This window comes from Gordonia sp. NPDC062954 (assembly GCF_044543825.1).
GTDB classification, from domain to species: domain Bacteria; phylum Actinomycetota; class Actinomycetes; order Mycobacteriales; family Mycobacteriaceae; genus Gordonia; species Gordonia tangerina.
Genome location: NZ_JBITWL010000005.1, coordinates 169,395 through 283,117, shown reverse-complemented (window position 1 = coordinate 283,117; position 113,723 = coordinate 169,395). Strand labels below are relative to the sequence as shown.

The following is a 113,723-nucleotide window of genomic DNA, read 5'->3' as shown; positions in this document are numbered from 1 at the left end:
GACGCGCCGGTGGTCCCATAACTGGCAATCCAGGTGGTCCCATCCCCATGGCAAACAATCAGCCCAGGGTGGTCCCTTCACGGTGGCAAATGACAGCTGGGCGATTCCATCGCTGGTCGAGTAGTCGCGAACGGAGTGAGTGACGTATCGAGACCACTTCAACCGTCAGCGCGTCGAACGCCGATACAAGATGAGCGACAACGGAACACAGATGGCGAGGATCGCCACGCTGGTGCCGATCGAATAGCCGACGGCGTGCTCGGCGACCCAACCGGTAGGGGCGGGGAAGTCCGGCGGCGAGGCATTGCCGAACTTCTGCCGGCATGCCGTGGCAACGGCGGTCACCGGATTCCACTCGGCGATGGGACGCAGGAAGCCAGGCAGGCTCTGCGCGGAGATGAACGCGCTCGAGAGGAAGGTGACCGGAAACATCCATAAGAAGCCGATGCTCTGCGCCACTTCGACATTGGGTGCGGCCAGTCCGGTGACGGCACCGATCCACGCCATTGCCAGCGCGAACAACACGATGATGCCGAAGGCGATCGCGGCGTCGGCGGCGCTACCACGCACCCGCCAGCCGATGGCGAGCCCGCAGGCCACCATCACCGCGAGCCCCAGGATGCCGAGCAGCATGTCCGAGCTCACCCGACCGGCGATCACCCCCAGACGTGACATCGGCAGCGAGCGGAGTCGGTCGATGATGCCGTCGGACATGTCGTTGGCGAGCCCGACGGTGGTGATCGCGGCATTGAACACCACCGTCTGGGTGAAGATCCCCGCCATCAGGAACTCCCGATAGGAGCCCCCGCCGAACGTCGCGCCGAACACATACGCGAACAGGAAGACGAACATCAACGGCTGAATTGTCGCGCTGATCAGCAGAGTGGGGATGCGGCGGACCGTCAACAGGTTTCGTTCGATGATCACTGCGGTGTCGGCGAACATCAGACACGCTCCAATCGTTGGGTGACGGCTTCGGCGGCGTGCTCGAACGACGCGCCGCCGCCCGGATCGCGGTCGCCGTGAGGATCGCTGCCGTCGGTATCTCCGCGGCCGGTGAGGTCGAGGAACACGTCATCGAGAGTCGGGGTGCTCACCGTTGCGTCGAGCACGTCGATGCCGAGTGCATCGCATACCCGGACGGCGGCCACCGCGCTGCGGGTGCCGTCGGCGACCGCGACGGTCCAGGTCTGGGCGTCGACGTGATGCGGGGCGCTCAGTCCGACCTCGGTCAGCGCGGTGCGCACTCGAGCCTCGTCGTGGCGTCCGCGGAGTTCGACAGTCAGAATCGATTGGGCGGTCGTGGCTTTCAACTCGGCAGCGGTGCCCTGGGCGCGAATCGCGCCCTGGTCGATCACCGTGATCTCATCCGCGAGTGCGTCGGCCTCCTCCAGATACTGGGTGGTCAACAGCACGGTGGTACCGGCCGCGACCTGCTCGGTGATGACATCCCACATCTGGCGGCGTCCGCGAGGGTCGAGGCCCGTGGTGGGTTCGTCGAGGATGACCAGGGATGGTTCGTTGATGAGGGCACCCGCCAGGTCGAGCCGTCGCCGCATACCGCCCGAGTAGGTGCGCATCGGTCGGTCGGCTGCATCCTCGAGGCGCAGATCGGCGATCATCGCCCGCGCCCGCTGCGACGCCACGCTCCGTCGATGCCCGTAGAGCTGGGCGACCATCCGCAGATTCTCGAACCCCGTCAGGTTGCCGTCGACGGCCGCGTATTGGCCGGACACGCCGATCATCTCGCGCACGGTGTCCGGTTCTGCGAGTGCATCCACACCGTCGACGACGACCGACCCGGCATCGGGCCGCATCAGCGTGGCGACCGCGCGCACCGTGGTGGTCTTTCCGGCGCCGTTGGGGCCGAGTAGCGCATGCACGGTGCCCGACGACACCTCGAGGTCGATGCCGCGTAGCGCCTCCACTCGCGGTCCCCGACCGAAGATCCCGGAGCGGAACGTTTTGGTGACCCCGTCGAGGCGGAGTGCGACGTCGGTGCCCCGCTCAGGCATCGCGTGTCGTCCCATGTGCCTGCTCCCTTCGTTCCATCGCTTCGATCAGGCTGGCGGGTCGCATGTCCCGCCAGTTCTCCTCGACGTAGGCAAGACAGTCGTCGTGGCCGGCCGGGCCGTATACCGTGGTCCAGCCATCGGGGACGGCGGCGAACTCGGGCCACAACGAATGCTGGTTCTCGGCGTTGACGAGTACCAGGAACACGCCTTCGGTGTTGTCGAACGGATTGGTCATCGGTCCTCCTCGCTGATGGATGTCACTGGTCGTTCGGACGACCGGGGTCCGCGGATCGGTCCGATGTGACGGACCCGTCCACGGCTGCCGCGTACGCGGTGACGTTCGCCGGCAACAACATGCGCGCGTGACTGCAGTCGACGACGAACTCGCGCACGGTTCCGGTGATCCGCCCCGCCCAGTCGTCGACGGCCGGGCCGCCGGGTGGCGGGTCGGCGGTGGCGGTGACGAATCTCGCATCCCCGGCGTAGGTCCGCGGTCGCCAGTCGGCGGCCAGCGGGGTCGCGGCCAGGAACGTGCGGTGAACCGCTGCGAACTCGTGCTCACTGAGACCCGAGAGAGGCCCACCCGCGTTGCGCACCGACTCCCACGCGTGGGCGATACTCGGCTCTTGCCCGTCGTCGGTGTCGATGTCCAGACCGAATTCGGCCATCAGCTCAGCGACCGACGGGGTCCGGTCGAATCCCGGACGATCGGCCACGACAAAGGAATCCAGCAATGTCAGCTCGTCGACGACGTCGCCCGACTCGGACAGTTGCACCGCCATCTCCTGGGCGATGAGCCCGCCCAGCGACCAGCCGAGCAGCCGGTACGGCCCCTGTGGTGCAACCGAACGGATCAGTTGCACGTAGTGAGCGGCCAGCTCGGTGATCGACTCGGGTGCCCGACCGCCGGACAGCATCGGGTTCTGCAGTCCGTAGACGGCGCGCCCGCGGTCGATGTGCGGCAGCAGTGATGTGAAACTCCACGACAGGCCGATCGCCGGATGCACCACGAACAGCGGACTGTCGTCACCGGTGTGTGCATCCCCGCCGGCAGCCGGCCGTCGTAGCGGCAGCAGGGTCGCGAACGGATCCACCATTCCGGTGGAGTTGTCGGCATCGTCGATCACCGCCGCGAGCTCGGCGGGAGTGGGTGCGCCGAAGAGGATTCCGGCGTTGACGTCGCGGCCGAAGCGCTCGCTGAGTCGGGTGGTGACCGTGGTGGCCATCAGCGAGTTGCCCCCGAGGTCGAAGAACCCTTCCTCGGCACCGACCGCGTCGTCGTCGATCTCGAGCACCTCGGCGAACACGGCAGCCACGGTCGCCTCGGTGCCCGGCCGCGGTGCCCGCGACCGGGACACGATCTCCGGTTGCGGCAGTGCCCGGCGATCGAGTTTGCCGACCGGCGTGAGCGGGATCGCCTCGAGGACGGTGATCGATGACGGGACCATGTGCCGGGGCAGGACCGTCGCAACCTGACGGCGTAGCTCGTCGACATCCGGCGTCTGTCCGTCGGCGGCGGTCACGTAGCTGCGGATCATCGGCGGACCGCTGCCCTCGTGATCGGCCCCGTCGATGATGGTCGCGGCGAAGTCGACCGTCGGCGCGGCGGCCAACGCGTCGTCGATCTCGCCGAGTTCCACACGGAAGCCCCGGATCTGCACCTGATCATCGTCGCGGCCGACGTAACGCAGCCGGTTGTCCGCGGTCCAGCACGCCAGGTCACCGGTGCGATACATCCGGTTGCCGGCGTGACTCGGGCCGGCGACCATCGGCGCGGGAACGAATTTCGTGGACGTCAGTTGCGGTCGCCCGTGATAGCCGCGGGTGACCTGGCCGCCGACGAGATACAACTCTCCGGTCACCCCCGGCGGCACCGGGTGCAGTCGTTCGTCGAGCACCAGTGCACCCACCCCGTTGTTCGGGGTGCCGATGGTGAGCTCGGTGTCGGCGTCGAGTTCGTCACTGCCGGTGGTGATCACGGTGGTCTCAGTGGGTCCGTAGACGTTGATGACGGTGCGGCCCGGAGCCCAACGGCGGACCAGTTCGGCACCGAAGGCCTCGCCGCCGATGGCCAGCGACGCCAGGGTGGGCACCGCATGGGGATCCATGGTGGCCACTGCGGCCGGCGTGATGAACGCGTGGGTGACCCCGTGGCGGTCGATGAAGTCCGACAACGGTTTACCGCCGTAGACATCAGTCGGCGCGATGACCAGCGCCGACGCCCCGGCCGCAGCCATCAAGAACTCCAGCACCGACGCGTCGAAGCTGGGGGAAGCGAAATGCAGGACCCGTGAGGACATGTTGGGTGCCATCCGGTCGCGCAGCTCGTCGCGCACCGCCCGCAGCCCCGAGTGTGGTACCAGCACGCCCTTGGGCCTGCCGGTCGACCCGGAGGTGTAGATCATGTACGCCAATTGATCGGTGCGGATCGGTGCGATCCGTTCGCCGGGGCCGAGCGGCGCGGGCGACGAATGACCGATGCGGGTTCGAACAGCGGGATCGTCGAGTACGACGACCGGTGTGCCGGCATCGGTGGGAACCGACGAACGTGCCTGCTCGGTGGTCACCACCAGGCGGGCGCCGCTGTCGGCGAGCATGTGCGCGATCCGATCTGCCGGATACGTCGGGTCGATCGGCACGTAGGCGGCGCCGGACCGGACGATCGCCCAGATCGCGACCAGCGCATCGATGGACCGGGGTACGGCCATGGCCACCACAGGTTCGGCCGCCGCGAGGTCCACGGACTCGGGATCAGCGCCGATCCCGCGGCCGAGCAGGACGCGGGCGAGTCGGTTGGCGCGCGCGTCGAGTTCGGCGTAGGTGATCGATGCGTCCTCGGTGATCGCTGCGCAACCGTCCGGGTTGCGCCGCACCGCCTCGTCGAGCAGGGCGTCGAAGGTGGCCGGTGCCGCGGGCGTCGGACCGGTCATCGGCGACAGCCGCGCGACCTCGAGTGGATCGGTGACCCGGATGTCGCCGACGAGGCGCTGCGGGTCGCACAGCATCGCCCGCAGCACCCGCATGAGGCGCATGACGAGCATCTCTACCTCGTCGCGGCGATAGCGTGCCGCCGCATAGGACACCTCGAGGGCTGCGTTGTCGGCGTCCGGGCTCATCCCGGTGACGGTGAACTGCAGATCGAACTTCGCTGTGCCCGTGTCCACCTCGGACACGTCGACGTCGAGACCGGTGTCGACCGACAGCGAGGTGCCATCGATGCCGTCGGCGAAGTCGTGCACCGACAACGCGATCTGGAACAACGGATGCCGTCCGGCCTCGCGAGGTGGGTTGACTTCGCTGACCACGTCGTCGAAGGGCACGTCGCGGTTGTCGAGCGCAGCGAGGTCGTCGTCGCGGACCGCGGCGACGAGGTCGGCGACGCTGCCGCTCGGTTCGATCTGAGTGCGCAGCGCAAGGGTGTTCACGAACATCCCCACCACTCGGGAGAAGTCGAGATCGGTTCCCGACCGCGGCGACCGGTTGGCAACCGGCGTGCCGATCACCAGATCCCGGCCGAGTCCCATGCGGTGCAACAGGATCGTCAGGGCGGTGTGCAGTACCGAGAATGCGGTGGTGTGGTGGTCGCGGACGAAGTCGGCCAGCCCGCTACGCACATCGTCGTCGAAGGCAACGGTGGTGACGGCACCGGAATCGTCGTCGGTGCGATCCCCTTCGATCCGCCGATCCCGGTCGGTGCCGCCGTCGGAGACGGGCAGGGTCGTCTCGGTCGGTGCGCCGGCGAGTCGATTCACCCAGTACGCCACCTGATCCTCGGGACGGTCGTCGCCGACGCGTTGCGCGTAGTCGCGGAAGTCGACATCGGCGGGGGGCCACGGATCGGTACGGCCGTCGATTCGTTCCCGGTAAGCGGTCAGCAGGTCGCCGACGAGTACCGGCAACGACGCCCCGTCCGCGGCGATGTGGTGTACGGCGAGCACCAGCACGTGTTCCCCGGTGCCGGCAGCGGCCACCGCAACGCGCAACGGTGCGTCGAGGGTCAGATCGAACGGTCGCGCGGCGAGTTCGTCGGCCACCCCGGACGGATCTGCGTGTCGGTGCACGCGGAGTGCCCCGATGACGTCGGCCGGTTCGTCGAGCACCACGCCGACAGGCCGACCGTCGCGGATCGGATACACCGTGCGCAGTGCGGTGTGTCGCGACACGACATCGGTCAGGGCGCCGCGCAGGGCATCGACCGACAGCTCACCATGCAACCGCAGGGCCAGCGGGATCGTGTACTGCACCGAGTCGGGCGTGGCACGTGTGATCGACCAGAGGCGCCGCTGCACCGGTGCCAGGGGTACGGTCGACGGCCGCTCGGCCGGCGGTCCCGCGGGGGCTGCCGGGGTCACATCGACCTCGGCCCGCTCCGGGTCGATGTCGACGCGATCGGCCAGATCGGCGATCCTCGGGTGGTCGAAGACCTCTCGGACGCGCAGCGGTTCGCCCCGATGGAGGTGGTTGAGCCGGCTGGTCACGGTGGTCGCCTGCAGCGACGTGCCGCCGAGTGCGAAGAAGTCGTCGTCGGCTGCCACCTCGTCGTGGCCGAGCACCTCGGCGATCACTCGCGCCACCACGTGTTCGGCGGCGGATGCCGGTGCCCGGCCGGGCACCGACCGCCGATGGCGGTTCGGCGTGGGCAGAGCCGCGCGATCCAGCTTGCCGTTGCGGGTCAGCGGGATCTGATCGATGACGGTGACCGATGCCGGGACCATCTGCGCGGGTAGACGTCCCCGGACGGTGTCGAGAATGTCGGCACCCTCGGGTCGGTCACCGGCCGCCAGATCATCTCGCAGCGTCACGTACGCGGCCAACGCGGCTTCGGCGCCGCTGCCCACGACCAGTGTGCCGGCCCAGTCGACTGCCCGATGGCGGCCCAACGCGGCGTCCACCTCGTCGAGCTCGATCCGGAAACCACGGACCTTGACCTGATTGTCGGTGCGGCCGTGGTAGATCAGCGCACCGTCGCCGCGTCGGCTCACGATGTCACCGGTCCGGTACATGACCGTGCCGCTACCGCCGGGGGCGGCGACGAACCGGGTCGTGGTGGCCTCCGTGCGGTTGAGATAGCCGCGCGCCACGCCAGGACCGACCAGGTACAGCTCGCCGGGCACGCGGTCGGCGACCGGACGCAGCCGGTGGTCCAGCACCAGGGCGGTCGCGTCGTCGACCGGTGTGCCGATGGTGATCTCGTCACCGGGCGTCAACGGGTGCGACATCGTGGCGACGATCGTGGTCTCGGTGGGGCCGTAGCAGTTGAGATAGCGGCGACCCGGAGCCCAACGCGCCACCAGTTCCGGCGGTGACGCCTCGCCGCCGACACCGAGGGTCTGCAACGCGGGCAGCTCGCGGGGAGCGGCCGCCGACAACGCGGCCGGCGTGATGAACGCATGCGTGACCGCCTGCGTGTCGAGCAAATCGACGAGTTCGTCACCGCCGTACACCGTAGGTGGTGCGATGACCATGGTGGCGCCTGCCTCGACCGCGAGGAGCAGTTCCAGCATCGCGGCATCGAAACTCGGTGACGCGAAGTGCAGGGTACGGCTCTCGGGAGTCACCTGATAGAGCTCCCGCTGCGACGCGGCGAACGCCGCCAATCCGCGGTGGGTGACGCAGACGCCCTTGGGTGTTCCGGTCGAGCCCGACGTGTAGATGACGTAGGCCGCGCTGTCGATGTGGCGCGGTCCGCGCGCGGTGACTCGCGATGTACCCCGACCGGAATCCAGTGCCTCGGGACCGATCCACCAGAGGTGGTGCGGCAGTGTGCCGAAATGCGCGGCGGCCGTGATGCCCAGGATGGCGCCGGAGTCGGCCAGCATGTGGGTCACCCGGTCGGCGGGATAGCCGGGATCGATGGGCAGCGCCGCGGCGCCCGCCTTGGCGACCGCCCACACGGCGACAACGGATTCGATCGAGCGTTCCAAGGCGATCGCGATGACGTCGTCGGTGCCGATACCCAGGTCGATCAGATGGCGCGCCCATGCCGCCGAGCGTTCGTCGAGATCGCGGTAGTCGATGGAGTCGGTGCCCGCTTCGATGGCAGTCCGCGCCGGATGCTCGTGGGCACAAGCCTCGAGAATGTCGGCGAGGTGCCGCGGCTGCGTGGTCGGCGCGGCCACCTCAGGCTGCACACCGAGAACGTGGTCGTCGATCCGACGATCGGGGTCGGCGACGATCTGCCGGGCCAGCGACACGAATGCATCGGCGATGCGGCGCACGCGCTCACGGCTCAATACGTCACCGGCATAAGTGAAACGTGCCCGGTCGCCGCGTATGCGTAACTCGAGATCAAAACGTGCCGAACCGGTGTCGACCTCCTGCGCCTCGACCGCCAGACCGTCGAGTTCGAGCATCGGACCTGACGGTGTGCGCCCGTCGGTGGTCTCGGCATCGAAGGCCAGGACCACACCGAACAGCGGATGACGGCCGTTGCGTGGAGGATTGACCGCCGCGACAACCTGCTCGAATGGCAGGTCGGCCTGCGACAACGCCTCCAGGTCGCACCGACGCACGGTGTCGAGCAACTCACCGAAGGTGGCCGAACCGTCGATCGGGGTGCGCAACACCACCGAGTTGACGAACATCCCGACGAGATCGGACAGTCGCGGATCATTGCGCCCGGCAACCGGGGTCCCGATCACCACATCGGCGCGATCGCCCGTGACGTGGACGTCTGGGTCGGAGTGCAGCCGATGCAGCAGGGCGGCGAACACGGTGTGCACGGTCATGAAGTCGGTGGCCTTGCCGTCGGCGAGATCACGCAGGCTGCTTCGCAGTCCGGCGTCGAAAGCCACGTCCACGACGCCGGTGTGTGGCTCGTCGTCGGCCCCCTCGACGTGGTCGGGGAGCAGGACGGGGGCGGTGTCGATCCCGTCGAGTTCGCGACGCCACCAGTCGGCCAGTTCGGCCTGCCGCGTCCCGTCCTGCCCGTCGATCCCGTGCGCGTCGATCGACAGACCGCGCTGCGGGTCGACACCCAGATTCTCGGCCTGCCACCGCAGATAGTCGCGGTAACCGACCGAAAGTGGACGCTGCGCCGGTGATCGACCGGCCCGCAGGTCCGCGTACGCCCCGGCGATGTCACGCGCCAGCGGCGTCATCGACCAACCGTCGGCAGCGATGTGGTGCACGACGATGGTCAGCTTGTGGTGTTGTTCGCCCGATTCGCTGGTCGGTGAGGAGCGAGGCGCCAGCCGAGTGTCACGAAGGGCCCCGCCATCCCGTCCGTTCTCGATGCGGTGCAGCGCGATTCGGATCGGCGCCTCGGTGGTGAGATCGAAACCACGACGCGCCAGCACAGCGGCGTCGGCGTCGGCGCCCGCATCGTCGGTGACGACGGTGGTGAACGCACTCACGACCTCGTCGGCCGATCGGATCTCCATCACCGGGCGGCCGTCGTGTTCGGGGTAGACGGTGCGCAACGGTTCGTGGCGCGCCACCGCATGGCGCACGGCGCCACCGAGCGCTTCGACGTCGAGGTCGCCACGCAGGTCGAGCGCGAACGCGATGTTGTAGGCACTGGCTGACATCTCCGTGCCGCCCGCCTCGCCACCGGCCTGTTCGTCGCTTGCCAGGCGGTTGAGGAACCAGAGCTGCTGCTGCGCCGGTCCGGGGGCCACGACGGCGTCGGGATCGTGGCGCAGCTGGGAGAGCGGATGTGTGTCCGTCGCCTGGTCGACCGGGTTGCTGTCGGTGGTACCCGATTCGGCCGGTGCCCGGTCGCCGACGTCCGCGGCAAGACGGGCCATCGCGGCGACGGTGGAGTGCTCGAACACTTCTCGCACGCTCACCCGGCGCCCGGCGATCTGCTCGAGACCGCCCACCAGTTGGGTCGCCGACAACGAGTTGCCGCCCAGATCGAAGAAGTCGTGGTCGCGGCCGATCTCGGAGACGTCGAGGCCCAGCTGTTCGGCCAGCAGTGTGGCCACCGACCGTTCGGCGGCGGTACGTGGCGCCACATAGCTCGTGTCGGTGTCGATGCCGAGTGACGCCGGGTCGGGCAGCGCCCGGAGATCGACCTTGCCGATCGGGGTGGTGGGGATCTCGTCGAGTTCGATGATCGCCGACGGGATCATGTGCCGGGGCAACCGCTGCGCCAGACGAGCTCGGATGTCGGCTGTCACGTCGCCGCCGGCGTCGCGGGCGGCCCCGGTGAGGGTGACGTAGGCGACGAGCCGGGCCGTCGACGGAGCGCCGACGGTGGTGGCCACCGCGGCGGTCACCAGGTCGTCGTTGACGAGGGCGGCGTCGATCTCGCCGAGTTCGATCCGGTGGCCGCGGATCTTGATCTGATGGTCGGCACGGCCACGGAACTCCAGTCGGCGTCCGGTCGGTTCCGGTGTGTCACTGGTCCACCGCACCAGGTCGCCGGTGCGGTACATGCGGTCGCCGGGATCGCCATAGGGGTTGGCGACGAAGCGTTTCGAGGTCAGCGGTCGCACCCCGTGGTACCCACGGGCCAGGTGCGGGCCGGCGATGTAGAGTTCGCCGACCGACCCGGGTGCGACCGGCTGCAACCGTTCGTCCAGCACCATCGCGGCAATCCCGCGGATCGGACGGCCGATGGTGAGGATTTCGTCGCCTGGGTCGATCTCACCGGACATGGTGGCGACCACGGTGGTCTCGGTGGGCCCGTACGCGTTGAACAGGGCCCGGCGGGCCGACCATCGCCGCACGACCTCCGGGTTGGGGTGCTCGCCACCGATGACGAGCGTCCGAAGGTCCGGGAGCTCATCGGGATCCATCGTCGACAACAACGACGGCGTCAGGAATGCGTGGGTGATGCGATGTGCCCGCAGCAGTTCGGCGAGTTCACGCCCACCGACGACCCCGGACGGTGCGACATGCATGGTGGCCGCCGCAGACACGGCCATCAGCAGTTCGAGAACCGAGGCGTCGAAGCTGGGGGAGGCCAGTTGCAGGGTCCGGCTCTCGGGGCTCAGACCGAATGCGCGCACCTCCTCGGCGGCGAAGTCGGCGATGCCTCGGTGATTGACCACCACACCCTTCGGGGTGCCGGTGGTGCCCGAGGTGTAGATCAGATACGCCGGATGGTCGACGTCGAGCGGCGCGTGGCGGTCCGTGTCGGTCGGCGCCGTCGCGTCGAGTTCGTCGAGCTCGGCACGGATCCCGTCGTCGTCGAGAAGCACGGTGTGTGCTCGCTCGACGCCGGGGTCGCTGTCGCGGGTGGTCACCACCAGTTCTGCGCCGGAGTCATCGATCATGAAGGCGATGCGCTCGGCGGGATACTCCGGATCCACCGGGACCCACGCCGCGCCGGTGCGGGCGATCGCCCAGAGTGTGACGATCCAGTCGACGCCGCGCGGCATCGACACGGCGACGAACCTCTCGGGTCCCGCTCCGAGCGTGAGCAGCAGTCGGGCCAGCCGGTTGGCGGCGGCGTCGAGTTCGGAATAGGTGAGTGCGCGGGTGCCGTCGGTGACGGCCACCCGGTGCGGTTCGGCGTCGACGGCGGTCGTCAGGATGCGGGACAGGTGCTCGACCGGGCGCTTCCCGGCGCCCACCGCGGGAACCAGATCGAGTCGCTCAATCGGTTCCAGCAGCGAGACGTCGCCGATGGTGACCTGCGGGTCGGCGAGGACCGCGGTGATCAGGCGACGCAACCTGGTGCTCAGTCCGGTGATGGTCGAACGGTCGAACAATGCTGCAGCATAACCGAGTTCGATGCTCATTCCGCCCGGTCCGCCGTCGGCGGCGCGATGCTCGGTGAAGGTGAACTGCAAGTCGAATTTGGTGTGTCCGGTGTCGATCCGCGATGCGGTGGCCGCCAGTCCGGCGAAGTCCACGTCGATGGCGGAGCTGTCCTCGAGTGCCACGGACACCTGAAAGAGCGGATGCGAGTTACCCCGGTCCGGGTTGAGTTCGGTCACCAGCCGGTCGAACGGCAGGTCGGCATGCTCGAACGCAGCAAGGTCTCGGTCGCGGACGTGCGTCAGCAGCTCGGCGAACGAGCTGTCCTTGGCCACGTCGGTCCGGAGGACGACGGTGTTGACGAACATCCCGACCATCGCGTCCACCTCGGCGTCGCCGCGGCCGGAGACCGGCGTGCCGACAGAGATGTCGGAGGTCTGGCTCATGCTGCGCAGCAGCGTCGCCACCAGCGCGTGGCACACCATGAACACCGTCGACCCGTGGGCTTCGGCGATGTCTCGGACCTTCTGGTGCACAGCCGGTTCGAGGCCGGCGTGCAGCAGGCCGCCGGTCGCATCGGGAACGCGGGGACGTGGGCGATCGAAAGGCAGTTCGGTCTCGCGCGGCGCATCGGCCAGTTCGGCAGACCAGAAGCCGAGGTCCTCGGCCACGGTGTCGGCGAGTTGTGCGTGTCGCCGGGCACTGACCTGAGAGTAGGTCAGTGGGAGCGCGACGAAGTCGGGTGCCGCACCATCGCGACGGGCACGATAGGCCTGCGCGAGATCGGTGGCCAGTGGTGCCAGCGACCAGCCATCGGCGGCGATGTGATGGATCACCACGGTCAGATGGTGGTCGGCGTCGCCGGTACGGATGATTCGTGCCCGGATCGGCAGGTCGGCGGCGAGGTCGAATGGTGCCGAAGCGAATTCGGTCACCGGCGAGGCCGCCTCGGCGTCGAGCACCGGAACCCGGAGATCCACGTCGGCTGCGTCGATCACGTCGGCGTACGGGGTCCCGGCGTGTTCGGTCACGCGGGTGCGCAACGGTTCATGCCGGGCGACGACATCGCGCATCGCCTCCGCCAGGGCGTCGGTGTCGAGCTCGCCGACCAGCCGGACCGTGAACGGGATGTTGTAGGTCGCGGCGTCGGTGGTCTCCATCCGGTTGGTCAGCCAGAGTCGGGTGGCCGCCGGCGAGAGCGGGACGGGCCCGGCAGGGAGGTCGGCAGAAGCGATGTCGGCAGTCGCGACGTCCGGCGCGGGCGCGTCGGCGAGCACGGTCTCGTCGACACCGAGCGACCGGACGGCGTCGGCGATACCCGCGATGTCCTTGGCGTCGAACAGGGTCCGGATACCCACGCGGTGGCCCGTCGATCGGGTCAGGCGTGCCGCGACCCGGGTCGCCGACAACGAGTTGCCACCGATGTCGAAGAAGCTATCGGTCATCGAGATCCGGTCCACGCCCAGGACGGCGGAGACAGTGTCGGCGACCAGCGCGTCCAGCGGTGCCGTCGGGGCGACGTACTCTCCGGCGTCGCGATACGCGGGCGCCGGCAGCGCACGCCGGTCGAGTTTCCCGTTGGGTGTGGTGGGCAGCTCGTCGAGCACCACGATGGCGGTGGGGATCATGTGCTCGGGGAGCCGGTCGCCGAGTTCGACGCGGAGATCACGGTCACCGAGGTCGTTGTCGCCGATCACGTACCCGACGAGCGTCTGTTCACCGGCGACGACGTCGTCGCGGATGAGGACGGCTGCCGAGCGGACGCCACTCAGTGTGCTCAGGGCGGCTTCCACCTCACCGAGCTCGACTCGCTGGCCGCGGATCTTGACCTGGGAGTCACTGCGCCCGAGATACTCCAGTTCGCCGTCGGGACGGCGCCGGACCAGATCCCCGGTGCGGTAGAGGCGGTCGCCGCCACCGTGCGGGTCGGCGACGAATCGTCCCGCAGTCAGATCCGCGCGGCCGGTGTAGCCCCGCGCGAGTTGCACGCCGGACAGATACAGTTCGCCGACCGCTCCGATCGGTTGCGGTCGCAGACGGTGGTCGAGCACGCATGCGGCGGTGTTCCATACCGGAGTACCGATCGGCACCGTGCTGTCGTCGGTGGCGCAGCGGTCGTGAAAGGTCACGTCGATCGCGGCCTCGGTGGGCCCATAGAGGTTGTGGATCGGTGCATCGGTGAGCGTGGCGGTGGCGCCGACGGTCTCCGGCGTCAACGCCTCCCCGCTGGTGAAGATCTGCCGCAGCGAGCCCAGATCGTCGTGAGTCGCGGCCGCGTCGTCGCCGTGAGCGGCGGAGAAGGTGGACAGCATCGACGGGACGAAGTGGACGGTGGTGATCTGTGTCGCTGCGATCACGTCCCGCAGATACCACGGATCGCGGTGCCCGTCCGGGCGCGGGATCACCAGTGATGCACCGGACACCAACGGCCAGAAGAACTCCCACACCGACACGTCAAAGGTGGCGGGGGTCTTCTGCAGGACCCGGTCGTCGGGGGTGAGGGTGTAGCGCGACTGCATCCAGCGCAGGCGGTTGACGATCGCCCGGTGGGAGATCATGACACCCTTGGGTTTTCCGGTCGACCCAGAGGTGAACAGGACGTAGGCGGGGTGATCGCCGCGTAGGGAGTCGCGTACGCGGCGACGGGCGGCGCGGGTGGTGACCGCCGGAGCCGCGGAGTGGTCGGCGAGACCGGACAGGGTGACGGTCTCGACAGTCGGGTCGGTGGTCTGTGGGCGGCCGAGGGCGCCGATCACCAGGGTCGGTCGGGCGGTCGACATGATGTGACCGAGTCGTTCGGCAGGTTCGTCCGGGTCGATGGGCAGAAAGGCACCACCGGCGCGGATCGTCGCGTGCAGCGCCACCACCTGGTCGATGCTGCGGGGCAACGCCACCCCGACCACACTCTCCGGCCCGACACCGCGGGCCCGCAGGCCCGCCGCGACGGCTTCGGCGCGCGCGGTCAATTCGGCGTAGCTGAGCTGACCGATTGTCGCGCCGATGTGGTCGGTGTACTCGGAGACAGGGGACTCGGAGACGGGGGAATCGGAGACGGGAGAATCGTCGAGCAAAGCTGCCCGGCGACCGTGACGGCCGGCGGCATCGGAGAGCAGATCGAGCAGGGTAGTGTCGCCGAGGTCGACGGGCTCCCCGATAGCCGTGTGTGCCACGGTGCGGGCTTCTTCATCACCCATCACCGCGAGGTCGCCGACCGCGGTTGCCGGGTCGGCCGTGACGAACCGCTCCAGGAACTCCACGATTCGCCCATGGTGGGTGCGGATCTCCCATGGTGAGTAGACATTCGGATTGGCCTCGAGATCGAGCCGCATCCCGCCGGTGAAGCCGTCATAGACATTGACCGACGCATCCTCGACCGGGCCGGTGGACAGGACATTCAGTTCGCCGCGCAGGGTGCCGAAATCGATGTGCTCGAAGAACAGCATCACGTTGACCATCGGGCCGAAGAAGCCACGTCGGCCCCCGGCGGCGCCGAGCACATCGCCGGTGATGTCCTCGTGGCGGAACTTCTGGTGGCGCACGGCCTGTTTGATCTCACGGTTCACCGATCCCAGGAGGTCGGCGACGGACACCGGTTGCGCACCACCGTCGATGCGTGCGCGCACCGGCACGACGTTGGAGGTCAGGCCGGCCGAGGTCCGCAGGATGTCGCGGTCGCGGGCAGCCATCGGCAGGCTCAGCATGGTCGTGTCGCGGTCGTTGAGCCGTGCCAGGTAGGCGGCGACCGCGGCAGTGATCACCGACGCGGCGCGCACACCGTGTTCGGTGGCGCGGGCACGGATGCGATCGACCAACGCCCGCGGCAGGGTGTGCGCCCGCACGGTTGCGGTCGGCGCGGCTGCCGCGGTCGCCGACGACAGCGACGTGATCTCGGGCAGTTGCCCACTGTCGCCGCCCGCATGCGCATCATCGAGCAGGGTGGCCGCCCAGTGCGCGCGGTCCCGGGCGAACTGATCGGACGACCGGTACTCGGCGTCGAGTGCGGCGATGTCGGCCATCGAGGCGATGTCGGCCGGCGGGGCTTCGTCGCCGTCGACGATTGCGGTGTAGTGCTGTGCGACGCGCAGCATCATGTACATCGCCGCGTACCCGTCGAACGCCAGGTGGTGACCCCAGCAGTACCAAATGTGATGTCTGTCGCCGAGGCGCAGCAGATAGGTCTCGAGCAGCGGATCGGTGAACAGGTCGGTTACCTGGGACCGGTGCTCGTCGATCCAGGTCATCGCCGCCGCACGTGGATCGTCGGCCGCGCTGAAGTCACGTCGCCCCAGGGTGACCGTGCGGGTGCGGTCCACCACCACGTGCGGTTCGTCGTCGCCGGCGGGCACCAGGCGCAGCAGTCCCGATTCGGTCTCGTCGCAGGTCACTGCGACGGCGCGCTGCATGATGTCGCCGTCGACGGTGTCGCGGAACTCGGCGAAGGCCGCCACCGCCATCGGCACATCGGGGTCGAGCTGCTGGGCGTAGTAGATGCCGCGCTGGGCCGCGGTCATCGACAGCGGCGCGCCGAGGCCGTCGGCGGAGTGGGCATCGGTGCGGATGACGTTGTCGGTGGTCACGCAGTCCTCCTCGTCTCGGCGGTGCCATCGGCCGGGTGGCCGACCATGTGTGCCGTCTGCGGGTACTTCGCGTGGCGAAGGGTGGGCGGATTGGTCTGCTTTCGGGCCCCGCCGACAGATTCCGGAATCGCGCCGAGAGCATGCGGAATCGCGCCGGCTTGACCCGGTAACCTGTCGTGAAAATGTCTGCGCACGTGGAGTGCTCCACGGATTTGGTCCCCACCTGCGGTTCCCCTACACTTGTGGGGTTGCCTGCGGCACTGACGTGCCGCAAATCGGCTCGCGAACCCACTGGGATGGCCGTCGGAAGACGAAAACCCCAGGCAGGCGCGTGTCCGGTGGGCAGCAGACCGTGTGCGTCGGGTCGGCAATCCGGCGGGCATACAAGTCCAGGTCAAGGAGACAACGAGTGATTCAGCAGGAATCTCGCCTGCGGGTCGCCGACAACACCGGAGCAAAGGAAATCCTCTGCATCCGCGTGCTCGGCGGTTCCTCGCGGCGCTATGCCGGCATTGGTGATGTGATCGTCGCCACTGTCAAGGACGCCATCCCCGGTGGCAACGTGAAGAAGGGCGAGGTCGTCAAGGCCGTCGTCGTGCGCACCTCCAAGGAGCGCCGCCGTTCGGACGGCAGCTACATCCGCTTCGACGAGAACGCGGCCGTCATCCTCAAGGGTGAGAGCGATCCCCGCGGGACCCGCATCTTCGGCCCGGTCGGCCGTGAGCTGCGTGAGAAGAAGTTCATGAAGATCGTGTCGCTGGCACCGGAGGTGATCTGACATGAAGGTGCACAAGGGTGACACCGTGATCGTCATCTCGGGCAAGGACAAGGGCGCCAAGGGCAAGGTCATCCAGGCCTTCCCGCAGGAGCAGCGAGTTCTGGTCGAGGGCGTCAACCGCATCAAGAAGCACACCGCCGCCTCGGCCAACGAGCGTGGCGCATCCTCCGGCGGCATCGTGACCCAGGAGGCCCCGATCCACGTGTCGAACGTGATGGTCGTGGACTCCGACGGAAACCCGACCCGCGTGGGCTACCGCGTGGACGAGGAGTCCGGCAAGAAGGTCCGTATTTCCCGCAAGAACGGGAAGGACATCTGATCATGACTTCTACTGAAACCAAGACCCAGCCGCGCCTGAAGACTCGCTACCGCGAGGAGATCAAGGACGCGCTCAACACCGAGTTCGACTACGCCAACGTCATGCAGATCCCCGGCGTGGTCAAGGTCGTCGTGAACATGGGTGTCGGCGACGCCGCCCGCGACGCCAAGCTGATCAACGGTGCCGTCGAGGACCTCGCGCTGATCACCGGTCAGCGCCCGGAGATCCGGCGCGCCCGCAAGTCCATCGCGCAGTTCAAGCTGCGTGAGGGCATGCCGATCGGTGCCCGCGCCACGCTGCGCGGCGACCGGATGTGGGAGTTCCTGGACCGTCTCGTGTCCATCGCACTGCCGCGTATCCGCGACTTCCGCGGACTCTCCGATCGCCAGTTCGACGGCAACGGCAACTACACGTTCGGCCTCAACGAGCAGTCGATGTTCCACGAGATCAACATCGACAAGATCGACCGGCCGCGCGGTATGGACATCACCGTCGTGACCACGGCGACCAACGACGAGGAAGGCCGCGCGCTGCTGCGTCACCTGGGCTTCCCGTTCAAAGACAACTCCGTGAAGGAGAACTGACATGGCAAAGAAGGCTCTGGTCAACAAGGCCAACAAGAAGCCCAAGTTCGCCGTGCGGGCCTACACCCGGTGCAACAAGTGCGGTCGTCCGCACTCGGTGTTCCGCAAGTTCGGTCTGTGCCGCGTGTGCCTGCGCGACATGGCGCACGCCGGCGAGCTCCCGGGCGTGCAGAAGTCCAGCTGGTAACTCCCGATCCGGTAGTACCAACCGGCGCTACACGCCGGTAACTACTACGGATTCGAAGGGTTTGGCGATCGGCCCCACCTCCACGACGGAGGTGGGGCCGATCGTGCTACCCGGCAGTGGGTTTCCGTCGCCGGCGTTCCTTCCGGTTGGGACCGTAGCTGCGCGAGATGACTCGCGGTCCGGTGATCGGGACCGCTGGATCGGACAGAACGCCCTTCACCGGTTGATGCTCCGGCTCGAGCGCGTACTCCTCATCCCAAGGGAAGTGACCCCAGTCGTCGGGCCAGATCACCTGCAGGGCGGGCGCGTCGGGGAACAGGACGTTGCTCACGCACATGTCGTCCTTGTCGATGAGTTCGACGAGGCGTAACGGCACATCCAGTGCGGCGACACAGATCTCGGTGCCGGCCTGCACGAGTTCGGTCCAGTCGCACCGATGCAGCAGGTCCCCGAGTTCGTTGATCACCGCGCCGGAGGTCGCGGCGTCTAGGCCGTAGACGATCAGCTCGGGGATCGAATGCAGCGTCAGGCCGGTGGAATAGGCGAAGGCGCAGTCGGGTACCTCGCAGTCCTCCGCGCACTCGGCGCACAACTCCGAGACCGCGGTCACCGACCACCCGTGTGCTCGAATGCGATGGATCGTGTCCTGGACGAGCGGCTCGGGATGCCATCGCGGCAACCCCCGGATCGCGGCGGCGTGGTCGGACATGTTCGCTCCTTTGTTCGAAGGTGCGGTCCAGTAGACCAGGCGGGTCCGACAGGTTCATCCGGCTCCAAGCGGCCGAAGGAGACGAGCGATCGGCGCAGCGCGGATCAGCTTGCCGATCGCTGCGCGATCCCAACCACCTCGTCCTCGGTGGGCGGACTCGGCGGGTGATGACTCAAGCAGAGCGGGGTCGTCACCTTGGTGAACCCGGCGCCCTCGCGCGCGACGTAGAACACGCCGGTGCTCAGGCGGCCGACGTCGCCGATCGAACTGCCCTTCGCGCGGGCGATCTCCTGTGCGGTCGCGATCTGCACAGGTGCGTTGAGCATGCCGAAGAACTGCGTGGCGGAATTGCCGGGGATCTTGGCGTTGAGACCCTTGGGTGCCTGCGTCGCGAACACCAGGCCGAGTCCGTACTTGCGTGCCTGCGACACCAACGCCAACGTGCTCTGCAGGCAGGCGGTGCCACGGTCGGCGGGCGCATAGTTCTGCGCTTCGTCCATCACGAAGAGTCCGCCGAGCGGCCGCCCCTCGGCTGGGTGCTTCTTGATCCACGCGAACAGCGCCATCTGCAGTTCGTTGACGAAGTTCTGTCTCTTGTCATCGCTGGCCAATGCCGAGAGGTTGATCACCGAGACGCGGGCGCGATACCCGGGAGACGGCGTGAGCAAAACCGCGGGGTCCGCGGGCGCTCCGGTGCCGCCGAAGAGCGGGTCGTATGCGCGTGCGGCCTTGAGGTTCTCGGCCATCTCGGCGGCATAGCGGCGCGCCTCCCGCAGTCCGCTGACGTCGTCGGGCAGGTCCGTCAGCAGATCGATGAACTCGACGATCCCGCCGGACTGCCGTCGACCGAAATAGCGCAGAGAGTCCATCAACACGGCCCGTGACTGCGTGGCCTTGGCGGTCTTGCCGCCGACCATCGCCCGGGGGATGAGTCCGGCCGTCGCCGCTTCCACGGCCGCCTCGAACTCGTCCGCGTCGTCGGCGACCTCACTCAGATCCGGGAGCGGGCGAAAGCTCAACGGACGGCCCGACGAACGGCCCGGGGTGAACACGGCGACCTCGGTCCCGGCGATGTAGTCGGCGGCCTTGTCGCGTTCCGCGTCGTCGGCCCACGTGCGCTCGTCGTGCGGCCATGCCGAGCCGAGCCGTGACAGATCGTTGTTCACGTCCAACACGATCGACGAGACACCCTGCAGCGCACATTCTTCGACGATCCGTCGGATCAGGACGGTCTTGCCGGAACCGGACCCGGCGAAGATCGCGGTGTGTTTGCGCAGGGCCTCGAGCGCGATGGTGACCGGACGTCCGGACCCGACCTCTGCACCCATGGTGATCTTCCCGGCGTCGGCATCGCCACTGATGATCGGCGCGGGTGGCCGTGCGGCGGCGCCGAGCACGACACTCGTGGCCGACTCACTGAGCGCGGACACCGCGTAACGGTCGCCGCTGCGATCGGGCGTGACGGCGGAGCGGCCCCGTGGCCGTTCGTGTCGTGCCGGCCGGTCGGTCCGGACGAGGTCGTCGACCGTTGCGGCAGGCGGGACGGCGCGCGCGGCGGGCTCGAGGATCTTCGCGATGAAACCGACTCGCGCGGCGGGGTTTCGGCGGGCGGTCCATTCGCTGAGAAATTCCGAACGCTCCGAACGTATCCGCGCGAGTGCGGTGAGGACCGTGATGTCGTCGTCGGTCCAGGCGACGACCCGTCCACCCCGCTGGTGGAGTTCGGTGACCATCTCCGCGGTCTTGGCCCCCGACGGCCAGGGGCCGCGGCGGAGGATGACCAGGGTGCGTGCGGCGCTGCCGAGTGACAGCCCGGCGGCGGTCGTCGCGTTGGCGAGACGGGCCTGCACCGAGCGTGGGTGCGTGGCCGAGACGGCCCGGAAGCTCCACGATTCCTCGGCATCGGTCTCGGGATCGAGAATCCGCGTGATCCGTCCGTGGAGCACGGCTTTGGGACTGGGCTTGGGGTCCTGGCGGAAGGCGTCACCGGTGTCGCCGAGTGCCTCGATCCAGGAGGCGAACCCGGCCTGCAACAGAGCCGGCACGGTCTGATCCTCCGACTCCGGCGTCAGGGCGAGGGAGGGATCGGCCGCCGCGAGCAGCTCCGCGAAGCGCTGATCGAGTTGTGCCAGTTCCGGTTTCTCGTCGTCGGTGGGTACCGGCTCGACCGGCGTGTCGGTTGTCAACGACGCCATCTCGCGGAAGGCGTCGGCGCGCAGGCATGCCCCGATGTGACGGTCGACGGTCCGCATCAGTTCCCGCGGGGTGAAGTCGACGGACGCCGACAGTGCGGCGTCCGAGACCGGCCAGGTGGGATACGGCGCGATGAAGTCCGCCTCGGCGAAGCACGGCGCGAACCGCTTGGCCAGCAACGCCCGACCGAAGTCGGCAGATGGCGGACGCTGCAGTCGTGGTGGCTGGCGGAACCGGTCCATCGCCGACGCCATGACATTGGCCTCGAGATACTCCCACGCTGCGGTGATGGAGGAGACCACGGCGGCCGTCCGGCTCATCGTCTCGCGGATCGACATGAGCCCGTGAGCCACCTTCTCGACCGAGTTCTCGTCGTGGCGGTTCTCAGATTTGGCGGCTTCGATCAGGGTGTCGATCTGGTCGATCGCGACGACCGTCGCATTGTCGAAAGCGATGATGCGCGAGATGTTCTCGACGATTTCCTGGTAGCCCAGGCGAGCATTGCGGATTCCCCACTCCGCGAGTTCCTCGCCGTCGTCGACGTCGAGGTGCAGGAACGCCTCGCCGAGGTCCTTGGTGGCGAAGTCGTCGGCCTCGGTCAGCACCAGTGCCCGCAGGATGTGTTGGGACCGCCGGCGGTGACGCGAGTGCATGGTGTAAACGGCGGTCACGTAGCGGTCCAGGATGACCGGGGTCACCGACGTCTGGCCGGTCACCGCCGCCAGGTCGTCGGGGTCGACACCGGTGGCCGTGCCGAGTCGGTCGAGCAGCTGGGCGAGTTGAGAGCGGTGCGTCGGGGTCGGCCGGCTGAGGTCCTCCAACATGGCAACCAACACCGAACGCCAGAAGTCCTCACCATCGAGCAGCTTCACCAGGAAGAAGTACCCGCCTGCCGCCTGGACCCGTTCGCGCACCTGACCGAGTAGGTGCGTCTTCCCGGCGCCTGCGGGACCCCGCACGGCGACACCGAGCGGGCTCGTCGCCTTGCTGCGCTGCGCGTCGACGAAGGCGCGCATGATGTCGTCCACGGTGGACTCGTGCAGGCCGGGGACATGCAAGGGAGCCTGGGCGCCCCAGACGTCGTCCGGGGTGGCGGCCCAGTCGAGACGTATCGATTCCAAGGCCCGCCGGGTGCGTTCATCCATCATCACAGCTCCTCGATGGCAAAGAGATGACACTCCTGGGTGCCGACGACCACCGCGGCGCTGCGGTCGGCTCGACTGAGCAGTGCCCGGTCTTCTTGCGGAATCAAACTCACCCCCGGACTGCGCTGGAGGTTCACCAGTGCCTCGTCGACGGTCTCGGCGGCCTCATCGGACAGCGCTGCCCGTAACGACGCCACCGCCACCCAAGCGCCCGGACGTGGCGCGAGATCGTGGTACGCCGATCGGATTCGGGTCTCGATGCCCACCGTCGCGGATAGGTCGGACCCGGACGGCTCGGTCGTGGGCTGTTCGGTGCTGGGCTGTGCGGCCGGACGGAACACCTCGTGCAGCCGCAGATCTTCGGTATCCAGGTAGCGGCCGAGGGCAGTCATGATCGTGTAGAGCGCCCGGATCGGAGGTTGCGAACCCGTCGGGGGTGGCTCGACGAGTTCGCGTGCACACCAGGCCCATCCGCGGTCGGTCAGGCTATGGATGAAGCTGTTGCGCGGGCCTTTCACCGACTCGATGAGCCCCAGGTCGTTTAGGGTCTCGCGACTCTTCCTGGTCAGTTCGGGGGCGCACCGTCTCAGTTCCGGGTTGGGCACGTCGCGGGCCAGGGACATGAGCACGAACAACACCGCACTCTGCGACGGTGTCAGCGACACGTGTTCCAACGTCAGTGATTCCTTCCGAACCCGCAATCAGGTGCTACCAACCGTCGAACACCGGCGGTGGTCCTACGAAACCGGTGGTATAGCCCAGTGGTGTGTAGCGCAGTGGTGTGTATCGCGGTGGTGTGTTTGCTGGGGCGCTGTCGTCATCGCTGAGCAATATATCGGTTGCCACCCAGCGCGGCTGAGGTGAGCCGAACGCGGGGCCGTGTGCGCCGCGGCCGACGTCGTGTCCGCTGGTGAACTCGTTGGTGCGGGGAGTGAACTCTGCCTCGGCGCCGACGTGAACTCGCGGGTGCCGACGACCCAGGGATGTGTGTCAGCTGGTCGCCACGGTGAGCAGGACGGCCGAATCCTGTTGTGCCACCAGGCCGTGGCGTTCGTCCGGGATGGCCAACAGATCGCCGTCGACGCCCTCCCATTTCTCGGTTGCGGTGCGCAGCGTGACGTGTCCACGCAAGATCTGCAGACTCGCCTCTCCCGGGCTCTCGTGATCGGCCATCCGGTTCCCGGCAACAAGGGCGATGACCGTCTGGCGCAGGCGATGATCGGCACTGCCGTAGAGGGTCTGGGCAGCCCGGCCGCTGCTGGCGGAATGCGCGGTGGTGAGCAGTCGGTCGACGAGTTCGGGCAGGCGGGTGGCATCCATACCGTCAACTTTCGCACCGTCTCCGGTCGGGAGCGACCCTTCTCGTCGAAATCGCCGAAGGCAGGACGCCTGGCCGGTCGACGCACACCGTGACGCGCAGGATGCGGTCATCGCCGGGTGCGGACGCTCCACGCCCGTCGGTGTTGCTCGTGCTGACCCACAGCGATCCGTCCGGGGCCGCGGCCACGGCCCGCAACCGGCCGTATGTGTCGTCGAACAGTGCCTGCGGTTCGCCGACATCGGTGCCAGCCCCGAGCGGTATCTGCCACAGCCGGCGCCCACGCAACGCCGCCATGTACGCCTGGCCGCCGATGATCGCGAGACCCGCCGGCGAGGCCTGGTCGGTGGACCAGGTGGTCATCGGTGCGATGAAGCGGGGATCGTCGGATTCGCCCTCGAACTGCGGCCACCCGTAATTGCCGCCGCGTTCGATGAGGTTGAGTTCATCGCGTCGGTCCTGACCGAATTCGCTGGCCCACAACCGCCCGGCGCCGTCGAACGCCAGGCCCTCGTTGTTGCGATGTCCCATCGACCACACCTCGTTGCCGAAGGGGTTATTCGGAGCCGGACGGCCGTCGTCGTCGACGCGCAGGATCTTGCCGTTCAACGCGTTGACATCCTGGGCGACCTCGGGCTGGGTCGCGTCGCCGACCGCGACATAGAGGAAGCCCTCGGGCCCACGAACGACGGCGCCGCCGTGATGGTTGAACGCGGTGTCGAGGCCGGTGATCAGCGGCCTCGGGTTCCAGACCCGTTCGCCGTCGAACTCCATCCGCACCAACCGGTTGTCACGTTCGGTGGTGTAGTACACGAACACCGTGTCCTCGTCGGTGCCGAGCGCGATGCCTTGCAGGCCTCCCTCGCCGCGGGGTGCGGCGTCGGAGATGTCCCCGACCGTGCGGACGTCACCGTCGGGGGAGATCCGCACGATCGTGGCGTCGTCTCGCTGGGTCACCAGGGCCGAACCGTCAGCTGAGAAGGTGATTGCCCACGGCACGTTGAGGCCCTCGGCGACCGTTGCGGTCACCGTGGGTGACGCGGCGTCGGTCGTGGGTGGTGCATCGGACGTGAGGTCGGAGTCGGACGACGGCGACGTGATGGGCTCGACGTCGGCGCAGGAAGCGACGAAGCCGGCCACGCCCGCCAGCGCTCCGGCGGTCAAGAACTGTCGGCGGTCCATGATATCGATGGTGCCCGAATTGTCGGAAGCGTGCCCGCCCCGAATCTGCCGAACCGCATCCGGTCGGCCACGCAGGTCGTCTCGCAACACGCAGGTCCGCTCCGAAGGCGCGGCTCGTCGACCGCTCGCGCGACCCGAGCCGACCCGCGCGACCCGAGCCGACTCCGCGCGATCCGAGTCCACCCGCGCGACGATCATCCGCCTCCGGCCGGTCCGACACCGACCGGCTAACGTCGCCAACATGGCGGCGAAGACGATCGCGGCGATCTGGGACGACGACCCGACATCGGCTCTGCTGTCCGGCGGATTTCGGGATGCCTGTGCCGCGGCCGGCGCACAGCGGCTCCAGGTGAACATCAGCGACGCCGCGGTGGCCGGGGCGATGCGGATCAGCGAATTCGACCCACCGATCGATGCGGTGGTGAGCATCTGGGCCGATGATCCGACCGACGTTCTCGACCTGCTCGATGTACGGGTGGGCGCAATGGCCGCCTGGCAGGTCGATGAACGCACCCCGCTGCACCCCGCGCTGCCGGCCGACGGCTCCCGGATCGACGCGCTGGCCAACGTCGCCTTCCTGCGGCGACCGGTCGACCTGCCGCGTGCCGACTGGCTGCGCATCTGGCTCGACGATCACACCCGCGTGGCGATCGAGACCCAGGCGACCTTCGGCTATGTCCAGAACATCGTCGAACGGGCGCTCACCCGGGACGCCCCGGTCGTCGACGCCATCGTCGAGGAGCTGTTCGCAATGGCCGCGGTGTCCGACGTCCACGCGTTCTATGGCAGCGGGGGAGATCAGGGAGAACTCGAACGTCGCATGACGCGGATGCTGGAGAGTGTTGCGCGGTTCGGTGCGCACCAGAATCTGGATGTGGTGCCGACGTCGCGGTACGACTTCGAGGTCGGGCCGCGGTGATCTCGATACGCTCGCTCGCCCGGGGGGCTCGCGGGCTACTCGATCACCGGTGGGGGCCGCGCGCCCGGGGGCTCGCGGGCTACTCGACTACCGGTGGGGGCCGCGCGCCGGTGGAGTACCCACCTGCTGGTTGAGTAGCGCCGCGCGAGCTTGCGAGCCGGCGCGTATCGAAACCCGGTGACCCGAGCCCGCGACGCCCGCCCCGTGAGGAACGTCCCGCAACGATTTGGGTCTGGCCAGCCAATTCTCTACACTTGAACGGTTGCCTGCCCGTGGCGGGCTGCTCACCATAACTGAACAGTCGCCGGTGCTGGTGAAAAGCCAGGGGCATCGGCGGCAAGAACCTTATGCACAACTATCCACTTCGTGGAAGGCCCACCGCAGGTCAGGGATCATTTTCCCGCGTCCGGCGCTGTATGGGAACCGCTACGAGAAAGGTTGACGGTCAACCATGACCATGACTGACCCGATCGCAGACTTCTTGACACGTCTGCGTAACGCCAACTCGGCGTTCCACGACGAGGTGACCCTGCCGTCGTCGAAGATCAAGGTGAACATCGCCGAGATCCTCAAGCGCGAGGGCTACATCACCGAGTACCGCACCGAAGATGCGGAGATCGGCAAGAACCTCGTCGTCACCCTGAAGTACGGCCCCAGCCGTGAGCGCAGCATCGCCGGTCTGCGTCGCGTGTCCAAGCCGGGCCTGCGGGTGTATGCAAAGTCCACCAACCTGCCCAAGGTGCTGGGCGGCCTCGGCGTGGCCATCATCTCCACGTCGTCGGGCCTGCTCACCGACCGCCAGGCAGCGAACCAGGGCGTGGGCGGCGAAGTCCTCGCCTACGTCTGGTAGGGGAGTCCTCACATGTCGCGTATTGGAAAGAGCCCCATCGAGATCCCTGCCGGCGTCGACGTCACCATCGACGGGCAGGACGTGCGGGTGAAGGGCCCCAAGGGTGAGCTGAGCGTCACTCTGTCGGAGCCGATCACCGTCGCCAAGGAAGACAACACGATCGTTGTCACCCGGCCGAACGACGAGCGTCGCAACCGTTCCCTGCACGGCCTGAGCCGCACGCTGGTGAACAACCTCGTCGTCGGCGTCACGCAGGGCTACACCACGAAGATGGAGATCTTCGGTGTCGGCTACCGCGTGCAGGCCAAGGGCAGTGACCTCGAGTTCGCCCTGGGCTACAGCCATCCCGTTCCGATCGAGGCTCCCGAAGGCATCTCCTTCGCCGTGGAATCACCCACGAAGTTCTCGATCTCGGGTATCGACAAGCAGCAAGTCGGCCAGATCTCGGCGAACATCCGCCGCCTGCGTCGTCCGGACCCCTACAAGGGCAAGGGCATTCGCTACGAGGGTGAGCAGATCCGTCGCAAGGTCGGAAAGACGGGTAAGTAAGCCATGAGTGATACAGCAACCAAAACTGTTCGCAAGCCCCTGGGCAAGGACGTGTCGACGCGTCGTCGCACCGCGACCGCCAACCGGCACTTCCGTCTGCGCAAGAAGGTCAGCGGCACCCCCGAGCGTCCGCGTCTGTCGGTCAAGCGCAGCTCGCGCCACATCCACGTGCAGCTGATCGACGACCTGGCCGGCAAGACCCTGGCCGCGGCGTCGTCCATCGAGGCCGACGTTCGCGCCGCCGGTGGCGACAAGTCCGCGCAGGCCCGCAAGGTCGGCGAACTGATCGCCGCCCGTGCCAAGGCAGCTGGCGTCGAGACCGTCGTGTTCGACCGTGGTGGCAAGGAGTACCACGGCCGGATCGCCGCACTCGCCGACGCCGCCCGCGAGGGAGGGCTGACCTTCTGATGACCATCTACACCAGCTACACCACCATGACCGGAGGGAACCTCTGATGCCCGGACGTCAGCGTGACGGCGGAAACGGACCCGCCGGAAACGACAACAACGCCGCCACCGGCGGCAACAACGACCAGCGCGGCGAGCGTCGCGGCCGTGGTCGTCGCGACGACCGCGGCGGCCGTGATCGCGAGGATCGCAACCAGCTCGAGCGCGTGGTCGCCATCAACCGTGTCTCGAAGGTGGTGAAGGGTGGCCGTCGCTTCTCCTTCACCGCACTCGTGGTGGTCGGCGACGGCCAGGGCATGGTCGGTGTCGGCTACGGCAAGGCCAAGGAAGTCCCGGCCGCGATCCAGAAGGGCGTCGAAGAGGCTCGCAAGAACTTCTTCCGCGTGCCGCTGATCGGCGGCACGGTGACCCACCCGGTGCAGGGTGAGGCCGCCGCCGGTGTCGTGATGCTCCGTCCGGCCAGCCCCGGTACCGGTGTGATCGCCGGTGGCGCGGTGCGTGCCGTGCTGGAGTGCGCGGGCGTGCACGACGTGCTCGCCAAGAGCCTCGGCAGCGACAACGCGATCAACGTGGTCCACGCCACCGTTGCCGCGCTGAAGATGTTGCAGCGGCCGGAGGAGGTCGCCGCGCGTCGTGGTCTGCCGATCGAAGATGTCGCACCCGCGGGCATGCTGCGGGCGCGCGCGGGCCAGGGAGCGTGAGAGTGATGGCAGAGCTGAAGATCACCCAGATCAAGGGCACCATCGGTACCAAACAGAACCAGCGTGACAGCCTGCGGACCCTCGGACTGAAGGGCATCCGCAAGTCGGTCACCCGCGAGGACACCCCGATCAACCGCGGCCTCATCAACGTGGTTCGGCACCTCGTGACAGTCGAAGAGGTCAAGTAATGACAATCAAGCTCCATCACCTTCGCCCCGCTCCGGGCGCGAAGACCGAGAAGACCCGTGTGGGTCGCGGTGAGGGGTCCAAGGGTAAGACCGCAGGCCGCGGCACCAAGGGAACCAAGGCGCGTAAGAACGTGCCCGCCGCCTTCGAGGGTGGCCAGATGCCGATCCACATGCGGTTGCCGAAGCTCAAGGGCTTCAAGAACAACAACCGGGTCGAGTACCAGGTCGTCAACGTGGGCGATATCGCACGGCTGTTCCCGCAGGGCGGCTCCATCGGTGTCGACGAGCTCGTCGCCGCCGGTGCGGTTCGTAAGAACCAGCTCGTCAAGGTGCTCGGCGACGGGGACCTCGGCGTGAAGGTCGACGTCACCGCCAACAAGTTCACGGCTTCGGCCAAGGAGAAGATCGCGGCTGCCGGCGGCAGCGCGACCGAACTCTGAGTCGTCACCGCTGACCGACGGACGGCTTCACGGACTTCCGTGCAGCCGTCCGTCGTGTCACGTCGGACAAGCCGGACACCGGGCCGTCGCGCTGACGAGCGCCGATGACGTGACTGTTAGAGTTCAAGCGTTGTCTTGACGCTTCGATCAACGTCGATTGCCGAGCACGTGGGGGATGCGAGTCCTCGTCGCGTGGTCGTTCCTAGGAGGAGTTAGTGCTTTCCCCCCTCGTCGCGGCCTTTAGGACGCCCGATCTGAGGAAGAAGATCCTCTTCGTCATCGGCATCATCGTGCTGTACCGGTTGGGAGCGACCATCCCATCGCCCGGCGTCGATTATCAGGCCGTACGAGCGTGCCTCGATGAGGTGTCGCAGGGCGACTCGGCCAACATCTACTCGCTGATCAGCCTGTTCTCGGGCGGCGCGCTGCTGCAGCTGTCCGTGTTCGCGATCGGCATCATGCCCTACATCACCGCCAGCATCATCGTGCAGCTGCTGACGGTGGTGATCCCACGCTTCGAGCAGCTGCGCAAGGAAGGTCAGTCCGGCCAGGCCAAGATGACGCAGTACACCCGCTACCTCACGGTGGCGCTGGCCCTGCTGCAGTCCACCGGCATCGTCGCACTCGCCGATCGCGGACAGCTACTGGCCGACTGTTCAGTCGGCGACCAGATCATTAACGACCAGTCGATCTTCGGTCTGGCCATCATCGTGCTGGTGATGACTGCCGGCGCCTGTGTGGTCATGTGGTTCGGCGAGCTCATCACCGAGCGCGGTGTCGGCAACGGCATGTCGCTGCTGATCTTCGCCGGTATTGCCGCCCGAATCCCGGCCGAGGGCAAAAACATCCTGGACACCCGTGGGGGACTGGTGTTCGGCCTGGTCTGCGTTGCGGCGCTGCTCATCGTCGCCGGCGTGGTGTTCATCGAGCAGGGCCAGCGCCGCATCCCGGTGCAGTACGCCAAACGCATGGTGGGCCGCAAGATGTACGGCGGATCGTCGACGTATCTGCCGCTGAAGGTCAACCAGGCCGGCGTCATCCCGGTGATCTTCGCCTCATCGCTGCTGTATCTTCCGCAGCTCATCTTGCAGCTGACCCAGGATCCCGCGGGCGAACAGTCCACCTGGCAGCGCTACATCAGCGAGTACCTCACCGACCCGGGGAGCTGGGTCTACATCGTCGTGTACTTCCTGATGATCATCTTCTTCACGTACTTCTACGTCGCCGTCACCTTTAATCCGGAGGAGCGCGCCGAGGACATGAAGAAGTACGGCGGCTTCATCCCGGGAATCCGTCCGGGCCAGCCGACCGCCGACTACCTGGGCTATGTGTTGAGCCGCATCACACTGCCGGGGTCGATTTACCTGGGTATCATCGCCGTACTGCCCAACCTGTTCCTCGAGATCGGTAACAGCGGTGGTGTGCAGAACTTGCCATTTGGGGGCACGGCCGTGTTGATCATGGTCGGTGTGGGTCTGGACACGATGAAGCAAGTCAACAGTCAATTGATGCAACGTAAGTACGAAGGATTCCTCAAGTGAGACTCGTCATTCTCGGCCCCCCCGGCGCCGGCAAGGGTACCCAGGCGGAACTGCTGTCCGAGGCGATCGGCATCCCGCACATCTCCACCGGTGACCTGTTCCGTGCCAACATCTCCCAGGGAACCGCGGTCGGCATCGAGGCCAAGCGCTATCTCGATGCCGGTGACCTGGTGCCCTCGGAGATCACGGTCGACATGGTGCGTGCCCGGGTGGGCGAGCCCGATGCCGCCAAGGGATTCATCCTCGACGGATTCCCGCGCTCGACCGAGCAGGCCGACGCACTCAAAGACATTCTCGCCAAGCTCGACACCGGCCTCGATGCCGTGCTGTCGTTCGTCGTCGACACCGACGTCGTGGTGGAGCGGATGATGGCCCGTGGCCGCGCCGACGACACCGAAGAGGTGATCCGCAACCGGATGGCGGTCTACACCAAGGAGACCGCACCGTTGCTCGAGTACTACGGCGACGAGGTCAAGACCATCGACGCCGTCGGCGACGTGCAGGACGTCCACCAGCGTGTGCTCAGCGCGCTGGGTGCGGGCGTGTCCTGATCGGCACCACGGCACCGTAGCCCATCTGCTCATGGCTTTTCGTAAACCCAAACCTGTGCCGTTCCGGACGCCCGGTGAGGTCGACGCCATGGCGGCGGCCGGCGCGGTCGTCGGCGCCGCCCTCGTTGCGGTGCGCGCGGCCGCGACGGTCGGGGCCACCACCCTGGATCTCGACGAGGTCGCCGAGTCGGTGATCCGGGATGCCGGGGCGATCCCGTCCTTCAAGGGCTACCACGGCTTTCCCGGATCGATCTGCAGCTCGGTCAACGAGGTAGTGGTCCACGGCATCCCGTCGACGGATGTGGTCCTCGCCGAAGGCGACCTGGTGTCCATCGACTGCGGCGCCATTCTCGATGGTTGGCATGGTGACTCGGCATGGACGTTCGGGGTGGGGGAGCTCTCCACCGCGGATGCGGAACTGTCCGAGGCCACGCGTCTGTCGATGGAGGCCGGTATCGCCGCCATGGTCGACGGCGCCCGGCTCACCGACATCTCGCATGCCATCGAACTCGGTACCCGTGCCGCCGAACAGAAGTTCGGGCGTTCCTTCGGCATCGTCGCCGGGTACGGCGGTCACGGGATCGGCCGAGAGATGCACATGGAGCCGTTCCTCGCCAATGAGGGCAAACCCAATCGCGGTCCGCGGTTGGTGATCGGTTCGACGCTGGCCATCGAGCCGATGCTCACGTTGGGTACCACCGAGACATCGGTCCTCGACGACGACTGGACCGTCGTCACCGACGACGGGTCGCGCGCAGCGCACTGGGAGCACACCGTCGTGGTGACCGGCGACGGTCCGCGGATCCTCACCACACGCCCGAACTGATCGCTCACCTGCGCCGGAACGCAGGTGAACCGGGTGATGCGTTGCTAGGCTGACCTCCAGACGAAACCTGGACCGGACGGTGGGCGATGGTCACGACCGAGGAAACCGCGGCAAACGCAGACATCGCCGGTGGTGTCCGCGCAAGGATGTCCGATGCCCGGCGAATTGTCGGCCGCGTCCCATTCACCATCGGTCTGTGGTCGCTGATCCTCATCGTCGGTGTCACCACCGGATCGTTGTGGGGGCGGGCGCCGGAGAAGAGTTGGTACTCCGATGTGGCATTCGGTCTGCCGTCGCTCGGCGATCTCCGGTGGTGGACGCTGCTGTCGTCCGGCGTGGTGGAGACGAGCCCCGGCACATATGTGGTCGCGCTGATCGCGGTGGCTGTCGGGATCGGTTGGGCGGAATGGCGTTTGGGGACCGTTCGGGTGTCGATGGTCGCCATCGGTGGTTTCGTGCTGGCCGAGCTGATCTGCGCGATTGCGTTGTGGCTGTTGACCCGTGGTGGGCTGTCCTGGGGATGGGCCGAGCAACTGGCCGACACACGGACCACCGGCGCCATGACGATGGTGATCTGCGCCGTCGCGGTCGCGACGGCGACCCTGCGCTCGCCGTGGCGACTTCGGCTGCGAGCGCTGCTGGCCGCGGCGGTCGCCATCACGTTTCTCTTCGAAGGGACGTTGGCGACCACGCAGTATGTGGTGGCGGTCGTGGTGACGCTCTCGATCGGTGAGAAATGGTTCAGCACTGACGAACACGGGTTCTTCGCCCGGACCCGACGAGAGGTCCGACTGCTCGCCTGCATTGGTGTGCTGGTCATCGCGGCCGCGAGTCTGGTGGTGTGGATGTTCCCCACCGACGGCCCATTCGGGCCGACCGACGCCGCCGACGACGACTCCCTGTGGTCCATCCTGATCGGCGTCGTCATCAACGTGCTCATCGCCGATCAACTCCGGCGCGGCCGCCGGTGGGCGTGGTGGGTTGCCGTGGTGGTGGGTTCGCTCACCGTCAGTATCACCGTCCTGGTCCTGGTGCTGCTCGCCGTGACGAGGGATTTCGACTCCGAGGGCTCCGTGACCATGGGGACGTCACTGCTGTGGGCCGTGGAGTTGGCCATCCTGATCCCCGGGCGGTTCGCCTTCCGGGTGCCGTGGCGGGTCAAGTACGACGGGCCTGCCGGCGACGATCCGGTCGCCGCCGTCAAGGACCTGGTGCGCGAGCACGGTGGCGGCACCATGTCGTGGATGATCACCTGGCCCGGAAACGATTACCTGTTCTCCGCGAACGGGTCCGGTGTGGTGGCGTATCAGAGCCACATGGGCACCCTGCTGGCATTGGCCGATCCCGTGTGTGATGACGACGAGCTGCTGCCGACCGTGCAGGGTTTCATCGATCTTGCGGAGCGGAGCGGGAAGACGCCCTGCTGGTTCTCGGTCGGTGCGGACACCGCCCGTGCGGCAGAGGAACTGGGCTGGCGCAGCGTGCAGATCGCCGAGGACACGATCGTCGACCTGACCGACCTCGCGTTCACCGGCAAGAAGTGGCAGCACGTGCGGTCGGCGCTGAACAAGGCCAAAAAGCAGTCGATCTCATGCCGGGTGACGGATCTGTCCGCCGAACCGTTCTCCATCAAAGCGCAGGTCCGGGCCATCTCCGAGGAATGGGTGGGGGACAAGGGGCTGCCGGAAATGGGTTTCACGCTCGGCAGCGTCGACGAGGCGATGGATCCCGAGGTGCGGGTGGCGCTGGCGCTCGACGACGAGGGCAGTGTGCACGGTGTGCTGTCGTGGCTGCCGGTCTACGCCCCCGGTGGCGAGGTCCACGGATGGACCCTCGACATCATGCGTCGACGGACCGACGGCTTCGGGCCGGTCATCGAGTATCTGATCGCGTCGTCTGCGGTGATCTTCTCTGGCGAAGGGGCACAGTTCATTTCCTTGTCCGGCGCACCGTTGGCGCACAGTGAGGACGCGCCGGAGCCCGAGCGGATGGATCGGGTGCTGGACAGTCTCGGTGCGGCGATGGAACCGTTCTACGGCTTTCGATCGCTACATGTCTTCAAGAAGAAGTTCAATCCACGCTATGAGGCGGTGTACCTCGCCTATCGCGACGAGGCCGACCTTCCGCGTATCGGCGTGGCGATCAGCAGGGCGTATCTTCCCGATGCGACTCCGCGTCAGCTGGTGCGGTTGGCGGCCTCGCGCGGCGGCGACTGATGGTGCCTCGTCGCTGCGAATGGGCTGCAACCCAGATTGTCCTGCGCAGGTCGAGAACCTTGCCATCGTTGATGACACCTGGCCGCCAGGGGCGCCGTCGTCACCTCCCTGGCCAACGACCTCAATCCACGCACGATCGCCGACGGGTACTCCGCGATCATCGAGAACGTCTATTCGGATCGAGAGTCATCCCCGATATGTTGGTCGATCCATCGCAGGACCGCGGGGTCGGTACTGCGTAGCCGAGTCATCTCTTCGCCCGCGTCACAGGTTCGCAGTGACACGACCGCTTCGTCGTGCCGTAGCGACAGAATCTCGACGACGCCACCTGAGTCGTGCCATCGACGTATGGACGATAGGGCATCCTCGTCGGTCATCGTCTCAGATCACACCCAGCGAGAGCATCGCGTCGGCCACATGGGTAAAAGACGCAATGTTGGCGCCCAGGACGTAGTCGCCCGGAACGCCGTACTCATCGGCGGTGGCCAGACAGGTGTGATGGATCGCGCTCATGATGTCGGAGAGACGATCCTCGGTGTGCTCGAAGCTCCAGGAATCGCGAGAAGCGTTCTGCTGCATCTCGAGTGCGCTCGTGGCGACGCCCCCCGCGTTGGCGGCTTTTCCGGGGGCGAACCGCACGCCCGCGCGAGCGAAAGCGCGAATCGCATCGGGCGTGCACGGCATGTTCGCGCCTTCGGCCACGATCTGGCAACCATTGTCGATCAGCGCCTGTGCGCCGTCGGCATCGAGTTCGTTCTGGGTGGCGCAGGGGATCGCGATGTCAGCGGGCACGTCCCAGATGGACCCGGAGGTGACCGAGCGGGCGCTCTCGCCGCGATGCTCCACATAGTCGGAGATGCGTCCGCGCTCGACTTCCTTCACCTGCTTCAACGCGGCGAGGTCGATCCCTTTGTCGTCGATGACATAGCCATTGGAGTCCGAACATGCCACGACGTGTCCACCGAGCTGCTGCACCTTCTCGATCGCATGAAGTGCCACGTTGCCGGAGCCGGATACCACGACCCGTCGGTCTTCGAACTGCGCTCCCGACGCGGCCAACATCTCTTGGACGAAGTAGACGACGCCGTAGCCCGTCGCCTCGGTACGCACCTGGGAGCCGCCCCATGCAAGCCCCTTGCCGGTGAGCACTCCCGACTCATAGCGGTTGGTGATCCGCTTGTACTGACCGAAGAGATATCCGATTTCTCGGCCGCCTACGCCGGTGTCCCCGGCCGGTACATCGGTGTACTCGCCGATGTGCCGGTAGAGCTCGGTCATGAAGGACTGGCAGAAACGCATCACCTCACCGTCCGAGCGCCCCTTGGGGTCGAAATCGGCGCCCCCCTTGCCGCCGCCGATGGGCAGACCGGTCAGAGCGTTCTTGAAGATCTGCTCGAAGCCGAGGAACTTCACGACGCCCAGGTACACAGTGGGGTGAAAGCGGAGGCCACCCTTGTATGGTCCGAGCGCAGAATTGAACTCCACGCGAAACCCGCGGTTGATCTGGACTCTCCCGTCGTCGTCCACCCACGGAACGCGGAAGATGATCTGACGTTCCGGTTCGCAGAGCCGCTTGATGATGCCGGCATCTGCGTAGTGCGGATGCTGTGCCAACACCAGCCCGAGGCTGTCGAAGACCTCGTGCACCGCCTGGTGGAACTCTGCCTCGCCCGGATTGCGGGCGACGACCTCGTCGTAGAGATCGCTGATCTTTCCGTCGAGTCTCGTCACGTCTGCGCGACCTCCTGTCAAAATCTGTCTGTCGTCGCCTTCCTACGCGATGTGGTGAGGCGACAGCTCCTCGCGAGCCTATCGGTCGACAGAATCCCAGACGACATGACCATCGTCACGCACCCGGGCGCCGGTGCGGGGTGTGATCGACCAGTCGACCGTCGGGCATGCGCAGACGTTCACGACGGTGGACTTACCGGCTGTGCTCGCCGACTACCACCGACCTCATCCAGGGGTAAAGATCGAGTTCGTCGAGTCCATCTCCGTGCTTGTGATGCAGAACCTGCTCCGAGGTATACGGCACCACCTCGACAGCAGATCCAGCCCACGATCCACCGACACCGACGCGCCGTCGATCATGATTGCGGACATCGATTCAACTCTGCCGCCATTGATCTCCGCGTGATACGTGATCGCCCGGGCGAGCTCTTCGGTGAACTCGAGACGCTCCCGCCTCGAGCGGCCCCGTCCGTCTGACATGACGAGCAGTCGACACGATTCCGCCGCGGCCGCGACATCGCCGGCAGTGGTCACCATTCGAGATCGATGGCGGAACATAGTGATTCGTTTCCGCCAGCTCGACGGCAGGAGAGTTGATGACGCAGCGGGAACCGGACAGACGATCACCACCTGCTCGCCGGCAGGCAGTGTATCGGTCCTACGCGGGTCCCCGAGTGAGAACATGTGCACGCCAGGCTCCGACGTGGTTTCGGGCGAATCGCGGCGTGCGCCGTCCTCGGTGAGGGCCCCGAGTACCACGGTTGCCGGCTGGCAACTCGCGGTGATCACAGTGAGCGCGATCTCGCTCGCCGGGTGATTCAGAAACCTTGGACGGCGCGCACGTTCAGCTTGGTTGAACACACTCCAGGATGGTGATGGTACTGACCGTGCCGTTGGGAAGGCGGTACGAATGTCGCTCGCCCACAGAAGATCCCAAAACAGCCTGCCCCAGCGGGGAGTCGGGTGAGCAGGTCTCGACACCGACGAACGGCTCTTGGGTCGGATCGCCGACATGAATACGCGCGACATCATCGACGTCGTCATCGAAGGACACTGTCACGATTGATCCCTCTTGCGCGCGGCCCGGATCGTCGGACCGGATCGACCAACCGTCGCTGGAGGACGCGAGCATTGATCGTACGCGGACGAGTTGGGCGTCGAGCATCTCGACTACGCGTACTGCGCGATGGTAGTCGTCGTTGTTTTCGAGATCGCCCACGCTGCGTAGTTCGACCATCGCCGCATGCGCCGTGATCCGCTCCTGCGAAAGTCGATTGACCTCGTCATGTAGTTCAGCGCGGGGCCGAGTCTCGGGCCACATGGTTTCCACGATTGTCACATCTCTCCTATAACTGCAACGGATTATGAATTCGAAGATTCGCGTTCAGCCGACGACCATGGGGGCCAACGTCGACAGTCCCAGGGCGGGATGGCGCAAGGCGATGTCTCGCCGTCCGCGCCGATCGGTGCTCGACACCAGCGTCAGAATCCAAGGAATGGTCTCCTCGGCCGACATCGACTGGTGTGTAGACGAATCGAGTGTCCTCAGGAGGTCGCGTGACAAGCTCTCCAACCGCGCGGCGGTGAGTCTGCCAGAACTGTCAGCGAAGGCCAGGCAGATGTCGTAGGTCGACGGACATGGTTCTTCGCGGCTCGAATTGGCCTGAGTCCACTGCCGCGCGAGCATCCGAGACGCCTTCTCCTCGACCACGCACGAGCGCATGGTCGGATGCGGAAACGCCTCGGCGGCTTGTTCGATTGCGGCCTCGACGAAAGCATCGCGACGAGCTCGCGACGCACACACTCGGATACGACACTCCATCACAACCGCTTTCACGGCCACTCACTCCTTTTCTGGTGCGGGTGCCATGGACACTAGCCCATAAAAAAGAAAAAGCCAGTCGCTCGTCGTGCGCGGGATGATCGGGAAATTCACTGGTAGGAAATGAATGTCGATTTTCGTATACCTGCGCCACTGCGCCTGGGCCCGCCTGGACTTTGTGGGATTCTCGGCTATGGTCTCGAGGGAGCGGATTTTATCCGCGATCACTTTCGGCATTGAGGTAACGATGGCGGAGAAGAAGACCAGTTCCAAGCAAAAACGTCTGGCACTGAAAGCGCAGCGTCAACGTAAGCGCGCCGAGGTGGGCGCAGTCGCCATTCGCAAACGCAAGAGTGGTTGATGGCGGACCTGACGGTGGCCTCGGCGTTCTGTTCGAGACCTTGCACGAGCATTCTCGGCGGTAGCCGGCGTGCGGTACAGATCGACGGACCTGCGCGACGGCCACGAGCTGGTGTGACGCGAGGAATAGATATTCGGTAAGGCGCGTATTCTCGACTGCTTCTCGCCGTCGATGACCAGCGACCTTCGCTCCGATCCGTGCGGCATGTCGAAGCTGCGTGAACATCTGGTGACCCGCTCGGGCTTGCGCAGAGATGGGTCGGAGGCCACCTGGGGCTACTACATGGGTGTTTCGGTGGGTGATCGAGTGCGTGGTTGTCGCAGAACGGGCGTGGCACCTGCAGGAGCGTTCGATTGACCCGTGCTCTTCGACCCACGGACGGGTCGCGACCATCTCGACTATGCAGGACTCAATTGGCGCCCGACGGCACCGACGACGAGTTCTCCTTGGGCAGATAGGGCTCCAGGGCGGCGGCGAGTTTGTCCGGTGTCATCGACTGTAACCAGGGCCGGCCCGCGCTGCCGAAGACACCGACTCCGAGTTTGCGCTGCAGCCCCACCCATACCTCGATGTCGTTGGTGCTGGCCACGAAGGAGCCGCTCCGCACCATGAACTGGTCTGCCGCGGAGATCTGGAGATGCTGGATCTCGCCGGGCATACTGGCCGCGAGGGCGACAGAACCCCCGTGCGACGGCGGTGTGTCCTTCGACAGGAACAACTGTCCGCCGCCGAGCATCCGTTCGAGACCCCCGTGAAACCGTTCTCGCCGCCGGAGCCGAACGCCGGGGGACGTCACCATGTCGAACGAGGTGTGAGCCAGGCGACGTCGCCGCCCTCGGCGATGATGTGCTCGCCGGGATCGAGGGTCAGTTCGAAAACGGACATGATGGTGCAGTTGTTCTGGGTCTGCACGACCTCAGCTCAAGGGGACGATGTCACCGTCGCCCGGGTTTGCACCCGATCGGCACGCGTGTAGAGCACCATCGACTCGCCGCGGGAGAAACCGACAAGGGTGATGCCGTGTTCATCGGCCAGGTCCGCGGCCAGCGACGACGGCGCCGATACCGCCGACAACATCGGTATCCCCGCCATCGCCGCCTTCTGCACGAGCTCGAAGCTGGCGCGACCGGACACCTGAAGAATGTGCCCGCGCAAGGGAAGTCGTTGCGCGGCGGCCGCCCAACCGATCACCTTGTCCACCGCGTTGTGGCGCCCCACATCCTCACGGAGTGCCACGATGTCGCCGGATGCGGCGTCGACGAGCGCCGCCGCGTGCAGCCCACCGGTCTTGTCGAACACCGACTGCCCTGCACGTAGCCGCGTCGGAAGGTCCAGCAGGAACTCGGGCTCGACGATGAGCGGGTCGGATGCGGGATGAAAAGCAGATCGGGTGGTCACCGCGTCGATGCTGTCCTTGCCGCACACCCCACACGCACTGGTGGTGGTGAAGCTGCGTGCCAGCTCCGGTGCCGGCGGCGGCACCTCCGGAATCAGTGCGACATCGAGCACGTTGTAGGTGTTGACGCCATCGTTGTTGGCGCCGGCGCAATAGCGGGCGCCCTCGACCTGATCGCCGCGGGTGATCACCCCTTCGGACACGAGAAAGCCGAACGCCAGATCGACGTCATTGCCGGGTGTGCGCATGGTGACGACCAACGGGCGACCGTTGACGCGGATCTCGAGCGGCTCCTCGACGGCGAGCACGTCGGCGCGCGCCGATGGCGGTGCGTTACGCCGAATCCTGGTTACCCGCCGACGGGTGGTGATACGTCCCACGTGGTCAGCCTACCGATGCTCGGAGGCCTGATCAGACGTCGACGATCAATGTGACCGGCCCGTCGTTGACCAGGGAGACCTCCATGTGCGCACCGAAGCGGCCGGTGGCGACCGTCGCGCCCAGCTCGCGCAGCGTGTCGACGACCGCATCGACGAGCGGTTCGGCCACCGACCCCGGCGCGGCCCCGTTCCACGACGGCCGTCGGCCCTTCGCGGTGTTCGCATACAGCGTGAACTGACTGATCACCAGGATCGGTGCGTCGAGGTCGGCGGCCGACGCCTGTGTGTCGTCTCCGTCGAGGATGCGCAGCCGCCAGATCTTGTCCGCCAGCGTGGCGGCGTGCGCGGATGTGTCGTCGTGGGTGACTCCGACAAGTGCGACGAGGCCGTGCCGGCCGTCGGAGAGATCGAGCTCGCCGACCGTTTTGTCATCGACGGCCACCGACGCCCGACTCACCCGTTGGATCACTGCACGCATGCGCACCAGCCTGCCACGAGGCCGGCACGGCCACCCGCGCCGGTCGTGCGGCGACAGTCGGGACCTTCTGCTCTGGTCGTCGTCGGGCTGCAGGGTGACGATGGTCACATGTCGAAGGTTCTCGTGGCATATGCCAGCAAGCATCACGCTACCGCCGAGATCGCCGAGGCGATCGCCGCCGAACTGCGCACCCGTGGCCTCGACGCCGACTGCGTCGAGGCGGCGCAGGCCGGTTGTGCGGGGTATCAGGCGGTGATCCTGGGCAGTGCGGTGTACACGGGTCGTTGGCGCAAACACGCACGCGACTTCCTGGCCCACAACCACGACGTTCTGGCCACCATGCCGCTGTGGATCTTCAGTTCCGGACCGACCGGTGAGCATGCCGCCGAACAACTCGACGACGACTCGCGGTGGCTCGAACCGCACAAAGTCCTCGAACTCGCCGAGGCGGCCGGGATGCGCGGACACATGGTGTTCGCGGGCAAGGTCTCCGACGACCCGCACGGCTTCATGGAGAAATCCGTCGCCCGCAACACCCCGCAGGCCTACCGGGACGCGCGGGACTGGGACGCGATCCGGCAGTGGGCCGACGAGATCGCCGACGAACTCAGCTCAACGCGTAGGTGACCGTCACCGAGAAGGTGAGGGTCTGCTCGCCCGGTTCGATCGGGACCGGAGCAGCCGCCACGGCCGAATCACGTTGCACCGAGGTCGGTTGCTGCTGACCGCTGGTCGATTCGGTGATCGTCTGGACTTTACCCAGCGAGTCGCCGGCCAGCGACGCGTACTGCTCGGCACGGGCGCGCGCATCGTCGAAGGCCGCTTCGCGCGCCTGTTTCATCAGTTCCGAGTCGTCGTCGATGGCGAAGGCGACGTTGCTGATTCGGGTGTTGTCGCCGCCGGCGGTGGCTGCCGCGGCGAGGACATCCGAAGCCGTTCCGATGTCGCGAATGGTGACCCGGATGGTGTTGGTCGCCTGATAGCCGGTGATCTCGCCCGAGGTGCCCGGCGCGGGGTTGGTGTAGCGCGGAGACAGATTCACCTGTTGGGTCTGGATGTCGCTGCGTTCGACCCCGGCCTCGACCACCGCGTCGGTGACCTTGCGGACCTGTGCACTCGACTCGTTGAGCGCGCTCGAGACGTCGGGGCCGGTTGCCTCGACACCGATGTCGGCGCGCAATGTGTCGGGCACACCGGTCACCTCACCGCTGCCGTTGACAGTCACCGTCCGCGGGTCGCTGCCGCTGCCACCACCATCGCCGCACGCCGTGAGAAACAGCAGCGCGACGACCCCGACGACGGCCGCGGCGGCCCGCAGCGGGCGCGGCCGGTTCACACCGACTCCTTCATCAACAGCCCGAGCATCCACCCGACGATCGAGATCACGATCGCCCCGAAGATCGCCGACCAGAAGAAACTGTCGACCTCGAGACCCCAGTGGGTGGTGTTGCGGGTGATCCAGGCGGTGATCTCCAGCATGAATGCGTTGATCACCACATGGATGAGGCCGAGCGTCAGGATGTAGAGCGGGATCGACAGAATCTGCACGATCGGTTTGATGAAGGCGTTGACGACACCGAAGATCAACGCCACGACCACGACGATGCCGAACTGTTGCCAACCCGTCGAACCCCCGACGAAGTCCAGGCCCGGCACGATCAGGGTCGCGATCCACAGGGCGAACCCGGTGAACGCCGAACGAATCAAGAAGGCGGACATGGCAGACAGTGTGCCAGGCCGGCCACATCATCCGCGCGGTTGCCACGCATCCGCGCATGTCTCGACAAGCGCGGATGCATGGCAGGTGCGCGGATGGCATGGACGGTCAAACATCCGGTGGTTCAGCCGATCTGCAGCGGGAAGAAGACCGTGTAGATCAACGTGATGACGAAGTTCACTCCGATGATCGCCACCGTCGAGACCACCACCGTGGCGTTGACACCGTCGGCCACGCCGCGTGGCCCGCCCTTCGCCTCGAGCCCGCGCTGACAACCGATGACCGCGATGATCACCCCGAAGATGGACGCCTTGACCATCGCGAGCAGCATGTCGCGCTGTGAGGCGAAGGAGCCGAACGACTGCCAGTAGCTGCCGGGCCCGACACCCTGCATGGTGACTGCGAGATAAAAGGCGGCGAGAACACCGACCACCACGATGAAGATCGCCAGGAGCGGTGCCACCACCGCGGCGGCGATCACCCGGGGTACCACCAGCCGTTGGATGGGGTCGACACCCATGGTGCGCATGGCGTCGATTTCCTCGCGGACCGTGCGCGCGCCGAGGTCGGCGGCAATCGCCGAGGCACCTGCCCCGCCGAGCAGAATCCCGGCGGCCAGCGGTGCGGCCTGCTGGATGACGGCGAATCCGGATGCGGCGCCCAATAGCGACTGAGCACCCAGCTGGTTGATGATGTTGCCGATCTGGATGGTCACGATCACGCCGAACGGGATGGCCATCAGGAAGGCCGGCAACGCGGTGACACTCACCAGATACCAGGCCATGACCACGGCCTCGCGGACCTTGAGCTGACCGCGGACGAGGTCGAGCGCCATCTGGAGCATCGCGACGATCGACAGCCGGAATGTGCGGCCGAGTGTCCGCACCGGGCCGAGCGCGTTGTCGGAGAAATTGGCGGAGAAGGCGTCGAGGGCGGGGCTGCGTGAGGCTCGGCTCATCGTCATCGCTCAGCCCCCAGGTGCCGGCGACGGGGCGGGAGCCGATTCCTGTGCGCCCGAATCCTGTGCGCCCGAATCCGGTGCTGCCTCACCCAATCCGCCGGGGATCGCGCCGGTCGGGTCGCCGACCTCGGTGATCAGCCAGTCCTGCGATCGGTCCAGCGTCACGGTGTACACCGCGACGGCACTGCCGCCGTCGGGGGTTTGCACGCTCTTGGTGTCGACGTCGACGACGGCGTCGACGCGGAACATGTCGCCGTTGACCTCCTGGGTCTTGGCCAGTACCAGTTCGGCCGTGGTCTGCATCCGCAGGGGTGTGATGATCTGCTCCATGGCCTGACCGATGACGTCGTATTTCTTCTGCAGTTCCGGGCTCACGCCGTCCTTCATCGCTGCGATCCAGGGGGTCAGATCCTGGTAGTCCAGGGTGGCGGCGGCCACGGCGTAGCGAGCGGCGACATCTTCGGCCTTCGCCGAATCGGCGGCCTCCGACGTCATGGCGTCGAGGTCGTTGCGTGCGGACACGTCCCGGTAGATGAACGTCCCGAGGGCGGCGACGAGCGCCACGATGAGCAGTGAGATGCCGAGCGTGCCGAACGAGATGGACAGCTGGCGTTTGGCTTTACCGGCACGTGCCGGCGCGTGCTCGGCACTCGGCTTCGGGCCGGCGGGGGTGGGGCCGTCGGTGTCGGCTTTTTCTACGGTGCCGGCTTTTTCTACGGTGCCGGTGTTCTCGACGGTGTCGCCTGTCGTGGTCTCGGACGCCTCGGTGTCCGCCGGCTCGATGCGATCGGCGTCGGCGTTGTCGTGCTTGTCCTCGGTGGACGTGTTGTTCTCGGCCACAGCCGATCTCCTTTTCGCTACGCGGGTATGTCTCGATGTCTCAGTTCGGCTGGGTGATCACCAGTCGCATGCCGTCGCCGGCACCGAACAGTTCCAGCGCACGTGCCAGCAGTTCGCTCATGTTGATCTGCGGCAGGGTCTGGTTGAGTGCGGTCACGATCGGCATCAGTGGGCCGACGGCATCCATCACCGGGGGAATCGTCTTCTCCAGGTAGGGGTTGAATTGCTCGAAGAACGGGTGCAGCGTGTTCATGATCGAATCGTGCAGATCGGTGCTGTTGACCAGGTGGGCGGTCGCGTGCAGTGCGCCCTGGAATTCGGTGACCACCTGATCGAGTCCGCGGGAGAACTGTGGGAGGGTATCGACGATCCACCCGAGATTTGCCGTGTAGATCTGGGTGTTGGAGAACATGCTGCGCAGCTGTTCGGACCGCGACAGCAACAGGGCCGCTACCAGCCGGGTGCCGTCACTGATGCGGCCCAGCGACGGCTCGGTTCCGTCGAGTGCCTCCGAGACCGTCTTCAGCACGCCAGCCATGGGGCCGGCGGCGATTGCGGTCGACATCGTCGAGATTTCATCGAAGATCCCGGGGATCGACTCGGGTTCGTCGATCTGCTCGGCCGAGATGACCGCTCCGTCGGGCAGTGCCGGACCGGCGTAGGTGCCCGAGGTGAAATTGATGTACGGCTCGCCCAGAGCTGACTGCAGACCGATCTCGACGGTGGAGTCGACAGGAATCTCTTGGTCGCTGTCGTAGTCGAGGATCAGCGTCGCCCCCTGCCGGGCGAGTTGGACCTCACGGACATCACCGATGCGTACCCCGCTCGCGAACACGCCGGTTCCGGACAGGATGAGCCCGGTGTTCGCCACGCTCATCTGGACGGTCTTCGGCTGCTCGAACGGCCGCCAGTCGTACGCCTGTGTCGCCAGATAGCCGCCGCCGAAGATCAGCACGACGACGAACGCAACGATGTTGAGGATCAGTTCTCGGATGGTCTGTGGATTCATCGGGTCATTCCCAACATGCGGAAGACGTTGGTGAGCTGGCCGGCGATCTCCCGGTCGGAAACGTTGTTCTCGATTGCCATGGACCGCATGTTCAGCCCCGGGGCGTTCTTGAAATACGGCACCAGCTTGTCGTTGAGGACGTCGACGAGCAGTTCCGCATTGGACACGTCGGAACCGGGCCATCCCGGGATGAGGATGGGCTTGACGACTGTGTTGATTAGTCGTGTCAGACCCGTGAGCACCGGCACCAGTGGCATCGCGGGACCGAGTGCCCGCGACAGCCGGGCCAGGACGACCACCAGGTAGGTGGTGTCGCTCATGGCGCGGAACTGGCCGGCACCTTCGGGGCTCAGAGCGAACTGCAGGGTGCCCTTCATACTCTTGAGCCGCTCGGTGAGCGCCGTGACGTTGCGCAGGATCGAGGTGATGTCCTGTGTGCTGTCGGCCCAGGTGTTCACGGTGTCGGTCAGCACGGCCTGGATCTTGCGGACCTCGGCGGGGTCCTGCGGGAACTGGTTGTTGACCGTGGTGAAGGTACTTCCCAGCTGCATGAGGTCGCCGCTGCCGAGGAAGTTCGACAGGCTCGCCATCAGCTGTTCGATCTGGACCGGCCGCTGGACCTGGGACTGGGGGAGCGTGCCCCCGGGGGGCAGAGCCGAGCTGATGGCGTCGGGCGGGTTGGTGATCGAGACGTAGGTGTCACCGAGAAGGGTGTCCTGCTTGAGTTCCAACGTGGCCTGCCCCGAGATCGCCTGCGACTCATCGACCAGCAGTCGGACGACCGTGTGACCGGTCGCGGGCTCGATAGCGGACACCACACCGGACGCGATGCCGTTGACCACGACCCGCGAACGCAGCGGCAGGTTGACGGCGGTCGGGACCTCCACGTTCATCATCCAGCCGGTGCGCACGGACTGGGGTGTGGGCAGTTCCTCCGGGGTGAAGTGGGTGTAGGCCGAACACCCCGTGACCAACCAGCCCGCCATCAGCGTCGCGATCAGTCGGAGTGCGGTGGTCCGACGCGGCATACGTGGCACGATTCTCATGGCTTGGCCCCGGTCATCATCAGGGCCATCGTGATGGCGTCGACCTGCATCCCGTCGGGATCGGTGACGGTGCACTGGCCCGGGACGAGGCGGTTGATGTTCGCGCATGTCAGCTCTGGATTCTTGGCGGGGATGCGGGTGGTCGGCGGTGTGTACCGGATGCGCAGGCCCAACGACTTCTGATCGAAGGAGATGTCGAAGGCCTTGATGAGGACCGGGACGATGCCGAGGATGTCGCCGAAGTTCCGCATGCCGGCGCCGATCACGCGCGCGACCGGCACCACGACGTCGAGCGCGGGCCAGACGAAGTGACCGTAGTGTGAGATGACGTAGGTCAGCAGGTTGATCGTCTCCGGGACGGCCGCGATGATGCGGACGACGTTGCCGACCGTCGGCAGGACCAGAGGTTGGATCACCCCGGTGATCTCGGTGATGAACTTCTCGAGGAAGTCCCAGTTGCCGGCGAGGCCGGTGGACATGGCGCTCACGCTGTCGACGATGCGTGCGGTGTCCACGAGCGCGCCGTCGATCGGACTGTTCGCGGGCATCGCGAGCTTCTTGATCAACGCGTTGAGCTCGGGTCCGGTGCCGGCGAGTTCGTCGTCGAGATTGCCGACGAATCCGAGCACGTTCTTCAGCTGATCGGGCCCGCCCGCGGTGGTGAGTTGTTTCGCGACGACCGAGATACTCTCCAGCGACTCCGAGATCGACACCGGCGTATTGGTCGACAGGCGCGGTATGCACGTGTCCGGGCTCAGCGTGTCGCCGTCGGTGTCGTCACCGATGAGAGCGAGTTGCCGGACGGCGATTACCGACGGCGCGACCGTCGCCGCCTTGACCTCGGCTGGGAGTCGCTGTGCACCGTCGGCGGTGAACCGCACTATCGCGGTGCCGGGACCGGGCTCCACCGACGTGATGGTGCCGACGGTGACACCGCGCTGGGTGACGTGGTTGCCGGGAAACAGCCCGATGGCGTCGTCGAACTCCGCGCAGTACTGCTGCTTGCCGGTAAGTCCGGAGCCAACGACGTAGAGGCCCGCCAGTGTCGCGACCACCACCGTGATCGAGATACCGGAGATCAGCCACTTCGAACCGAGGATCTTCACCAGCATCAGCACGCCACCCCCACCATCGGTACGCAGTAGTCCGACGACAGGACCAGGTTGCTCTGGTCGATCACGATGGAACCGTCCGGCGCCACCATGTCTTCCAGCCGCTTGATCAGGTCGCGGCCCTGCTCGATCAACGGCGTGTAGCGCTGGAGCGCCGGTCCGAAGTCGCGGCCGATCGCGTCGAGCTGATCGATCAAGGGTTGGATGTCGTCGTCATAGAGCAGGGCGAGACCGCGCAGTCGTTGCAGCAGCAGACCGGTGTGTTCGAGCACCACGTTCAGACGTGGTGCGAACACGGCGTACTCGGAGATGAAGCTGCTGAGGTTGCGGGCCATCTGGGTGATCACGTCGCCGTTGGCGTTGATCTGCTCGGCGTAGTCGGCCGCCAATCGCAGCATCGAGCCGAACTGATCCTGGCGCTGCTGCAGGTTGTCGAGCATCGAGCTGATCACGCCGATGTTCGTGCGCAGCGCGCCGGGGTTGGCGGTCAGCGCCTCATCGAAGTCGGCCATGGTCGTGCGCAGCGGGTTGGCATCGATCTTCGCCAGCTTGGGCTGGATTGTCTGGAAGGTCTGCATCAGGCTGTAGGGCACCGTGGTGCGCGCAGCCGGAATCGGCTCGTCACCCAGTGGTCGGTCGCCCGCGGTCGTCAGGTCGACGAAGGAGCCGCCGACGATGGTGAGCATCTTGACGTCGGCACGGGTCTGGTCGCCGAGGTATGTACCCCACCGCACGGCCATCTCGACGTCGACGTGGTCACCTGCGAGCTCGATGCTCTTGACCGTGCCGACCGGCACACCGGCGACTCGGACGCTGTTGCCGACTCGCATCTGTCCGGCCTCGTCGAACTGTGCGACGACCCGGTAATGGCCCGGGCTCAGCCAATAGACACCCATCGCGATCAGCGCGGCGACGAGGGTGACGGCCACACCGGCGATGCCCCACCGCAGTTCGGAGCGGCGGCGACCTCGATTGGACATCGGCTTGTGGTCGGTCATGCGGTTCACCAGACCGATGCCCCGGTCCCACAGTCCGCGGATCGCCGAACCGAGGCCCGACAGCTTGGGCATGGACGTGCCGTCCTCGCGGAGGGTGTCGTAGTTCATCGTTTGCACAAGGTCACCTGGCTTCCACGCAGAAACAGCTTCACGTCGGCAGGTATCTCGGCCGCGCCGGCCGAGCATGTTCGATCGACCTGTGCCGCGTCGGTCGCCGGCAGCACCGAGTTGATCGACTGCAGGATGCCGGGCGACAGCGAGAGCAGTCCGATGGCGGCCTCACCGATCGGCTTGATCTGGTTGAACAGGAAGTCGGCGTCGGGGGTGCGGTTGGGCTGCACGCCGAGCGCGGCCAGGAGGTAGTCGGCCTGTACCAGCAGGTCGCCCGTGTGGTTGGCGAGATCCTCCAGATCGGGGGTCCATTCGGCGAGCACGGTGCCGAAACGCGAGATGTAGCCGATGATCGGATCGATGTACTCGGCGCGACCGTCGACCGCGCCGGACAGCTCGGCGAGGTTGTCGACGAGTGTGTTGATCACCTCGGACCGGTTGTCGACCAGCCGCATCATGGATGTCAGCGAACTCACGAATTCGCTGAAACTCGAGCCGTCGCCCTCCACCACGGCCAACAGGCTCTCCGAGAAGTGGTTGATGTCTTCCGGGCTCATCGTCGCGAACACCGGTGCGAGACCGTGGAATACCGTCGTGACGTCGAACGACGGCGTCGTCGAGGCAGTGCCGATGATCTCGTCCTGTCCAACCGGGTCGCCGGGCTGCTCCGGGTCCTGCAGGTCCACGTAACGGATGCCCGTCAGGTTGAGGTAGCGGATGGCCAGGGTGCTGTTGGCATGAACCCGGGCATCGCCCGACAGCTCGAACTCGACCCGAGCGACACTCGTCGCGTCGCCGGGAGCGTGGTGCACCTCGATGGCCGTGACCTTGCCTATCCGTGCACCGCGCACCCGCACGTCGTTGCCCGCCTTGAGGCCGGCGGCATTGGTGAAGTCGGCGGTGTAGGTGCGGGTCACGTTCGACACCGGACGGTCGATCGCATTGTTGATGAACAAGCCCCCGGCAACGGTCATCACCGCGAAGACGATCAGGTACACCAGGGCGCGACGGAAGCTGGTCATCGGGGGCCCGCCGATCCACCGGTGGGCAGTTGCAACGCTGCCGCCAGACCCGGCGTCGACCTGAGCACGACGTCCACGTTGAGGACCGGGCCGTCGGGGGTGTCGGGCAGCGACCTGCGTAAACGTTCGATCAGGGTGGCGATCTGGATACCGTTGCGTCGGCTGTCCGGGAAGGTCTGCTGGACCCGACCGATGATCTCGGTGAGCACCGGCATCAGCGGCGCGGTCATCCCGAGCGCATCCGGACCGAGGAGGCGGGTGAGGTCGTCGACAAACGGACCGGCGGTGGCCGAGAGGCCCTTCTCGGAGGCCTCGAGGTATCCGGGTGCACGCGGCGCCTGCCAGTCCATGATCTGTTTGACCGGCGGCAACAGGTCGTCGACGGCGCCACGCACCTGTCCGATCAGCTGCGTGTACTGCGGGAGGGTCTCGGCGGGGGTCACCACCTGGGTGTCGGCGATGTCGCTGGCGATCTGGCCGATGGCCCCGAATAGGGGCAGCAAACCGCCGGTGGCCTGGTTGGCGATGTCCAGGACGCCGCCGACGTACGGATCGAACGCCTCGTTCTGCAGGTCGCTCAGGTTGTGGAGCAGCGTGGTGAGGGTTGCGTCCTCGGGTTCCGGTGGGGAGAAGCTCGACCCGTCGTGCAACGGGGCGCCTCCGGGCTGTCCGTAGAGCACCACGGCGGCGATACCGAAGAGATTCTCCGGCGCGTAGCTGACCATCGCTGTGTCGGTGAGTATGTCGGTAGACGCGCCCATCCGCTCGGGGTCGAGATCGAGCGCGATCTCGTAGGTGTCCGGTGCCGGCGTGGTCACGTCAGCCACCCGGCCGACCTGTGAGCCGTTGAGGACCACCGACGCACCGCGCTGGATACCACCGGCCACCGATGACGTGGACATGGTGATCCGGATCGAGTCGCTCGGGATCGCCCGATCGATCACCACGACAGCGCCGACGAACACCACGGAGGCGGCCAGGAAGGCGAGTGCGCGTCGTCGGTAGGTCGCCGTGTCGGCGGACATCCCGGGAATACGGAATTCGGCCATCGGATCAGCCTCGGAAACTGAACGGAGAGTTGATACCCCAGAACGCCACGGTGAGGATCAGATCGAGGATCATGATCGACACCAGGCTGGCGCGGATGGCCCGACCGGAGGCGACCCCGACACCTTCCGGGCCGCCACTGGCGAAGAAGCCCTTATAGGAGTGGATGAGGGTCACGGCCACCACGAAGACGACGCATTTGATCGTCGCGGACACGAGGTCCGGAAAGTTCAGGAACTGGTCGAAATAGTGTTCGTAGGCTCCCACGGACTCATCGCGGAACCCGACGACCAATGAACTACTCAGGTAGCTGGCGACCAGTGCGACGAGGAAGGTCGGGATGGTGGTGAGGACGCCCGCGATGACGCGCGTGGTGACAACGAAGGCCATCGCATGCACGCCGATGACCTCGAGCGCGTCGATCTCCTCGCTGATCCGCATGGAACCGACCTCGGCGGTGATGCGGCATCCGGCCTGGATCGCGAAGGCCACCGCGGCGAGGATCGGCGCGAACTCGCGGGTGATCGCGAACGACGATGCGGCGCCGGAGACCGCGCCGAGTCCCACGAGGTCGAGGGTGCTGTGGGCGATCACCGCTACGGTCGCGCCGGCCGCGATGCCCAGAGCGGCCATGACCAGGGCTGTGCCACCTCCGACGATCACCGCGCCACGACCCCACGCGAGGTCGGTCACGGCGCGGACGGTTTGCCGTGGGTAGTGGACGAAGGTGGTGGGTATGTAGCGGATCGTGTAGTAGACGAAGGTGAGGAACTGGCCCACGTAGGCCAGGGACGTGTCCGCGCCATGGACCGCCCTGGCCACCGGTTTGGCCCACGGCGGAGCGTACGTCGATGGCGCGTTCATGCTTCCCCCGAAATCCTTCGTTCCCCCGAGTCGTGTGCGACGACGAACCGAGCGCGTGTGCGTCCATCAGCCAACAGCTGGTGGCGTGTTTCAAGTCATATGTATCATATATGTGGTCAAGTGTCCCACATCACACCGAATTCGCGCTGTGGGGCCGCACACCTCATTGGCGCTGTAATGCCGCTGTATTGCCGCTGTGTCGGCGCGACTCGTCACAACCGCGCATCTGTCACGGTGCCGCGCATGTCGCGACGTGCGCGGCAGCGCGGGGAGTGCGCGGTTGTCTCAACTCCTGGCGGTTTGGTCTGAACTGCCAGTTCGCGTAACATTGAACGTCGGTGTGCTTCGCATGCCGGTATCCGCATGTCTTCGAGCCCACGGGCCGGCGAGGCGGTTCCGGCGGGTGTCAGCACCGATGGGGCCGGTCAGCGACGATCGGTGTCCACACACTAACGGATAAACACGGTTTCAACCGGGCTTCGTGTCATGGGATCGCATGGGCGATCTCCGCCGACCAGGAGCCAGGATCGCGGAGGACATGGCGAAAAAAGACGGGGCCATCGAGGTCGAGGGTCGAGTGATCGAACCCCTGCCCAATGCGATGTTTCGCATTGAGTTGGAGAACGGGCACAAGGTTCTTGCCCACATCAGCGGCAAGATGCGGCAGCACTACATCCGCATCCTGCCCGAGGACCGGGTCGTCGTGGAACTCTCGCCCTACGACCTCGGTCGTGGGCGCATCGTTTATCGGTACAAGTAGGACTTCCCCGGGTTTCCGGGAGAGGACAGGATCGGGTGCGGCTTGGTCGTGCCCGGACAAGTCAAGGAGAAGCGGACGTGAAGGTTCAGCCGAGCGTCAAGCCGATCTGCGAGAAGTGCAAGGTGATCCGCCGTAACGGGCGGGTCATGGTGATCTGCGACAACCTGCGTCACAAGCAGCGTCAGGGCTGATCATCGGCACCCCTCGGGGTCGCTTGAGAGTTACCGACCACAACTGAATATGCATCGAAGAGCTGAACATTCTTTGTGAAGCCCTCCCAGCACCAGTGTCGACATACGGGTCGGCGCCCACCCCCGGTTCAGAGGCCGGGGCCCCGCAGCATCAATCACCACAAGAAGAGTCGGGGACGGACTGGGAGCAGACCTCTGAGAAGTAAAGGAAACGCCACATGGCACGTGTTGCTGGTGTGGATCTCCCCCGCGAGAAGCGGCTGGAGATCGCACTGACCTACATCTACGGAGTTGGTCGTACCACCTCCAAGGAGATCCTCGAGGGGACCGGGCTCTCTGCCGACCTCCGGGCGAAGGATCTCACCGACGCCGATGTCGCAAAGCTGCGTGAATACATCGAGAACTCGGTGAAGGTCGAAGGTGACCTGCGTCGCGAGGTGCAGGCCGACATCCGTCGCAAGATCGAGATCGGCTGCTACCAGGGTCTGCGTCACCGTCGTGGCCTGCCCGTCCGCGGACAGCGCACCAAGACCAATGCCCGTACTCGTAAGGGCCCGAAGAAGACCATCGCCGGGAAGAAGAAGTAATGCCACCCAAGTCACGTAGCGCAGGCCCCAAGAAGGGCACCCGCCGTCGCGATAAGAAGAACGTCCCGCACGGCCACGCACACATCAAGTCGACGTTCAACAACACCATCGTGTCGATCACCGAGCCCAACGGCGCCGTCATCAGCTGGGCGTCCTCGGGTCATGTCGGCTTCAAGGGCTCGCGCAAGAGCACCCCGTTCGCTGCTCAGCTCGCCGCGGAGAATGCTGCGCGCAAGGCCCAGGAGCATGGCGTCAAGAAGGTCGACGTGTTCGTCAAGGGACCGGGTTCGGGTCGCGAGACCGCCATCCGTTCCCTGCAGGCAGCCGGTCTCGAGGTCGGCACCATTTCCGATGTCACCCCGCAGCCACACAACGGTTGCCGTCCGCCCAAGCGGCGTCGGGTCTAGCGGGAAAGGGAGGAAGAGAAAACATGGCTCGTTATACCGGCCCCGCAACCAAGAAGTCCCGTCGTCTCCGCGTCGATCTCATCGGCGGAGACCAGGCGTTCGAGCGTCGCCCCTACCCGCCCGGCCAGCATGGCCGCTCGCGGATCAAGGAGAGCGAGTACCTGCTCCAGCTGCAGGAGAAGCAGAAGGCCCGATTCACCTACGGAGTGATGGAGAAGCAGTTCCGTCGCTACTACGAAGAGGCCAACCGTCGTACCGGCAAGACCGGTGACGAGCTGCTGAAGCTGCTCGAGACCCGCCTCGACAACGTCGTGTACCGCGCCGGCCTGGCCCGGACCCGTCGTCAGGCCCGCCAGATGGTCACCCACGGTCACTTCACCGTCAACGGTGTGCGCGTGGACGTGCCCAGCTACCGGGTCAGCCAGTACGACATCATCGACGTCCGGCCGAAGTCGCTGCAGACGGTCCCGTTCCAGATCGCCAAGGAGATCCAGGGCGACCGTCCGGTTCCGGGGTGGCTGCAGGTGGTTCCGTCGACGCTGCGCATTCTCGTGCACCAGGTGCCCGAGCGCGCTCAGATCGACGTGCCGCTCACCGAGCAGCTCATCGTCGAGTTCTACAGCAAGTAGTCCAACCAGCAGCCACCTGGCTGTTCGGTTTCACCCTCGAGGCCTTCAAATAGCGGTAGGCCAAAGGAGAGAACACAGAAATGCTCATCTCACAGCGACCCACTCTGACCGAGGAGATCATCGCCGAGAACCGCTCGAAGTTCGTCATCGAGCCGCTCGAGCCGGGATTCGGCTACACCCTCGGCAACTCGCTGCGTCGTACCCTGCTCTCGTCGATCCCCGGAGCTGCGATCACCAGCATCCGCATCGACGGTGTCCTGCACGAGTTCACCACCGTCCCGGGTGTGAAGGAAGATGTCACCGACATCATCCTGAACCTCAAGGGCCTCGTGGTCAGCTCCGAAGAGGACGAGCCGGTCACCATGTACGTGCGCAAGCAGGGTCCGGGCACCGTCACCGGCGCCGACATCGTGCCTCCGGCCGGTGTCACCGTGCACAACCCGGACCTGCACATCGCCACCCTGAACGACAAGGGCAAGCTCGAGATCGAGCTCGTCGTCGAGCGGGGCCGCGGCTATGTGCCGGCCGTGCAGAACAAGGCGTCGGGTGCCGAGATCGGCCGGATTCCGGTCGACTCGATCTACTCGCCGGTGCTCAAGGTGACGTACAAGGTCGAGGCCACCCGTGTCGAGCAGCGCACCGACTTCGATCGGCTCGTGCTCGATGTGGAGACCAAGAACTCGATCACCGCTCGCGACGCGCTCGCTTCGGCGGGCAAGACCCTGGTCGAGCTGTTCGGGCTCGCCCGAGAGCTCAACGTCGAGGCGGAGGGCATCGAGATCGGGCCGTCGCCGGCCGAGGCCGACCACATCGCGTCGTTCAGCCTGCCGATCGAGGATCTCGAGCTGACCGTGCGGTCCTACAACTGCCTCAAGCGCGAGGGTGTGCACACCGTCGGCGAGCTGGTGGCCCGGACCGAGTCGGATCTGCTCGACATCCGCAACTTCGGCCAGAAGTCGATCGACGAGGTCAAGGTCAAGCTGCACGCGCTGGGTCTGTCGCTCAAGGACAGCCCGGCCAGCTTCGACCCGTCGCAGGTCGCCGGCTACGACCCGGCAACCGGTACGTGGACCGATGACGCATCGTTCGATGCCGACTCCGGTGAGGATTTCGCTGAAACCGAGCAGCTGTAAGGCGCTCGCCCCAAACCCTTCCGGTCGAGAGATCGTGAGTTTCTTCGAGGAGAAGAGAAATGCCCAAGCCCACCAAGGGTGCCCGCCTCGGCGGGTCGGCCAGCCACCAGAAGGCGATGTTGGCGAACCTCGCCACCTCGCTCTTCGAGCATGGCCGGATCACCACCACCGAAGCGAAGGCGAAGCGGCTGCGTCCGTACGCCGAGAAGCTGATCACCCACGCCAAGGCCGGCTCGCTGGCCAACCGGCGTGAGGTGATGAAGGACATCCGGGACAAGGATGTCGTGCACACGCTGTTCGCCGAGATCGGTCCGTTCTTCGCGGATCGTCCGGGCGGCTACACCCGCATCATCAAGACGCTGCCGCGCAAGGGCGACAACGCCCCGATGGCTGTGATCGAGTTGGTGCGTGAGTCGACCGCGTCGAGCGAGGCCAGCCGCGCGACCCGCGTCGCTGCCTCCAAGAAGGCCGCCGAGGACAAGCTCAGCGAGACCGAAGAGGTCGTCGCGACCGAAGGCGACGTCGCCGACGTCACCGACGCCGAGAACCCGGTCGAGGCCGTCGAGGCCGACGCCGACGACGCGGCCGTCGAGAACGCCGAGGCCGTGGCCGAGGCCGTGGACGACGAGTCCTCCGCGGCGACCGCTCCCGATGCCGAGGCAGCGGGCGCGGACGTCGATGGCGACAAGAAGTAGTCGCTGAACTCAGCAGAGCGCGCAGAGCCCGCCGTCACCACATCCGGTGACGGCGGGCTCTGCCGTCTGCGCCTCGACATCTCCTATGACGGGACCGATTTCGCAGGGTGGGCATCGCAGGTGGGTCAACGGACCGTCTGCGGTGTGCTCGAGGAAACGCTTGGCACCATCCTGCGTGTGCCGGTGCGATTGACCGTCGCCGGTCGTACCGACGCCGGCGTACACGCGACCGGACAGGTCGCACACACCGACGTGCCGGAGGCCACGCTGGGCACCCGCTCGATTGCCGGCGACCCGTCGCGGTTGACGGGCAGACTGGCCAAGATGCTGCCCGATGATGTCCGTGTCCGTGTCGTCGAGCGGGTGAGCAGGGATTTCGACGCGCGGTTCTCCGCGCTCCGACGCCATTACGTGTATCGGCTCACCGACGCGGTCTGGGGTGCGGAACCGATCATGGCCCGCTCAACCGCGCACTGGCGTCGTCCGATCGACCTCGCGGCCATGAACGCGGCCGCCTCCACCCTGCTCGGGCTCAACGACTTCGCGGCGTTCTGCCGTCGTCGCGAGGGCGCCACCACCATCCGTGATCTGCAGCGTTTCGACTGGACCGCCGACGCCGACGGGGTGCTGGTGGCGCGGGTCAGCGCCGACGCATTCTGTTGGTCGATGGTGCGCTCGCTGGTCGGGGCTGTCGCCAGCGTGGGCGACGGACGACGCGATATCGACTGGTGTCGCGGACTATTGACCGAGCGGACCCGCAACAGCGCGATTCCGGTGGCGCAAGCGCGCGGACTGTGTCTGGTCGGCGTCGATTACCCCGCCGACGATGACCTCGCCGCACGCAACGATGTCACCCGCGACATCCGCACCGCCGACGGTTGCTGCGGCGGCTGATCGTGGTCGGGACGGGCCCGGTCGGAGTCAGCGGCGGTTTCGGGTACGGCGGCGGGACACGGTCACGGTCGTAGCGGATATCCGTGCGTGTCGGTCACGCCGCCGGTGAGCATGATGATCCCGTCGACCAGTGCCCACAGACTCACCGCGAGGATCAGGAAGAACCCGATGAAGAAGAACAGGGTCACGAAGCCGACCAGCGTGAGCCCGAGTTGGATGCCGCCGGTCTGGTTGTCGCCGATGTAGAAGCGGCCGACCCCGAGGGTGCCGAAGAAGATCTGCAGTAACCCGGCGACCACCTTCGACTTCCCCGAGTACGGCAGTCCCGACATCGGATCACGACCGTACGGTGCGTACGGGTCACCGCCCATCGGGGCGAAACCGTAGGGATTCGGCAGGTACGGATTCGGCGGATACGGATTCACCGGCGCCGGGCCCCAGGGCTGGTGCCCCGCTCCGGGCGCGCTGTGGGGCGCCGACGGTGGCTGTCCGCCGGCCGGCGGAAAGCCGTACTGTCCGTGCGGATCACCGGAGGGGTATCCGTACGGATCGTGGTACGGGTCGTTCGGCGGCTGTCCCGGGTGGCTCACCGTCACATCATCGCACGGGCATTGGCGTGGTCGGGCGCGGATGTAGTGGTCGTTCAGGTGGCGCTGCGTTCGTCCTCGATCGCCTCGAGCACCGCCTCCACTGTCTCCTCGTCACCGGCGAACTCGCCGAGTCGCTGGCCCTCGGACATCAGATGACGCCAGTTCGCCGGATCGAACACTACGGCCTCGTTGCGGTCGATGAAGTCGATGATGGTTTTCGTGAAGCGGTCCGGATCGGCATGGAATGGGAAGTGTCCACAACCGGTGAAGGTCTCGAACTCCGAATGCGGAATCGCGGCATGTGCCAGCCGGGCGTGGTGGTAGGGGATGACGGTGTCCTCGTCGCCCCAGATCAACAACACCGGAAGACGTTCGGTGAGATAGCACCGGTCCAGCATGGTCACGACCTGACCACGCCAGTCGACCACTGCGCGCAGCGTGCGCAGGAACGCAGACGACGCGGTGGCGTCGGCGAGGTCACCCAGCACGCGCACCAGGTCCTCGTGGTCGTTGAGCAGACGCCGCGGAGATGCGGCGGCCGGCATACCGGGGATGTGCGGTGCCGCGGCCAGGGTGCGGGCCGCCAGTCGCAACGAGGGAACCACTCCGGGCACCCGCAGCAGGGTGAGGATCTCATGCGCAATCGGCATCGACACCAGCCGAAGTGCGGGATTGACCTCCCGCGTGACGCCGCCGGCCGCAACCAGGACCAGACGCTCCACGAAACGTGGGAACTGGTAGCAGAATTGCATGGCGACGCCTCCGCCGAGGGAGTGGCCGACCACTGTGACCTTCGAGATGCCGAGTACCACAAGGAGATCGCGCATGCCGTTGGCGAACGCCGGCACCGAATAGTCGGCGCGGGGCTTCTCCGACCGTCCATGGCCGAGGAGGTCCGGCGCGATGACGGTGTAATGCTGGGCGAGCGTGGGGATCACCGAGTCCCAGGTCGACGAGTTGTCGCCGATGCCGTGGATGAGCAGCAGCGCCGGTCCGCTGCCGGCGATGCGGTAGGCCCGCCGGTACCCGTGGATGGTGTGATACTCGATGCGGATCTCGGTATCGGTTACCGGCCGCAGGGCGTGGCTCTTGCCGTTGCGGCCGTGGGTTCGGCTCCGAGACCCCGCCGCCGGCGGGGGTGTGGCTCCGGACACGGTGACTCCTTGGTGATCACATCTGCGTGATGGCTGCGGGCGCCGTACGAGTACGCGGAACCGGTCGGCCCGGCGGCGTTCGTCGGCGTGCTTACCCATGAGTAAACCGCAGTTTGGCACATCTCGCCCGGCATGTTGCATCGAGTTAACCTCGTCCGTCGACGCTGGGGGGCGGCGCCGCTGCGGCGCCGCACGCGGCCGGGCTCTCGCCCACGTCATTAGGCTCGAGGTGATGAATCCGTTCGACGTCGACACCTTCCTCGCCACGGGCGGCCTGATCGGGTTGTGTCTGCTGGTCTTCGTCGAGACCGGGTTGCTGATCGGGTTCGTGTTCCCGGGCGACTCGGTGCTGTTCACCGCCGGCGTGTTTGCCGCGCAACCGGATCCGTTCGCGCCGCTGTGGTTGTTGTGCATCGCCGTGCCCGCCGCAGCCATCATCGGTGACCAGGTCGGTTACGCCATCGGCCGACGGCTGGGCTCCAGTGTCGTGGAGAGCCGGCTGATGCGGTTGGTGGGTCCCGAACCGCTCGCCAAGACACACCGGTACTTCGAACGGTTCGGTGCGCTGACGGTGTTCTTCGCCCGGTTCATCGGGATCGTGCGCACCCTGACGCCGCTGGTGGCCGGATTCACCGGGATGTCGTACCGGATCTTCACACTGTTCAGCGTTCTCGGCAGTTTCGCGTGGGCGGCGGGCATCATCACGCTCGGATACTTCCTCGGTCAGGTTTCGATCATCCGCGACCACCTCGACGTCTTCATCATCGCCTCGGTGCTCACCGTGGTGGTGCCGACCGCTCTGCATCTCGCGCGGCGTTGGCGCAACGGGCGCCGAACGTCGCAGGACGGGGCTGCCGAACCCGTGCCAGAAGAGCCGAATCCCGAGCCCTCCGCCGAGAAACCGACGTCGTAGGTCCGCCAACCGGCTACTGGTAGAACGGCTCGTCGCGGTCGGTGGGCACCGATGAGAAGTCATCGGCGATCGTGGCGGCGAGTTCGGCGAAGGCGCGTCGGGTCTGTTTACTGACCAGATCGAGATCCACGTCGGCGCCCTCGGAGAGATGATCGTCGAACGGGACCTTGTGCACCGCTCGACATCGGGTCAGGAAGTGCTGGCCCAGCTGATCGGTGTCGATCGTCGAGGCGCCCGGGCGCGATGAACTCAACACGACCACCGCGCGCGACACCAGATGGGCGTAGCCGTGGGCGGCCAGCCAGTCGAGCGTCGCCCCGGCACTGCGTGCGCCGTCCATCGCCGGCGAGCTGACCAGGATGATGGCGTCGGCGAGGTCGAGCACCCCGCCCATCGCGGAGTGGCTCAATCCGGTGCCGCAGTCGGTGATGATGATGTTGTAGAAGCGTTGCAGGATGCGCATCACCCCGCGGTATTCCTCTTCGCTGAAGGCCTCGGCCATCGCCGGGTCCCGCTCGGAGGCGAGTACTTCGAGACGGCTCGGCGACTGAGATGTATGCGCCCGCACATCCGAGTACCGGTAGACGTTGGTATCGGCGAGCAGGTCGCGCACCGTGGAGCGGGTCTGTTGGGGCACGCGTTGCGCCAGGGTGCCGAGGTCGGGATTGGCGTCCACGGCGATGACCCGGTCACCGCGCAGCGACGCGAAGGTGGAACCCAGGCCGACGGTGGTGGTGGTCTTGCCGACGCCGCCCTTCAGCGACAGCACAGCGATCCGGTAGTCGCCGCGGACCGGCCGATTGACGCGTTCCAGCAGCCGCTTGTACTCGACGTCGGCCGACGACTCACCCGGATTGATCGTTCCGGCGGAGATGGTGTGCACGGCGCGCCGCCACCCTCGGCTCGGTGGTCGCCGGGCCTTGCGGATGAGGGCGACCTCATCGAGCGCCGGGCCCGACTGCGGGTCGGCGTATCCGGGCGGTCCCATCGGGTAGCCGCCGTACGGTCCGCCCGGGTTCATCGGCGGCTGACCGGGCGGCGGTCCGGCCGGTGGCTGTGGGGGTGGACCCACGGGTGCGGGCGCGTCCGGCCAGGGCGGGGCACCGAAGGAGTTCGGTGGGCCCTGCGGCGCGGCGGCGGAATTCGGGGAATGCGGCGCGTGCGGAGGCTGTAGGCCGGACGGCGGCTGTGGGCCGGACGGCGGCGGCGGGCCGGACGGCGGCGGCGGGCCGGCCGGAGGCATGGGACCGCGAGGGCCCGGTGGGTCGGTCGCGGGCATCGGGCCGGCCGAAGGCGTGTGCTGGGCTGGTGGCGCACCGGGCGGTTGCGCAGCTCCGTTCGGCGGGGTGGTGCCAGGCGGAGGAGGCGTGGTCGGCGGCAACGGGGCGCCGTGTCCAGGCGCGCCCGCGGCGGCAGCCGTACCGTTGTCCTGCCGGTCCGGCGGTACATCGGGCTGACGATGCGCGCTTTCGGGACTCGGGGCCGGTGCGGGCGCCTCGGTCGGCTCCGGCTCGGCGAACTGGAGCCATGGAGGGGGCGCCGGCACACCGGAATTGTCCAAACTTCCGGAGTCGTCGTACGTCATGTGAGAAAAGGTCCCCCTGTAGGTGGTCGATGGTGGCAGTTCCATCGCGCGTTGACGAGTCTAACGAACACTTTCCGACCCGCCGAATGCGGCGATGTAGACTGCCCGCTCGCTGTCGCGCCTCATCGCTTGTGCGCTAGCCGAGGATCGTGCATCAGATCACACCGTCGCGGAGCAGGTCCGCCATCGTGGCGTCGTCCAGGCCGAGGAGGTCGCGATAGATCTCGTCGTTGTGGGTGCCCGGTCGCGGTGGCCCGGCCGAGCGCACCCGGCCCGGCGTTTCCGACAGCTTCGGCACGATCCCTGGGCCGAGGACGTCTCGGCCGAGCCGCTCGTCATGGTGGGCAACGAGCATCTCGCGTGCCTGCATCTGCGGATCGGCGACGACCTCGGCAACCGTGTTCACCGGCCCGACCACGACGCCGGCGGCGCTCAGGACGTCGATGAGTTCCTCGCTGGTGTGCCGCGATGCCCAGTCGGCGATGATCTCGTCGAGCTCATCCTGATTGATGCCGCGGGCCCGGTGATCCACGAAGCGCTCGTCGGTGGCCAGTTCGGGCCGGCCCATCGCGCCGCACAGCCGTCCGAAGACAGTGTCCTGGTTGGCGGCGATCACCACGCGCAGGCCGTCGGCCGCCAGATACAGGTTGGAGGGGGCGATGCCGTCCAAACGGGTGCCCGAGGGGCCGCGCACCACCCCGGCGAGGTCGTAATCGGCGATGGTGGATTCCTGAACGGCCAGGCACGCCTCGGTCAACGCGGTGTCGACGATCTGCCCGCGGCCGGTGACGGTGCGTCGATACACCGCGGCAAGTGTGCCCTGGGCGGCGAACATCCCGGCCAGGGTGTCACCCAGCGACAGCGCGAGGCGTGGGGGCGCCTCCCCGGGATATCCGTTCAGATAACGCAACCCGCTCTCCGCCTCGGCGACCGACGCGTAACCGGCCCGGGTCGCGGCCGGACCGGTCTGGCCGTATCCGGATACCCGGGTGAGGATGATGCCGGGATTGCGGTCCGCGAGGACGTCGTAGCCGAGCTCCCACCGTTCCAGCGTCCCCGGGCGGAAGTTCTCGACGATGATGTCGGCGACCTCGACGAGTTCGAGGAAGACCGCCCGGCCGGCCGGAGCGCGCAGGTCGAGGGTGACCGCCTTCTTGTTGCGCGCGTGCACCGTCCAGTACACCCGTTGGCCGTTCTTTTCGGCCTGGCCCCAGGTGCGGATGGGGTCCGGCGACCCGGGTGGTTCGACCTTGATCACCTCGGCACCCATGTCGGCGAGGAGCCGGCCCGCGAACGGACCGGCGATCAGTGTGCCCAGCTCGAGGACTCGGAGCCCGTCGAGTGCGCCGGGCACGTCGGTGTCGGTGTGCGTCACACTGCCAGCATCGCCGATCCGGTCCGAGGCGATGTGAGCGGGGCGCCGCGCCGGCCGAGTAGGGCTGTGCGGTCGTCGGCGAGGTCATTCGAACGAACGCAAACCCGAGTGTTGGGTGGGCGGTTACGGGCTGGTATGGCAGGATCGTCGTCGGCGACCGGTCGCTATGACGCGTCGGTCGAATTGTTGTGCACCCGCGGGCGTGCGCACGGTTGGTCGGGGGACTCGTATCGCCACATCGTCGATCGTGGGAACCGATCGCGGCCGGGCTGCGTCCAAGTGTCAGCAGGATGGGGTCCGGAAGGGGGAGTCGCCATGACCGCACCAGGTCACCAAACGTGGGACGCGAACCACGGGTATCAGCACGAAGGGTACGCGGATGACGGGTACGCGGATGACGAAGCGCTCGATGGCGGGGTCGCCCAAGATCGGAGAGGTGCAACCGGCGACGACCAGACGGTCGACGCCGCGCAGGCGCTGTCGAGCGCACGCTCTCGTTCCGGCTCCCTGGCGGTGATCACCACGCCGCAGGGATTGCCCGTCTCGGTGCGGATCGATCAGTCGGCACTCGACAAAGAACCCGCGGTCGTGGCCGACGAGATCCTGCGGCTGTGTCGGCAATCCGCGATGGCCGCCGGGATCCGACTGCGCGAGCAGCTCATCGCCTCGGGTGTCGAACGCGACGTGGTGGATGCGATGAAGCTACCGCGGGCTGATGATCTCGCACGTGCCGAGCAACTCGACGACCATGACCTCGACGCCCCGGCGTCCTGGTTGCGGTCAGGGTAGGGGGACGCCATGAGTTGGGCGATGGACGAACTCGAGGCCCGGGCACACGCGCAGTTGAACAGTCTCTACGAGCTCAACGAGCGCTACGCGGCGATCTCGGTGCGCGAGACGTCGGCAGACGATCTGGTGACCGTGGAGGTCGACGGTGTCGGAGCGCTCACCGGTCTGTGGCTTGCCCCCGGCGCCAACGAGATGGGCGGGCCGCGCCTCGGCGAGCAGATCGTCGCCACCGCCGCGCTGGCGGCTCAGCGGGCGTTCGCCAAGCGCGCGTCGATCACCGAGGAGTTCAACGAGTCGTTCGGTGACCTGGTGAATTCCCGGCCACGGACCGACTAGCCGGCACGACCGAGAAAAACTTTCGCAAGAGTGGAACCGAATCGGACGCCGCTGCGTCCAAAGAGGGAATCGCGGCGGCTGCGCTCGACATCGAGAGCGCGCAAGCAAGTCACAGCGGTGAATTGGGAGGGACAGCGATGAGTGACGTGACAGTCGTGCCGGAAGCGGTCGAGGCATTCGGGGCGACCAGCGCGGCCATGGCGACTGCGGTCGGCGCCGCCGGATCGATCAACGCGGCGGCCAACACCGCGGTGATGGTCCCGGTCTTCGGTCTCATCGGCCAGGAGTTCCTGGCCTCGTTCATCGTCGCGCAGGCCAACCACCTGCTGTCGGTCGGCAACCTCGCGGCCGTGCATGCGGGCAGCGCCGCAGCGACTTTCGCCGGCCTGGCCCAGATGCAGGGCGCCGACGGCGATTCCGCGGCCACCATCCGATCGGTCCTGTGACCGGCGTCGGAGACCCCGGGCCGTTGCCGGTGACGGTGCCGGATGTGCCGGCGATGATGCACATGACGGTGCAGGAGATGATCGATGCATCTCCGCTGGGCCCGATCCTCGACACCAGCGTGGCCGACGTGCTCGCGGGCCACGGTCTGCCGGCTCTGCCCCCGATGCCGCCGCCAGGACCCCCACTGCCCGGGCTGCCGCCGCTGCCGCCGATCGACATCACCCTGTTGATCAAGCCGTTGACCGACCTCCTCGGTGGCTTCGGTACCGGCAACCTGTCGGGCGCCGACTTCGACCCGTCGGCGATCTTCGAAGGACTGTCGAAGGTGCTGCAGACCAGCATGTCGATGGGATCGGGAGCGGTGAAGGCGCTCGACAAGCTGTGGACCGGCACGGCGTCGACCGCCGCGGTGGGTAAATCCGCGGTCGCGACGGCAGATACCGCGAATGTGTCCACCCAGGGCGCCGGGATGTCGATCGACATCCAGGCCGCTGCGGGCATTGTCGGGGCCGGTCTCGCCGCGGTGCAGGCGATCATCGCGGCCACCATCGCCAAGATCGCGGGCACGGTTCCGATCATCATGACCCCGCCCGGGCAGGGGCTGGCGGTCGCGTTCGCTTCCGAAGGTCTCGCCGAGGCGACCACCCAGGTTGCGGTGACGCGCGCACAGTTACTCGCGCCCACCGCGAAGATGACGGCGAACGGCGCGCAGGTACCGGTCACCAGTGCACCCACCACCGCCGGCGCGACGCAATCGCCGTTCGCCGTGGCCAGTGCGGTGCTGGACGGGGTCTCTCCGGCCGTGTCGTCGGCGTCGGAGCTGCCGTCGATGATCGCGTCGCCGGTGTCCGGGATGCTGTCGGCGGCACGGGCAGATCCGATGCCCGGATCAACGGCTGCCGGGCTCGCCGGTAGGCCAGGTGGTCCGGGTGGTGGTGGAGCCGGTGGCTCCGGCGGCAAAGGCCGCGTCGGCGGCGGAGGCGGAGGTGGTGTCGGTGCGGTCGGCGCTGCGTCGACTCCGCTGGCGCCCCGCCCGTTCATGACCCCTTCGGTCGGGATGACCGAGCCGGCCGCATCGGGCCCGACCACCACCCCCCGGGGCGCGGTGACCTCCACCGGTGCGATGCCGGCATCGATGGCTCCGATGGCCGGCGCCGGCGCCGCTCGCGGCGCGGGTGCGGGCGCGGGTACCGAGGAGCATCAGGTTCCGGACTATCTGGTGACCGAGGACAACGGCCAGCGGGTCGTCGGCGAGGTCCCCGATGTGGTGCCCGCAGTGATCGGTCAGGAGGACGACCAGCCTGCGGCTTCGGCATCTCCGGACATCGAACTGCGACTGGGCCCGCCGTCGAACCCGAAACCCGATCCGTCGGACAGCTCGTAGGCGTCGTCGACCCGAGCTCACCGGCCTGCGCATCGCACTGACCAACCGAACCGACCAGAACGAGGAAGACATGGCAGATTCGCACTTGAACGTCGACCCCACCGAACTCGTCACGGCGGCGGGCCGACTCGACCGCCTGGCCGAGCGACTGGAGACCTCCCTGGGTGGTGCCGTGCCCGCCCTAAGTGTCCCCGCGGCCGGTCGCGATGAGGTATCGCAGGTGTCCGCGACGAGTTTCAACTCGGTGGCCGAGACCTTCGCGACGGATTCCGCGAAGGGCGTCGAGGAGCTCCGCAAGATCGCGGCGTTGCTTCGTGCCCAAGCCGACGGATACGCCCGCGGCGAAGACGACGCCGCAGCAGGCTTCCGCATCTGACGTGACCTGACAGACCGCCCACCCATCATCGCCAGGAAGGAGAGGTGACAGTGACCGGCTTCACCGGTGTCGTCTGGGACGCCCGCACCACCGAGCAACTCGCCTCGGATCTCGGTGATGGCGCCGGACCAGCCCCGCTTGCCGAGGCGGGGCTGGCGTGGAGTCGTGTTGCGTCCGAGTTGGCATCTGCGGCAGCCGAATACGGGACCATTCTGGCTGCGCTCGGCATCCATTGGGAGTCGGTGCACACCAGTGAGTCGTTCGAGACCCTGGGTCGCCTGGCGCCATGGTTCGCCGATGCCGCGGCAGCCGCGGGCCGCAACGCCGCCCGTGCCGAGGCGCAGGCGGCCGCGGTGACCGTCGCCCGGATGACGATGCCGAATCTGGCCGAGGTCGACCTGGCCGAGGAGGCGATGCGTACTGCGAGCACGATCGCCGCAGTCGCACCGGCGCTCGTCGGCGCCGCCGCCCAGGCAGAACGTGCTCTGCACGACCAGCGGTTGCGGGCCGCTCGCGTGATGCAGACCTACGAGGCCGCATCGGACTCGGCGGCGACTCCGTGGGGCGGCGCCGCTCCTGCACCGAACCTAGTATCGGGGCAAGCACTTGCCGCCGAGCGGGCGGCACGGGAAGCCGCGTCCCGTGCGGCCGCACCGGCACCACCCCAGCCGCAACCGGCGCCCATCGCGGCGGCGACGGCCCCTGTCGGGCTGCCCTTGGCGGGCATGGTGATGCCGCCTCCGGAGAAGACGGGTTACGCGCCCACCATCCTGGCCGGCGGAGGTCCCGCGCCCACCACGTCGACGGCACCGGCGAGCCAACCCACGCCGTCTCCGCACGCGGGGCCCTTGGCCCCACCGATGTCACCGCATGGTGCGGGCAGCGCCGATCGGTTCGTCACCCGCGGGCCGTCGGCGCCCGAACCCGACACACAAGCGGCGGCCGCAGAGGTGGAAGCCGAACCTCTGGCCACCTGGGCAGATGTGGCCATGGCGCAGAGTCCTGCCGTGACGCACACCCAGGACCTCGCCGACAGTCGAACCCTCGACCGTCGCTACCTGGACGAGACACTGTCGCTCGAGCACGGGAAGGGGTTCTGACATGTGGCAACTCAGCGCCGACGCCCCGGCCGCCCGCCTCGACGTCGACGTGTTGCGACGACTGGGCGAGTACAGCGACGTGCAGACCTGGCCGGTCGTGCTCGACCTCTGGCCCACGCATGCCGATGGCGACGACCTCGATGCCATCCGCGCCGCTGCCGATCGCGAGATCGGGCAGCGCGGTCTCATCGATGCCGGGGAGCCGGTGGCCTGGCTGGCCACCGCGCTGCGGGTGCTCAGAACACCGGAGCGGCAGCTGGAGATCCGCACGATGGGTACGGGTGCGGCCGAGATTCGGCGGATGTGCGTGGCGCGCAGCGGACACGACCATGTCATCGCGCGCCGGGCCGGTGAGCAGGTGGATCTCCGGTTGGTGAGCGTCACCGGTGAATCCGAGGTCGGGTTGCTGGTGGCGCGCGAACTGGACGTCGTCGAACCGCTCGAGTTCGGCGGCCTCAGTGCACCTGCCACGGAACTGACCGAGCGGCTCACCGACTGCCACGGCGCCAACGACATCGCCGACGCGTTGCACGCACTCGGGGCTGTCGGCTCCGACGCGGTCGTGCTCGCCTCGGCATTGACCTGCTGCCACACCCGGTCGGAGATCGTCGCGGTCTCCTGGTCGAGCAGTGGCAGCACACAATCTTGCGGTGCACTGGCGATCTTCGACACCGATCGCGGACGAGTCGTCGCCAGTCCCAGCAAGTCTCCGGACGGGCGCGTGTGGACCACGCTGTCGCCGGGTGGCGCTCACCGGATCGCGCAGGCCGTCGGCCTGCTGATCGAGACGCTGCCCGACGGGCGGTGGATGCCGTGAACCGTACGGAGGAAATAGTCAGGGTATCTGTGTCGCCGGCGCCGGGAGCATCGCGAGCGGGCCACTTTTCCGCGGATACCACCGGGGCATCGCCGTGCGGTGCCGAAACACAGAAGGAGAACAAGCATGGCCGGTGAAGGGTCGGGACTGAATCTCGATGTTGTTGCCGCACAGGCGTCATCGCAGTCGATCGCGGGGATCGTCGAACAGATGCGAGGCATTCTGCGGCAGATCGAGAGTTCGGCACAGAGTGGCATGGCCACGTGGGGCGGCACTGCAGCCAAGTCCTACAACACCACCCAGACCGACTGGAGTGGGACGGCGCAGAAACTGCAGGCGGCGCTCGACGAGATCGAGGGCAAACTGACGACCGGGTTCAAGGGGTACGCGGAGCACGACGAGGACATCGCCCAGGCGATCACGTCGAGCGTCGGTCACCTCAAGCTCTGATCCACCGACGCTGCGTACGCCCACATCCCATCAGCCGATATCTCATCAGCCCAATCTCATGAGGACTGATACCTCAATAGGGGGAGCCACCATGTCTGAACCCATCAAGTACGACTTCGCCGGCCTGGACACGCTGGCCGGCGACCTCAATCGCCATTTCGCCGCGCTGGGACACCTGTCCGACCAGCTCAAGAGCGAGGTCAACAAACTCGGCGGCAACTGGATCTCGCAGGACGGCGCCGAGTCCTACCGCGTTGCTCAGGCGCACTGGGACAAGCTGTTCGAGGAAGCGCGACTCCAGCTGAGCGGCCTCGGCCAGGGCGTTTCGAACGCCGCGGAGCGGATGATGCAGACCGACCGGTCCGTCGGCGCCTCGTTCCACGGATAGTCACACCCGAACGGTCACACCCGGGGAGGGCTCACCGGCCACCTGTGCCGGTGGGCCCTCCTCGCTGTGTCTGTCGGGCTCGGCAGCGCACCGTCATCGGCTGACGCGCGAGGTCGAATGACGCCCGCAGACCCCACCGGTGCGATAGCGTCGGGCAGAACCGACGAGGGAGGGAACTGTGGCCAACCCCGACGCTGGCACCGCGAATCGTGAGACGTGGACCAGGAACTCCGGCTTCATCCTGGCCGCGATCGGATCTGCGGTCGGACTCGGCAACATCTGGAGATTCCCCGGCGTTGCCTACGAAAGCGGTGGCGGAGCGTTCATCGTTCCGTATCTGTGCGCACTGCTCACCGCCGGCATTCCGATCCTGTTCCTGGACTACGCAATCGGCCATCGATATCGCGCGGTTGCGCCGCTGGCGTTCCGTCGCATCCGGCGTCACGCCGAGGCGATCGGCTGGTTCCAGACCGGACTGCTGTTCGTGATCGGCGTGTACTACGCCGCGGTGATCGCCTGGGCGATGAGCTACTTCGTCTACTCGTTCGACCTGCGCTGGGGTGAAGACACACAGACGTTCTTCCTCTCCGACTACCTCCAGGTGGGTGACCCGGAGATCTCCACGACGGTCGTCGGCAACGTCGCGCTGCCGCTGGTGATCGTGTGGTTGGCCATCCTGGCCGTGCTGTGCCTGGGTGTGGCCCGAGGTGTGGAGAAGATCAACATGGTCTTCATCCCGCTGTTGTTCGTCGGATTCGCCGGACTCGTCGTGCGCGCCGTCACCCTGCCCGGCGCGGCTGACGGCCTCAACGCGCTGTTCAGTCCGGATTGGTCGGCCCTGTCGGATCTCGACGTCTGGATCGCCGCATACAGCCAGATCTTCTTCTCTCTGTCGATCGCGTTCGGCATCATGATCGCCTACTCGTCGTTCCAGCGCCGCAAGGCGAATATGACGAGTTCGGGCCTGGTGGTGGCGTTCGCGAACTCCTCGTTCGAGATCCTCGCCGGCATCGGCGTCTTCGGTGCACTGGGCTTCTTGGCCTACCAGCAGCAGACTGCGATCTCGGACCTGGAGGGCCTGACCGGCCCGATCCTGTCGTTCGTCACCTTCCCCGCGGTGATCTCGGAGATGCCGGGCGCCAGCTTCTGGGGGGCGTTGTTTTTCGGTTCGCTCGTTGTCGCCGGCTTCACCTCCCTGATCTCGTTGCTGATCGGCGTCTCGAGTTCGCTTCAGGAGAAGTTCGGGCTGTCACGCGTGGTGGCCGCAGTGATCACCGCCGGCGTGAGCGGCGTGATCTCGATCGGCCTGTTCTCCACCACCTCCGGACTGATCGCACTCGACACCGTCGATCAGTTCGCGAACAACATCGGTGTGGTGTCCTCGGCGATCATCATGACGGTCTTCACGGTGTGGCTGGCGCGCGACGCGGATCTGTTGCGTCGACATCTCAACGCGGTGTCGACATTCCAGCTGGGACGCTGGTGGATTGCGTTGATCGGCGTCGTCGGGCCGGTCTTCCTCACCGTGATGTTGGTGCAGAAGATCATCTCGATCATCAACGACGGTTACGAGGGCTACCCGCAGTGGTATCTGGGAGTGTTCGGATGGGGCACGATCGCGCTGCTCGTCGTCGGTGCGGTGGCCTTGACCCTGCCGTCGTGGCGGGGCCGCGACTATCCTGGATTCCAACCGTGGCCCCCACTGGACACCAAGCCGGAGAAGGAGGCGGTTCGATGAGCGCCGGTGCCATCATCATGATGATCATCGCGATGGTGATCGTGTGGGGCGGGCTTGCGGCCAGCATCGTGAATCTCCGGCTGCGGCCGGAGAAGACGGACAGCCCGTTCGAGGACCCCGATCTCGTCGCCGACGACATCGCACGCGAGCATCTGCCGCATCCCACCCGCGACACCTAGCCCCGCGTCCCGGTCGGATAGCCTTGCCAGAGACAAGGCAGACGACAAGGTAGACGAAGGGGACGAGATGACCACGGTGGCGGACTCCGCACCTGCGGCAGACAGTCGCAACGGGATCGACTTCAAGGTGGCCGACCTGTCACTTGCGGATTTCGGCCGCAAAGAGATCGAACTCGCCGAGCACGAGATGCCCGGTCTGATGTCGCTGCGCCGCGAATACGCGGATGTGCTGCCGCTCAAGGGGGCTCGCATCTCCGGTTCGCTGCACATGACGGTGCAGACGGCGGTTCTGATCGAGACGCTGGCCTCGCTGGGCGCAGAGGTTCGCTGGGCTTCCTGCAACATCTTCTCCACCCAGGACCACGCGGCCGCCGCGGTCGTGGTCGGTCCGCACGGCACGCCACAGGAGCCCAAGGGTGTTCCGGTGTTCGCGTGGAAAGGGGAGACCCTCGCCGAGTACTGGTGGGCCGCCGAGCAGATGCTGACCTGGCCCGACCAGCCGGCCAACATGATCCTCGACGATGGTGGCGACGCCACCATGCTGGTGCTGCGCGGTGCCGAGTTCGAGAAGGCAGGTGTGGTCCCGCCCGCCGAGGACGACCATCCCGCTGAGTACAAGGTCTTCCTGGAACTGCTGCGGTCCCGCTTCGAGACCGACAAGACCAAGTGGACGACCATCGCCGACTCGGTGCAGGGTGTCACCGAGGAGACCACGACGGGTGTGTTGCGGCTGTATCAGTTCGCCGCCGCCGGCGAGCTGACCTTCCCGGCCATCAATGTCAACGACTCGGTCACCAAGAGCAAGTTCGACAACAAATACGGCACTCGGCACTCGCTGATCGACGGCATCAACCGCGGAACCGATGTGCTCATCGGTGGCAAGAAGGTGTTGATCTGCGGCTACGGTGACGTCGGTAAGGGTTGCGCGGAATCGCTTGCCGGACAGGGAGCGCGGGTCCAGGTCACCGAGATCGACCCCATCAACGCCCTGCAGGCGCTGATGGACGGTTTCGACGTGGTGACCGTCGAGCAGGCAATCGCCGACGCGGACATCGTCATCACATCGACCGGCAACCTGGGGATCATCACCCTGGCGCACATGCGGCAGATGAAGAACCAGGCAATTCTCGGCAACATCGGTCACTTCGACAACGAGATCGACATGGCCGGCCTCGAGAACTCCGGTGCCAAGCGGATCAACGTCAAGCCGCAGGTGGATCAGTGGATCTTCGAGAGCGGCAAGTCGATCATCGTGTTGTCCGAGGGGCGTCTGCTCAATCTCGGCAACGCGACCGGCCATCCGTCGTTCGTGATGAGCAACAGCTTCTCCAACCAGGTGATCGCGCAGATCGAGCTGTGGACCAAGCAGGACGAGTACGACAACGAGGTCTACCGCCTGCCCAAGCATCTCGACGAGAAGGTCGCACGTATCCACGTCGAGGCGCTCGGTGGCACGATGACCAAGCTCACCAAGGAGCAGGCCGAGTACATCAACGTCGACGTCGAAGGCCCGTACAAGCCGGAGCACTACCGCTACTGACCCACCCCGCACCCAACCTCGTCACTCGCCCCACGGCGGTCGACAGAACCCCGAAAATCGCCGAGAGAACCCACCGCGATCGACAGTCGCGACACGGTCACCGACCGTGGGTTTCTCTCGGCGATTTTCGGGGTTCTGTCGACGTGAAAGTGGGTTCCGTCGGCGGGACCCTACGTGCCGATGTCGAGTTGGGTGCCGGGGCAGACGTACCAGGTGCCGTCTTCGCGGGCGAAGCTCTCGTCGTTGCGTTTGGTCATCGAGCGTTGGTTGCCGAGCTCGACGTGTGTGGACACCGTCGAGGCGGCCGCATCCCCGGTGACCGTGATATCGGTCAACTCTTCGAGGACCACGTTTCCGGTGATGTCGAGGGGCGTGGTCACCTGCGGACGCAACGCGCTACACACCGAGGCCCGGATACGGGCGACGTCGCGTGAGTTGACCGCGTCGACGAACATCTGCATGGCCGAGCGGATGGCGCCGGCATCGGCTGCGTTCGCGGTTTCCTCGGTCGGGACCCCTTGTGTGATGGGGTGATCGCGGCCGGCGGAGCTGTTGTCGGTCTCGGTGGCGACGGTCAGCACGACCGCTGCGGCCATGATGACGACGATAGTCACGACCCCGAGCACCGCGCCGACGATCATCCCGGCGCGCGGGCCGCGGGGCGGTGGGGGAGGATACGGCGGCCGATACCCAGGCGCCCAGCCGTGCTGCGGAGTGGGCGGATACCCGCCGAACTGCCCTGCGCCCGGCCCGTGGGTGGGCGGCGGCCACGGCGCGGGACCGTACGGAGGGTGCTGTGCGGGCGGAAACGGCTGCGGGCCATCCGGCGGCTGTTGGGTCATGCGCCCTCCTTCCCGCGGCGGGGTGGAACTCCCAGGCTATCGAAATCGTCGTCGGCGGGCATTGCGCTCAGTCGTCCAGTAGACGTCGCGCGAGTTCGGCCGGATCGCCGTCCGCGGTCGACAACCACGGTGACATCCACATCGACTGGGCCAGTTGCCGATACACGTGATCCACGCGAAGTTGCAGGTCGGTGTCCCGCTCGTAGAGATCGCGGGGACGGGTGGCGTCGGTCGCGGCTCGACGAGCCGCTCGGTCGAGGGCTACCTCGGGCGCCACGCCGAGGAGTACATGGTGGTCGGGGACCGGCAGTCGAAATCGGTGGAACTCGACCTCGCGGACCCATTCGACCATCTCGCCGTCTGCGTCCTGGCTCAGCCGTGCGGCGTTGTAGGCGGCATTGGACGCCACGTACCGGTCGAGGAGCACGATGTCGTGTGCGGCGACGGCTGCGCGGATCTCGTCGGCCGCGTCGGCACGATCGAGGGCGAACATGAGTGCCATCGCGTAGACACTCTCGCGCAGGTCGCCGTGTTGGCCGTGCAGCGCCTCGGCGGCGAGATCTGCGGTCACAGACTCTCCGTAGCGCGGAAACGTCACGGTCCAGACCCGGAGTCCGTCTCTGCGCCATCGGTCGACGAGTTCGGTGACCAAGGTGTTCTTGCCGGCGCCGTCGAGTCCCTCGACGGCAATGAGTTGACCCACGAGCGCGATGGTAACGGCCGCGGGTGGGTCGACCCGCCGAGGCGCGGCGGTGCGTCGTGCAGGAGTGTGGCGCCGGAGTGTCCCGGAGGGATGGGTGGACCGGTGCGGTTCGGCGCGTCATCTCCGCGGTTGGGTCACGAAAGTGTCACCATTGAGAGCATGAAGCCTCGCATCCTCGTCGTCGACGACGACGCCGCACTCGCTGAGATGCTCACCATCGTGCTGCGCGGCGAGGGTTTCGAGCCGTTTGTCGTCGGTGACGGGACGCAGGCCTTGACCGCGGTTCGGGAGATCCGGCCCGACTTGGTGTTGCTCGACCTCATGTTGCCGGGGATGAACGGAATCGACGTGTGCCGGGTACTGCGCGCCGATTCGGGTGTACCCATCGTCATGCTGACGGCGAAATCTGACACCGTCGACGTGGTGCTCGGGTTGGAATCCGGCGCAGACGACTACATGGTGAAGCCGTTCAAGCCGAAGGAACTCGTCGCGCGGGTGCGCGCCCGGCTGCGCCGTACCGACGAGGAGCCGGCCGAGCTGTTGTCCATCGGTCCTGTCGAGATCGACGTCCCCGCGCACAAGGTCACCCGGGATGGGGTACCGATCTCGCTGACCCCGCTGGAGTTCGATCTGTTGGTGGCACTCGCACGTAAGCCGCGTCAGGTGTTCACCCGTGACGTCCTGCTGGAGCAGGTGTGGGGTTACCGCCATCCCGCGGACACTAGACTCGTGAACGTGCATGTCCAGCGTCTCCGAGCCAAGGTCGAGACCGACCCGGAAAATCCTGAGGTCGTGTTGACGGTGAGGGGGGTCGGCTACAAGGCCGGCCCGCCGTGATCGGCCGTCCTCGACGTCGCGTCAACAGCACCTTCGGGCGGGTCACCCGCGTCGCGAGCAGCGTCGGTCGTGCCTTCGGCAGGATCTGGCGGCGATCGCTCCAGCTGCGCGTGGTGGTCTCGACGTTGGTGCTGTCGTTCGTTGTGATCGTCATCCTGGTGTTCGTGCTGATCAGTCAGATCACCGACCGGCTCCTCGATGTGAAACTCGCTGCGGCGACCGAAGAGGTCGAGCGCGCCCGGATCTCCGTGGAACGGGATCTGACCAGCAGCGATGGCAACATGTCGGTGCAGAATCGGCTGCGCCAGACACGATCGCTGCTCACCGACCGTGACGTCGACACCAGCGACAGCTCCGGAACGGTGGGCACTTTCGACACGGTGCTGCTGGTGCCGGGTACCGAGGACGACGGGAGCGACAGCGGCGTCGGACCGATCTCGGAGATCCCCGACAACCTGCGAGACATGGTCGAAGGTGGGCAGGTCGCCTACCAATACACCTCGATCTCCAATGCGTCCGGAGGGTCGGAACCCGCGCTCGTCGTCGGCACACCGACCAACGCATCGGTGCCAGGTCTCGAACTCTACCTCGTGTTCCCGTTGACCAGCGAACAGAACACCGTCGATCTGGTGCGCGGCACCCTGGTCACCGGTGGCGTCGTGTTGCTTGGTCTGCTGGCCGCGATCGCCTGGCTCGTGTCGCGGCAGGTGGTGCTTCCGGTGCGCAGCGCATCGCGCATCGCCGTGCGCTTCGCCGACGGCCGGCTCAAGGAGCGGATGCCGGTTCGAGGTGAGGATGACATGGCGCGGCTGGCGATGTCGTTCAACGATATGGCCGAGAGCCTGTCGAAACAGATCACCCATCTCGAGGAGTTCGGTGGACTGCAGCGACAGTTCACCTCCGACGTCAGCCACGAACTGCGCACTCCACTGACCACGGTGCGGATGGCCAGTGACGTGCTCTACGAGGGGCGCGACGAACTCGATCCGGTGCGCAAACGATCCGTGGAGCTGCTCGACAAGGAGCTCGACCGTTTCGAGACGCTGCTCAACGAGCTGCTCGAGATCTCGCGCCACGACGCCGGTATGGCCGAACTCGCCGCCGAGCGGATGGATATGGCGATCCCCATCGACGGTGCGCTCGCGACGGTCAGCCACCTGGCAGAGGAGACCGGAACCGAGTTGGTGCTGGACCTTCCGACCGAACCGGTGATCGCCGAGATCGATCCCCGCCGCGTCGAGCGGATCCTGCGGAACCTGCTCGCCAATGCCATCGATCACGGTGAGCGCAGCCCTGTGGTGCTGACTATGCGGTCGGACGGCGACGCGGTGGCCATCACCGTGCGAGACCACGGCATCGGGCTACGGCCCGGCGAGGAAAAACTCGTCTTCAACCGATTCTGGCGGTCGGACCCGTCGCGCTTCCGTCGTTCCGGCGGCACCGGGCTCGGTCTGGCGATCAGCATCGAGGACGCCCGCCTGCACCAGGGCCGGCTGGAGGCCTGGGGAGAACCCGGCAACGGAGCCAGCTTCCGGCTGACGCTGCCATTGGTGCGGGGCCACAAGGTGCTCGGCAGCCCGTTGCCGCTCAAACCGGTGGGTGGGGGGCTGGGCCGTCAGTCACCCGCGCGCACCGCGCCGAAGCCGGTCGCGGGGCCCGAGTTGGGTGCCGACGACACCCCGGCATCAGCACCGCAGAACTCGCCCGCGTCGCAGAACCCGCCCGCAACGCAAAGCGCATCTATGCCGCAGAACCCACCGGGGCCACACGGCCCGACCGTGCCACAGCGCAGCAACGGGGGAGGTGGCAATGGCGCCGGCTGATCACGCACCGGCCGGTGACGGGGGCTCGGCGCATCGTGCGGTGTCGACGCTGGCGATGATGCTGGCACTCTTGTGCGGTCTGAGTGCCTGTGGATCGATCCCCAGCAGTTCATCACCTCAACCGATCACCGCGTTCGAACGCCAGGGGCCGACCAATGCCGTGCCGGTTCCGCAGGCGGATATGGATCCGGAGTCGCTGGTGCGGGCCTTCCTCAAGGCCACCGCCGACCCGGACTCCGGACACGAGGCTGCGCGCAAGTTCCTCACCACCACCTCGTCGGAGCAGTGGGACGATCGAGGCGACATGCTGATCATCGACGAGATCAACATCTTCGTCGACCAACGCAGTGAGGACGCCGTCCGGTTGCGTCTGATCGGCGACAATGTCGGCACGCTGAAAACCGACGGGGAACTGCTGCCGGCGACAGGCCGGGTCGAGACCACACTCTCGCTGGCCCGGGTCGGCGATCAATGGCGCATCGACGGTCCGCTGCCCAACGGCACGATGCTCGACCGCAACCAGTTCGAGACCGCCTACCGCGGCGCCACGCTGTACTTCACCAACCGCAGCCTCGAACACCTCGTCGCGGACCCACGATGGTTCTACTCCGGCAAGGACACCGAGGCGACCGAACTGCTCACCCGGCTGATCGCGGGGCCGGCTGCCGACCTGGCAGACGCCGTCGACAGCGGCTTCCCCAACGGTGCCGCACTACGTGGGCCGGTCACCGCATTGAACGACGGTGGCGTGCGGGTGGAACTGACCGGTATCGGCTCCAGTTCGACCCGCGACCGTACCGCGCTGGCGGCGCAGATCATCTGGACCCTCGACGCCGCCGACATCGGCGGGCCGTACGTGATCAACGCCGACGGCGGTCCACTGATCCCCGAGCGCGCGCCCGGCTGGCAGACCACCGACGTACGCTCGTTCGACCCGACCGCGGTGCCTGCCACCGATGTCGGCCTCAACATCATCCGGTCGGGGGCATTGCTGAAGGTCACCGACTCCGGCACGGTGCCCGTCGACGGCCCGCTCGGCTCGGGCACCGCGGTGCGCTCCGCGGTGATCTCCGCCGACGGCGAGACCGACGCGGCCGTGCTCGCCCGCGCCGAACGGCGATTCGACCTGGTCGTCGGGCCTTACGGTGCGAATCCGGCGGTCGTGACGAGCGGGGTCTCGATCACTCGGCCGTCGTTCGGGCAGGACGCCAACGCGGTCTGGGCGGTCGTCGACGGACAACCCGTGCAATGGATGCGCGACGAGTCCGGCGACAGTGAACGGCTCATCCCGGTGAATGCCGACGCCATCGCCACGGTGGCGCGTGGGGCGATCACCGAGTTGCAGGTGGCCCCCGACGGGGTGCGGGTGGCGCTCATCGTCGGCGGCCAGGTGGTCTTCGCGGTGGTCAGCACCAATGCCGACGGCGGGCTCTCGCTGACCAGCCCACGAATCGCGGCCTACAACATCGGTAACCGGGCGGTGTCGTTGGATTGGGCGTCGCCCACCACCCTGATGGTGGCCCGGGACACCGTCGAGTCCCCGGTCGCCCAGCTGTCGATCAACGGCACGCCCGCGGTCGGACTCCTGTCGGGCAACCTGTCGCCGCCGGTGCGTGCCGTCGTCGCCGACCAGTCCACCGTCTACGTCGGGGACACCCTTGGTGTGCTGCGCCTGGGCAGCTCAAATGGCCAGCCCGACCAGTACTGGACGGAAGTCGAACCGGCGATGGCCCCGGACGTGATCCCGGTCCTGCCATGACCCGGCCCGCCTGACACACCTCCCGGCTCAGGGAGCATGTCAGGCGCCGGCGATCACGACGACCGTGGCCAGGCGCAGGCCGTGGGTGGACAGTACCCGCGACGCCTCGGCCGCGGTGGCGCCGGTGGTGAGGATGTCGTCGACGAGCACCAGAGTTCCGCCGGGCAGCGGCCGGGTCCGCGTCCGGCGCCGCATGTGGACGGCGCCGGTGAGATTGGCCACCCGTCCACGTGCATCGAGGCCTGCCGAGTCCCGCGCCCGCGAGGCCGTCACGAGCAACTCCGCCACCCGCACCCGGGGTCCGAGGCGCACAGCGGCGGCTCGGGCGATCGCGGTCACCGGATCTCCACCCCGACGTCGTGCCGACGCGGCGCGGGTGGGCGCGGGAACCAAGGTCAACGTGTGGCGGTCGGGGATCTCACCCCACTGGGCGAGCGTCACCAGCCCCCGCGCCAAGGCATCGGCGAGCTCCTCGACCAGATCACGACGACCGTGCTCCTTGACCGCGATCAGGGCGGCCCGGTGTGGCCCGCGGTAACGCCCGAGGGCCCATGCCGGCACGCCGACCTTCACCCGGGGCTCGAGCCGCACCGGGGAGTCGGCCAGGGTCGCCGCGCACTGCGCGCACCACGCGATGCCGGGGAGATCGCACCCGCCGCAGTGTGTCGGGATCATCAGATCGACCCCGGCGCGCGCGACGTCGGCGGCATGGCCGGCCAGGCCGGGGCGCCATCGGGTCATCGGTCGAGTATGACCGGGGTCGTGGATCGTCGCGGGGCCGGCCGAGGCGGGGACGACAGATCTGGGGATGCACCGAATCGCCGGTGGACAATCGTGACACGCGTCTGTTGCCCGGAAACGTGGCCAGTAGGCGAACTTCCGGCTACGGTCGAAGGCACAACAGGTAGCCACCGCTTTTCACGAGGAGGTGAGGCCCCTGCCCCTGAGTGTCAGCCGTCGGCTGGCATGGACTCGATTCCCTACCGACGACGAAGGTGTCAGCGCGACAACGAGTCTGACGTCGCTGTCCAGCCTCTCCTGCCGTGGGTTCTGCGCCCGGCGGCAGAAACGTGAGTGGTACACCCTGATCGGCGTCCTCCACCAGCGGCATCAGGCCGCCTGTGCCGGTGGATCGGATCAGGTCGCGTCGTGACACTGCGGTCCTCGGGTGGGAACCACCACAAGGAGGTAGTTGTTTATGTCAACAGTCATCCACCGCAAAGGCCATCGCGAGTCGAAGGTCGGTGAACGAGCCCCCGAATCAACCCCGGACTCCAAGCAGGCCCGTCCGACCTCAGACGAGGCCTTCGATCCCAGTTTTGCCTTCGTCCGACCTGCCGGCTCCGTCGCCGCCGACGAACCCGCCGAACCCAATGCCAAGGTCGACATCAGTGGACGCAACGTCGAGATCCCAGACCATTACCGAATCTATGTCGGAGACAAGCTCGCCCGACTCGAACGTTTCGATCCGTCCATCTTCCGTTTCGACGTCGAACTGAACCACGAACGCAATCGGCGACAGTCCAAGGTCTGCCAACAGGTCGAGATCACCGCGGTGGGCAAAGGCCCCAAGGCACGCGCCCAGGCGTGTGGAGAGAATTTCTACGCCGCCCTCGAGGCCGCGCTCGACAAACTGGAATCCCGGCTCCGTCGGGTGAAGGACCGCCGTCGGGTGTCCTACGGCAACCGCCGTCCGCTGTCGGTGGCCGAGGCCACCGAGATCGGCGCGCCCCCGCTTCGTGATGGCCAGCTCACTGCCCAACCCGATGCCGGCGCCGATCCGAACGCTCAGGAGTGGGATGACGGTGTCGAACTCCATGAGCCAGGTCAGGTCGTCCGCGTCAAGGAGCACGAGGCGGTCCCCATGTCGGTGGACGACGCGCTCTACGAAATGGAACTCGTCGGACACGACTTCTTCCTGTTCCACGACAAGGAAACCGACCGGCCGTCGGTCGTCTATCGGCGCCACGCCTTCGACTACGGTCTGATCCGTTTGGCCTGACATCGATCAGCCCGACACCGATCAGGTTGCACTAAGGCGACCTGAGTACCATGGAATCCGGCCTGTACTGCGTTGCAGGCCGGATTTCGTGTGTTGTCGACAAGAGTGAGGGACTCGATCCACGGTGCTGAACAAGCTGCTGCGCGTCGGTGAAGGCCGGATGGTCAAGCGTCTCGATGCGATCGCGTCGCACGTCGAGGCTCTCTCCGACGAGGTCGAGGCACTGACCGACGCCGAACTGCGGGCCAAGACCGACGAGTTCAAGGAGCGCATCTCCGACGGCGCCTCGCTCGACGAGTTGCTGCCCGAGGCGTTCGCGGTGGCGCGTGAGGCGGCATGGCGAGTGCTCGAACAGAAGCACTTCCACGTCCAGATCATGGGCGGCGCGGCCCTGCACTACGGCAATATCGCCGAGATGAAGACCGGTGAGGGCAAGACGCTGACCTGTGTGCTGCCGGCCTACCTCAACGCGCTATCGGGCGACGGTGTGCATGTGGTCACCGTCAACGACTACCTCGCCAAGCGCGACGCCGAGTGGATGGGCCGCGTACACCGGTTCCTCGGTCTCGACACCGCGGTGATCTTGACCGGCATGAATTCCGAGCAGCGCCGCGCAGCCTATGCCGCCGACATCACCTACGGCACCAACAACGAGTTCGGCTTCGACTACCTGCGCGACAACATGGCCCACTCGCTGCCCGATCTGGTGCAGCGCGGCCACAACTACGCGATTGTCGACGAGGTCGACTCCATCCTGGTCGACGAGGCCCGTACCCCACTGATCATCTCCGGTCCCGCCGAGGGATCGAGCAAGTGGTACGTCGAGTTCGCGCGGATCGCGCCGCTGCTCGAGAAGGATGTGCACTACGAGGTCGACATCAAGAAGAAGACCATCGGCGTGCACGAGGCAGGCGTCGAGTTCGTCGAGGATCAACTCGGCATCGACAACCTGTATGAGGCGGCCAACTCCCCACTGGTCAGCTACCTGAACAATGCCATCAAGGTCAAAGAGCTCTTCCATCGCGACAAGGACTACATCGTCCGCAACGGTGACGTGCTCATCGTCGATGAGTTCACCGGCCGCGTGCTCGACGGACGGCGATTCAACGAAGGTTTGCATCAGGCGATCGAGGCCAAGGAACGCGTCGAGATCAAAGCCGAGAACCAGACGCTGGCCACGATCACCCTGCAGAACTACTTCCGCATGTACGACAAGCTCGCCGGCATGACGGGAACCGCGGAGACCGAGGCCGCCGAGTTCGATCAGATCTACAAGCTCGGCGTGCTGCCGATCCCCACCAACAAGCCGATGATCCGCAAGGATCAGGTCGATCTGATCTACAAGACCGAAGAGGCCAAGTTCGACGCCGTCGTCGACGACATCACCGAGAGCCACGAGAAGGGGCAGCCCGTCCTGATCGGTACCACCAGCGTCGAACGCTCGGAGTACCTCTCGCGCCAGCTCACCAAGCGCGGAATCCCGCACAACGTCCTCAACGCCAAGTTCCACGAGCAAGAGGCCCAGATCATCGCGGAGGCCGGCCGTACCGGTGCGGTCACCGTGGCCACCAACATGGCCGGTCGTGGCACCGACGTCGTGCTGGGCGGCAACCCGGACATCATCGCCGACACCCGGTTGCGCAAGGCCGGGCTCGACCCGGTGAACACACCCGACGAATACGAGGCCGCATGGCCCGAGGCCATCGAGGTCGCCCGGGCGGCCGCGGCCGAGGAAGCCGAGGCGGTGCGCGCGGCCGGTGGTCTGTATGTGCTGGGCACCGAACGCCACGAGTCCCGTCGTATCGACAACCAGCTGCGCGGTCGATCCGGCCGTCAAGGTGACCCAGGGGAGTCGCGCTTCTACCTCTCGCTCGGTGACGAACTCATGCGTCGCTTCAACGGCGCCGCGCTCGAGTCGATCATGAATCGCGTCAACCTGCCCGATGACGTGCCCATCGAGGCGAAGATGGTCACCAAGGCCATCCGGAGCGCGCAGACCCAGGTCGAACAGCAGAACTTCGAGGTCCGTAAGAACGTCCTCAAGTACGACGAGGTCATGAACGAGCAGCGCAAGGTGATCTACTCCGAGCGCCGCCGCATCCTCGAGGGCGAAGACCACCGTGAACAGGTCCAGACGATGATCGACGACGTCGTCGGAGCGTATGTGGAAGGCGCGACCGGCGAGGGGTACGCCGAGGATTGGGACCTCGACGAACTCTGGACGGCGTTGCGGACGCTGTACCCGATCCAGCTGGATCCCAAAGAGGTCGTTGGCGAGAACGAATTCGGCGAACGCGACGACATCAGCGCCGAGGAGCTCAAAGACGTACTCGTAGGCGACGCACGCGCGGCCTACGAGGCCCGGGAGAAGGAAATCGAGTCCATCGCCGGCGAAGGCGCGATGCGTCAGCTCGAACGCACCATCCTGCTCACCGTGCTCGACCGCAAGTGGCAGGACCACCTCTACGAGATGGACTATCTGCGCGAGGGTATCCATCTGCGGTCGATGGCCCAGCGCGATCCGGTGGTGGAGTACCAGCGCGAGGGTTTCGACATGTTCCACGGGATGCTCGACGGTCTGAAGGAAGAGGCACTGGGCTTCCTCTACAACGTCCAGGTGCAGACCGAGCAGGCCCCGCCACGAGTCCCCGTGCCGGGCGCGCAGGCGACCCTGTCGTCGCCCGAGGTCGCCGACTTTGCGGCCGCGAACGGCAGCGCTACGCAGGAGCCGGAAACCCCCGAGAAGCAGGTTCCTCCGGCGCTACGCGCCGTCGGCGTGGAGCAGCCGGAGGTGCCGATGACATTCTCCGGTCCCTCCGAGGGCGGCGGAACCGAAGTGCACTCCGCAGAGGAGGAGCTCGACGATCCGGCGTTGGTCTCGGCGACGCGTCGCGAACGCCGCGCGGCCGCGCGAGAAAGCGTCAAGGGCGCTCGGCAGAAGCCGCCGAAGTCCAAGAAGAAGCGTCGCTGACGCTTCTCCGAGTTCTGCGACAGCGGATTTGTCGAGAAATTTGCTGCGGAAACGGAACCGGCCGGCACGCTGATGCGTCCGATTCATATGGAGCCCTCTCGAGTCCTGATCCGACCCGCACCGCCCTATGAGCCGCCGGCCCGTCCCGTCGACGAGGTCCCTGGCGGCGCTCCCGACACGAGCGCGCCCGCCACGGCGCCCGGCGCGGTGCCCGATGAGCCGACCCGCCGGCCGCGTCGGGCACTGTCGAAGGCGACAGTCGACGCCCGACGACACGCCATCCGCACCATCACCCTGGTCCTCGAGGTCATCGACCGTCGCCGCACCGTGGCACATCTCGAGGGGCTGGCAACCGCGCATCTCATCGATCAGGTCGCCGCGCTCATCCGCCTGACACCACCCGGTGGCGTGGCCGGCGACACCGCCACGTTGCGTCGTGTGCACGTGCAGATGCTCAGCCCCGGCACCGCCGAGATCTTCGGTAGTTATCGTCGCGGGATGCGTGTGCGGGCGTTCGCCGCACGCATCGAGCAGCTGCCGTGTCGTGTGCGCGCCACGCCCGGCCCGCGACACCCGGTGCTGACCCGCGCCGCGGAATATCGTTGGCAACTGGTTGCTTTCACGCTGGTCTGATGTCCGTTGCCCGACCTGACTCACCGATCGAGCAAGCACAGTCCGGACGAACTCACCGACAGCACCACTAAGATCACACTCGTGGTCAACCGGCTGTCCCCGCGCGAAGCGATGTTCTATTTCCTCGACGAGACGGGTTCGACGACTCACCTCGGAGCGCTGCTGATCGTTGACGCGGGCGAATCGGAGAAGTCGGGCACGACTGCGGCGGCCGAACAGCAGTCAGGTGACGGCGCGAGATCCGGGTCGGCGAAGAAATCTGCGCGCAGCGGCTCCACCACCCGGACACTCGACTACCCGAGCCTGGTCGCGCTGGTGGAGAACCGGTTGCAGTCCATTCCCCGGTACCGGCAGGTGGTGCGCGAAGTGACCCTCGGGCTGGCCCGCCCCGTGTGGGTCGACGACCCTGATTTCGACATCAATTTCCACATCCGCCGCTCCGGCCTGCCGCGCCCCGGGGACACCGCGCAGCTGCAGGATCTGATCGCGCGGGTCATGTCGCGACCACTCGATAGGACCCGGCCGCTCTGGGAGATGTACCTGATCGAGGGACTCCCAAACGGTCAACAGGCAATTCTGACCAAGACCCACCGATGTCTGGTCGATGACGAGGCCGCGCTCGAGATCAGCGAGGCGATCTGCGACGAACAGCCGGAGGTCGAAGCGCTCGCCGAAGACCTGTGGATGCCGGGAGCGCCGCCCGGTTCGGTGTCGCTGGCGGTGGGTGCGGTGGCCGAGGCGTTCTCCCGGCCCGGCGATCTGTTGGACTCGTTGATGCACGGTAACTCGGTGGTCGCCGAGGTGCGCTCCACTGCCGAGGACGCGTTGCGCCGGGTGGGCAGCATCGTCCAGCAACTCTCCGACTCGGCTCCTTCGAGCCCACTCAACAACTCGACCACGTCTACCCGGATCTTCGCGGTGGCGTCGGTTCCACGTCGCGGATGCGCCAAGATCGCCGACCGCTACGACTGCACAGTCAACGATGTGGAGTTGGCGATCATCTCGGGTGTGATGCGCCGGTGGATGCTGTCCTTCGACGAGTCGGTGAACGTCGCCGACACCGTCCGCGTGGTGCTCCCACTGTCGGCGCGTGACCCGGGGGTGGAGCGACGTCTCGATTCGGAGGCACGCTGGATCGCCGTGGGCAAACCGAGCTTCGTCACCGACCTGCCCGTCGGGGAGGACAATCCGGCGGTGCGACTGGCGCAGGTGGCGGGCCTGGCCAATCGGTACTCGCAGTCGTCGCGACGGTTGTCGATGGGTCCGCAACCGATCCTGTCCGAATTGGGTGTGGTGCCCTTTCCCGAGCTGAGTTCGCGCGCCTTCCGCAGCCTGAACCGCCGCGCCTACAACGTGCCGGTCGGGATGGGGACATCGCCGGTCGCCGACAAGTTCGTGGACGGGTGCCCGGTGTCGGAGATGTACATGATCCCCACGTTGATGGCCCAGCGGGCGCTGGCTATCAGCATCACCGACTACCGCGACAACCTGGAGTTCGCGTTCATCGCCGATCGCGGGGTCATGAACGATCTGCCGGCGATGACCGACTATGTGACCGAGGCATATGAGGAGCTCCTGGCCACCAAGTGATCCGCTGGGTCGGCCGCCCACCGGGGCCGGCGCCGACGAGCCGATAGGGTGTTGGATTGATCTGACAGCGGGGTGCCGATGTGGTTGAGGGATGGTGCGGATGAGGGTGTACTTGCCGGCAACACTGGCGATGCTGATGGAGCTCAACGAGGTCGGCGAGTTCCGCGCGGTCGGTGGTACCGGCTTCGCGTTGACCCCGACCCTGCGCGAGGCGTTCGTATCCGGTGACGACGAGGAACTCGCCGAGGTGGCCATCCGCGAGGCTGCGCGCGCCTCGCTGCGGTTACTCGCCGGCGAGGCTCCCGAACCCGGCGACGACGCCGCCGATGCGGACCTGACAGCCGACGAGCGCACCACGAAACCGGGGGACACGCCGAGACTTCCGCCGCGTCGCGTGGTGGTGGCTGCCGATGTCGCCGACGTGACGTTGCATCCCGAACTCGACGACGCGGTCGTTCGCATCTCCGGGCCGGTGGCGCTGCGTGACATCGCCTCGGTGCACGTCGACGTCGCCGAAGCCGAGGACAAGGTGCGGGCCGCGGCGGTGGTGATCGATGCCGCCGACCTCGGTGACCAGGACGCCGAGCTCGCGGTCGGCGACGTGGAGGACTTCGACCTTGCCTGGTATGCCACTCAGGAGCTGCCGTTCCTGCTCGAACTTCTGTGACGGTTGGCTGCCCGCCAACGGTCGCGTAACCTACGGAACCGTAGGTTGTCGGGTGTCGAGCGTGATCGTCGGTCACGGGTGAGGTGGTGCGCAGGTGGGCTGGCGCGAGCGTTTCGAAGAGCCGGTGGCGGGGGTCGCCGCACGCAGCCGGGCTGCGCAGTGGGCGCGCGCCGCGGTCGCCAGGATCACCACGCCGCTGCTGCCCGACGATTATTTGCATCTGGCGAATCCGCTCTGGTCGGCTCGGGAACTGCGCGGCAAGGTCGTCTCCGTGACCGCCGAGACCGAGGATTCGGCCACCATCCGCATCCGGCCGGGGTGGGGGTTCTCCTTCGACTATCAGCCGGGACAGTACGTGGGCATCGGCGTCGGCATGGAGGGGCGCTGGACGTGGCGCTCCTACTCGTTGACGTCGGTCCCGGTCACCGCGGGCGGTCGCGATGATCGGATCATCGCCATCACGGTCAAGGCCATGCCCGAGGGATTCCTGTCCTCGCACCTGGTGACCGGTCTGCGTCCGGGTACCGTCGTCCGACTCGCGGCGCCCCGTGGCGAGTTCGTGCTGCCCGAGCCGTTGCCGTCGAAGATCCTGTTCGCCACTGCCGGAAGCGGGATCACCCCGATCATGTCGATGCTGCGCACCATCCGACATCGCGGGCAGCGCGCCGACATCTGCTTGGTGCATTCGGTGCCCCACGAAGACGATCTGCTGTTCGCCGATGAACTCGCCGGGCTCGCCGCCGACGGCCTGATCGATCTGCATGTGCAGTACACGCGGAGCGTCGGGCAACTCACCGGAGATCGATGGGCCACGGTGGTGCCCGATTGGCGCGAGCGGCAGACGTGGGCGTGCGGCCCGGCCGGGTTCCTGGACTCGGTGCAGGCCATGTTCGCCGATGCCGGCGTCGATGACGCACTGCATATCGAGCGGTTCGCGCTTGAACGCGGCGCGGTCGGCGCGCGGGGCGGAAACGTCACCTTCGGTCGGTCGGGTACGGTCGCGCAGGCCGACGGCGCGACGACGCTGCTCGAGGCGGGTGAATCGGCGGGGGTGCTGATGCCTTTCGGTTGCCGGATGGGGATCTGCCAGAGCTGCGTGGTCATGCTGGATCAAGGGTGTGTCCGCGACTTGCGGTCCGGAGTCGAACACGTGGAAGGTGAGCGGATCCAGACCTGCGTCAGCGTCGCGGCCGGGGACTGCACGCTCGACGTGTGAGACGCGCCGGTTCGGACCTGCGGGCGAGTTCGGTTTCGACTCGGCGTCGCGCCCGGATGGCGTTAGGCTCGTCAGGACGGCAGTAGTCGACCACGGAGGAGATCCGCGTGCGCGCTGAGCTGACCCAGACCATGGAAGTGCCGGTCCTGTCCGACGACGTCGTCACGCTGCGGGCCCATTCGTCCGCGGATGCGGAGCGGGTCGTGGAGTACGCGACGGACCCGCTGACGATGCGGTGGGCCAGGATGCCCTCGCCCTACGGCCGCACCGATGCCGAGCGCTATATTGCCGGGGCGCGGGCCGGATGGCAGTCCGGCGAGGCGATGACCTGGGCGATCGAGTATGAGGGGCGATTCATCGGCAGTGTCGATCTGACCGGTTCCGGTCGCATCAGCGAGATCGGTTTCGTCCTGCATCCGGATGCGCGCGGTCGGGGGCTGGCCCGTCGAGCGATCATCCTCGCGATCGAGTACGCCGTCGCCCACCGGGATATCGAGGTGGTGCGGTGGCAGGCCGAGGAAGGGAACCTCGCGAGTCTCCGGACGGCGCACAGCTGCGGTTTCACACTCACCGCCAAGATCCCGGATTGGCTTGAGATGAACAGCAAAGTGGTCGACGCGTGGTGTGCGAAGTGGCGTGCCGGCGACGACTTCGCGCCCAAATCAACTTGGCGCGCAACCACTTTTGAAACCGATCGGTTCCGACTACGTCCACTCGCCGAGGCCGATGACGAGCGGATTCGACAGACCCTCGATGACCCGGTCTCGCGCAAGTACCTGTTCGGGCGCCCCGACCCGCTGCTGATCGAGCATGCCGCCGCGGAGCGCACCCGCAAGTGGTGGACCGCCGCACGCGGGGAGACCTGTACCTGGGCGGTTGCCGACCTCGAGACCGACAACTATCTGGGCGACATCTCGATATTCGAGATCAGCCCTGTCACCGGGGCGGAGATCGGCTTCTACACCCATCCGGATGCCCGCGGCAGCGGAGTCCTCGGCGAGACGTTTCCGGCGGCCGTCCGCCATTGCTTCGATGTCCTCGACATTCGCCGGATGACGATGTTCGCCGCCGATTCCAATGAGGGCAGTAAAGCGTTGGCGCGGCGGGCCGGATTGCGCGAGTTCGGCACCCAACCGCTCGCCGCCAGCTCCGCGGGGCGCCTCGAGGATCTCGTCGGCTACGAACTGCTGCGCGACGACGCCTGACCGCGCACAGAGTGCGCTCGGTCACAATCGAGCCCTGACATCGGCAAGGGGTGGACACGTCGGCTCCGGCTAACCTACGCTTGCGTAGGTTACGGAATGGTAGGTCGGTGCTCCGGCCAAACCACACAGGTCTTCGACTACACCCGGGAGGGCTCATGGCGATCAGCGACATTCCCGAGTACGCCCATCTGACCGACGCCGACGTCGCAGCGCTCGGCCGCGAACTCGACGCCATCCGCGCCGACATCGAGGCCGATCGCGGCGAGCGCGATGCGCGCTACATCCGGAACACGATCCGCTTCCAACGCGGCATGGAGCTCGCCGGTCGCGCGTTGATCTTCGGCTCCACCAAGCGGTCGATGTGGTGGGCGGGAGCAGGTGCGCTCGGCGTCGCGAAGATCGTCGAGAACATGGAACTCGGCCACAATGTGATGCACGGTCAGTGGGACTGGATGAACGACCCGGAGGTGCATTCGACCACCTGGGAGTGGGACAACACCGACCCGTCCGCGCACTGGAAGCACACCCACAACTACATCCATCACAAGTACACGAATGTGCTCGGGATGGACGACGATGTGGGTTACGGCCTGCTCCGCGTCACCCGCGATCAGCGGTGGCGACCCTTCTACCTGGGCAACCTCGCATACAACACGATCCTCGCACTGCTGTTCGAGTGGGGCGTCGCCGTGCAGCATCTCGAGCTGGGCAAGAAGCGTCGGACGCCCGAGGCCAAGGAACAATTCCAGCGTGACCTCGCCGATGTCGGCAAGAAGGTCGGCAAGCAGATCGCCAAGGACTACGCCGTGTATCCGGCGATGGTGAGCGCGGCGACGGGACATCGCACCGGCTACGCCCGTGCCTTCGGCAAGGCGGCGTCGGCGAATGCCCTGGCCAACGTGATCCGCAATGTCTGGACCAACGCGGTCATTTTCTGCGGCCATTTCCCCGATGGTGCGGAGAAGTTCACCAAGCAGGACGTCGACAGCGAAACCCAGGCGGAGTGGTATCTGCGGCAGATGTTGGGCAGCGCCAACTTTCGCTCCGGTCCGGTGCTCGCCTTCATGAGTGGCAACCTCTCCTACCAGATCGAACACCACATCTTCCCCGACCTGCCGAGCAACCGACTGCCGGAGATCTCGGTGCGCGTGCAGGCGCTCTGTGCGAAATACGATCTGCCCTACACCACCGGTTCACTTCCCGTGCAATACGCGAAGGCCTGGCGGACGATCGCCAAGCTGTCGTTGCCGAACAAGTATCTGTCGGCAACCGCCGATGACGCGCCGGAGACGGCGTCCGAGTGGCGTTTCAAGGCAGAGTTGGCCGATGGTGCACGCCTGCAGGGCACGGTCGATCCGGTCAGTGGACGTCGCAGCGGTTTACGCACCGCCATCGCTGCACTGCGCAAGCGTGGTCGGCGGCGCGACCGTTCGGTGTCGAGCGTTGCGACGTCGACCCCGCAACGCCGGGCAGCGTGAGCCCAACGCGCCCGACCGCGTGGGGTCGGGCGTGCGGTCGGCGCGGCTGCGCAGGCATAATGGGGACCAATGGCCATCACCGACATCAATGAGTATGCCCATCTGACCGACGCGGACGTCGAGGCGCTCGGCGCAGAACTCGATGCGCTTCGACGCGAGATCGAAGCCGATCGGGGGCTTCGCGATGTCCGCTATCTGCGGCGCACCATTGTCGCGCACCGAGCACTCGAAGTGGTGGGGCGAGTCGCATTGTTCGGCAGCCACAAGCGTTCGCTGTGGTGGCTGGGCACCGGGTCGCTGGCCCTGTCGAAGATCATCGAGAACATGGAGCTCGGGCACAATGTGATGCACGGGCAATGGGATTGGATGAACGATCCCGAGGTCCACTCCGCCACGTGGGAGTGGGACATGGTGTGCGCGTCCCCGCACTGGAAGCACTCGCACAACTACATCCATCACAAGTACACCAACGTTGTCGGCATGGACGACGACGTGGGCTACAAGATCCTGCGGGTCACCCGGGACGAGCCCTGGGAACCGCGCCGCGCCTTCCAGCCGCTGTTCAACGTGTTGCTGGCGCTGAGTTTCGAATGGGGTATCGGGCTGCACGATCTGGCGCTCAAGGACGTCATCGCGGGAAAGAAGTCCAAGGAGGAGGCGATCCCGCAGATCACGTTGTTCCTGCGGAAGATCGGTCGGCAAGTCGCCAAGGACTATGTCCTGTTCCCGGTACTCACCGGACCGAATGCGCGGCACACGCTAACCGCGAATCTCAGCGCGAACGTCATTCGCAACCTGTGGGCGTATGTGGTGATCTTCTGTGGCCATTTCCCGGACGGCGCAGAGAAATTCACCACCGAATCGCTCGACGACGAGACGCCGGGGCAGTGGTACCTGCGGCAGATGCTCGGCACCGCCAACTTCAACGCCGGACCGGCGATGGCATTCATGAGCGGCAACCTGTGCTACCAGATCGAGCACCATCTCTATCCGGACCTGCCCAGCAACCGCTATGCCGAGATCGCCGAACGCGTGCGTGCCTTGTGCGACAAGTACGACCTGCCGTACACCACCGGGTCGCTGTTCGTGCAGTACATGAAGACGTTGCGCACGATCAACAAACTGGCGCTGCCCGACCGATTCCTGCGCGACACCGCCGACGACGCCCCCGAAACCGCGTCCGAACGTCGCTTCGCGGGTATGGCGCGTACCCGGGGGCTCAAGTCCGCCATCGCTGATTTGAAGCGCAACAAGCTGTCGCGTAGGTGATCTCGATACGCCGCCTCGCCTAGCGGCTCGGTGGCTACTCGATCAGCGGCAGGCCAACCCCCGCAGCCGCGCATGCGCCGACACCCCTTGCACCGGGTGGTTGCGCTCAGACCGCGCGTACACCGTCCAGGCGACGAAACCGATGATCGCAGAGCCGATCCCGAGCTCGCACACGAGCGACCATCCGCCGACCTGATAGGCCCATGCACCCACCGACGACCCGATCACGCCGCCGGCAAAGTAGGACACCATGTAGGCGGTCGTCAGCCGCGACCGGGCAGTGTCGTCGAGCGAGTACACCCCTGTCTGATTGGCCAACTGCACCCCTTGTACGCCGAAATCGAACACCAGTAGCGCGATTACGAGGACGATCACGTTGTGGCCACCTGCCCACAGCAGCAGCCAACTCAGGATCTGCACGGCCCAGACGGCGTACTGGGTGTGCCGGAGGTAGCCGCGATCGGCGATCGTGCCCACCACCGGCGCGGCCAGTGCACCTGCGACGCCGGCGAGACCGAACAGTCCGATAACGGCCTCCGAGTAGTTGTAACCCGACGCGCCGCCGCCGGCGAGCAGGAACGCGATGGCCGTCCACATCGCGCTGAAAGCGGCCATGTTCAAACCGCCCAGCAACATTCGGTGCCTCAGCACTTCCTGCTGCCGCACCAGGGTGAGAATCGAGCGCAGCACCTGCAGATAGTGCGCCGAGGTATCCGTCGCCTCGGCGGGCCCAGTCGGTGCACGGAATCCGACCGCGGCGGCCATCGTCAGCTGCAATGCCGCGGCGACGAACAGGATTGCTCGCCATCCGCCGACCTCGGCGACGATGCCGCTCAGTACGCGGGACAGCAGGATGCCGATGAGCAGGCCACTCATCACGTGCCCGACGACCGTGCCACGTTCTCCCGGTCCGGCGATGGCGGCCGCCCACGGCACCACGACCTGCGCCGCTGACGCCGACACCCCGACGACGAAGACCATCACCAACAGGCCCGCGTACCCGGGCATCAGGCCGGCACCTACGAGAGCCAGAGATGAGACCGCGAGCAGACCCGTCACCAATCGCCGTCGATTGACGAAGTCACCCAACGGCACCACCAGGGCGAGACCGATCAGGTAACCGATCTGGGTGATGGCCACGACCAGGCCTGCGGTGGCCGTCGAGACGGACAGGTCGATGCTGATCTCATGCAGCAGTGGCTGCAGGTAATAGAGACACCCGGCCGATGACCCGGCGGTAACCGCGAACAGGAACACCACGATTCGGCTCAATCGCGTAGTGGTTGCAGGTGTGGTGGCGGTCGCGGACATGTTTTCATCATCGTGCGGCACCGGTCTCATGAAAAGCGATAGATTCTGATGTATACATCGCAAATCGAGATGGACGCGGGAGGATTCATCAGTGGAACTGAGACATCTGGAGTACTTCCTCGCGTGCGTCGACCAGGGCACGTTCACCGCGGCCGCCCGATCGCTCAACGTCGTGCAGTCGGCGGTGTCGACCGGGGTGGCGAAGTTGGAGCGAGAGGTGGGGGATCGGCTTTTCGACCGGACCCCGACGGTGCTGGTGCTCACCGAGACGGGCCGGGCGGTGGTCGGTCCGGCACGCGCGGCATTGCGGGCACGCGCTGATGTCTTCGACGCGGTCGACGGTGTGCGTGGTGACATCCGCGGTGAGGTGGCCGTGGGTGCACTCGTCAACGTCGTCGCGATCGACTTGGCCGAGGCGTTCGCCGAGATCCACCGTCGCCATCCCGGAATCACCATCGCGATGCGGCAGAACCCGCGCGGCACCGCGGGCAACATCGTCGGCGTACGCGCCGGCACCCTGGATCTGGCCTTTCTGGGTTCGTATCCCGATCGGCTTCCGGGGTTGGCCGTGCACAGGCTGGCGCAGGAGCCGTTGGTCTTGGTGTGTGCAGGCGATCATCGGTTGGCGCAACGAGGATCATTCACCACTGCCGATCTCGCCGAGGAACGGATGATCGACTACCCGCCGGGATGGGGGACTCGGGCCGTCGTCGATCGGGAGATCCCGAACCGCCGGACCGTGATCGAGGTGGCCGATCAGTTCTTCGGAATGAGTCTGGCCGTCAAGGGGTTCGGCGTGACGCTCGTTCCGTTAAGTGTGGCCCGGATGCAGTCCGGTGCGGCGATACTGCCGTGTTCGGACACCGCGCTGATGTGGGACATCGCCATCGCGTACTCGTCGACTCGGGTACCGTCGCAGGCCGCGCGGTCGGTGTTGGAAACCGTGCTGGAGTTGGCACGCCCGCTCCGGAGCATCACGCAAATGCCGCCGTGAACGCATCCAGATCAGGCTTCGCCACCCCAATTCCGAAGACGCCGGACGTGTTCCCCAGCCTGCCCTTCGTCGCTGGTTGAGTAACGCCGTACGAGCCCGCCGACCCTGTCGCTGGTTGAGTAGCGGCGCCCGTCCTACGTGACGCCCCTCCTGTCGCTGGTTGAGTAGCGGCGTGCGAGCTTGCGAGCCCGCCGCGTATCGAAACCACCCCCGCCCGCAGAAAAATCTTCTGCACTATTTTCAAGAAACTCCTTGACATCGAACTGGTGTTCGACCATAGTGGAGTCATGGGAGCTTCGGGGGATCTCACCACCATCACTGATTCTGTTCGTGACCTGCACTTGGGCGCCGATATGTCGGGGCGTGCAGCGTTTGATGCGATGACCGCTCTGGTCACGTTGCGTAATCTGATCGACCATCACGCCGCGACGGTGGTCGGCCATCTGGACCGCCTCGGTGTGGCCCGCGACCACGGCCGCAAGTTGAGTGAGTTGTTGATCGTGATGGGCCTGGCACCGGCGGTGGCGTCCCGTCTGATCCGTATCGCCACCGCCCGTGAGCAGCTCCCCACTCTGGGCGCGCATGCCGCCGATGGGGCGATCTCGGCCGAACATGTGGACGCGGTGGGTAAAGGGGTCGATCATGTCGGGAAAAGATCGGCGGAACCGATCGACGATGTAGCGCGTCTAAGTATCGTGACCGAACTTCTCGCGCACTTCTTTTCCGGCGCCACGCCCGCCGACATCGGTAAACGTGCGCGTCGTCTGGGCAACCAGGTGGCCGCCGACACCGGTGGGCTACCGGCATCCGAGGACCGCAACCTCAATGCGCTCACCCACGATGTCGACGGTGACGGACGGCTGCAGGTGCGCGCCGACCTCAACACCGAAGTCGGCGAGAAGTTCTCGGCTGCGATGGAAGAGTTGGCGGCACCCCGCCCCGAACCTGACGGCTCACCGGATGCCCGCAGCCCCGAACGCCGGCATGCCGACGCCCTCGAAGCGTTGCTGGATATCGCTGCCCGCAGTGGCGATGCGGCCTCGGCACCCCGTCACCAAATATTGGTGTCGGTGCCCGCCGATACCCCGGATCTGGCCGAACTACCATTCATGGGCTCACTCACCGAAGCCATGCTGCGCACCCTGACCTGTGACAGCACCGCGACCGTCGCGATCGTCGACGGTGAGGCGGTGCCGATGGAGATGAGTAAAGACAAACGCCTGTTCCCAGCCCATCTCCGTAAAGCGTTGCACAAACGCGACGAGTGTTGCATCAAATGCGGCGTGGCGGCCACTCGCTGCCAGGGCCACCATATTGTCCATTGGGCTGATGGTGGAATCACGGTGTTGGACAACGGATGTTTGCTGTGCCCGTCGTGTCATGCCGACATCCACCACAACGGTTGGGAGGTGATCATGGGTCACGACCGACATCCCTGGCTCATCCCACCCGCCGCTGTCGACCCGACACGTCGGCCGATACCGGCCTACAACCGACGCACCCTCAACCTCGACAACCTACCCGCCGCCGCCTGAGCCACGCTGACTGGCGAGTAGGTCACGCAGCCACGTCTTCCCACGCACCCGACCCCGGTCGGGACCGCAACCGTCCCTTGAAAACTCCATAGCGTGAAACAACGGCGCCGCAACGGTGTCGCGTACCCGACGGCCACCACAGTTGCACGCCAACCAGGGTGGTGCGCGGTACGCGACACCGCAAGCCGGCATCCCGTCGGCGGTCTACGCTCGCCCGGCTCAGCTGTGCGGAGCGGACTTGGCCCGGAGGTGGTGGGTGTAGATTGCGCCGGTGGTCACGTCATCTTCCACCTCTTCCAATGTGCGCCCGCGGGTTTCGGGAGCCTGGGTGTAGACGAAGATGATCGCGAAAATGCCGACGACGCCGAACATGAAGAACGTTCCGGTGATGCCGATGGCTTCGACCAGCGTGGGGAAGAACAACCCCAGGAAGGCGTTGGCCATCCAGAGGCAGAATACCGAGATGCCGATGGCCAAACCGCGGATCTGCAACGGGAAGATCTCCGACAGCAGGACCCAAGTGGCGACATTCAGAAATGTCTGCATCGAACCCACGAACAGCACAACCAGAATCAGGATCACATAGGGCCGCAACGGGTTACCGACGGGCAACATGATCGACGCGATACCGATGAGGAAATGACAGACGGTGGTGAGGCTGTAGCCGATGATCAATGTGGTCCGGCGGTTCATGTGCTGGGCCAGCCAGAGTGCCGTGATCGAACCGGCCACGGCGATGACACCGGGCGCGATGTTGGCGATGAGTGCCGCGTTCGACTCGAACCCGGCTTCCTTCAGGACCGACTGGCCGTAGTACATGATCGAGTTGATGCCGGTGAGCTGTTGGGCCACGCCCAATCCGATACCGACCAGGATGATGCGACGCACCCAGCGACTGTCCCGGATGGAGGACCAGCTGCCGCGCACACGGTCCTTCTCCATGTCGTGGATCTCGCTGATCATGTCGACCTCGGCCTGTGCGCGCTGTTGCGTGCGGATGGTCGACAGAACTTTCAGCGCCTCGTCGCGGCGGTCCTGGGCGATCAGCCATCGCGGTGACTCGGGTACCCGCATCATCCCGACCATCAGGCAGATCGCGGGGAGTGCGGCCACCGCGAGCATGATGCGCCAGACCCCGTCGTGCTCGCCCCAGATATTGCCGATGATCGCGTTGACGACGAAAGCGGCGAGCTGGCCGACGACGATCATGACCTCGTTGCGGCCCGCAAGTGACCCGCGGATCTCGTAGGGTGCCAGTTCGGCGAGGTAGACCGGCACCACCGTTGAGGCCGCACCGACAGCCAAGCCCAAAACGATACGGCCGAATACCATCACCCCGAAGCCTGGGGCGACGACACAGGTCAACGCGCCGATCAAGAACAGAACGGCGAGCAGCATGATGGCTTTACGGCGTCCCCATGCATCGGAGAGGCGGCCGCCGATCATGGCTCCGAACGCCGCGGCGAACAGCAACGAGCTCGTGACCACACCCTCGGTGAATGCGGTGAGTCCGAGATCTTCTTTCATCGGCTCGAGTGCGCCATTGATGACGCCGGTGTCGTAGCCGAACAGCAGACCGCCGAGGGTCGCGATCAGTGCCACTGCGTGCAGGCGCCTGCGGAAGGCGCCGGTGCCCAGCGGTGGCAGGGCTTTTCGCTCGTTGACCAGGTCCGAACTGTCGGTGGTGGACATGGGGGGCTCCTCTATTGCGTTACAGTCGACCGGCGCTCGTGATGGCGGTCACAAGCGATCGTAACCCATATCTCGACTATGTCCTAACAAACGGTCAAAGGTTTTCCGTTGATAAAGGTATTGATCCTCATGGTGCGGGATAGATACGGTTGGCCCTGATATTTGTCCGGACATGATGGAGGGTCGAATGAAGCTGGGATTGGTGGGCTACGGAGCGGGTGGACGACTCTTTCACGCGCCATATATCGCGGCGGTGCCCGAGATTGAACTGGCAGGTGTGGTCACGCGTAGCCCCGAACGGTGCCGCGAGGTCAGTGGGGATCTGCCGGGTGTCCCGACCTTCGATTCACTCTCGGCTTTGCTCGATTCCGGGGTCGACGCGGTCACCATCACCACGCCTCCGGACACCCGCCGCGATCTGGTGCTCGAGGCGGTGGCCCGAGGAGTGCACGTCATCGCGGACAAACCCTTCGCGCCAAATGCCGCAAGTGGGCGCGAACTGGCGACGGCAGCCGAGTCGGCGGGCGTCCTGCTCAGCGTCTTCCACAACCGCCGCTGGGACACCGACATCGCGACAGTCGCCGAAGTGCTACCGAGCCTGGGGGATATCTGGCGCTGCGAGTCGCGGTTCGATCTCGACGAACCCGGAAGTCTCGATGCCGGCCCGAGTGGGGGACTGCTTCGCGACCTCGGTGCGCACCTCGTCGACCAGATGCTGACGTTGTTCGGTCCTGCGGCCACGGTGTACGGGCATCTGGATGTCGTGGATCAGCCCGAGGGTCGTACCGACTGCGGATTCGCGGTCTCGTTGAACCATCTGAGCGGTGTTCACTCGACGGTGAGTGCCAGCAAGATCAATCACGTGGCGGCACGTCAGTGGCGTATCTACGGGTCTGCGGGGAGCTACGTCAGCGACGGCACAGATGTGCAGACCGATCAGATCAAGCAAGGTCTGCGGCCGGCCGACAACCTGGACTCCTGGGGCTACGAACGCCAGGATCGCCTCGGCGTGCTGTCGACGGCAAAGGGGTCGATGACGATTCCGTCGGCACAGGGTCGCTACGACGAGTACTACCGGCAGTTCGCCGCCGCCGTTGACGGCAGAGGTCCGCAGCCGGTACCGGCGTCGGAGGGGATTGCCGTGCTCGACGTACTCGACGCCGCGCGCCGCAGCTCCGAAACGGGTGACACCGTCCGACTTTGACAGGTCGTCAACGCCCAGTTGCCGTGTGACTCACGAGGGGGTGAGTCACACGGCAACGTCGGCTGCGGGCCGTATCAGTCGTACTGTGCCTCAGGCATTCTGGGGGAAGCCGAGATTCAGTCCGCCGTGACTCGGGTCGAGCCAACGGGTGGTGATGGCCTTGGCTCGGGTGAAGAAGTGGACGCCTTCGGTGCCGTGGGCGTGGGTGTCGCCGAAGAGCGACGCCTTCCACCCGCCGAAGCTGTAGTAGGCCATCGGGACCGGGATGGGCACGTTGATGCCGACCATGCCGACCTCGACCTCGTTCTGGAAGCGTCGGGCAGCGCCACCATCGTTGGTGAAGATGGCGGTGCCATTGCCGTACGGGTTGGAGTTGATCAACTCCAACGCCTCGTCGTAGGAGTCGACGCGCACCACCGACAGAACAGGTCCGAAGATCTCGTCGGTGTAGATGCTCATGTCGGGGGTGACGTTGTCGAATAGGGTCGGCCCCAACCAGAAGCCGTCGGCTGCACCGTCGGGATCTACGGTGCGGCCGTCAAGGACGACGGTGGCGCCGGCTTGTTCGCCGGCGTCGACATAGGAGGCGACCTTGTCCCGGTGAACCTTCGTGACCAGCGGGCCCATGTCGGAGTTGCGGGTGCCGTCGCCGGTCTTGATGGTCTTGGCACGTTCGGCGATCTTGTCGACGAGGTCATCGGCGACGTCGCCGACGGCCACGGCCACCGAGATCGCCATGCAGCGTTCACCGGCGGAGCCGAAACCGGCATTGACCATGGCGTCGGCCGCGAGGTCGAGGTCGGCGTCGGGCAGGATGATGGCGTGGTTCTTGGCTCCGCCGAGAGCCTGCACGCGCTTGCCGGCCGCGGTGCCGGTGGAGTAGACGTACTCGGCGATCGGGGTGGACCCGACAAAGCTGATCGACTTGATCGCCTTGTTGGTGAGCAGTTCGTCGACCGCGGTCTTGTCGCCCTGCAAGACGTTGAACACGCCGTCGGGTAGACCGGCCTCTTTCCAGAGTTCGGCGAGCCAGATCGCGGCAGTGGGGTCCTTCTCCGACGGTTTGAGCACCACGGTGTTGCCGGCGGCGATGGCCACCGGGAAGAACCACATCGGCACCATCGCCGGGAAGTTGAACGGACTGATGATGCCGACAGGCCCCAGCGGTTGGCGCACCGAGTGCACGTCGACCTTGGTCGAGGCGTTCTCGGTGTAGCCGCCCTTGAGCAGATGCGGTATACCGCAGGCGAACTCGGCGACTTCCTGGCCGCGGCTGATCTCGCCGAGCGCGTCGGAGAGGACCTTGCCGTGTTCGGCGGTGATGATCGCGGCCAGTTCGGGTTTGCGGGCCTCGAGCAGTTCGCGGAAGCGGAACAGGATGGCCGTGCGCTTGGCCAGGCTGGTGTCACGCCAGGCCGGGAAGGCAGCGGTGGCGGCGTCGATGACTGCGCGGGCGTCCTCGACGTTGGCCAGCGCGACTTCGCCGGTGACAGCGCCGGTCGCGGGATTGGTCACCGGCGCCGTGTTGCTCGACGTGCCAGGGTAGGCCTTGTTGTTGACCCAGTGGGTGATGGTGGTGGTCATGGTGATTCTCCTGGATGGATGTGTGCGCCGGTCGAGTAGCCGCGAACAGAGTGAGGGCGTATCGAGACGTCGCCGGGTTCGGTCTCGATACGCTCCTCGCCTAGCGGCTCGGAACTACTCGACCAGCGGATTGGTGTCGGCTCGGTGCGTGTCGGCAGGATTCGGACGGGTGGATCGACTGCGCCTAGGCGCCGGGAATGGATGCGCGCGAAACCATCTCGACGGTTTGGGGCTGCCCGGTCTCGAGTGCCTTGACCCCGGCCGCGCACACCGCGGCGGCGGCGTACCCGTCCCATGCGCCCGGGCCATCGACGTTGTCGCCACGGCGGACCGCGTTGACCCAGCGCTGGATCTCGACGTCGTAGGCGACGCCGAATCGCTCGACGAATGACGGCGTGATGTCCCCGGTCGAGATCCCCGCGATCTTGCGGCCGTCGCCCGTGTCGGATTGAACGGGGTTGCGCTGTTTGCGGATCAGACCTTGGTCGAGGCCGATGAATGCCGAGCCCAGCTCGCCCACCAACTCGGTGCGTACCTCATAGGCGACACCGGTGGTCACGAAGCACTCGACGTCGACATGCCGGCCGGATTCGGTGGTGAAGATGGCGATCTGCGGATCCTTGAGGCCTTCGGGAGCGTTCGGATTCGAACCGGGTGCGATGATCTGCACCGAGGTGATCTCCTCGTCGAAGAAGAACCGTGTCGCGTCGACCTCATGCACGAGGGAGTCCTTGACGATCATCGCGCTGTCGAAGTTCGGCGGCACCGCGGGATTGCGGTGCACGAAGTGCGCGAGCAGCGGCTGCCCGAAGGTGCCGTCGTCGATGAGTCCCTTGAGCTGTTCGTACTCGTGATCGAAGCGGCGCATGAAACCGACCTGGATGAGCTTGCGGCCCAACTCGGCTTCGCGCTTCACGATCTCCAAGGACGTGGCGACATCGGTGGTGAGCGGCTTCTCGCACATCACCGGCTTGCCGGCCTCGAGACAGGCGAGCAGCTGCTTCTCGTGGGTCGGGCCGGGGGTGGCGAGGATGACCGCGTCGACGTCCGGATCGGCGATGGCGTCGAGCGGATCGTTGATCGCTCGGCAGCCCGGGATGGTGGCGGCCAGTTCCTCGGCCTTTTCCGGAAGGTAGTCGTTGAGCACCGTGACGGTGGCGCCCTTGGTGCGCTCGGTGATGCGGGCGACGTGGTCGGCACCCATCATGCCGACGCCGAGGACGGCGATGCGCAGGTCGGTGGTCATTGATTTCCTCCCGTGGTCAGGTCGGTCGAGTTCGGGTCGGTCGGGTTCAGGTATGGCCGCTGCACGGCCTTCCACTGCGCATACACGTCGTAGGCCTGCTGGGTGGACTCGAGTGTGGAGGTCTCCGACACGGGTACGTCCCACCAGGATTGGCTGTCCGGGGCGCCGATCAGCGGGTCGGTCTCCACATGGATGACGGTGGTGCGCTCGGCGGCCTTGGCGGCCTTGATGGCGTCGGTGAACTCCGCGGCCGTGGTGGCCCGGATGACATCGGCACCGAGCGAGGCGGCGTTGGCGGCGAGGTCCACTGGCAGGGTCGCGCCCTCGAGTCGCCCGTTGTCGCCGCGGTAGCGGTAGTTGGTGCCGAACCGTTGCGAACCCAGCGACTCCGAGAGGGAGCCGATCGAGGCGAACCCGTGGTTCTGCACCAGCACCACGATCACCTTCAGATTCTCCTGGACCGCCGTGACGAGTTCGGTGGCCATCATCAGGTAAGAGCCGTCGCCGACCATGACGAACACGTCGCGGTCGGGGCAGGCCATCTTGACGCCGAGGCCGCCGGCCACCTCGTATCCCATGCAGGAGTAGCCGTATTCGACGTGGTAACCCTTCGCGTCGCGGGTTCGCCAGAGCTTGTGCAGGTCACCGGGCATGGAGCCCGCCGCGCAGACGACGACATCGCGTGGATCGGAGGTTTCGTTCACCAGCCCGATGACCGCACCCTGGGTCAGCGCCTCGTCGCCGGTGGCGACGTTGGTGCCGACCGAGGTCGGGGAGTAGGCCTGCTCGACGATGTCGTCCCACTCCTGCGCGAGTGCGGTGACCCGCTCCCGGTAGGTGGGGTCGACTGCGTACTCGGAGAGCAACTCGTCGAGGGCCTCGATGGATTCGCGTGCATCGGCGACCACGCTGTAGCCGCTGTGCTTTACCGAATCCAGGGACGCCACATTGATGTTCACGAAACGCACACCGTCGCCGGTGAACGCGGTGCGCGATGCGGTGGTGAAATCGCTGTAGCGGGTGCCGATACCGATCACCACATCGGCGTCGGCGGCCAGCGCGTTGGCAGCGGTGGTACCGGTCGAGCCGATGGCGCCGACGGACTGTGGGTGATCATAGGGCAGCGAGCCCTTGCCCGCCTGACTCTGCCCCACCGGAATGCCGGTCCGTTCACACAAGCGGGCCAAGGCGTCGGTGGCGTGGCTGTAGATGACACCACCGCCGGCAACGATGAGCGGACGCTGTGCCGAGGCGATGATCTCGGCGGCCTCGGCGATCACGTGGCGCTCCGGGAGCGGGCGGGCGACGTGCCAGGTGCGTTCGGCGAACAGGGATTCCGGGAAGTCGAAGGCCTCGGCCTGGACGTCCTGGGGGATCGCGACGGTGGCGGCGCCGGTCTCCACCGGATCGGTGAGCACGCGCATCGCGCCGAGCAGGGCACCCGGCAACTGTTCGGGCCGCCACACCCGGTCGAAGTAGCGCGAGACCGGTTTGAACGCGTCGTTGACGGTGACGTCACCCGATGAGGGCAGTTCGAGTTCCTGCAGCACCGGGGAGGTGGCGCGGGTGGCGAAGGTGTCGGCCGGCAAGAGCAGAACCGGCAACCGGTTGATGGTGGCCAGCGCCGCGCCGGTCAGCATGTTGGTCGCTCCGGGACCGACGGATGCGGTCACCGCCCACGCCTGCAGCCGGTCCTTCATGCGGGCATAGCCGACGGCGGAGTGCACCATCGCCTGCTCGTTGCGTCCGAGGACATACTTCAGGGACAGCTCCCGACCACTGTTCACGTCGTCGATCTCGTTCTGCAGCAACGCCTGGCCGAGACCGGCGACATTGCCGTGACCGAAGATGCCGAAGCATCCGGCGAAGAACTTGCTCCGCTCGCCGTCGCGCTCGGCGTACTGGTTGGCGAGGAATCGCACGGTCGCCTGGGCGACGGTGAGGCGGACGGTCGATTCACCGTGGGGGGTGCGGAGGCCGGTGACGCCGCCGGCGCGTCCGGAGTTGATCGGTGCCACGATGGCTTCTTTCTGGTCGGTGGGTGGTTGGGGTGGTGATCTCGATACGCCCTCGGCTAGCGCCTCGGACTACTCGATCCACGGATCTCGATACGCCCTCGGCTAGCGCCTCGGACTACTCGATCAGCGTCGTGAGGATCGCGAGTGGTGTGCCGTTCTGCTGATCGAGTAGCCGCGAGCGTGCGAGTGGCGTATCGAGATCCATCAGCGTGTCCGCTTCTCGTGCAGGGGTAGTCGGGGATCGACGTCCTGTTGTTCCCAGCTGCCGCGCAGCCACGTGTGGGCCGGGTCGTCACAGATCTTCCAGGCGCGCTCGTCGCCGGGCCCGGCCATCACGTTGAGGTAGTACATGTGGTAGCCCGGTGCCGCGATCGACGGCCCGTGGTAGCCGTGCGGCACCAGGACGACATCGCCGCTGCGGACCTCCTCGAGCACCTCGATCGGACGTTCGGGCGTGCCGTAGACCCGGTGATAGCCGAATCCCGGTGAGCCGTCGGCGCCCTGATCGATCTCGAAATAGTAGATCTCCTCGAGTTGTGATTCGTTCTCGGAGTTCTCGTCGTGTTTGTGCGCGGGATAACTCGACCAGTTCCCGCCCGGTGTGATGACCTCGCACGCGATGATCGAGTCGGCCTCGAAGACGCCGGCGGTGCCGAAGTTGTGTACCTGACGGCTGCAGTTGCCGGCTCCGCGCAACTCGATGGGAACGTCGGCGGCCGGTACGTAACGGAACGGCAGACGGGCCTTCGCCCGTGCGCCGCACAGCGCGAACCGTCCGCCTGCTGCACTGGTCACGGTGAACTCGGAGTCGCGTCCCACGTAGGCGAAGTCGCTGGGCCCGTCGAACACGCTCGCGCGCCCCGCGAGGTCGAAGGTGACGCCGCCCGAGGACACGCTCGCCGACCCGGCGAGCGGTACGACGATGATCTCGTCATCGCCGGTTCGCCGTGTGATCGACTCACCGGCACCAAGCTCGACCACGAACAACGACGACTCGGTCCAGCCGGCCGACTCCGGTGTGATGTCGACGGTCAGCGGCACAGTGCCGGTGCCGGCCGGGATGTAGTACTTCGAGTTCACGCGAGTCTCCTCTCAGCTCACCAGGTTGACTGCGGTGTCGACCGCGGTGGCCACGTCGTCGTCGGCCGGGTACAGCAGGGTGCGTCCCACGATCAGTCCGCGAACCGATGGGATGCGCAGTGCGCGTTCCCAACTCGCGAAGGTTTCGTCCGGCGCCGTCTGCGGGTCGCCGCCGAGCAGCAGGGTCGGCAGCGTGGTGGCGTCCATGACGCGTTCCATCTCGTCGACCACCGGCAGCTTGAGCCAGGTGTAGGCCGAGGTGGACCCGAGTCCCTGGATGATGTGCATCGACTTGATCACCGCGTCGGCGGTCAGGTCGTTGCGAACCCTGCCGTCGATCCGAGACGACAGGAACGGCTCGAGCATCGCGATCGATTCGCCGGCGGCGAGCTCGTCGACGGCTGCTGCACACGCGGTCATCATGTTGAGCGTCCCCGGATCACCGAGGTCGACCCGACAGAGCATCTTCGCGCCGTTGAGGCCCGCGTCGATGGTCCACTTGGCGGTGGCGGCGGTCATCCGGTCGTCGAGTTCGAACGACGCCCCGGCCAACCCGCCGCGGTTCATCGAACTGAACACCACCTTGTTATCCAGTGCGCCCAACAGCAGCAGGTCCTCGAGGATGTCCGAGGTGGCCAGGACGCCGTCGACACCCGGGTTGGCCAACGCGGTCCGCAGCCGGTCGAGCAGGTCGGATCGGCTGTTCATCGCTGTCGGGTTCGACCCGACCGACAGCGCCCCGCGGGCCGGGTGATCGGCGGCGACGATCATCAACCGGTCGTCACCGGTGACCGTCGGGCGTGGGCGCCGCTGCGCCCACGCCTCGGCGATCGCCTGCGGTCGGGTGGCCCGGATCGCGGTGACCTCGGCGTAGGTGGAGCACAGCGGGGAGACCAACGCAGCTGTGTCCAAAGTGGTTGCGGGAAAGTCCGCCTGGGTGGCGAGCTCAGACATTGAGTTTCTCCTGTGCGTTTGTGGCGAGTGCGGCCACCTCGTCGGCGGTGGGCATGGCGGTCGAACACTCGAGTCGGCCGGCGACGATGGACCCGGCGGCGTTGGCGTGACGGAGGATCTTCTCCAGTGGCCACCCCTGGAGCAGGCCGTGGCAGAGGCTGCCGCCGAAGCTGTCGCCCGCGCCGAGTCCGTTGACGACGTCGACGGGAATCGGTGCCACCTCGATGCTCTCCGAGCGGGTCTTGCCGAGTACACCCTTGGGCCCTTGTTTGACAATGGCCAGTTCGACACCCAGGTCGAGCAGCGCGTCGGCGGCCGCATGCGGATCGGTCTCGCCGACGGCGACCTCACATTCCTCGCGGTTGCCGACTGCCACTGTGACGTGCGACAGGGCTCGGCGTACCTGCTCGGTGGCCGATGCCGGCGAGGACCAGAACATCGGCCGGTAGTCGAGGTCGAGTACGGTCAGCGACTGCCGCCCGCGAGCCTCCCACGCCGCGAAATGCGCGCTGCGCGATGGTTCCTCGGACAGGCCGGTGACCGTCGACCAATACAACCGGGCATCGTGCACGGCCACGGTGTCGATGTCGGCGACCTCGATCTGCAGGTCCGGGGCGGTCGGTTTGCGGTAGAAGTAGAGCGGAAAGTCGTCCGGGGGGAAGATCTCGCAGAAGGTGACCGGCGTGGCGTACTCGTCGTCGACGCCGACGAAGCGGTTGTCGACGCCCAGACGTGCGAGTTCGGCGCGGACGAATCGGCCGAACGGGTCGTCGCCGACTCCGGAGATCAGCGCGCTGCTGTGTCCGAGGCGGGCGGCGGCCACACTGACGTTGGCGGCGCTGCCACCGAGGAACTTGCCGAAGCTGCTCACCTCCTCGAGGCCCACGCCGATCTGCTGCGGATAGATGTCGACGCCGCTGCGGCCGATGGCGACAACGTCGAACGTCGGCGCCTGGGCCGAGTCGGAGGGCTGTTGTGCGGTCACGTACTGCTCCCTGCTCGTGGTTGGACAGGTGGGGCCCGGCGGTGCATCAGCGGGGCTCTCGTATCCACTGGCATCCACTGTGCGTCAGGCCACACCACAAAGTCAAGACTTTGTCCTGACATTCTTACCTGGCATAGTGAAGTGGGAGAGATCACAGACCCCGAACCGTAATCCCGGGTGAGACGAAATGGAGCTGATGAGATGACCGTGGAGACCCCCGCCAGTGCCGCTACCGGTGCGGCCGCACGCGACGACGTGCACGACGAGGCGGGCGTCGTCCTGCCGGTCGGGATCATCGGGTTCGGGTGGATGGGTCGGGCGCACGCTCAGGCGTACGCGCGTATCCGCCATCACTATCCCGACCTCACGCCGGTGCCGCGGCTGATGGTCATCGCCGACGAGGTGACCGATCGGGCGGCATCGGCCGCCGTCCAGTTCGACGTGCCGGCCACGGTGGCCGATTGGCGTGAAGTGGTGGCGGACCCGACCATCGGTGCGGTCAGCGTGACCGCTCCCAACTTCCTGCATCGCGATATCGGCTGTGCCGTCGCGGCGGCGGGCAAGCACCTGTGGATAGAGAAGCCGGTCGGGTTGTCCGCCGCCGACGCGCGGGCGGTGGCGTCGGCGGCCGCGACGGCCGGGATCCGAACAGCCGTCGGGTTCAACTACCGCAACGTGCCGGCGGTGGCGGCGGCGCGTGAGCTGGTGGCCGCCGGCGAGATCGGTGAGGTCACCCACGCCCGGTTCAGGTTGTTCAGTGACTATGCCGCACATCCCGACGGTGCTTTGAGTTGGCGCTTTCAGCGCGATCGCGGCGGTAACGGGGTGCTCGGCGACCTCGCATCCCATGGCGCAGATCTGGTGTGGTTCCTGTTGGGTGACATCGCGTCCCTGGTCGCCGACACCGCGATCTTTGTCGCCGAGCGCCCCAGGCCGACCGGAGCGACGGCCGGTCACCAGCTCGCCTCCGGCGGTGAGCGCGGTCCGGTCGAGAACGAGGACTATGTCTCGGCGCAGTTGCGCATGGCCGGCGGTGCCCGATGTGTGCTCGAGGCCAGCCGGGTGTCCGTCGGTGCGCAGAACTCCTACGGGTTCGAGATCCACGGCACCAAGGGGGTCGTGCGGTGGGACTACCGGCGGATGGGTGAACTGGAGGTCGGTGCCGGCGACACCTATCAGGATCTGTCGGTGGCCACGCGATTCGTTGGTCCCGGTAGCGGCGACTACGTGGCGTTTCAGCCCGGCGCGGCCAATCCGATGAGCTACGACGACCTGAAGGTGATCGAGGCGGCCCGCTTCTGTGGATCGATCGCCGATCCCACGCGCGCCGGCGCCACCATCGACGATGCGGTGCGCGCGGCGGAGGTGCTCGATGCGATGACCACATCGGTGCGTGAGGGCACCTGGGTCGCTCCCGCGTCGATGAGGTGAGCGTGCGGCGTCTCCTCGGGCGGGCGGGCACCGCCCGGGTGTCTGCGGACTTCCCGTATGCGCTCGCCTTGCTCGGGGCCGGGGCGATGTTCATGGAGATCCTCGACGCCACCATCGTCGCGACCGCGCTGCCGGCCATCGCCGCCGATCTCGGAGTGCGTCCGCTCGATGCCACGGTGATCGCGACCTCCTACCTGATCACCCTCGCGGTGCTGATCCCGCTGTCGGGGTGGGTTGCCGATCGGTTCGGTGTGCGCCGCGTGTTCCTGGTCGCGGTCGCGGTGTTCACCCTCGCGTCGGCGGGCGCTGCGCTGGCCCCGGATCTCACGGCCCTGGTGGCGATGCGGGTGCTGCAGGCGGCCGGCGGCGCGATGATGGTGCCGGTCGGTCGGCTGGCGGTCCTACGCACGGTGCCGCGCGGTGAGCTGGTGCGGGCGATCGCCTACCTGACGTGGCCGGCCCTGGTGGCGCCGGTGGTGGCACCATTGATCGGCGGTGCGATCGTCACGCATGCATCATGGCGGGTCATCTTCGCGATCAACCTGCCGATCGGTCTGGTCGGCATCATTGCCGCGTTTTGCTGGTGTCGGCCCGCGGACTCGGACACGGCACGACGCCGACTCGATGTGCTCGGGGTGCTGTGCACCACCGCGGCGGTCGGCGCGGCGATGTTCGCGGCGCAGGAACTGACTGCTGACGATCCGCGCTGGTGGGTGGTCGCCATCGGCGTACTCGCGGGGTCGGTCCTGGGCGTGGTGGCGCTGCGGCGGATGCGGTCGGCCCCGCATCCGTTGCTGAATCTCGACGTGCTGCAGGTGCGTTCCTTCGCCGCGGTGGTGGGGTTCGGCACGGTGTACCGCATCGGGATCAGCGCGGTGCCGTTCTTGTTGCCGTTGCTGTTCCAGCTGCGCTTCGGCTGGTCGGCGGTGGCCGCGGGCGCGATGGTGACCGCGCTGTTCGTCGGCAACGTCGCCATCAAGCCGCTGACCACACCACTGATGCGGCGCTGGGGCATCCGACGGGTGCTGGTGGCGGACCTGACGGCGTCGGTGGTGTCCTTCGGGGCTCTCGCATTGCTCAGCGCAACCACGTCGGCGGTGGTGATCGGCACGGTCTTGGTGATCTCCGGGGTGCTCCGCTCGATCGGCTTCTCCGCGTACAACACCCTGGCGTTCGCCGACGTCGGGCCCTCGGAGCTCAGCGATGCGAACGCGGTGCACGCCGCGGTGCAGGAACTCGGCGCCGCGTTCGGGGTTGCGCTTGCCGCCGTGGCGATCTCGGTGTTCGCAGGTCTCGATATGCTGCCCGCCGGCGCCTACTCGGTGGCCTTCGTGCTGCTCGGGTTGCTGATGGCGGTCTGTGTGGTTGGGGCCGCGCGCCTGCCCACGGCGGCCGGTGAGCGAGCATTGCGGACGGTTCCTACCACCGCTTAGATCCGAATGTCTGGACAAAGTCTTGACATCGTCGGTGTGACGGGTATTACATCTAGTCCACAAGAGTGTTCGCCCGAACAGCACATCCCGGCAGGTTCCCGATCCGGGAACCCACGGACAGGGCGCCGATGACACTCTCGGATCGAAGGGAAGAGACAACGATGCACTCCACTGAACGTCGTCGGATCCGGCGGCCGCGTCGGCTCGTCGCGATCGCCGCCGCATGCGCATCCGCGATGCTGATCGTCGCCGGCTGTTCCAGCACGGGTGGTGCCCCTGACGATGACGGCGGCGACGGTGGCGGGACCGGCAACGCGGGCACCCCGGAGTTGACGATCGCGATGATCACCCACGAGGTGCCGGGTGACTCGTTCTGGGACCTGATCCGCAAGGGCGCCGAGATGGCCGCCCAGAAGGACAACGTCAATTTGCAGTACTCGTCGGACCCGGAGGCGCCCAATCAGGCCAACCTGGTGCAGACCGCCATCGACAGCAAGGTCGACGGGATCGCGCTGACCCTGGCCAAGCCCGACGCGATGGCTCCGGCCGTGCAACGCGCGATCGACGCCGGCATCCCGGTCGTCGCCTTCAATTCCGGTTTCGACAACTGGAAGGAAATGGGCGTGCAGCAGTACTTCGGCCAAGACGAGACCCTCGCCGGCCGCACTGCCGGCGAACGTCTGACCCAGGAGGGTCGCAAGAAGGTGCTCTGCGTGATCCAGGAGCAGGGGCAGGTCGCACTCGAATCCCGCTGCGCCGGTGTGCGTCAGGGCTTCACCGGAGGTGGCTTCGAGATCCTCAACGTGAACAGCAAGGACATGCCGTCGGTGGAGGCCACGATGACGGCGAAGCTGCAGCAGGATCCGTCCATCGACACCGTGGTGACCCTGGGCGCGCCCATTGCGCAGACCGCGGTGCAATCCAAGGGCAACGCCGGCTCACAGGCCGAGATCGTCACCTTCGACACCAACGCCGCTCTGGTTCCGCTGATCCAGAACGGTGAGGTCAAGTGGGCGGTGGATCAGCAGCCGTACGTGCAGGGCTATGAGGCCGTCGACGCTCTCTGGCTCAACCTCACCAATGCGAACACCATCGGCGGCGGCGAGGCCGTGCTGACCGGACCGGCCTTCATCGACGAGTCGAACATCGACGCCGTGGCCGAATACGCCGAGAACGGCACCCGCTGACGCGGGCCGCTGGAGGGAAACCATGAGTACTCAAGCAGATCTCGACCTGTCCACGCACAAACCCATCACCGACGAACGGGTGAAACGCCAGAAGCCCCTGCAGCGGCTGCTGCTGCGGCCGGAGATCGGCGCGCTGTTCGGTGCGATTGCCATCTTCATCTTCTTCCTCATCGTGGCGCCGCCGTTCCGAACGCCGGAGGCACTCGCGACAGTGCTGTACGCGAGTTCGACGATCGGCATCATGGCCTGCGGGGTCGCGGTGTTGATGATCGGTGGCGAGTTCGACCTCTCCACCGGTGTCGCGGTGACGTTCTCGTCGCTGGCCGCATCGATGCTCGCCTACAACCTGCATCTCAATGTGTGGCTCGGAGCGTTCCTCGCGCTGATCCTGGCGTTGGCCGTCGGCTTCTTCAACGGCTTTCTGGTCATGAAGACGAGGATCCCCTCGTTCCTGATCACACTGTCGACGTTCCTGATGCTCACCGGTATCAACCTGGCGGTCACCAAGCTGGTGACCGGCCAGGTGGCCACCCCGTCGATCTCCGACATGCAGGGATTCGACTCCGCGCACAAGGTGTTCGCCTCGTCGTTCACGCTCTTCGGGGTGTCGGTGCGGATGACTGTGGTGTGGTGGATTCTGTTCACCCTCGTCGCGACCTGGGTGCTGATGCGCACCCGCGTGGGTAACTGGGTCTTCGCGGTCGGCGGCAACCAGGACTCGGCGCGGGCCGTCGGTGTGCCGGTCACCCGAGTCAAGATCGGCATGTTCATGTTCGTCGGCTTCTGTGCCTGGTTCGTCGGCATGCACCTGCTGTTCGCTTTCGACACGGTGCAGTCCGGTCAGGGCGTGGGTAACGAGTTCTTCTACATCATCGCCGCCGTCGTGGGTGGCTGCCTGCTCACCGGTGGGTACGGCACCGCGATCGGTGCGGCCATCGGCGCCTTCATCTTCGGCATGGTCAACCAGGGCATCGTGTATGCCGGATGGAACCCCGACTGGTTCAAATTCTTCATGGGTGCGATGCTGCTGTTCGCGGTGATCGCCAACAACAGTTTCCGCAACTACGCGGCCAAGAGGTGATCGCACAATGAGCTCAGCCATTGAAACCCGTTCCGAGTCGGACTCCAGCGGCGGTAAGGTACCGCTGATCGAGCTCCGGGACGTCGGCAAATCCTACGGCGCGATCATCGCGCTCAAAGGCATCAACCTGCGCGTGCACGCCGGCGAGGTCACCTGCGTGCTCGGCGACAACGGTGCAGGTAAATCCACCCTGATCAAGATCATGGCCGGGCTGCATCAGCAGACCGAAGGCGACCTGCTCATCGACGGTGCCCAAACCCATCTCGAATCGCCGAAGCACGCGCTCGGCAAGGGCATCGCGACCGTCTACCAGGATCTCGCGGTGGTCGGGTTGATGCCGGTGTGGCGCAACTTCTTCCTGGGTCAAGAGCTCCGCAAGGGGCCCTTCCGGATGCTCGACATCCAGTCGATGCGGGCGACGACCAAGGAAGAGCTGTACAAGATGGGCATCGACCTCCCCGACGTGGATGCGCCCATCGGCTCGCTCTCGGGTGGTCAGCGTCAGTGTGTGGCCATTTCGCGGGCCATCTACTTCGGAGCTCGGGTGCTGATCCTCGACGAGCCGACCGCCGCGCTGGGTGTCAAGCAGTCGGGCACCGTGCTGCGCTACATCTCGGCCGCCCGGGATCAGGGTTTCGGCGTCGTGTTCATCACACACAACCCGCATCATGCGCACATGGTGGGCGACCACTTCGTCCTGCTCAATCGTGGGCGCCAGAAGCTGGACTGCACCTACGACGAGATCACGCTCGAGGAGTTGACCCAGCAGATGGCCGGCGGAGACGAGCTCGACACGTTGAGCCACGAGCTGCGGCGCTGAGCCGATGAATCCGCCCGAGGCCCGCTCGGCCGATTCTTGGCCGGGCGGGTCTCGTGGTGGGCTAGTGTTCCGGTGCGGGGCGCGAGGTCGTGACGCGAGTCGTGCGACACAGGTTGTGTGACACACGTTGTGTGACAACAGAAAGAGGTACGCGATGTCGCGGCTGATCGGGGTGGTGTTCGGGGCGACGAGCCCGTTCGAGGCGGATCTGGTCGACCGCCTGTACGCATCCGCCGACGCGGCCGGATATCAACTTGCGCTCGGGCTGCACACATCGTCGCGTGGACGACCGCGCGCGGTCGCCGATCTCGTCGAGCAGGGGTGTGTGGCCGTGATCGTGATCGGTGCGGAATACGACGACCGGTTCGACGTGAAGGTCCCGATCGTGGTGCTCGGCGAACGACTTCCCCACCTGAGGGCGGTCACGGTGGGAACCGACGAGTGGCGCGGTGCGCAGTTGGCGGTGCAGCATCTCATCGACCTCGGGCACACCTCGATCGCGCATGTCGAAGGTGGCGATCACCCGTGTGCGTCAGAGCGCTTGCGTGGCTATCTCGGGGCGATGGCGGCGGCCGGCTACCGCGACGAATGCCGAACCCTGGTGGGTGATTACACCGAGGAAGCGGGTGCGTTGGCCGCCGAACGGCTCCTCGCCGAGGGCGATCTGCCGACTGCGGTCTTCCTGGCCAACGACCGGATGGCGATCGGGTTCATCGACGTCATGCGGCACAGTGGCATCCGGGTGCCCGACGACATGTCGGTCGTCGGTTACGACGATGGGCCGCACGCGGTACTCGGACATCTCAATCTCACCACCATCCGCCAGAACGTACCCGGCCTCGCCGCGGCGGCGGTGGACGCGGTCAAGTCGCTGGTCGGGGATTCTCCGGACCGCCCGGACACAGGTGGGTGCGGGTTCTACGGCGCCCGGTCGCTCGAGCCTGAACTGATGGTCCGCGCGACGACCGCCCCGCCCGACGACGCGCTGTCGGGCTCATCGCAGCCGGACCTGCTCCGCTGGGGACTGCTCGCCGACGAATGCGACGATCATCTGGTGCACGAACTCGGCACACCCGGCGTGCTGACCGGACCCATCGAAGTGGTGGCGAGTTCGTCGACGGCGGTGGCCTGGGAGATCGCCGATCGGCTCGGCATCATGGTCAGCTACGGCATCTACGAAGACCTCATCGATGACCCGGAGATCGACGCGATCTTCATCGCACTGCCGCCCGACGCCCGCGACACCTGGGCGCACAAGGCCCGCGAGGCGGGCAAGGTGGTACGCACGCGCGACGCCAGCTAAGAGTTCTTCCCCCAGAGATCATTTCGTCCCCCACAAGCAGGAGGGGGACGAAACGATACCCGGGGGAAGAACTCTATGACGTCTACCGAGGAACGCTCAGGCGGCGTCGTCGAGCCGAGTGCGTTCCTCAAGTTCCTCGATCGCATTGCGCGCGAATACCTGTTGTTCGGTGACGGCCAGCTGCGTACGACTGCGGCTGGTGAACGCGAAGAACCAGTCGACGAGTGTGGTGAACCGGTTGCGGAAGCCCACGAGGTAGACCAGATGCAGCACCAGCCACCCGATCCAGGCCAGGAAACCCGCGAGCTCGATGTGGCCGGAGGTGCCCGGAACGGGGATCTTCGCCACCGCGCTGAAGCGGGCGATGGTGGCCATCGAGCCCTTGTCCCAGTAGGAGAACGGTTTCCGCGCCTCGGGTGACGTGCCCTTGAGGCCGTCCTTGATCGCCGATGCGGCGTACTTCGCGCCCTGGATCGCGCCCTGCGCCATACCCGGGACGCCGTCGACGGCCATCATGTCGCCGACGACGAAGACCTCGGGATGACCGGGCAGCGTCAGATCGGTGCCCACCTTCACCCGGCCGGCCCGATCGAGTTCGACGCCGCTCTGCTCGGCCAACTGGCGTCCCAATGGGCTGGCCGCCACACCGGCCGACCACACCTTGCACTGGCTCTCGATGCGTCGACGCGTGCCGTCGGCGTCGGTGACCACCAGGCCGTGGTAGTCCATGTCGACGACCATCGCACCCAGCTGGATGTCGACGCCATTGCGCGCCAACCGGTCCGTGGCCCGCTTGCTGAGCTTTCCGCCGTAGGGTGGCAGCACGGTGGGCGCGGCGTCGAGCAGGATCACCCGCGCATCGGCCGAGTCGATGTTGCGGAACGCGCCACGCAGAGTGCGGTTGGCCATCTCGGCGATCTGCCCGGCCATTTCCACACCGGTCGCACCGGCACCGATGACCACGAAGGTCAACAGGCGCGCCCGCTCCTCGGGGTCGGTGGACAGTTCGGCCTGCTCGAACGCGCCGAGAATGCGACCGCGCAACTCGAGTGCGTCGTCGATGGTTTTGAGGCCCGGGGCGAACTCGGCGAACCGGTCGTTGCCGAAGTAGGACTGATCAGCACCCGCGGCCACGATGAGGCTGTCGTAAGGCGTGGTGGTGACGCGCTCGAGTAGTCGGCTGGTAATCGTGTGACCGTCGAGATCGATGGACTCCACGTCACCGAGCACCACACGCACGTTGTCCTGCTTGCGCAGGATCACTCGCAGCGGGGGAGCGATCTGTCCCTCAGAGATGACTCCGGTGGCGACCTGATACAGCAGCGGTTGGAACAGGTGATGGGTGGTGCGGGCGATCACCGTGACGTCGACGTCGGCCTTCGCCAACTGTCGTGCGGCGGTCAGTCCGCCGAATCCGGATCCGATGATGACGACGCGATGGCGGGCGCCGTTCATGTCGGGTTGCGTGCGGGAATTCATGGCAACTGTCCTCCAGCGTTCACCGTCGCAGACACCCAGGCGGTCGATGTCTGACTCAGTTCGCTCCACGCCGGTCGATCCCGGCTACGCCAGTCGCGATTTCTGATGCTACCCAAGACAACGGCCGCGGCGCGACCCGATATTCCTCGGGTAGATCACTTGTGTGTACGGGGGTCTGGTCTCGATACGCGAC

102 protein-coding genes are annotated in these 113,723 nt (G+C 66.5%); 60 read left to right on the top strand and 42 right to left on the bottom strand.

What is annotated here, in order from left to right; genetic code table 11:
• Positions 1-165 precede the first annotated feature (165 nt).
• From ACIGKQ_RS08090 to ACIGKQ_RS08075, 4 genes are read right to left on the bottom strand one after another with little or no spacing between them, the layout of a single operon-like run.
• Complete coding sequence (locus ACIGKQ_RS08090; protein WP_235724962.1) at positions 166-945, bottom strand: ABC transporter permease; 780 nt, start codon at positions 943-945, stop codon at positions 166-168.
• Positions 945-2,030 (bottom strand): ABC transporter ATP-binding protein, encoded by a 1,086-nt coding sequence (locus ACIGKQ_RS08085; protein ID WP_266061525.1) that lies wholly within the window; start codon positions 2,028-2,030, stop codon positions 945-947. The genes ACIGKQ_RS08090 and ACIGKQ_RS08085 overlap by 1 nt, the downstream gene beginning before the upstream one ends.
• Positions 2,008-2,250, bottom strand: a complete 243-nt coding sequence (locus ACIGKQ_RS08080) for an MbtH family protein (protein ID WP_235724964.1) — start codon at positions 2,248-2,250, stop codon at positions 2,008-2,010. Before ACIGKQ_RS08080 ends, ACIGKQ_RS08085 begins: the two co-directional genes overlap by 23 nt.
• A gap of 22 nt (positions 2,251-2,272) precedes the next feature.
• The gene (locus ACIGKQ_RS08075) at positions 2,273-16,243 is read right to left on the bottom strand and encodes an amino acid adenylation domain-containing protein (protein ID WP_396573080.1); all 13,971 of its coding nucleotides are present in this window, start codon (positions 16,241-16,243) and stop codon (positions 2,273-2,275) included.
• 409 nt (positions 16,244-16,652) lie between these two features.
• Here ACIGKQ_RS08075 and rplN point away from each other — a divergent pair, with 409 nt between their 5' ends.
• From rplN to ACIGKQ_RS08055, 4 genes are read left to right on the top strand one after another with little or no spacing between them, the layout of a single operon-like run.
• Positions 16,653-17,021 carry a 50S ribosomal protein L14 gene (gene rplN / locus ACIGKQ_RS08070; RefSeq protein WP_235724965.1) on the top strand — a complete coding sequence of 123 codons (369 nt, stop codon included), beginning with the start codon at positions 16,653-16,655 and terminating at the stop codon, positions 17,019-17,021.
• A 1-nt stretch (position 17,022) separates the two neighbouring features.
• Positions 17,023-17,340: a 50S ribosomal protein L24 gene (gene rplX / locus ACIGKQ_RS08065; protein WP_235724966.1), complete on the top strand. Its 318-nt coding sequence runs from the start codon at positions 17,023-17,025 to the stop codon at positions 17,338-17,340.
• A 2-nt stretch (positions 17,341-17,342) separates the two neighbouring features.
• Positions 17,343-17,924, top strand: coding sequence for a 50S ribosomal protein L5 (gene rplE, locus ACIGKQ_RS08060; protein ID WP_235724967.1), 582 nt, complete (start codon positions 17,343-17,345; stop codon positions 17,922-17,924).
• Between the two features lies 1 nt (position 17,925).
• Complete coding sequence (locus tag ACIGKQ_RS08055) at positions 17,926-18,111, top strand: type Z 30S ribosomal protein S14 (RefSeq protein ID WP_160900647.1); 186 nt, start codon at positions 17,926-17,928, stop codon at positions 18,109-18,111.
• Positions 18,112-18,217: 106 nt separating this feature from the next.
• Here ACIGKQ_RS08055 and ACIGKQ_RS08050 read toward each other — a convergent pair whose 3' ends face one another.
• From ACIGKQ_RS08050 to ACIGKQ_RS08030, 5 genes are all read right to left on the bottom strand, one after another.
• Positions 18,218-18,820 carry a DUF4262 domain-containing protein gene (locus ACIGKQ_RS08050; RefSeq protein ID WP_396573076.1) on the bottom strand — a complete coding sequence of 201 codons (603 nt, stop codon included), beginning with the start codon at positions 18,818-18,820 and terminating at the stop codon, positions 18,218-18,220.
• A gap of 104 nt (positions 18,821-18,924) precedes the next feature.
• Positions 18,925-22,161, bottom strand: a complete 3,237-nt coding sequence (locus tag ACIGKQ_RS08045; RefSeq protein ID WP_396573074.1) for a helicase HerA domain-containing protein — start codon at positions 22,159-22,161, stop codon at positions 18,925-18,927.
• Entirely contained in the window at positions 22,161-22,823 is a 663-nt protein-coding gene (locus ACIGKQ_RS08040; RefSeq protein WP_396573072.1) for a MarR family transcriptional regulator, read from the bottom strand. The genes ACIGKQ_RS08045 and ACIGKQ_RS08040 overlap by 1 nt, the downstream gene beginning before the upstream one ends.
• A gap of 325 nt (positions 22,824-23,148) precedes the next feature.
• Positions 23,149-23,478 carry a LuxR family transcriptional regulator gene (locus tag ACIGKQ_RS08035; protein WP_396573070.1) on the bottom strand — a complete coding sequence of 110 codons (330 nt, stop codon included), beginning with the start codon at positions 23,476-23,478 and terminating at the stop codon, positions 23,149-23,151.
• Positions 23,479-23,482: 4 nt separating this feature from the next.
• Positions 23,483-24,658, bottom strand: coding sequence for a PQQ-dependent sugar dehydrogenase (locus ACIGKQ_RS08030; protein WP_396573068.1), 1,176 nt, complete (start codon positions 24,656-24,658; stop codon positions 23,483-23,485).
• Between the two features lie 241 nt (positions 24,659-24,899).
• On the opposite strand from ACIGKQ_RS08030, the gene ACIGKQ_RS08025 reads away from it, so the two are divergent.
• From ACIGKQ_RS08025 to ACIGKQ_RS07975, 11 genes are all read left to right on the top strand, one after another.
• Positions 24,900-25,577: a hypothetical protein gene (locus tag ACIGKQ_RS08025; RefSeq protein ID WP_396573067.1), complete on the top strand. Its 678-nt coding sequence runs from the start codon at positions 24,900-24,902 to the stop codon at positions 25,575-25,577.
• Positions 25,578-26,028: 451 nt separating this feature from the next.
• Entirely contained in the window at positions 26,029-26,427 is a 399-nt protein-coding gene (gene rpsH / locus ACIGKQ_RS08020; RefSeq protein ID WP_235724978.1) for a 30S ribosomal protein S8, read from the top strand.
• 12 nt (positions 26,428-26,439) lie between these two features.
• A complete protein-coding gene (rplF, locus tag ACIGKQ_RS08015) occupies positions 26,440-26,976 on the top strand; it encodes a 50S ribosomal protein L6 (RefSeq protein ID WP_235724979.1) in 537 nt (178 codons plus the stop codon).
• A gap of 3 nt (positions 26,977-26,979) precedes the next feature.
• On the top strand, positions 26,980-27,384 hold the full coding sequence (gene rplR, locus ACIGKQ_RS08010; protein WP_235724980.1) for a 50S ribosomal protein L18: 405 nt from the start codon (positions 26,980-26,982) through the stop codon (positions 27,382-27,384).
• A 46-nt stretch (positions 27,385-27,430) separates the two neighbouring features.
• Entirely contained in the window at positions 27,431-28,084 is a 654-nt protein-coding gene (rpsE, locus tag ACIGKQ_RS08005; RefSeq protein ID WP_235724981.1) for a 30S ribosomal protein S5, read from the top strand.
• Positions 28,085-28,089: 5 nt separating this feature from the next.
• On the top strand, positions 28,090-28,272 hold the full coding sequence (rpmD, locus tag ACIGKQ_RS08000) for a 50S ribosomal protein L30 (protein ID WP_187589711.1): 183 nt from the start codon (positions 28,090-28,092) through the stop codon (positions 28,270-28,272).
• Positions 28,272-28,712, top strand: a complete 441-nt coding sequence (gene rplO / locus ACIGKQ_RS07995) for a 50S ribosomal protein L15 (RefSeq protein ID WP_235724982.1) — start codon at positions 28,272-28,274, stop codon at positions 28,710-28,712. The genes rpmD and rplO overlap by 1 nt, the downstream gene beginning before the upstream one ends.
• A 215-nt stretch (positions 28,713-28,927) precedes the next feature.
• Positions 28,928-30,253, top strand: a complete 1,326-nt coding sequence (secY, locus tag ACIGKQ_RS07990; protein WP_235724983.1) for a preprotein translocase subunit SecY — start codon at positions 28,928-28,930, stop codon at positions 30,251-30,253.
• Positions 30,250-30,804 (top strand): adenylate kinase, encoded by a 555-nt coding sequence (locus tag ACIGKQ_RS07985; protein WP_328712867.1) that lies wholly within the window; start codon positions 30,250-30,252, stop codon positions 30,802-30,804. Before secY ends, ACIGKQ_RS07985 begins: the two co-directional genes overlap by 4 nt.
• Positions 30,805-30,835: 31 nt before the next feature.
• A complete protein-coding gene (map, locus tag ACIGKQ_RS07980; protein WP_235724985.1) occupies positions 30,836-31,630 on the top strand; it encodes a type I methionyl aminopeptidase in 795 nt (264 codons plus the stop codon).
• A 146-nt stretch (positions 31,631-31,776) separates the two neighbouring features.
• Entirely contained in the window at positions 31,777-33,846 is a 2,070-nt protein-coding gene (locus ACIGKQ_RS07975; RefSeq protein ID WP_396573100.1) for a bifunctional lysylphosphatidylglycerol flippase/synthetase MprF, read from the top strand.
• 381 nt (positions 33,847-34,227) lie between these two features.
• On the opposite strand, the gene gdhA is transcribed toward ACIGKQ_RS07975, so the two are convergent.
• Entirely contained in the window at positions 34,228-35,577 is a 1,350-nt protein-coding gene (gdhA, locus tag ACIGKQ_RS07970; protein WP_396573062.1) for an NADP-specific glutamate dehydrogenase, read from the bottom strand.
• A 142-nt stretch (positions 35,578-35,719) separates the two neighbouring features.
• Between gdhA and ACIGKQ_RS07965 the strand changes: the two genes are divergently transcribed.
• On the top strand, positions 35,720-35,983 hold the full coding sequence (locus ACIGKQ_RS07965; protein WP_396573061.1) for a hypothetical protein: 264 nt from the start codon (positions 35,720-35,722) through the stop codon (positions 35,981-35,983).
• A 438-nt stretch (positions 35,984-36,421) separates the two neighbouring features.
• Here the strand turns inward: ACIGKQ_RS07965 and ACIGKQ_RS07960 are convergent, their stop codons facing one another.
• Positions 36,422-36,916, bottom strand: a complete 495-nt coding sequence (locus tag ACIGKQ_RS07960; RefSeq protein WP_235724987.1) for a GreA/GreB family elongation factor — start codon at positions 36,914-36,916, stop codon at positions 36,422-36,424.
• A gap of 45 nt (positions 36,917-36,961) precedes the next feature.
• A complete protein-coding gene (locus ACIGKQ_RS07955; protein WP_396573058.1) occupies positions 36,962-37,420 on the bottom strand; it encodes a hypothetical protein in 459 nt (152 codons plus the stop codon).
• A 106-nt stretch (positions 37,421-37,526) separates the two neighbouring features.
• Between ACIGKQ_RS07955 and ACIGKQ_RS07950 the strand changes: the two genes are divergently transcribed.
• Entirely contained in the window at positions 37,527-37,760 is a 234-nt protein-coding gene (locus ACIGKQ_RS07950; RefSeq protein ID WP_235724989.1) for a hypothetical protein, read from the top strand.
• 409 nt (positions 37,761-38,169) lie between these two features.
• Here ACIGKQ_RS07950 and ACIGKQ_RS07945 read toward each other — a convergent pair whose 3' ends face one another.
• From ACIGKQ_RS07945 to dtd, 3 genes are all read right to left on the bottom strand, one after another.
• Positions 38,170-38,559, bottom strand: a complete 390-nt coding sequence (locus ACIGKQ_RS07945; protein WP_328712874.1) for an AIM24 family protein — start codon at positions 38,557-38,559, stop codon at positions 38,170-38,172.
• Between the two features lie 122 nt (positions 38,560-38,681).
• The gene (gene fdhD, locus ACIGKQ_RS07940; protein WP_396573055.1) at positions 38,682-39,536 is read right to left on the bottom strand and encodes a formate dehydrogenase accessory sulfurtransferase FdhD; all 855 of its coding nucleotides are present in this window, start codon (positions 39,534-39,536) and stop codon (positions 38,682-38,684) included.
• A 31-nt stretch (positions 39,537-39,567) separates the two neighbouring features.
• Positions 39,568-40,014 (bottom strand): D-aminoacyl-tRNA deacylase, encoded by a 447-nt coding sequence (gene dtd, locus ACIGKQ_RS07935; protein WP_235724992.1) that lies wholly within the window; start codon positions 40,012-40,014, stop codon positions 39,568-39,570.
• A gap of 108 nt (positions 40,015-40,122) precedes the next feature.
• On the opposite strand from dtd, the gene ACIGKQ_RS07930 reads away from it, so the two are divergent.
• On the top strand, positions 40,123-40,641 hold the full coding sequence (locus ACIGKQ_RS07930; protein ID WP_266061536.1) for a flavodoxin domain-containing protein: 519 nt from the start codon (positions 40,123-40,125) through the stop codon (positions 40,639-40,641).
• On the opposite strand, the gene ACIGKQ_RS07925 is transcribed toward ACIGKQ_RS07930, so the two are convergent.
• The 11 genes from ACIGKQ_RS07925 to ACIGKQ_RS07875 form a co-directional block, all read right to left on the bottom strand.
• Positions 40,622-41,350 carry an SIMPL domain-containing protein gene (locus tag ACIGKQ_RS07925; protein WP_266061537.1) on the bottom strand — a complete coding sequence of 243 codons (729 nt, stop codon included), beginning with the start codon at positions 41,348-41,350 and terminating at the stop codon, positions 40,622-40,624. The two genes, ACIGKQ_RS07930 and ACIGKQ_RS07925, sit on opposite strands and share 20 nt — an antisense overlap.
• Positions 41,347-41,733 (bottom strand): phage holin family protein, encoded by a 387-nt coding sequence (locus tag ACIGKQ_RS07920; protein WP_235724995.1) that lies wholly within the window; start codon positions 41,731-41,733, stop codon positions 41,347-41,349. Before ACIGKQ_RS07920 ends, ACIGKQ_RS07925 begins: the two co-directional genes overlap by 4 nt.
• A 122-nt stretch (positions 41,734-41,855) precedes the next feature.
• Positions 41,856-42,695, bottom strand: coding sequence for an ABC transporter permease (locus tag ACIGKQ_RS07915; RefSeq protein ID WP_372475197.1), 840 nt, complete (start codon positions 42,693-42,695; stop codon positions 41,856-41,858).
• Positions 42,696-42,698: 3 nt separating this feature from the next.
• Entirely contained in the window at positions 42,699-43,532 is an 834-nt protein-coding gene (locus ACIGKQ_RS07910; protein WP_396573052.1) for a hypothetical protein, read from the bottom strand.
• A 40-nt stretch (positions 43,533-43,572) separates the two neighbouring features.
• Positions 43,573-44,541, bottom strand: coding sequence for an MlaD family protein (locus ACIGKQ_RS07905; RefSeq protein ID WP_235724998.1), 969 nt, complete (start codon positions 44,539-44,541; stop codon positions 43,573-43,575).
• Positions 44,538-45,569 carry an MlaD family protein gene (locus ACIGKQ_RS07900; RefSeq protein WP_396573050.1) on the bottom strand — a complete coding sequence of 344 codons (1,032 nt, stop codon included), beginning with the start codon at positions 45,567-45,569 and terminating at the stop codon, positions 44,538-44,540. The genes ACIGKQ_RS07905 and ACIGKQ_RS07900 overlap by 4 nt, the downstream gene beginning before the upstream one ends.
• Before the next feature lie 14 nt (positions 45,570-45,583).
• Positions 45,584-46,699, bottom strand: a complete 1,116-nt coding sequence (locus ACIGKQ_RS07895; RefSeq protein ID WP_396573048.1) for an MlaD family protein — start codon at positions 46,697-46,699, stop codon at positions 45,584-45,586.
• Positions 46,699-47,805, bottom strand: a complete 1,107-nt coding sequence (locus ACIGKQ_RS07890; RefSeq protein ID WP_396573046.1) for an MCE family protein — start codon at positions 47,803-47,805, stop codon at positions 46,699-46,701. The genes ACIGKQ_RS07895 and ACIGKQ_RS07890 overlap by 1 nt, the downstream gene beginning before the upstream one ends.
• Positions 47,802-48,830, bottom strand: coding sequence for an MlaD family protein (locus ACIGKQ_RS07885; protein WP_235725002.1), 1,029 nt, complete (start codon positions 48,828-48,830; stop codon positions 47,802-47,804). Before ACIGKQ_RS07885 ends, ACIGKQ_RS07890 begins: the two co-directional genes overlap by 4 nt.
• Positions 48,827-49,879, bottom strand: a complete 1,053-nt coding sequence (locus tag ACIGKQ_RS07880) for an MlaD family protein (RefSeq protein WP_328712887.1) — start codon at positions 49,877-49,879, stop codon at positions 48,827-48,829. The genes ACIGKQ_RS07885 and ACIGKQ_RS07880 overlap by 4 nt, the downstream gene beginning before the upstream one ends.
• A gap of 4 nt (positions 49,880-49,883) precedes the next feature.
• Positions 49,884-50,741, bottom strand: coding sequence for an ABC transporter permease (locus tag ACIGKQ_RS07875; RefSeq protein ID WP_328712888.1), 858 nt, complete (start codon positions 50,739-50,741; stop codon positions 49,884-49,886).
• 538 nt (positions 50,742-51,279) lie between these two features.
• Here ACIGKQ_RS07875 and infA point away from each other — a divergent pair.
• The 8 genes from infA (at position 51,280) to truA (ending at position 56,037) form a co-directional block, all read left to right on the top strand.
• Positions 51,280-51,501: a translation initiation factor IF-1 gene (gene infA / locus ACIGKQ_RS07870; protein ID WP_005170487.1), complete on the top strand. Its 222-nt coding sequence runs from the start codon at positions 51,280-51,282 to the stop codon at positions 51,499-51,501.
• A gap of 77 nt (positions 51,502-51,578) precedes the next feature.
• Positions 51,579-51,692, top strand: coding sequence for a 50S ribosomal protein L36 (gene rpmJ, locus ACIGKQ_RS07865; RefSeq protein ID WP_040515091.1), 114 nt, complete (start codon positions 51,579-51,581; stop codon positions 51,690-51,692).
• A gap of 218 nt (positions 51,693-51,910) precedes the next feature.
• Positions 51,911-52,279, top strand: coding sequence for a 30S ribosomal protein S13 (gene rpsM / locus ACIGKQ_RS07860; protein ID WP_235725006.1), 369 nt, complete (start codon positions 51,911-51,913; stop codon positions 52,277-52,279).
• On the top strand, positions 52,279-52,686 hold the full coding sequence (gene rpsK, locus ACIGKQ_RS07855) for a 30S ribosomal protein S11 (protein ID WP_160900678.1): 408 nt from the start codon (positions 52,279-52,281) through the stop codon (positions 52,684-52,686). Before rpsM ends, rpsK begins: the two co-directional genes overlap by 1 nt.
• Before the next feature lie 23 nt (positions 52,687-52,709).
• Positions 52,710-53,315: a 30S ribosomal protein S4 gene (gene rpsD / locus ACIGKQ_RS07850; RefSeq protein ID WP_235725008.1), complete on the top strand. Its 606-nt coding sequence runs from the start codon at positions 52,710-52,712 to the stop codon at positions 53,313-53,315.
• A gap of 80 nt (positions 53,316-53,395) precedes the next feature.
• On the top strand, positions 53,396-54,448 hold the full coding sequence (locus ACIGKQ_RS07845; RefSeq protein ID WP_235725009.1) for a DNA-directed RNA polymerase subunit alpha: 1,053 nt from the start codon (positions 53,396-53,398) through the stop codon (positions 54,446-54,448).
• A gap of 59 nt (positions 54,449-54,507) precedes the next feature.
• A complete protein-coding gene (gene rplQ / locus ACIGKQ_RS07840) occupies positions 54,508-55,143 on the top strand; it encodes a 50S ribosomal protein L17 (RefSeq protein ID WP_287016830.1) in 636 nt (211 codons plus the stop codon).
• Positions 55,144-55,209: 66 nt separating this feature from the next.
• Positions 55,210-56,037, top strand: coding sequence for a tRNA pseudouridine(38-40) synthase TruA (gene truA, locus ACIGKQ_RS07835; RefSeq protein WP_396573098.1), 828 nt, complete (start codon positions 55,210-55,212; stop codon positions 56,035-56,037).
• Positions 56,038-56,099: 62 nt separating this feature from the next.
• Here the strand turns inward: truA and ACIGKQ_RS07830 are convergent, their stop codons facing one another.
• Together ACIGKQ_RS07830 and ACIGKQ_RS07825 are read right to left on the bottom strand one after the other, a co-directional pair.
• On the bottom strand, positions 56,100-56,627 hold the full coding sequence (locus ACIGKQ_RS07830; RefSeq protein WP_235725011.1) for a TM2 domain-containing protein: 528 nt from the start codon (positions 56,625-56,627) through the stop codon (positions 56,100-56,102).
• 53 nt (positions 56,628-56,680) lie between these two features.
• The gene (locus ACIGKQ_RS07825) at positions 56,681-57,781 is read right to left on the bottom strand and encodes an alpha/beta fold hydrolase (protein ID WP_372475199.1); all 1,101 of its coding nucleotides are present in this window, start codon (positions 57,779-57,781) and stop codon (positions 56,681-56,683) included.
• 232 nt (positions 57,782-58,013) lie between these two features.
• Here ACIGKQ_RS07825 and ACIGKQ_RS07820 point away from each other — a divergent pair, with 232 nt between their 5' ends.
• Positions 58,014-58,694, top strand: coding sequence for a DedA family protein (locus ACIGKQ_RS07820; RefSeq protein ID WP_287016829.1), 681 nt, complete (start codon positions 58,014-58,016; stop codon positions 58,692-58,694).
• Positions 58,695-58,707: 13 nt separating this feature from the next.
• On the opposite strand, the gene ACIGKQ_RS07815 is transcribed toward ACIGKQ_RS07820, so the two are convergent.
• Both ACIGKQ_RS07815 and ACIGKQ_RS07810 read right to left on the bottom strand, forming a co-directional pair.
• Entirely contained in the window at positions 58,708-60,279 is a 1,572-nt protein-coding gene (locus ACIGKQ_RS07815; RefSeq protein WP_287016828.1) for a MinD/ParA family protein, read from the bottom strand.
• A gap of 154 nt (positions 60,280-60,433) precedes the next feature.
• Entirely contained in the window at positions 60,434-61,633 is a 1,200-nt protein-coding gene (locus ACIGKQ_RS07810; protein ID WP_396573096.1) for a CaiB/BaiF CoA transferase family protein, read from the bottom strand.
• 336 nt (positions 61,634-61,969) lie between these two features.
• Here ACIGKQ_RS07810 and ACIGKQ_RS07805 point away from each other — a divergent pair, with 336 nt between their 5' ends.
• From ACIGKQ_RS07805 to ahcY, 12 genes are all read left to right on the top strand, one after another.
• Positions 61,970-62,443: a hypothetical protein gene (locus ACIGKQ_RS07805; RefSeq protein WP_396573039.1), complete on the top strand. Its 474-nt coding sequence runs from the start codon at positions 61,970-61,972 to the stop codon at positions 62,441-62,443.
• A 9-nt stretch (positions 62,444-62,452) separates the two neighbouring features.
• The gene (locus tag ACIGKQ_RS07800; protein WP_235725014.1) at positions 62,453-62,779 is read left to right on the top strand and encodes a YbaB/EbfC family nucleoid-associated protein; all 327 of its coding nucleotides are present in this window, start codon (positions 62,453-62,455) and stop codon (positions 62,777-62,779) included.
• A 137-nt stretch (positions 62,780-62,916) separates the two neighbouring features.
• The gene (locus ACIGKQ_RS07795; RefSeq protein WP_235725015.1) at positions 62,917-63,225 is read left to right on the top strand and encodes a hypothetical protein; all 309 of its coding nucleotides are present in this window, start codon (positions 62,917-62,919) and stop codon (positions 63,223-63,225) included.
• Positions 63,226-63,278: 53 nt separating this feature from the next.
• Positions 63,279-64,610 (top strand): hypothetical protein, encoded by a 1,332-nt coding sequence (locus tag ACIGKQ_RS07790; RefSeq protein WP_287016846.1) that lies wholly within the window; start codon positions 63,279-63,281, stop codon positions 64,608-64,610.
• Between the two features lie 70 nt (positions 64,611-64,680).
• Positions 64,681-64,986, top strand: a complete 306-nt coding sequence (locus ACIGKQ_RS07785) for a PE family protein (protein WP_235725016.1) — start codon at positions 64,681-64,683, stop codon at positions 64,984-64,986.
• A gap of 50 nt (positions 64,987-65,036) precedes the next feature.
• Positions 65,037-66,086 carry a PPE domain-containing protein gene (locus ACIGKQ_RS07780; protein WP_287016827.1) on the top strand — a complete coding sequence of 350 codons (1,050 nt, stop codon included), beginning with the start codon at positions 65,037-65,039 and terminating at the stop codon, positions 66,084-66,086.
• Position 66,087: 1 nt separating this feature from the next.
• Positions 66,088-66,903, top strand: coding sequence for an ESX secretion-associated protein EspG (locus ACIGKQ_RS07775; RefSeq protein WP_287016826.1), 816 nt, complete (start codon positions 66,088-66,090; stop codon positions 66,901-66,903).
• A gap of 126 nt (positions 66,904-67,029) precedes the next feature.
• On the top strand, positions 67,030-67,353 hold the full coding sequence (locus ACIGKQ_RS07770) for a WXG100 family type VII secretion target (protein ID WP_235725019.1): 324 nt from the start codon (positions 67,030-67,032) through the stop codon (positions 67,351-67,353).
• 91 nt (positions 67,354-67,444) lie between these two features.
• Complete coding sequence (locus ACIGKQ_RS07765) at positions 67,445-67,741, top strand: WXG100 family type VII secretion target (RefSeq protein ID WP_396573035.1); 297 nt, start codon at positions 67,445-67,447, stop codon at positions 67,739-67,741.
• A gap of 178 nt (positions 67,742-67,919) precedes the next feature.
• On the top strand, positions 67,920-69,479 hold the full coding sequence (locus tag ACIGKQ_RS07760) for a sodium-dependent transporter (RefSeq protein ID WP_235725022.1): 1,560 nt from the start codon (positions 67,920-67,922) through the stop codon (positions 69,477-69,479).
• Positions 69,476-69,658: a methionine/alanine import family NSS transporter small subunit gene (locus tag ACIGKQ_RS07755; RefSeq protein ID WP_235725023.1), complete on the top strand. Its 183-nt coding sequence runs from the start codon at positions 69,476-69,478 to the stop codon at positions 69,656-69,658. The genes ACIGKQ_RS07760 and ACIGKQ_RS07755 overlap by 4 nt, the downstream gene beginning before the upstream one ends.
• A gap of 67 nt (positions 69,659-69,725) precedes the next feature.
• A complete protein-coding gene (gene ahcY, locus ACIGKQ_RS07750; protein WP_235725024.1) occupies positions 69,726-71,198 on the top strand; it encodes an adenosylhomocysteinase in 1,473 nt (490 codons plus the stop codon).
• A gap of 170 nt (positions 71,199-71,368) precedes the next feature.
• Here the strand turns inward: ahcY and ACIGKQ_RS07745 are convergent, their stop codons facing one another.
• Positions 71,369-72,040 (bottom strand): hypothetical protein, encoded by a 672-nt coding sequence (locus tag ACIGKQ_RS07745; RefSeq protein WP_287016824.1) that lies wholly within the window; start codon positions 72,038-72,040, stop codon positions 71,369-71,371.
• Between the two features lie 67 nt (positions 72,041-72,107).
• Entirely contained in the window at positions 72,108-72,743 is a 636-nt protein-coding gene (locus ACIGKQ_RS07740; protein ID WP_266061557.1) for a dTMP kinase, read from the bottom strand.
• Positions 72,744-72,902: 159 nt separating this feature from the next.
• On the opposite strand from ACIGKQ_RS07740, the gene mtrA reads away from it, so the two are divergent.
• From mtrA to lpqB, 3 genes are read left to right on the top strand one after another with little or no spacing between them, the layout of a single operon-like run.
• Positions 72,903-73,580: an MtrAB system response regulator MtrA gene (gene mtrA, locus ACIGKQ_RS07735; RefSeq protein ID WP_004023513.1), complete on the top strand. Its 678-nt coding sequence runs from the start codon at positions 72,903-72,905 to the stop codon at positions 73,578-73,580.
• Positions 73,577-75,403 carry an MtrAB system histidine kinase MtrB gene (gene mtrB, locus ACIGKQ_RS07730; protein ID WP_396573031.1) on the top strand — a complete coding sequence of 609 codons (1,827 nt, stop codon included), beginning with the start codon at positions 73,577-73,579 and terminating at the stop codon, positions 75,401-75,403. The genes mtrA and mtrB overlap by 4 nt, the downstream gene beginning before the upstream one ends.
• Positions 75,390-77,162, top strand: coding sequence for an MtrAB system accessory lipoprotein LpqB (gene lpqB / locus ACIGKQ_RS07725; RefSeq protein WP_396573029.1), 1,773 nt, complete (start codon positions 75,390-75,392; stop codon positions 77,160-77,162). The genes mtrB and lpqB overlap by 14 nt, the downstream gene beginning before the upstream one ends.
• A 39-nt stretch (positions 77,163-77,201) precedes the next feature.
• On the opposite strand, the gene ACIGKQ_RS07720 is transcribed toward lpqB, so the two are convergent.
• Positions 77,202-77,903 (bottom strand): ComF family protein, encoded by a 702-nt coding sequence (locus ACIGKQ_RS07720; RefSeq protein WP_235725028.1) that lies wholly within the window; start codon positions 77,901-77,903, stop codon positions 77,202-77,204.
• Positions 77,904-78,360: 457 nt separating this feature from the next.
• Here ACIGKQ_RS07720 and hpf point away from each other — a divergent pair, with 457 nt between their 5' ends.
• The 9 genes from hpf to ACIGKQ_RS07675 all read left to right on the top strand — a co-directional run bounded on the left by hpf (position 78,361) and on the right by ACIGKQ_RS07675 (position 90,193).
• Positions 78,361-79,164 (top strand): ribosome hibernation-promoting factor, HPF/YfiA family, encoded by an 804-nt coding sequence (gene hpf, locus ACIGKQ_RS07715; protein ID WP_396573026.1) that lies wholly within the window; start codon positions 78,361-78,363, stop codon positions 79,162-79,164.
• Between the two features lie 124 nt (positions 79,165-79,288).
• Positions 79,289-82,135 (top strand): preprotein translocase subunit SecA, encoded by a 2,847-nt coding sequence (gene secA / locus ACIGKQ_RS07710; protein ID WP_396573024.1) that lies wholly within the window; start codon positions 79,289-79,291, stop codon positions 82,133-82,135.
• A gap of 87 nt (positions 82,136-82,222) precedes the next feature.
• Positions 82,223-82,768 (top strand): Rv3235 family protein, encoded by a 546-nt coding sequence (locus ACIGKQ_RS07705; RefSeq protein WP_396573022.1) that lies wholly within the window; start codon positions 82,223-82,225, stop codon positions 82,766-82,768.
• Positions 82,769-82,849: 81 nt separating this feature from the next.
• On the top strand, positions 82,850-84,358 hold the full coding sequence (locus ACIGKQ_RS07700; RefSeq protein WP_235725035.1) for a wax ester/triacylglycerol synthase domain-containing protein: 1,509 nt from the start codon (positions 82,850-82,852) through the stop codon (positions 84,356-84,358).
• A 100-nt stretch (positions 84,359-84,458) separates the two neighbouring features.
• On the top strand, positions 84,459-85,025 hold the full coding sequence (locus ACIGKQ_RS07695; RefSeq protein ID WP_396573020.1) for a DUF6912 family protein: 567 nt from the start codon (positions 84,459-84,461) through the stop codon (positions 85,023-85,025).
• Positions 85,026-85,119: 94 nt separating this feature from the next.
• The gene (locus ACIGKQ_RS07690; protein WP_287016820.1) at positions 85,120-86,241 is read left to right on the top strand and encodes a ferredoxin reductase; all 1,122 of its coding nucleotides are present in this window, start codon (positions 85,120-85,122) and stop codon (positions 86,239-86,241) included.
• A 131-nt stretch (positions 86,242-86,372) separates the two neighbouring features.
• On the top strand, positions 86,373-87,446 hold the full coding sequence (locus ACIGKQ_RS07685) for a GNAT family N-acetyltransferase (protein WP_396573094.1): 1,074 nt from the start codon (positions 86,373-86,375) through the stop codon (positions 87,444-87,446).
• 155 nt (positions 87,447-87,601) lie between these two features.
• Positions 87,602-88,924 carry a fatty acid desaturase gene (locus ACIGKQ_RS07680; protein ID WP_328712908.1) on the top strand — a complete coding sequence of 441 codons (1,323 nt, stop codon included), beginning with the start codon at positions 87,602-87,604 and terminating at the stop codon, positions 88,922-88,924.
• 69 nt (positions 88,925-88,993) lie between these two features.
• The gene (locus tag ACIGKQ_RS07675; RefSeq protein WP_235725039.1) at positions 88,994-90,193 is read left to right on the top strand and encodes a fatty acid desaturase; all 1,200 of its coding nucleotides are present in this window, start codon (positions 88,994-88,996) and stop codon (positions 90,191-90,193) included.
• A gap of 42 nt (positions 90,194-90,235) precedes the next feature.
• Here ACIGKQ_RS07675 and ACIGKQ_RS07670 read toward each other — a convergent pair whose 3' ends face one another.
• Positions 90,236-91,504, bottom strand: coding sequence for an MFS transporter (locus tag ACIGKQ_RS07670; RefSeq protein WP_396573017.1), 1,269 nt, complete (start codon positions 91,502-91,504; stop codon positions 90,236-90,238).
• Between the two features lie 91 nt (positions 91,505-91,595).
• Here ACIGKQ_RS07670 and ACIGKQ_RS07665 point away from each other — a divergent pair, with 91 nt between their 5' ends.
• Together ACIGKQ_RS07665 and ACIGKQ_RS07660 are read left to right on the top strand one after the other, a co-directional pair.
• Entirely contained in the window at positions 91,596-92,498 is a 903-nt protein-coding gene (locus ACIGKQ_RS07665) for a LysR family transcriptional regulator (RefSeq protein WP_235725122.1), read from the top strand.
• A gap of 287 nt (positions 92,499-92,785) precedes the next feature.
• Positions 92,786-94,033, top strand: coding sequence for a DUF222 domain-containing protein (locus ACIGKQ_RS07660; protein ID WP_396573015.1), 1,248 nt, complete (start codon positions 92,786-92,788; stop codon positions 94,031-94,033).
• A 219-nt stretch (positions 94,034-94,252) separates the two neighbouring features.
• On the opposite strand, the gene ACIGKQ_RS07655 is transcribed toward ACIGKQ_RS07660, so the two are convergent.
• Complete coding sequence (locus ACIGKQ_RS07655; RefSeq protein ID WP_235725120.1) at positions 94,253-95,725, bottom strand: sugar porter family MFS transporter; 1,473 nt, start codon at positions 95,723-95,725, stop codon at positions 94,253-94,255.
• Positions 95,726-95,912: 187 nt separating this feature from the next.
• On the opposite strand from ACIGKQ_RS07655, the gene ACIGKQ_RS07650 reads away from it, so the two are divergent.
• On the top strand, positions 95,913-96,929 hold the full coding sequence (locus ACIGKQ_RS07650; RefSeq protein ID WP_396573012.1) for a Gfo/Idh/MocA family oxidoreductase: 1,017 nt from the start codon (positions 95,913-95,915) through the stop codon (positions 96,927-96,929).
• A gap of 90 nt (positions 96,930-97,019) precedes the next feature.
• Here ACIGKQ_RS07650 and ACIGKQ_RS07645 read toward each other — a convergent pair whose 3' ends face one another.
• The 6 genes from ACIGKQ_RS07645 to iolC all read right to left on the bottom strand — a co-directional run bounded on the left by ACIGKQ_RS07645 (position 97,020) and on the right by iolC (position 104,796).
• On the bottom strand, positions 97,020-98,513 hold the full coding sequence (locus ACIGKQ_RS07645) for a CoA-acylating methylmalonate-semialdehyde dehydrogenase (RefSeq protein WP_396573010.1): 1,494 nt from the start codon (positions 98,511-98,513) through the stop codon (positions 97,020-97,022).
• A gap of 184 nt (positions 98,514-98,697) precedes the next feature.
• Positions 98,698-99,759, bottom strand: coding sequence for a Gfo/Idh/MocA family protein (locus ACIGKQ_RS07640; protein WP_266061570.1), 1,062 nt, complete (start codon positions 99,757-99,759; stop codon positions 98,698-98,700).
• On the bottom strand, positions 99,756-101,777 hold the full coding sequence (gene iolD, locus ACIGKQ_RS07635) for a 3D-(3,5/4)-trihydroxycyclohexane-1,2-dione acylhydrolase (decyclizing) (RefSeq protein WP_396573007.1): 2,022 nt from the start codon (positions 101,775-101,777) through the stop codon (positions 99,756-99,758). The genes ACIGKQ_RS07640 and iolD overlap by 4 nt, the downstream gene beginning before the upstream one ends.
• 204 nt (positions 101,778-101,981) lie before the next feature.
• Positions 101,982-102,857 (bottom strand): 5-deoxy-glucuronate isomerase, encoded by an 876-nt coding sequence (gene iolB / locus ACIGKQ_RS07630; RefSeq protein WP_396573005.1) that lies wholly within the window; start codon positions 102,855-102,857, stop codon positions 101,982-101,984.
• A gap of 12 nt (positions 102,858-102,869) precedes the next feature.
• Positions 102,870-103,811, bottom strand: coding sequence for an aldolase (locus tag ACIGKQ_RS07625; protein WP_266062256.1), 942 nt, complete (start codon positions 103,809-103,811; stop codon positions 102,870-102,872).
• Positions 103,804-104,796 carry a 5-dehydro-2-deoxygluconokinase gene (gene iolC / locus ACIGKQ_RS07620; RefSeq protein ID WP_396573003.1) on the bottom strand — a complete coding sequence of 331 codons (993 nt, stop codon included), beginning with the start codon at positions 104,794-104,796 and terminating at the stop codon, positions 103,804-103,806. The genes ACIGKQ_RS07625 and iolC overlap by 8 nt, the downstream gene beginning before the upstream one ends.
• A 201-nt stretch (positions 104,797-104,997) precedes the next feature.
• Between iolC and ACIGKQ_RS07615 the strand changes: the two genes are divergently transcribed.
• The 6 genes from ACIGKQ_RS07615 (at position 104,998) to ACIGKQ_RS07590 (ending at position 112,051) form a co-directional block, all read left to right on the top strand.
• Positions 104,998-106,227, top strand: a complete 1,230-nt coding sequence (locus tag ACIGKQ_RS07615; RefSeq protein WP_268900452.1) for a Gfo/Idh/MocA family protein — start codon at positions 104,998-105,000, stop codon at positions 106,225-106,227.
• Positions 106,200-107,660, top strand: coding sequence for an MFS transporter (locus tag ACIGKQ_RS07610; RefSeq protein ID WP_372475230.1), 1,461 nt, complete (start codon positions 106,200-106,202; stop codon positions 107,658-107,660). Before ACIGKQ_RS07615 ends, ACIGKQ_RS07610 begins: the two co-directional genes overlap by 28 nt.
• A 161-nt stretch (positions 107,661-107,821) precedes the next feature.
• Entirely contained in the window at positions 107,822-108,847 is a 1,026-nt protein-coding gene (locus ACIGKQ_RS07605; protein ID WP_235725112.1) for a substrate-binding domain-containing protein, read from the top strand.
• A 22-nt stretch (positions 108,848-108,869) separates the two neighbouring features.
• Positions 108,870-109,928, top strand: a complete 1,059-nt coding sequence (locus ACIGKQ_RS07600; RefSeq protein WP_235725111.1) for an ABC transporter permease — start codon at positions 108,870-108,872, stop codon at positions 109,926-109,928.
• 7 nt (positions 109,929-109,935) lie between these two features.
• Positions 109,936-110,748, top strand: coding sequence for an ATP-binding cassette domain-containing protein (locus ACIGKQ_RS07595; protein WP_235725110.1), 813 nt, complete (start codon positions 109,936-109,938; stop codon positions 110,746-110,748).
• A gap of 154 nt (positions 110,749-110,902) precedes the next feature.
• Positions 110,903-112,051, top strand: coding sequence for a substrate-binding domain-containing protein (locus ACIGKQ_RS07590; protein ID WP_235725109.1), 1,149 nt, complete (start codon positions 110,903-110,905; stop codon positions 112,049-112,051).
• 96 nt (positions 112,052-112,147) lie between these two features.
• Here ACIGKQ_RS07590 and ACIGKQ_RS07585 read toward each other — a convergent pair whose 3' ends face one another.
• Positions 112,148-113,530 (bottom strand): NAD(P)/FAD-dependent oxidoreductase, encoded by a 1,383-nt coding sequence (locus tag ACIGKQ_RS07585; RefSeq protein ID WP_235725108.1) that lies wholly within the window; start codon positions 113,528-113,530, stop codon positions 112,148-112,150.
• Between the last annotated feature and the right edge of the window lie 193 nt (positions 113,531-113,723).

What these genes read in the sequence shown, in the direction of transcription:
- ACIGKQ_RS07915 (WP_372475197.1), bottom strand. Translation starts at nt 42,695, where the DNA reads ATGACGATGAGCCGAGCCTCACGCAGCCCCGCCCTCGACGCCTTCTCC.
- rplX (WP_235724966.1), top strand. Translation starts at nt 17,023, where the DNA reads ATGAAGGTGCACAAGGGTGACACCGTGATCGTCATCTCGGGCAAGGAC.
- ACIGKQ_RS08050 (WP_396573076.1), bottom strand. Translation starts at nt 18,820, where the DNA reads ATGTCCGACCACGCCGCCGCGATCCGGGGGTTGCCGCGATGGCATCCC.
- ACIGKQ_RS08035 (WP_396573070.1), bottom strand. Translation starts at nt 23,478, where the DNA reads ATGGATGCCACCCGCCTGCCCGAACTCGTCGACCGACTGCTCACCACC.
- dtd (WP_235724992.1), bottom strand. Translation starts at nt 40,014, where the DNA reads ATGCGTGCAGTGATCCAACGGGTGAGTCGGGCGTCGGTGGCCGTCGAT.
- ACIGKQ_RS08090 (WP_235724962.1), bottom strand. Translation starts at nt 945, where the DNA reads ATGTTCGCCGACACCGCAGTGATCATCGAACGAAACCTGTTGACGGTC.
- rpsE (WP_235724981.1), top strand. Translation starts at nt 27,431, where the DNA reads ATGCCCGGACGTCAGCGTGACGGCGGAAACGGACCCGCCGGAAACGAC.
- ACIGKQ_RS07885 (WP_235725002.1), bottom strand. Translation starts at nt 48,830, where the DNA reads ATGACCAGCTTCCGTCGCGCCCTGGTGTACCTGATCGTCTTCGCGGTG.
- ACIGKQ_RS07625 (WP_266062256.1), bottom strand. Translation starts at nt 103,811, where the DNA reads ATGTCTGAGCTCGCCACCCAGGCGGACTTTCCCGCAACCACTTTGGAC.
- ACIGKQ_RS07920 (WP_235724995.1), bottom strand. Translation starts at nt 41,733, where the DNA reads ATGTCCGCCTTCTTGATTCGTTCGGCGTTCACCGGGTTCGCCCTGTGG.
- ACIGKQ_RS07695 (WP_396573020.1), top strand. Translation starts at nt 84,459, where the DNA reads ATGAGGGTGTACTTGCCGGCAACACTGGCGATGCTGATGGAGCTCAAC.
- ACIGKQ_RS07790 (WP_287016846.1), top strand. Translation starts at nt 63,279, where the DNA reads ATGATGCACATGACGGTGCAGGAGATGATCGATGCATCTCCGCTGGGC.
- ACIGKQ_RS07875 (WP_328712888.1), bottom strand. Translation starts at nt 50,741, where the DNA reads ATGAACGCGCCATCGACGTACGCTCCGCCGTGGGCCAAACCGGTGGCC.
- ACIGKQ_RS07950 (WP_235724989.1), top strand. Translation starts at nt 37,527, where the DNA reads ATGTCGATTTTCGTATACCTGCGCCACTGCGCCTGGGCCCGCCTGGAC.
- ACIGKQ_RS07680 (WP_328712908.1), top strand. Translation starts at nt 87,602, where the DNA reads ATGGCGATCAGCGACATTCCCGAGTACGCCCATCTGACCGACGCCGAC.
- ACIGKQ_RS07655 (WP_235725120.1), bottom strand. Translation starts at nt 95,725, where the DNA reads ATGTCCACCACCGACAGTTCGGACCTGGTCAACGAGCGAAAAGCCCTG.
- ACIGKQ_RS07675 (WP_235725039.1), top strand. Translation starts at nt 88,994, where the DNA reads ATGGCCATCACCGACATCAATGAGTATGCCCATCTGACCGACGCGGAC.
- ACIGKQ_RS08025 (WP_396573067.1), top strand. Translation starts at nt 24,900, where the DNA reads ATGGCGGCGAAGACGATCGCGGCGATCTGGGACGACGACCCGACATCG.
- rplQ (WP_287016830.1), top strand. Translation starts at nt 54,508, where the DNA reads ATGCCCAAGCCCACCAAGGGTGCCCGCCTCGGCGGGTCGGCCAGCCAC.
- ACIGKQ_RS07670 (WP_396573017.1), bottom strand. Translation starts at nt 91,504, where the DNA reads ATGTCCGCGACCGCCACCACACCTGCAACCACTACGCGATTGAGCCGA.
- ACIGKQ_RS07820 (WP_287016829.1), top strand. Translation starts at nt 58,014, where the DNA reads ATGAATCCGTTCGACGTCGACACCTTCCTCGCCACGGGCGGCCTGATC.
- rpsK (WP_160900678.1), top strand. Translation starts at nt 52,279, where the DNA reads ATGCCACCCAAGTCACGTAGCGCAGGCCCCAAGAAGGGCACCCGCCGT.
- ACIGKQ_RS07640 (WP_266061570.1), bottom strand. Translation starts at nt 99,759, where the DNA reads ATGACCACCGACCTGCGCATCGCCGTCCTCGGCGTCGGCATGATGGGT.
- ACIGKQ_RS07795 (WP_235725015.1), top strand. Translation starts at nt 62,917, where the DNA reads ATGAGTGACGTGACAGTCGTGCCGGAAGCGGTCGAGGCATTCGGGGCG.
- ACIGKQ_RS07720 (WP_235725028.1), bottom strand. Translation starts at nt 77,903, where the DNA reads ATGACCCGATGGCGCCCCGGCCTGGCCGGCCATGCCGCCGACGTCGCG.
- ACIGKQ_RS08055 (WP_160900647.1), top strand. Translation starts at nt 17,926, where the DNA reads ATGGCAAAGAAGGCTCTGGTCAACAAGGCCAACAAGAAGCCCAAGTTC.
- ACIGKQ_RS07615 (WP_268900452.1), top strand. Translation starts at nt 104,998, where the DNA reads ATGACCGTGGAGACCCCCGCCAGTGCCGCTACCGGTGCGGCCGCACGC.
- ACIGKQ_RS07900 (WP_396573050.1), bottom strand. Translation starts at nt 45,569, where the DNA reads ATGCCGCGTCGGACCACCGCACTCCGACTGATCGCGACGCTGATGGCG.
- ACIGKQ_RS08045 (WP_396573074.1), bottom strand. Translation starts at nt 22,161, where the DNA reads ATGATGGATGAACGCACCCGGCGGGCCTTGGAATCGATACGTCTCGAC.
- ACIGKQ_RS07705 (WP_396573022.1), top strand. Translation starts at nt 82,223, where the DNA reads ATGGAGCCCTCTCGAGTCCTGATCCGACCCGCACCGCCCTATGAGCCG.
- ACIGKQ_RS07815 (WP_287016828.1), bottom strand. Translation starts at nt 60,279, where the DNA reads ATGACGTACGACGACTCCGGAAGTTTGGACAATTCCGGTGTGCCGGCG.
- ACIGKQ_RS07685 (WP_396573094.1), top strand. Translation starts at nt 86,373, where the DNA reads ATGGAAGTGCCGGTCCTGTCCGACGACGTCGTCACGCTGCGGGCCCAT.
- ACIGKQ_RS07930 (WP_266061536.1), top strand. Translation starts at nt 40,123, where the DNA reads ATGTCGAAGGTTCTCGTGGCATATGCCAGCAAGCATCACGCTACCGCC.
- lpqB (WP_396573029.1), top strand. Translation starts at nt 75,390, where the DNA reads ATGGCGCCGGCTGATCACGCACCGGCCGGTGACGGGGGCTCGGCGCAT.
- rpsD (WP_235725008.1), top strand. Translation starts at nt 52,710, where the DNA reads ATGGCTCGTTATACCGGCCCCGCAACCAAGAAGTCCCGTCGTCTCCGC.
- ACIGKQ_RS07600 (WP_235725111.1), top strand. Translation starts at nt 108,870, where the DNA reads ATGAGTACTCAAGCAGATCTCGACCTGTCCACGCACAAACCCATCACC.
- ACIGKQ_RS07800 (WP_235725014.1), top strand. Translation starts at nt 62,453, where the DNA reads ATGAGTTGGGCGATGGACGAACTCGAGGCCCGGGCACACGCGCAGTTG.
- ACIGKQ_RS07770 (WP_235725019.1), top strand. Translation starts at nt 67,030, where the DNA reads ATGGCCGGTGAAGGGTCGGGACTGAATCTCGATGTTGTTGCCGCACAG.
- rplR (WP_235724980.1), top strand. Translation starts at nt 26,980, where the DNA reads ATGAGTGATACAGCAACCAAAACTGTTCGCAAGCCCCTGGGCAAGGAC.
- ACIGKQ_RS07755 (WP_235725023.1), top strand. Translation starts at nt 69,476, where the DNA reads ATGAGCGCCGGTGCCATCATCATGATGATCATCGCGATGGTGATCGTG.
- ACIGKQ_RS07880 (WP_328712887.1), bottom strand. Translation starts at nt 49,879, where the DNA reads ATGGCCGAATTCCGTATTCCCGGGATGTCCGCCGACACGGCGACCTAC.
- rplE (WP_235724967.1), top strand. Translation starts at nt 17,343, where the DNA reads ATGACTTCTACTGAAACCAAGACCCAGCCGCGCCTGAAGACTCGCTAC.
- ACIGKQ_RS07905 (WP_235724998.1), bottom strand. Translation starts at nt 44,541, where the DNA reads ATGAATCCACAGACCATCCGAGAACTGATCCTCAACATCGTTGCGTTC.
- ACIGKQ_RS07585 (WP_235725108.1), bottom strand. Translation starts at nt 113,530, where the DNA reads ATGAATTCCCGCACGCAACCCGACATGAACGGCGCCCGCCATCGCGTC.
- infA (WP_005170487.1), top strand. Translation starts at nt 51,280, where the DNA reads ATGGCGAAAAAAGACGGGGCCATCGAGGTCGAGGGTCGAGTGATCGAA.
- ACIGKQ_RS07650 (WP_396573012.1), top strand. Translation starts at nt 95,913, where the DNA reads ATGAAGCTGGGATTGGTGGGCTACGGAGCGGGTGGACGACTCTTTCAC.
- ACIGKQ_RS07845 (WP_235725009.1), top strand. Translation starts at nt 53,396, where the DNA reads ATGCTCATCTCACAGCGACCCACTCTGACCGAGGAGATCATCGCCGAG.
- rpsH (WP_235724978.1), top strand. Translation starts at nt 26,029, where the DNA reads ATGACCATGACTGACCCGATCGCAGACTTCTTGACACGTCTGCGTAAC.
- ACIGKQ_RS07645 (WP_396573010.1), bottom strand. Translation starts at nt 98,513, where the DNA reads ATGACCACCACCATCACCCACTGGGTCAACAACAAGGCCTACCCTGGC.
- ACIGKQ_RS07595 (WP_235725110.1), top strand. Translation starts at nt 109,936, where the DNA reads ATGAGCTCAGCCATTGAAACCCGTTCCGAGTCGGACTCCAGCGGCGGT.
- mtrA (WP_004023513.1), top strand. Translation starts at nt 72,903, where the DNA reads ATGAAGCCTCGCATCCTCGTCGTCGACGACGACGCCGCACTCGCTGAG.
- ACIGKQ_RS08085 (WP_266061525.1), bottom strand. Translation starts at nt 2,030, where the DNA reads ATGGGACGACACGCGATGCCTGAGCGGGGCACCGACGTCGCACTCCGC.
- ahcY (WP_235725024.1), top strand. Translation starts at nt 69,726, where the DNA reads ATGACCACGGTGGCGGACTCCGCACCTGCGGCAGACAGTCGCAACGGG.
- rplO (WP_235724982.1), top strand. Translation starts at nt 28,272, where the DNA reads ATGACAATCAAGCTCCATCACCTTCGCCCCGCTCCGGGCGCGAAGACC.
- rplF (WP_235724979.1), top strand. Translation starts at nt 26,440, where the DNA reads ATGTCGCGTATTGGAAAGAGCCCCATCGAGATCCCTGCCGGCGTCGAC.
- ACIGKQ_RS07785 (WP_235725016.1), top strand. Translation starts at nt 64,681, where the DNA reads ATGGCAGATTCGCACTTGAACGTCGACCCCACCGAACTCGTCACGGCG.
- ACIGKQ_RS07590 (WP_235725109.1), top strand. Translation starts at nt 110,903, where the DNA reads ATGTCGCGGCTGATCGGGGTGGTGTTCGGGGCGACGAGCCCGTTCGAG.
- ACIGKQ_RS07890 (WP_396573046.1), bottom strand. Translation starts at nt 47,805, where the DNA reads ATGAACTACGACACCCTCCGCGAGGACGGCACGTCCATGCCCAAGCTG.
- ACIGKQ_RS07605 (WP_235725112.1), top strand. Translation starts at nt 107,822, where the DNA reads ATGCACTCCACTGAACGTCGTCGGATCCGGCGGCCGCGTCGGCTCGTC.
- ACIGKQ_RS07975 (WP_396573100.1), top strand. Translation starts at nt 31,777, where the DNA reads ATGTCCGATGCCCGGCGAATTGTCGGCCGCGTCCCATTCACCATCGGT.
- ACIGKQ_RS07895 (WP_396573048.1), bottom strand. Translation starts at nt 46,699, where the DNA reads ATGCTGGTGAAGATCCTCGGTTCGAAGTGGCTGATCTCCGGTATCTCG.
- ACIGKQ_RS08080 (WP_235724964.1), bottom strand. Translation starts at nt 2,250, where the DNA reads ATGACCAATCCGTTCGACAACACCGAAGGCGTGTTCCTGGTACTCGTC.
- ACIGKQ_RS07945 (WP_328712874.1), bottom strand. Translation starts at nt 38,559, where the DNA reads ATGGTGACGTCCCCCGGCGTTCGGCTCCGGCGGCGAGAACGGTTTCAC.
- ACIGKQ_RS08030 (WP_396573068.1), bottom strand. Translation starts at nt 24,658, where the DNA reads ATGGACCGCCGACAGTTCTTGACCGCCGGAGCGCTGGCGGGCGTGGCC.
- map (WP_235724985.1), top strand. Translation starts at nt 30,836, where the DNA reads ATGGCTTTTCGTAAACCCAAACCTGTGCCGTTCCGGACGCCCGGTGAG.
- ACIGKQ_RS07660 (WP_396573015.1), top strand. Translation starts at nt 92,786, where the DNA reads ATGGGAGCTTCGGGGGATCTCACCACCATCACTGATTCTGTTCGTGAC.
- rpsM (WP_235725006.1), top strand. Translation starts at nt 51,911, where the DNA reads ATGGCACGTGTTGCTGGTGTGGATCTCCCCCGCGAGAAGCGGCTGGAG.
- ACIGKQ_RS07745 (WP_287016824.1), bottom strand. Translation starts at nt 72,040, where the DNA reads ATGACCCAACAGCCGCCGGATGGCCCGCAGCCGTTTCCGCCCGCACAG.
- rpmD (WP_187589711.1), top strand. Translation starts at nt 28,090, where the DNA reads ATGGCAGAGCTGAAGATCACCCAGATCAAGGGCACCATCGGTACCAAA.
- ACIGKQ_RS07765 (WP_396573035.1), top strand. Translation starts at nt 67,445, where the DNA reads ATGTCTGAACCCATCAAGTACGACTTCGCCGGCCTGGACACGCTGGCC.
- ACIGKQ_RS07775 (WP_287016826.1), top strand. Translation starts at nt 66,088, where the DNA reads ATGTGGCAACTCAGCGCCGACGCCCCGGCCGCCCGCCTCGACGTCGAC.
- hpf (WP_396573026.1), top strand. Translation starts at nt 78,361, where the DNA reads ATGTCAACAGTCATCCACCGCAAAGGCCATCGCGAGTCGAAGGTCGGT.
- ACIGKQ_RS07805 (WP_396573039.1), top strand. Translation starts at nt 61,970, where the DNA reads ATGACCGCACCAGGTCACCAAACGTGGGACGCGAACCACGGGTATCAG.